General features: G+C 37.9%; 100 protein-coding genes and 1 riboswitch (1 of these 101 only partly in view). Of the genes, 53 read left to right on the top strand and 47 right to left on the bottom strand.

Going from position 1 to position 115,343, the window contains the following annotated elements:
* On the bottom strand, nucleotides 1–406 hold the 5' end (the start) of the coding sequence (locus tag OW492_RS07495) for a LysR family transcriptional regulator (protein ID WP_290039311.1). The gene continues 521 nt to the left of window position 1, outside the view; only the first 406 of its 927 coding nucleotides appear in the window; it begins with the start codon at nucleotides 404–406; the stop codon falls past the left edge of the window.
* Between the two features lie 156 nt (nucleotides 407–562).
* Between OW492_RS07495 and OW492_RS07490 the strand changes: the two genes are divergently transcribed.
* Together OW492_RS07490 and gabT are read left to right on the top strand one after the other, a co-directional pair.
* Complete coding sequence (locus OW492_RS07490) at nucleotides 563–2,020, top strand: NAD-dependent succinate-semialdehyde dehydrogenase (RefSeq protein ID WP_290039310.1); 1,458 nt, start codon at nucleotides 563–565, stop codon at nucleotides 2,018–2,020.
* Between the two features lie 67 nt (nucleotides 2,021–2,087).
* Nucleotides 2,088–3,377 carry a 4-aminobutyrate--2-oxoglutarate transaminase gene (gene gabT, locus OW492_RS07485; RefSeq protein ID WP_290039309.1) on the top strand — a complete coding sequence of 430 codons (1,290 nt, stop codon included), beginning with the start codon at nucleotides 2,088–2,090 and terminating at the stop codon, nucleotides 3,375–3,377.
* A gap of 132 nt (nucleotides 3,378–3,509) precedes the next feature.
* Here the strand turns inward: gabT and OW492_RS07480 are convergent, their stop codons facing one another.
* From OW492_RS07480 to OW492_RS07470, 3 genes are all read right to left on the bottom strand, one after another.
* On the bottom strand, nucleotides 3,510–5,000 hold the full coding sequence (locus tag OW492_RS07480; RefSeq protein WP_290039308.1) for an aldehyde dehydrogenase: 1,491 nt from the start codon (nucleotides 4,998–5,000) through the stop codon (nucleotides 3,510–3,512).
* A 154-nt stretch (nucleotides 5,001–5,154) separates the two neighbouring features.
* Entirely contained in the window at nucleotides 5,155–6,390 is a 1,236-nt protein-coding gene (locus tag OW492_RS07475) for a Zn-dependent hydrolase (RefSeq protein WP_290039307.1), read from the bottom strand.
* Nucleotides 6,391–6,497: 107 nt separating this feature from the next.
* Entirely contained in the window at nucleotides 6,498–7,268 is a 771-nt protein-coding gene (locus tag OW492_RS07470) for a helix-turn-helix transcriptional regulator (RefSeq protein ID WP_290039306.1), read from the bottom strand.
* A gap of 146 nt (nucleotides 7,269–7,414) precedes the next feature.
* Here OW492_RS07470 and OW492_RS07465 point away from each other — a divergent pair, with 146 nt between their 5' ends.
* The 5 genes from OW492_RS07465 to OW492_RS07445 all read left to right on the top strand — a co-directional run bounded on the left by OW492_RS07465 (nucleotide 7,415) and on the right by OW492_RS07445 (nucleotide 13,443).
* Complete coding sequence (locus tag OW492_RS07465) at nucleotides 7,415–8,800, top strand: aminotransferase (protein ID WP_290039305.1); 1,386 nt, start codon at nucleotides 7,415–7,417, stop codon at nucleotides 8,798–8,800.
* Between the two features lie 9 nt (nucleotides 8,801–8,809).
* A complete protein-coding gene (gene aguA / locus OW492_RS07460; protein ID WP_290039304.1) occupies nucleotides 8,810–9,913 on the top strand; it encodes an agmatine deiminase in 1,104 nt (367 codons plus the stop codon).
* A gap of 126 nt (nucleotides 9,914–10,039) precedes the next feature.
* On the top strand, nucleotides 10,040–11,518 hold the full coding sequence (locus tag OW492_RS07455; RefSeq protein WP_290039303.1) for a Na+/H+ antiporter NhaC family protein: 1,479 nt from the start codon (nucleotides 10,040–10,042) through the stop codon (nucleotides 11,516–11,518).
* Between the two features lie 1,158 nt (nucleotides 11,519–12,676).
* Complete coding sequence (locus OW492_RS07450; protein WP_290039302.1) at nucleotides 12,677–13,018, top strand: DUF3316 domain-containing protein; 342 nt, start codon at nucleotides 12,677–12,679, stop codon at nucleotides 13,016–13,018.
* Between the two features lie 80 nt (nucleotides 13,019–13,098).
* Complete coding sequence (locus OW492_RS07445; protein WP_290039301.1) at nucleotides 13,099–13,443, top strand: DUF3316 domain-containing protein; 345 nt, start codon at nucleotides 13,099–13,101, stop codon at nucleotides 13,441–13,443.
* 59 nt (nucleotides 13,444–13,502) lie between these two features.
* On the opposite strand, the gene OW492_RS07440 is transcribed toward OW492_RS07445, so the two are convergent.
* A complete protein-coding gene (locus tag OW492_RS07440) occupies nucleotides 13,503–14,450 on the bottom strand; it encodes a LysR family transcriptional regulator (RefSeq protein WP_290039300.1) in 948 nt (315 codons plus the stop codon).
* 333 nt (nucleotides 14,451–14,783) lie between these two features.
* On the opposite strand from OW492_RS07440, the gene OW492_RS07435 reads away from it, so the two are divergent.
* Together OW492_RS07435 and OW492_RS07430 are read left to right on the top strand one after the other, a co-directional pair.
* Nucleotides 14,784–16,652, top strand: coding sequence for a DUF294 nucleotidyltransferase-like domain-containing protein (locus OW492_RS07435; RefSeq protein WP_290039299.1), 1,869 nt, complete (start codon nucleotides 14,784–14,786; stop codon nucleotides 16,650–16,652).
* An 8-nt stretch (nucleotides 16,653–16,660) separates the two neighbouring features.
* Complete coding sequence (locus OW492_RS07430) at nucleotides 16,661–17,377, top strand: 3'-5' exonuclease (protein WP_290039298.1); 717 nt, start codon at nucleotides 16,661–16,663, stop codon at nucleotides 17,375–17,377.
* A gap of 111 nt (nucleotides 17,378–17,488) precedes the next feature.
* Here OW492_RS07430 and OW492_RS07425 read toward each other — a convergent pair whose 3' ends face one another.
* The gene (locus OW492_RS07425) at nucleotides 17,489–19,069 is read right to left on the bottom strand and encodes a BCCT family transporter (RefSeq protein ID WP_290039297.1); all 1,581 of its coding nucleotides are present in this window, start codon (nucleotides 19,067–19,069) and stop codon (nucleotides 17,489–17,491) included.
* Between the two features lie 394 nt (nucleotides 19,070–19,463).
* On the opposite strand from OW492_RS07425, the gene epd reads away from it, so the two are divergent.
* Entirely contained in the window at nucleotides 19,464–20,483 is a 1,020-nt protein-coding gene (gene epd / locus OW492_RS07420) for an erythrose-4-phosphate dehydrogenase (RefSeq protein ID WP_290039296.1), read from the top strand.
* Nucleotides 20,484–20,551: 68 nt separating this feature from the next.
* Here the strand turns inward: epd and OW492_RS07415 are convergent, their stop codons facing one another.
* A complete protein-coding gene (locus OW492_RS07415) occupies nucleotides 20,552–20,872 on the bottom strand; it encodes a YkgJ family cysteine cluster protein (protein WP_290039295.1) in 321 nt (106 codons plus the stop codon).
* 242 nt (nucleotides 20,873–21,114) lie between these two features.
* Nucleotides 21,115–21,645 carry an SCP2 sterol-binding domain-containing protein gene (locus OW492_RS07410; RefSeq protein WP_290039294.1) on the bottom strand — a complete coding sequence of 177 codons (531 nt, stop codon included), beginning with the start codon at nucleotides 21,643–21,645 and terminating at the stop codon, nucleotides 21,115–21,117.
* Between the two features lie 202 nt (nucleotides 21,646–21,847).
* Here OW492_RS07410 and OW492_RS07405 point away from each other — a divergent pair, with 202 nt between their 5' ends.
* Nucleotides 21,848–22,843 (top strand): peptidase U32 family protein, encoded by a 996-nt coding sequence (locus OW492_RS07405; protein ID WP_290039293.1) that lies wholly within the window; start codon nucleotides 21,848–21,850, stop codon nucleotides 22,841–22,843.
* Nucleotides 22,844–22,863: 20 nt separating this feature from the next.
* Nucleotides 22,864–23,739: a U32 family peptidase gene (locus tag OW492_RS07400; RefSeq protein ID WP_290039292.1), complete on the top strand. Its 876-nt coding sequence runs from the start codon at nucleotides 22,864–22,866 to the stop codon at nucleotides 23,737–23,739.
* Between the two features lie 19 nt (nucleotides 23,740–23,758).
* Here the strand turns inward: OW492_RS07400 and modC are convergent, their stop codons facing one another.
* From modC to moaA, 9 genes are all read right to left on the bottom strand, one after another.
* Nucleotides 23,759–24,832, bottom strand: coding sequence for a molybdenum ABC transporter ATP-binding protein (gene modC, locus OW492_RS07395; protein ID WP_290039291.1), 1,074 nt, complete (start codon nucleotides 24,830–24,832; stop codon nucleotides 23,759–23,761).
* Nucleotides 24,825–25,511 carry a molybdate ABC transporter permease subunit gene (gene modB, locus OW492_RS07390; RefSeq protein ID WP_290039290.1) on the bottom strand — a complete coding sequence of 229 codons (687 nt, stop codon included), beginning with the start codon at nucleotides 25,509–25,511 and terminating at the stop codon, nucleotides 24,825–24,827. The genes modC and modB overlap by 8 nt, the downstream gene beginning before the upstream one ends.
* The gene (modA, locus tag OW492_RS07385; protein ID WP_290039289.1) at nucleotides 25,511–26,233 is read right to left on the bottom strand and encodes a molybdate ABC transporter substrate-binding protein; all 723 of its coding nucleotides are present in this window, start codon (nucleotides 26,231–26,233) and stop codon (nucleotides 25,511–25,513) included. Before modA ends, modB begins: the two co-directional genes overlap by 1 nt.
* Nucleotides 26,234–26,320: 87 nt before the next feature.
* A complete protein-coding gene (gene moaE / locus OW492_RS07380; protein ID WP_290039288.1) occupies nucleotides 26,321–26,770 on the bottom strand; it encodes a molybdopterin synthase catalytic subunit MoaE in 450 nt (149 codons plus the stop codon).
* The gene (gene moaD, locus OW492_RS07375; RefSeq protein WP_290039287.1) at nucleotides 26,771–27,019 is read right to left on the bottom strand and encodes a molybdopterin converting factor subunit 1; all 249 of its coding nucleotides are present in this window, start codon (nucleotides 27,017–27,019) and stop codon (nucleotides 26,771–26,773) included.
* Nucleotides 27,016–27,519: a cyclic pyranopterin monophosphate synthase MoaC gene (gene moaC, locus OW492_RS07370; RefSeq protein WP_290039286.1), complete on the bottom strand. Its 504-nt coding sequence runs from the start codon at nucleotides 27,517–27,519 to the stop codon at nucleotides 27,016–27,018. The genes moaD and moaC overlap by 4 nt, the downstream gene beginning before the upstream one ends.
* Nucleotides 27,519–28,037 (bottom strand): molybdenum cofactor biosynthesis protein B, encoded by a 519-nt coding sequence (moaB, locus tag OW492_RS07365; protein WP_290039285.1) that lies wholly within the window; start codon nucleotides 28,035–28,037, stop codon nucleotides 27,519–27,521. The genes moaC and moaB overlap by 1 nt, the downstream gene beginning before the upstream one ends.
* A gap of 36 nt (nucleotides 28,038–28,073) precedes the next feature.
* Nucleotides 28,074–28,736: a molybdenum cofactor guanylyltransferase gene (locus OW492_RS07360; protein WP_290039284.1), complete on the bottom strand. Its 663-nt coding sequence runs from the start codon at nucleotides 28,734–28,736 to the stop codon at nucleotides 28,074–28,076.
* A 70-nt stretch (nucleotides 28,737–28,806) separates the two neighbouring features.
* Complete coding sequence (gene moaA / locus OW492_RS07355; RefSeq protein WP_290039283.1) at nucleotides 28,807–29,784, bottom strand: GTP 3',8-cyclase MoaA; 978 nt, start codon at nucleotides 29,782–29,784, stop codon at nucleotides 28,807–28,809.
* A riboswitch (molybdenum cofactor riboswitch) is annotated at nucleotides 29,775–29,928 on the bottom strand. Its footprint overlaps the gene before it by 10 nt.
* A 167-nt stretch (nucleotides 29,929–30,095) precedes the next feature.
* Here moaA and OW492_RS07350 point away from each other — a divergent pair.
* The 6 genes from OW492_RS07350 (at nucleotide 30,096) to OW492_RS07325 (ending at nucleotide 36,170) form a co-directional block, all read left to right on the top strand.
* Complete coding sequence (locus OW492_RS07350; RefSeq protein ID WP_290039282.1) at nucleotides 30,096–31,682, top strand: histidine kinase; 1,587 nt, start codon at nucleotides 30,096–30,098, stop codon at nucleotides 31,680–31,682.
* A 105-nt stretch (nucleotides 31,683–31,787) separates the two neighbouring features.
* Nucleotides 31,788–32,423 carry a two-component system response regulator NarL gene (narL, locus tag OW492_RS07345; RefSeq protein WP_290039281.1) on the top strand — a complete coding sequence of 212 codons (636 nt, stop codon included), beginning with the start codon at nucleotides 31,788–31,790 and terminating at the stop codon, nucleotides 32,421–32,423.
* Between the two features lie 183 nt (nucleotides 32,424–32,606).
* Nucleotides 32,607–34,664: an ATP-dependent DNA helicase DinG gene (gene dinG, locus OW492_RS07340; protein ID WP_290039280.1), complete on the top strand. Its 2,058-nt coding sequence runs from the start codon at nucleotides 32,607–32,609 to the stop codon at nucleotides 34,662–34,664.
* On the top strand, nucleotides 34,665–35,453 hold the full coding sequence (locus tag OW492_RS07335) for a TSUP family transporter (RefSeq protein WP_290039279.1): 789 nt from the start codon (nucleotides 34,665–34,667) through the stop codon (nucleotides 35,451–35,453).
* Nucleotides 35,432–35,995 (top strand): primosomal replication protein PriC, encoded by a 564-nt coding sequence (priC, locus tag OW492_RS07330; protein ID WP_290039278.1) that lies wholly within the window; start codon nucleotides 35,432–35,434, stop codon nucleotides 35,993–35,995. The genes OW492_RS07335 and priC overlap by 22 nt, the downstream gene beginning before the upstream one ends.
* Nucleotides 35,988–36,170, top strand: a complete 183-nt coding sequence (locus OW492_RS07325; protein ID WP_290039277.1) for a DUF2496 domain-containing protein — start codon at nucleotides 35,988–35,990, stop codon at nucleotides 36,168–36,170. The genes priC and OW492_RS07325 overlap by 8 nt, the downstream gene beginning before the upstream one ends.
* A gap of 162 nt (nucleotides 36,171–36,332) precedes the next feature.
* On the opposite strand, the gene cysS is transcribed toward OW492_RS07325, so the two are convergent.
* Complete coding sequence (cysS, locus tag OW492_RS07320; RefSeq protein ID WP_290039276.1) at nucleotides 36,333–37,730, bottom strand: cysteine--tRNA ligase; 1,398 nt, start codon at nucleotides 37,728–37,730, stop codon at nucleotides 36,333–36,335.
* 252 nt (nucleotides 37,731–37,982) lie between these two features.
* On the opposite strand from cysS, the gene OW492_RS07315 reads away from it, so the two are divergent.
* Together OW492_RS07315 and OW492_RS07310 are read left to right on the top strand one after the other, a co-directional pair.
* The gene (locus OW492_RS07315; RefSeq protein WP_290039275.1) at nucleotides 37,983–38,477 is read left to right on the top strand and encodes a peptidylprolyl isomerase; all 495 of its coding nucleotides are present in this window, start codon (nucleotides 37,983–37,985) and stop codon (nucleotides 38,475–38,477) included.
* Nucleotides 38,478–38,483: 6 nt separating this feature from the next.
* A complete protein-coding gene (locus OW492_RS07310; protein ID WP_290039274.1) occupies nucleotides 38,484–39,224 on the top strand; it encodes a UDP-2,3-diacylglucosamine diphosphatase in 741 nt (246 codons plus the stop codon).
* A gap of 75 nt (nucleotides 39,225–39,299) precedes the next feature.
* Here the strand turns inward: OW492_RS07310 and OW492_RS07305 are convergent, their stop codons facing one another.
* The 3 genes from OW492_RS07305 to proQ all read right to left on the bottom strand — a co-directional run bounded on the left by OW492_RS07305 (nucleotide 39,300) and on the right by proQ (nucleotide 43,670).
* The gene (locus OW492_RS07305; protein ID WP_290039273.1) at nucleotides 39,300–40,964 is read right to left on the bottom strand and encodes an AMP-binding protein; all 1,665 of its coding nucleotides are present in this window, start codon (nucleotides 40,962–40,964) and stop codon (nucleotides 39,300–39,302) included.
* A 69-nt stretch (nucleotides 40,965–41,033) separates the two neighbouring features.
* A complete protein-coding gene (gene prc, locus OW492_RS07300; RefSeq protein ID WP_290039272.1) occupies nucleotides 41,034–43,028 on the bottom strand; it encodes a carboxy terminal-processing peptidase in 1,995 nt (664 codons plus the stop codon).
* A gap of 12 nt (nucleotides 43,029–43,040) precedes the next feature.
* On the bottom strand, nucleotides 43,041–43,670 hold the full coding sequence (proQ, locus tag OW492_RS07295) for an RNA chaperone ProQ (RefSeq protein ID WP_290039271.1): 630 nt from the start codon (nucleotides 43,668–43,670) through the stop codon (nucleotides 43,041–43,043).
* A gap of 266 nt (nucleotides 43,671–43,936) precedes the next feature.
* Between proQ and yegQ the strand changes: the two genes are divergently transcribed.
* From yegQ to OW492_RS07230, 13 genes are all read left to right on the top strand, one after another.
* On the top strand, nucleotides 43,937–45,280 hold the full coding sequence (gene yegQ, locus OW492_RS07290) for a tRNA 5-hydroxyuridine modification protein YegQ (protein WP_290039270.1): 1,344 nt from the start codon (nucleotides 43,937–43,939) through the stop codon (nucleotides 45,278–45,280).
* A gap of 1 nt (nucleotide 45,281) precedes the next feature.
* On the top strand, nucleotides 45,282–45,530 hold the full coding sequence (locus OW492_RS07285; protein WP_290039269.1) for a YfhL family 4Fe-4S dicluster ferredoxin: 249 nt from the start codon (nucleotides 45,282–45,284) through the stop codon (nucleotides 45,528–45,530).
* Nucleotides 45,530–46,861 (top strand): MATE family efflux transporter, encoded by a 1,332-nt coding sequence (locus tag OW492_RS07280; RefSeq protein WP_290039268.1) that lies wholly within the window; start codon nucleotides 45,530–45,532, stop codon nucleotides 46,859–46,861. Before OW492_RS07285 ends, OW492_RS07280 begins: the two co-directional genes overlap by 1 nt.
* Nucleotides 46,862–46,985: 124 nt before the next feature.
* Entirely contained in the window at nucleotides 46,986–48,590 is a 1,605-nt protein-coding gene (locus tag OW492_RS07275) for an ABC transporter substrate-binding protein (protein ID WP_290039267.1), read from the top strand.
* Between the two features lies 1 nt (nucleotide 48,591).
* The gene (locus OW492_RS07270) at nucleotides 48,592–49,569 is read left to right on the top strand and encodes an ABC transporter permease (RefSeq protein ID WP_290039266.1); all 978 of its coding nucleotides are present in this window, start codon (nucleotides 48,592–48,594) and stop codon (nucleotides 49,567–49,569) included.
* Nucleotides 49,556–50,446 carry an ABC transporter permease subunit gene (locus OW492_RS07265; RefSeq protein ID WP_290039265.1) on the top strand — a complete coding sequence of 297 codons (891 nt, stop codon included), beginning with the start codon at nucleotides 49,556–49,558 and terminating at the stop codon, nucleotides 50,444–50,446. Before OW492_RS07270 ends, OW492_RS07265 begins: the two co-directional genes overlap by 14 nt.
* A complete protein-coding gene (locus OW492_RS07260; protein WP_290039264.1) occupies nucleotides 50,446–51,456 on the top strand; it encodes an oligopeptide/dipeptide ABC transporter ATP-binding protein in 1,011 nt (336 codons plus the stop codon). The genes OW492_RS07265 and OW492_RS07260 overlap by 1 nt, the downstream gene beginning before the upstream one ends.
* A gap of 2 nt (nucleotides 51,457–51,458) precedes the next feature.
* Nucleotides 51,459–52,238 carry an ATP-binding cassette domain-containing protein gene (locus tag OW492_RS07255; protein ID WP_290039263.1) on the top strand — a complete coding sequence of 260 codons (780 nt, stop codon included), beginning with the start codon at nucleotides 51,459–51,461 and terminating at the stop codon, nucleotides 52,236–52,238.
* A gap of 215 nt (nucleotides 52,239–52,453) precedes the next feature.
* Nucleotides 52,454–54,292, top strand: a complete 1,839-nt coding sequence (locus tag OW492_RS07250) for an EAL domain-containing protein (protein ID WP_290039262.1) — start codon at nucleotides 52,454–52,456, stop codon at nucleotides 54,290–54,292.
* A 78-nt stretch (nucleotides 54,293–54,370) separates the two neighbouring features.
* Complete coding sequence (gene ttcA / locus OW492_RS07245; protein ID WP_290039261.1) at nucleotides 54,371–55,300, top strand: tRNA 2-thiocytidine(32) synthetase TtcA; 930 nt, start codon at nucleotides 54,371–54,373, stop codon at nucleotides 55,298–55,300.
* Between the two features lie 172 nt (nucleotides 55,301–55,472).
* Complete coding sequence (gene tpiA, locus OW492_RS07240; RefSeq protein ID WP_290039260.1) at nucleotides 55,473–56,225, top strand: triose-phosphate isomerase; 753 nt, start codon at nucleotides 55,473–55,475, stop codon at nucleotides 56,223–56,225.
* A 293-nt stretch (nucleotides 56,226–56,518) separates the two neighbouring features.
* Entirely contained in the window at nucleotides 56,519–57,175 is a 657-nt protein-coding gene (locus tag OW492_RS07235; RefSeq protein WP_290039259.1) for a Bax inhibitor-1/YccA family protein, read from the top strand.
* 102 nt (nucleotides 57,176–57,277) lie between these two features.
* Nucleotides 57,278–57,880, top strand: a complete 603-nt coding sequence (locus tag OW492_RS07230; protein WP_290039258.1) for an arylesterase — start codon at nucleotides 57,278–57,280, stop codon at nucleotides 57,878–57,880.
* Nucleotides 57,881–57,919: 39 nt separating this feature from the next.
* Here the strand turns inward: OW492_RS07230 and lolE are convergent, their stop codons facing one another.
* Genes lolE through OW492_RS07215 form a run of 3 tightly spaced genes read right to left on the bottom strand, consistent with a single transcriptional unit; the run spans nucleotide 57,920 to nucleotide 61,063 of the window.
* On the bottom strand, nucleotides 57,920–59,161 hold the full coding sequence (gene lolE / locus OW492_RS07225; RefSeq protein WP_290039257.1) for a lipoprotein-releasing ABC transporter permease subunit LolE: 1,242 nt from the start codon (nucleotides 59,159–59,161) through the stop codon (nucleotides 57,920–57,922).
* Nucleotides 59,161–59,844 (bottom strand): lipoprotein-releasing ABC transporter ATP-binding protein LolD, encoded by a 684-nt coding sequence (lolD, locus tag OW492_RS07220; RefSeq protein WP_290039256.1) that lies wholly within the window; start codon nucleotides 59,842–59,844, stop codon nucleotides 59,161–59,163. Before lolD ends, lolE begins: the two co-directional genes overlap by 1 nt.
* Nucleotides 59,837–61,063, bottom strand: a complete 1,227-nt coding sequence (locus OW492_RS07215; protein ID WP_290039255.1) for a lipoprotein-releasing ABC transporter permease subunit — start codon at nucleotides 61,061–61,063, stop codon at nucleotides 59,837–59,839. Before OW492_RS07215 ends, lolD begins: the two co-directional genes overlap by 8 nt.
* A gap of 215 nt (nucleotides 61,064–61,278) precedes the next feature.
* Between OW492_RS07215 and OW492_RS07210 the strand changes: the two genes are divergently transcribed.
* The 3 genes from OW492_RS07210 to OW492_RS07200 all read left to right on the top strand — a co-directional run bounded on the left by OW492_RS07210 (nucleotide 61,279) and on the right by OW492_RS07200 (nucleotide 66,303).
* Nucleotides 61,279–61,836 carry a PilZ domain-containing protein gene (locus tag OW492_RS07210; protein WP_290039254.1) on the top strand — a complete coding sequence of 186 codons (558 nt, stop codon included), beginning with the start codon at nucleotides 61,279–61,281 and terminating at the stop codon, nucleotides 61,834–61,836.
* Between the two features lie 91 nt (nucleotides 61,837–61,927).
* Nucleotides 61,928–65,407, top strand: a complete 3,480-nt coding sequence (gene mfd / locus OW492_RS07205) for a transcription-repair coupling factor (protein ID WP_290039253.1) — start codon at nucleotides 61,928–61,930, stop codon at nucleotides 65,405–65,407.
* A gap of 20 nt (nucleotides 65,408–65,427) precedes the next feature.
* The gene (locus tag OW492_RS07200; protein WP_290039252.1) at nucleotides 65,428–66,303 is read left to right on the top strand and encodes a peptidoglycan binding protein CsiV; all 876 of its coding nucleotides are present in this window, start codon (nucleotides 65,428–65,430) and stop codon (nucleotides 66,301–66,303) included.
* A 111-nt stretch (nucleotides 66,304–66,414) separates the two neighbouring features.
* Here the strand turns inward: OW492_RS07200 and OW492_RS07195 are convergent, their stop codons facing one another.
* From OW492_RS07195 to rluC, 4 genes are read right to left on the bottom strand one after another with little or no spacing between them, the layout of a single operon-like run.
* Nucleotides 66,415–67,422 carry a glycosyl transferase family protein gene (locus tag OW492_RS07195; protein ID WP_290039251.1) on the bottom strand — a complete coding sequence of 336 codons (1,008 nt, stop codon included), beginning with the start codon at nucleotides 67,420–67,422 and terminating at the stop codon, nucleotides 66,415–66,417.
* A gap of 21 nt (nucleotides 67,423–67,443) precedes the next feature.
* The gene (locus tag OW492_RS07190; RefSeq protein ID WP_290039250.1) at nucleotides 67,444–67,734 is read right to left on the bottom strand and encodes an HAD-IA family hydrolase; all 291 of its coding nucleotides are present in this window, start codon (nucleotides 67,732–67,734) and stop codon (nucleotides 67,444–67,446) included.
* Complete coding sequence (locus OW492_RS07185; protein ID WP_290039249.1) at nucleotides 67,731–68,027, bottom strand: HAD hydrolase-like protein; 297 nt, start codon at nucleotides 68,025–68,027, stop codon at nucleotides 67,731–67,733. Before OW492_RS07185 ends, OW492_RS07190 begins: the two co-directional genes overlap by 4 nt.
* Before the next feature lies 1 nt (nucleotide 68,028).
* Nucleotides 68,029–68,967 (bottom strand): 23S rRNA pseudouridine(955/2504/2580) synthase RluC, encoded by a 939-nt coding sequence (gene rluC, locus OW492_RS07180; RefSeq protein WP_290039248.1) that lies wholly within the window; start codon nucleotides 68,965–68,967, stop codon nucleotides 68,029–68,031.
* A 332-nt stretch (nucleotides 68,968–69,299) separates the two neighbouring features.
* Here rluC and rne point away from each other — a divergent pair, with 332 nt between their 5' ends.
* Together rne and trxB are read left to right on the top strand one after the other, a co-directional pair.
* Nucleotides 69,300–72,260, top strand: coding sequence for a ribonuclease E (gene rne / locus OW492_RS07175; RefSeq protein ID WP_290039247.1), 2,961 nt, complete (start codon nucleotides 69,300–69,302; stop codon nucleotides 72,258–72,260).
* Nucleotides 72,261–72,442: 182 nt separating this feature from the next.
* Nucleotides 72,443–73,396: a thioredoxin-disulfide reductase gene (trxB, locus tag OW492_RS07170; protein WP_290039378.1), complete on the top strand. Its 954-nt coding sequence runs from the start codon at nucleotides 72,443–72,445 to the stop codon at nucleotides 73,394–73,396.
* 80 nt (nucleotides 73,397–73,476) lie between these two features.
* On the opposite strand, the gene folD is transcribed toward trxB, so the two are convergent.
* Complete coding sequence (gene folD / locus OW492_RS07165) at nucleotides 73,477–74,331, bottom strand: bifunctional methylenetetrahydrofolate dehydrogenase/methenyltetrahydrofolate cyclohydrolase FolD (RefSeq protein ID WP_290039246.1); 855 nt, start codon at nucleotides 74,329–74,331, stop codon at nucleotides 73,477–73,479.
* 330 nt (nucleotides 74,332–74,661) lie between these two features.
* Between folD and yccS the strand changes: the two genes are divergently transcribed.
* The 3 genes from yccS to yeiP all read left to right on the top strand — a co-directional run bounded on the left by yccS (nucleotide 74,662) and on the right by yeiP (nucleotide 77,867).
* Nucleotides 74,662–76,857, top strand: a complete 2,196-nt coding sequence (gene yccS / locus OW492_RS07160; protein WP_290039245.1) for a YccS family putative transporter — start codon at nucleotides 74,662–74,664, stop codon at nucleotides 76,855–76,857.
* Nucleotides 76,858–76,950: 93 nt separating this feature from the next.
* Entirely contained in the window at nucleotides 76,951–77,277 is a 327-nt protein-coding gene (locus OW492_RS07155; RefSeq protein ID WP_290039244.1) for a TusE/DsrC/DsvC family sulfur relay protein, read from the top strand.
* A 23-nt stretch (nucleotides 77,278–77,300) separates the two neighbouring features.
* Nucleotides 77,301–77,867 carry an elongation factor P-like protein YeiP gene (gene yeiP / locus OW492_RS07150; protein WP_290039243.1) on the top strand — a complete coding sequence of 189 codons (567 nt, stop codon included), beginning with the start codon at nucleotides 77,301–77,303 and terminating at the stop codon, nucleotides 77,865–77,867.
* Between the two features lie 136 nt (nucleotides 77,868–78,003).
* Here yeiP and OW492_RS07145 read toward each other — a convergent pair whose 3' ends face one another.
* Both OW492_RS07145 and OW492_RS07140 read right to left on the bottom strand, forming a co-directional pair.
* Nucleotides 78,004–78,456 carry an NfeD family protein gene (locus OW492_RS07145; protein ID WP_290039242.1) on the bottom strand — a complete coding sequence of 151 codons (453 nt, stop codon included), beginning with the start codon at nucleotides 78,454–78,456 and terminating at the stop codon, nucleotides 78,004–78,006.
* 2 nt (nucleotides 78,457–78,458) lie between these two features.
* Nucleotides 78,459–79,400 carry a slipin family protein gene (locus OW492_RS07140; RefSeq protein WP_290039241.1) on the bottom strand — a complete coding sequence of 314 codons (942 nt, stop codon included), beginning with the start codon at nucleotides 79,398–79,400 and terminating at the stop codon, nucleotides 78,459–78,461.
* Nucleotides 79,401–79,689: 289 nt separating this feature from the next.
* Between OW492_RS07140 and OW492_RS07135 the strand changes: the two genes are divergently transcribed.
* The 6 genes from OW492_RS07135 to OW492_RS07110 all read left to right on the top strand — a co-directional run bounded on the left by OW492_RS07135 (nucleotide 79,690) and on the right by OW492_RS07110 (nucleotide 86,632).
* Nucleotides 79,690–80,037, top strand: coding sequence for a putative quinol monooxygenase (locus OW492_RS07135; RefSeq protein WP_290039240.1), 348 nt, complete (start codon nucleotides 79,690–79,692; stop codon nucleotides 80,035–80,037).
* A 195-nt stretch (nucleotides 80,038–80,232) separates the two neighbouring features.
* Complete coding sequence (gene dbpA / locus OW492_RS07130) at nucleotides 80,233–81,621, top strand: ATP-dependent RNA helicase DbpA (protein ID WP_290039239.1); 1,389 nt, start codon at nucleotides 80,233–80,235, stop codon at nucleotides 81,619–81,621.
* A gap of 350 nt (nucleotides 81,622–81,971) precedes the next feature.
* The gene (gene ptsG / locus OW492_RS07125; protein WP_290039238.1) at nucleotides 81,972–83,378 is read left to right on the top strand and encodes a PTS glucose transporter subunit IIBC; all 1,407 of its coding nucleotides are present in this window, start codon (nucleotides 81,972–81,974) and stop codon (nucleotides 83,376–83,378) included.
* A gap of 222 nt (nucleotides 83,379–83,600) precedes the next feature.
* A complete protein-coding gene (locus tag OW492_RS07120) occupies nucleotides 83,601–84,731 on the top strand; it encodes a GNAT family N-acetyltransferase (protein WP_290039237.1) in 1,131 nt (376 codons plus the stop codon).
* Between the two features lie 2 nt (nucleotides 84,732–84,733).
* Nucleotides 84,734–85,342: a DUF938 domain-containing protein gene (locus OW492_RS07115; RefSeq protein ID WP_290039236.1), complete on the top strand. Its 609-nt coding sequence runs from the start codon at nucleotides 84,734–84,736 to the stop codon at nucleotides 85,340–85,342.
* Nucleotides 85,343–85,507: 165 nt separating this feature from the next.
* Complete coding sequence (locus tag OW492_RS07110; protein WP_290039235.1) at nucleotides 85,508–86,632, top strand: DUF2914 domain-containing protein; 1,125 nt, start codon at nucleotides 85,508–85,510, stop codon at nucleotides 86,630–86,632.
* A gap of 75 nt (nucleotides 86,633–86,707) precedes the next feature.
* Here OW492_RS07110 and OW492_RS07105 read toward each other — a convergent pair whose 3' ends face one another.
* The 5 genes from OW492_RS07105 to OW492_RS07085 all read right to left on the bottom strand — a co-directional run bounded on the left by OW492_RS07105 (nucleotide 86,708) and on the right by OW492_RS07085 (nucleotide 92,547).
* A complete protein-coding gene (locus OW492_RS07105) occupies nucleotides 86,708–87,637 on the bottom strand; it encodes an ABC transporter permease (protein WP_290039234.1) in 930 nt (309 codons plus the stop codon).
* A 13-nt stretch (nucleotides 87,638–87,650) separates the two neighbouring features.
* The gene (locus OW492_RS07100) at nucleotides 87,651–88,781 is read right to left on the bottom strand and encodes an ABC transporter permease (RefSeq protein ID WP_290039233.1); all 1,131 of its coding nucleotides are present in this window, start codon (nucleotides 88,779–88,781) and stop codon (nucleotides 87,651–87,653) included.
* Nucleotides 88,774–90,306 carry an ABC transporter ATP-binding protein gene (locus OW492_RS07095; protein ID WP_290039232.1) on the bottom strand — a complete coding sequence of 511 codons (1,533 nt, stop codon included), beginning with the start codon at nucleotides 90,304–90,306 and terminating at the stop codon, nucleotides 88,774–88,776. Before OW492_RS07095 ends, OW492_RS07100 begins: the two co-directional genes overlap by 8 nt.
* A 125-nt stretch (nucleotides 90,307–90,431) precedes the next feature.
* Nucleotides 90,432–91,388: a 2-oxoglutarate and iron-dependent oxygenase domain-containing protein gene (locus OW492_RS07090; RefSeq protein WP_290039231.1), complete on the bottom strand. Its 957-nt coding sequence runs from the start codon at nucleotides 91,386–91,388 to the stop codon at nucleotides 90,432–90,434.
* Between the two features lie 79 nt (nucleotides 91,389–91,467).
* Entirely contained in the window at nucleotides 91,468–92,547 is a 1,080-nt protein-coding gene (locus tag OW492_RS07085) for a BMP family ABC transporter substrate-binding protein (protein WP_290039230.1), read from the bottom strand.
* 781 nt (nucleotides 92,548–93,328) lie between these two features.
* On the opposite strand from OW492_RS07085, the gene OW492_RS07080 reads away from it, so the two are divergent.
* Both OW492_RS07080 and OW492_RS07075 read left to right on the top strand, forming a co-directional pair.
* Nucleotides 93,329–96,616 (top strand): glycoside hydrolase family 3 N-terminal domain-containing protein, encoded by a 3,288-nt coding sequence (locus tag OW492_RS07080; RefSeq protein WP_290039229.1) that lies wholly within the window; start codon nucleotides 93,329–93,331, stop codon nucleotides 96,614–96,616.
* A 164-nt stretch (nucleotides 96,617–96,780) separates the two neighbouring features.
* The gene (locus tag OW492_RS07075; protein ID WP_290039228.1) at nucleotides 96,781–97,296 is read left to right on the top strand and encodes a hypothetical protein; all 516 of its coding nucleotides are present in this window, start codon (nucleotides 96,781–96,783) and stop codon (nucleotides 97,294–97,296) included.
* A 54-nt stretch (nucleotides 97,297–97,350) separates the two neighbouring features.
* Here the strand turns inward: OW492_RS07075 and OW492_RS07070 are convergent, their stop codons facing one another.
* The 3 genes from OW492_RS07070 to OW492_RS07060 are packed head-to-tail and all read right to left on the bottom strand — an operon-like array spanning nucleotide 97,351 to nucleotide 100,779.
* Nucleotides 97,351–98,610 (bottom strand): ABC transporter substrate-binding protein, encoded by a 1,260-nt coding sequence (locus OW492_RS07070; RefSeq protein WP_290039227.1) that lies wholly within the window; start codon nucleotides 98,608–98,610, stop codon nucleotides 97,351–97,353.
* Nucleotides 98,610–100,037, bottom strand: coding sequence for an ATP-binding protein (locus OW492_RS07065; protein WP_290039226.1), 1,428 nt, complete (start codon nucleotides 100,035–100,037; stop codon nucleotides 98,610–98,612). Before OW492_RS07065 ends, OW492_RS07070 begins: the two co-directional genes overlap by 1 nt.
* 16 nt (nucleotides 100,038–100,053) lie before the next feature.
* A complete protein-coding gene (locus OW492_RS07060) occupies nucleotides 100,054–100,779 on the bottom strand; it encodes a response regulator (RefSeq protein WP_290039225.1) in 726 nt (241 codons plus the stop codon).
* A 584-nt stretch (nucleotides 100,780–101,363) separates the two neighbouring features.
* Between OW492_RS07060 and OW492_RS07055 the strand changes: the two genes are divergently transcribed.
* From OW492_RS07055 to nspC, 4 genes are all read left to right on the top strand, one after another.
* Complete coding sequence (locus OW492_RS07055; RefSeq protein WP_290039224.1) at nucleotides 101,364–102,776, top strand: diaminobutyrate--2-oxoglutarate transaminase family protein; 1,413 nt, start codon at nucleotides 101,364–101,366, stop codon at nucleotides 102,774–102,776.
* Entirely contained in the window at nucleotides 102,776–104,251 is a 1,476-nt protein-coding gene (locus tag OW492_RS07050) for an aspartate aminotransferase family protein (protein ID WP_290039223.1), read from the top strand. The genes OW492_RS07055 and OW492_RS07050 overlap by 1 nt, the downstream gene beginning before the upstream one ends.
* A gap of 115 nt (nucleotides 104,252–104,366) precedes the next feature.
* Nucleotides 104,367–105,587 carry a carboxynorspermidine synthase gene (locus OW492_RS07045; protein WP_290039222.1) on the top strand — a complete coding sequence of 407 codons (1,221 nt, stop codon included), beginning with the start codon at nucleotides 104,367–104,369 and terminating at the stop codon, nucleotides 105,585–105,587.
* Nucleotides 105,588–105,660: 73 nt separating this feature from the next.
* Entirely contained in the window at nucleotides 105,661–106,800 is a 1,140-nt protein-coding gene (nspC, locus tag OW492_RS07040) for a carboxynorspermidine decarboxylase (RefSeq protein WP_290039221.1), read from the top strand.
* A gap of 99 nt (nucleotides 106,801–106,899) precedes the next feature.
* Here nspC and nlpI read toward each other — a convergent pair whose 3' ends face one another.
* The 8 genes from nlpI to pstB all read right to left on the bottom strand — a co-directional run bounded on the left by nlpI (nucleotide 106,900) and on the right by pstB (nucleotide 115,270).
* Complete coding sequence (nlpI, locus tag OW492_RS07035; protein WP_290039220.1) at nucleotides 106,900–107,838, bottom strand: lipoprotein NlpI; 939 nt, start codon at nucleotides 107,836–107,838, stop codon at nucleotides 106,900–106,902.
* Nucleotides 107,839–108,010: 172 nt separating this feature from the next.
* Nucleotides 108,011–108,958 carry a protein translocase subunit SecF gene (secF, locus tag OW492_RS07030; RefSeq protein ID WP_290039219.1) on the bottom strand — a complete coding sequence of 316 codons (948 nt, stop codon included), beginning with the start codon at nucleotides 108,956–108,958 and terminating at the stop codon, nucleotides 108,011–108,013.
* A gap of 12 nt (nucleotides 108,959–108,970) precedes the next feature.
* The gene (gene secD / locus OW492_RS07025) at nucleotides 108,971–110,833 is read right to left on the bottom strand and encodes a protein translocase subunit SecD (RefSeq protein ID WP_290039218.1); all 1,863 of its coding nucleotides are present in this window, start codon (nucleotides 110,831–110,833) and stop codon (nucleotides 108,971–108,973) included.
* 110 nt (nucleotides 110,834–110,943) lie between these two features.
* Nucleotides 110,944–111,282: a preprotein translocase subunit YajC gene (yajC, locus tag OW492_RS07020; RefSeq protein ID WP_113817674.1), complete on the bottom strand. Its 339-nt coding sequence runs from the start codon at nucleotides 111,280–111,282 to the stop codon at nucleotides 110,944–110,946.
* Between the two features lie 61 nt (nucleotides 111,283–111,343).
* Entirely contained in the window at nucleotides 111,344–112,468 is a 1,125-nt protein-coding gene (gene tgt, locus OW492_RS07015) for a tRNA guanosine(34) transglycosylase Tgt (protein WP_290039217.1), read from the bottom strand.
* Nucleotides 112,469–112,561: 93 nt separating this feature from the next.
* Nucleotides 112,562–113,611, bottom strand: a complete 1,050-nt coding sequence (queA, locus tag OW492_RS07010; protein ID WP_290039216.1) for a tRNA preQ1(34) S-adenosylmethionine ribosyltransferase-isomerase QueA — start codon at nucleotides 113,609–113,611, stop codon at nucleotides 112,562–112,564.
* 128 nt (nucleotides 113,612–113,739) lie between these two features.
* Nucleotides 113,740–114,444 (bottom strand): phosphate signaling complex protein PhoU, encoded by a 705-nt coding sequence (gene phoU, locus OW492_RS07005; RefSeq protein WP_290039215.1) that lies wholly within the window; start codon nucleotides 114,442–114,444, stop codon nucleotides 113,740–113,742.
* Nucleotides 114,445–114,457: 13 nt separating this feature from the next.
* Nucleotides 114,458–115,270, bottom strand: a complete 813-nt coding sequence (gene pstB, locus OW492_RS07000) for a phosphate ABC transporter ATP-binding protein PstB (protein ID WP_290039214.1) — start codon at nucleotides 115,268–115,270, stop codon at nucleotides 114,458–114,460.
* Nucleotides 115,271–115,343: the final 73 nt, after the last annotated feature.

Here is a 115,343-nt window from a genome sequence, read left to right as displayed (position 1 = left end):
AGTTTGGTGAATCTTGATGAATTATTTTAATCACTTGAGATAATTTATTTTGCGTTGTTTGATTTAATTGGTCAGCACATAAAATGACTAACTCACCGCTTAATTCATTACTCAATGAGCCAACTAATAATGAAAAATCATTCAAGGAATCAAAGAGATTAATCACTGCGCGATAAACAGTGTGCCCATCCTCAGTTAAAGCAAAACCACCGCGGCCACGCAAACATAACTTCAGTTTCATACGTTCTTCAAGATTAGACATATGAATACTAATAGTAGAACGGGTGATCCCTAAAGCAGATTCGGCGGCAGAAAATCCTCCATTCTCGACCACAGAAACAAAGATCCGTAGTAAACGCAAATCATACTCTGCGATAGGTTTAGGAATTATCGACGATTTCTTCATAGTTTTACTCGCTTCAAACTTATTGTTTAAAGTTTTGTATTTAACCTTATTTTAAATTGTTATTCAATAAGCTCACAGAGCAAGTCTCGCCAATGAGACTAGTGGCAAGTTCAAACTGTTAAGCATTTTTAAACATATATAAGCTTGGAGATAACCATGAACGCATTACAAGATAAGCATTTACTCAAAACATTTTCCTACATCGATGGTAGTTGGCATAGCAGCGATTCATTCTTTAGCGTGACCAACCCAGCAACAGGCGAAGAACTTGCAAAGGTATGCAATGCTGGTGTGGCAGATACCAAACTTGCCGTAAAAGCAGCTAAAAAAGCATTAAAAAAGTGGTCGGCAAAATCAGCTAATGAGCGTTGTACTTTAATGCGAAACTGGTTCAATTTAATGATTCAACATCAAGATGACCTTGCACGTATTCTAACCTTAGAACAAGGTAAACCCTTTGCTGAAGCAAAAGGCGAGATTGGCTATGGTGCAGCATTTATAGAATGGTTTGCAGAAGAAGGCAAACGCGTTTATGGCGATACTATTCCAGGTCCATCAAGTGACAAACGTATTGTTGTTGTTAAACAGCCTGTGGGTGTTGTCGCTTCTATTACACCCTGGAACTTCCCTAATGCGATGATTGCACGAAAAGCAGCAGCTGCATTAGCGGCAGGTTGTACTTTTGTCGTTCGCCCAGCGGCATTAACACCACTTTCTGCACTCGCCATGGCTGAATTAGCAGAGCGCGCAGGTATTCCAGCAGGCGTATTCAATGTTGTTGCAGGTGATGACTCTAGAGGGATGGGTAAAGTGTTGACGCAGCATCCTGATATTGCAAAATTCACTTTCACTGGATCAACAGCAGTGGGTAAAACATTAATTGAACAATGTGCTTCAACGGTAAAAAAAGTATCAATGGAATTAGGTGGTAACGCACCTTTCATCGTCTTTGATGACGCAGATATTGACGCAGCAGTGCAAGGAGCAATGGCTTCTAAATACCGTAATGCAGGTCAAACTTGCGTTTGTACTAATCGAATTTTTGTACAACGTTCGGTATTAGAAGAGTTTACTGAAAAATTTAAAACAGCCGTTGCCAGTCTAAATATCGGTGATGGCTTAACAAAAGACGTAGACATTGGCCCAATGATTTCTTCAAGTGCAGTTGATGGCGTTGAGAAATTAGTAACCGATTCTGTTGCTTTAGGTGCTAAGGTTTTATTAGGCGGTCAACGAGATAGCGCAGGTAATACTTTTTACCAACCCACCATTTTAACTAATGTGACCAACCAAATGCCCATTGCTCGCGAAGAAATTTTTGGCCCTGTTTCTCCTATCATTGCATTCGAAGATGAAGATCAAGTGTTAGCAATGGCCAACGACTGTGAAGTCGGATTAGCCGCTTACTTTTATTCTCGTGATATTGGCAGAGTATGGCGTGTATCAGAAGGTTTAGAATACGGCATGGTTGGTATTAATGAAGCAATGATTTCTAATGCTGCAGCACCGTTTGGTGGTATCAAACAATCAGGTAGTGGTCGCGAAGGATCAAAATATGGTTTAGATGATTACTTAGAAATTAAATATTTATGTATGGGTGGTTTAGATAAATAAGCCAAGCAAACTCTCTGACAATACAAACTATAAATAGCCAAACTCTTTATCTATCAGGAAGATGAACATGACAAACAGCAGTTTACAAAGTAGAAAAACACAAGCCTTCGCACGTGGGCAAGGCAACATTTATCCAATATATGTAGAGCATGCTAAAAATGCTGAGCTGTGGGATGTGGAAGGTCAACGTTATATCGACTTTGGGACTGGAATTGCAGTCTGCAATACCGGCCATAGCCATCCCAAAATTGTTGAGGCCGCAAAACAACAGATCGATAAATTTAGCCATACATGTGTCATGGTTAATCCTTATGAAGTTGCAGTCACGTTAGCGGAAAAACTAACAGCAGCAGCACCAGGTAACTCACCTAAAAAAGCAATTTTTGTGACTACGGGTGCTGAAGCAGTGGAAAACTGTGTGAAAATTGCCCGCGCACATACTGGTCGTCGTGGTGTCATTGCTTTTAATGGGGGGTTCCATGGCCGTACGAATTTAACCATGGCATTAACAGGCAAAGTAACACCTTATAAAAATTTATTTGGTCCGTTCCCTTCTGATATTTTCCATGCGCCTTTTCCTATGGATCGTCATGACGTATCTGTTAAAGATTCACTTAAAGCATTAAACAACTTATTTAAGGTAGATATCTGCCCTACTGATGTAGCTGCTATCATTGTTGAACCCGTTCAAGGTGAAGGTGGTTTTTACGTGGCCCCACCTGAGTTTCTGCAAGCATTACGTGAGCTTTGTGACCAACACGGGATCATGTTAATTGCAGACGAAATTCAAACTGGCTTTGGCCGTACTGGTAAAATGTTTGCATTTGAGTATTCTGGTGTTGAACCTGATTTAATGACCATGGCCAAAGGTATTGCTGGCGGTTTCCCGATTTCAGCAGTTGTAGGTAAAAGCGAGATTATGGATGCACCACTGCCTGGTGGCTTAGGCGGTACTTATGGTGGTTCACCAGTTGCTTGCGCGGCTGCTTTAGCTGTTTTAGAGGTAATCGAAGAAGAAAACCTAGTACAACGCTCTGTTGAGATAGGTGATTTGTTTCATCAACGTTTAAGTCAATTACAACAACAGCATCCTGACGTCATTCTAGATGTCAGAAATCAAGGTGCAATGATAGCCATTGAGTTTGTTAAAAATGGTGATGCTGAACAGCCAAACACCGCATTAACCCAAGCTATTATTGCTAATGCTGCTGAACATGGTTTAGTACTTCTTGCCTGTGGTTTCTACGGTAATGTTATCCGCTTCCTACCAGCATTAACTATTTCAAACGAGATTATTAATGAAGGTTTAGATAAATTTACTCGTTTATTTAATAGCGTGGTAGATAAAAATAGTTAGTTAAATTGCTCCTCTTCCTAAACCTATCCGCGGTATTCCCTGATAGGTTTTTATAAAGGCTGCTAACAAAAAATCCCCCCTAATGAATGCATTAGGGGGGATTTTTATGAGTAACAGTATTATTAACGACTATTAGCTTAAATCAATCCAAGTGGTTTTCATCTCAGTATATTTATCAATAGAATGAAGAGATTTATCCCGTGCATTGCCTGACTGTTTCACACCACCAAAAGGTGTTGTCGAATCACTGCCAGCCCAATTATTTATCCATACCATACCCGCTTGCAATACGCGTGCTGTTTTATGTGCTTTTTTCAGGTTATCAGTCCAGACCCCCGCTGCTAAGCCATACTTACTATCATTTGCTAAGCGAACAGCTTCTTCCCATGTTGTAAAAGTATTCACAGCAACAACAGGTCCAAAGATTTCATTTTCAACAATGTTCATGTTTTGTTGCGTATCGGTAAAAATAGTTGGTTGTACAAAACAGCCTTGACCATCCACTGTGGCTTGTTTACCTCCGTACAATAAATTAGCCCCTTCCCTAACGCCAGACTCAATAAAGCTAAGAATATTATCAAGGTGCTGCTGGTCAACAATAGCGCCCATATTGGTCTCTGGATTAAGGGGATCACCAGGAATAAATTTGTTCGCTTGTTCTACTAATAAGCTGATAAATTTATCTTTAATAGACTCTTCTATTAATAGCCGTGAAGTAGCAATACACACTTCGCCTTGATTTGAAAAGATACCAAATGCAGCAGCAAACGCAGCAGCTTCTAAATCTTCACAATCGGCAAAAATAATACAAGGTGATTTACCACCAGCCTCAAGCCAAGTCCGTTTTAAGTTTGATTGCCCAGCATAGCCCATTAACTGACCCGCTACCTTGGTAGACCCAGTGAAGGTGATCACATCAACTTCATTATGTAAGGCAAGTGCCTTACCGACTGTATGACCAAAGCCAGGTAAAACATTAAAAACACCATCTGGAATACCAGCTTCTTTTGCTAGCGTTGCTAAAAACAGTGCACTCAATGGCGATTTCTCAGAAGGTTTCAAAATGACACTATTACCTGCCGCCAATGCAGGAGCAATTTTCCAACTAGCCATCATTAATGGATAGTTCCAAGGAACAATCGCCGCTACTACCCCAATCGGCTCATGGGTCATTAACGCCATACTGTTAGTATTAGTCGGTGAAATTTCACCATAAACTTTATCAATTGCTTCGGCAGTCCAACGAAATGTTTCTACTGTATTAGGTAGATCAAAGCCAACGCAATCTGAAATAGGTTTCCCCATATCTAGGGTATCAATTAATGACAAGGTATCGGTATGTTGTTCGATTAAATCGGCAAACTTTAATAATATTTTTTTGCGCTCTAAAGCAGGCTTTCTAGACCAAGTACCAGAATCAAATACCTGCTTCGCTGCTGCTACAGCAATGTTGGCATCTTCGCTATCACAACTTGCTACCTCAGCAAGTACATTTCCTGTAGCAGGGTTAATTGATGAAAATGTTTCCCCTGATTGCGCAGGAACAAATGTGCCATTGATAAAAGCATCCGTGTTAAATTTGATTGAGCTGGCCATCTCTTGCCATTGTGAGTAACTTTTCATTCCATACTCCATGTTAAATGATTAATTTATTCAGGTACCAACTCAACACATATGAAGTTTATGTTGGTAAATAGTAGCTAGTTATAAAGTAGTTAATAGACAAGAGGTGATTGGTTATTAAATTTTCTCTTGTTTATTAGTTTATTTAGCGCCTTTATTTATTCGCTTCATTAAGTATCACATCAAACAGAATCTGACAGCCATCTCCCACTTGATCTGGGCTAGAATATTCTGATTCATTGTGACTAATACCGCCAATAGAGGGGATAAAGATCATAGAGGTTGGCACTACACTGGCGATATTAACAGCGTCATGTCCAGCACCACTGACTAAGCGTTGGTAAGTTAATCCAGAGTTTTCTACGGCATGACTAACAGCGGCAATACAATCATCATTAAAGGCAACAGGAGGACTATCCCAAATATTATCAAGCTTAATTTCTACACCAGTGCTTTCTGCCACGTTTTTAATAACTTGTTTCGCTTGTACTTCTAAGTCAGATAAACCCGCTAACTCAGCATGACGTAAATCTAGTGTAAAGGTTACATCTCCGGGAATAACATTGCGTGAACCTTTGATTATAGCTAACTCACCCACTGTACAACGCGCACCTTCACCTTCACCTCTTTCAGCGATTTGATAAAGTTCGTTAAACACTTGTGTTGCAGCATAAAGAGCGTCTTTACGGTAACTCATTGGTGTTGGGCCGGCATGTGCAGAGGTACCCGTTAGGGTAACGTCATACCAGCGCATGCCTAACACACCCGTAACGATCCCAACTTGTTTATTTTCTTGCTCTAGTACTGGGCCCTGCTCGATATGTAACTCGAAGAACTTATGCAGGTCACGTTGCCCGACTTCATCATCTCCCATGTACCCTATTGCACGCAAAGCTTCTGCAATGCTGATACCGTCACTATCTATTTGTTGATGTGCGTATTCTAAATCAAATTTTCCACTGTATACTCCAGAAGAAACCATAGCAGGAGCAAAACGCGAGCCCTCTTCATTAGTCCAAACAGACACTTCAATGGGACGACTGGTTGTGATGTTTTGGTCATTTAAACTACGAATCACCTCTAGACCTGCAAGACAACCATAAATACCATCGAACTTACCACCAGTAGGTTGTGTATCTAAATGACTTCCTGTGCCAATAGCTGCAACTCTTTGTTCACTGCCTTCACGGCGAGCAAATATATTACCCATTTTATCAATATGAATTGAACAACCAGCTTTAATACACCAGTCAATAAATAGATCACGTCCCTGCTTATCAATATCAGTCAGAGCAAGACGACAACAGCCTCCTTTTTCTGTGGCACCAATTTTAGCCATTTCCATCAGGCTATCCCAGAGTCTACTTTGATTAATTCTTGGGTTGTTCATTACACCTCCTTATATCTGTTTGCCTTGATAATAAGGAGCATGCGATAGCAAACCTATACCCCTACAGGTATAAGTTATCTAGAATGGTTGCTTAGAGAGGGGTATATTTATGAGAGGGTGCGTAAATGATTAATAAATTGTGAGAATAATTCTGACTCTCTACAGATATCCAGTTTCATATAAATGCTTTTACGGTGCACCTTGATTGTTCCCACACTGATATTCAACGACTCAGAAATTGATTTAGATGAATGTCCTTGCAATATCAAACCAGTTATTTGTTTTTCACGAGGCGTCAATACGTTACTATCAAAAGTATTAATTGCATATTCTAAGGAGTAACGTGATTGCTCATCATGCACATACTGGGAAAATTGTGTATTCCAAAATTGTTTACTCATTGCTTGTAAAATAGGCTGGACACTCTTTAATCGATTAAGCTCAACACGACTAATTCCACCTAATTTTGATGTTCTACCTAAAGAGATAGTAAACACCACACCATTATCAAAACGGGTGACAAAAATTATCTCATCACTTAAATCAAAATCGCTGTAACAACTTTTATATTGCTCTGTATTATTAAATTGATCTGGGGCGAGATCTCGCAAACGGTATAAACCGTCGTTCAACCCATTTTCTATAGCGTTAAAAAGCGGATCTAATAAATAGGCTTTATTAAGAAAGCGATGAATTTTCTTCTGCGATTCAATCTGATACGAAGTGTGAACAACGATCGGTTTGAATTGTTGTTTATAGGTAGCAACTAACCAAGTATCGAAATGCGCTAAGTCTTGTAGACTTTCAATCATGACACCAGGCCAACTCTGTAGCGACATATGATTGATCATATTTGCTATTGATTTATTCCAATCCATAACTGTCCTTTAGTGTAATAAAAGATGAATAAATTAACTATTTACCCCCCTAGCGGTATATCAAACATCTTAGCACTGATAGTAATTTAAAAAGCATGATATATCTTCAATGATACTTACTTCATAATAAACAATGGGTTATAAATATGCAATATGATGTTAAAGCACTATGGCAACAAGATAAAGACCACTTCGTACATCCATTTACTGATTTCTCAGACTTTCATCAATCTGGCTGCGATATCATCGCTCACAGTGAAGGTGCGTATATCTATGATATCAATGACAATAAGTATTTAGATGGTATTGCAGGATTATGGTGTGTCAATATAGGACATGGACGAGCTGAGTTGGGTCAAGTAATGGCTGAACAAGCAACTAAAATGGCTTATTACTCACCTTTTAATAACTTATCTAACATCCCTGCAATTCAACTTTCAACCAAACTTGCTTCCCTAGCACCATCTAATTTAAATCATGTATTTTACAGCTGTGGTGGTTCAGTCGCGAATGATCAGGCAATACGCATTGTCCATTATTACTTCAACCAGATTGGTAAGCCAAGTAAAAAGAAAATTATGTCTCGCCACAGTGGTTATCATGGCACCACTTACATGGCATCAACTCTTACTGGGACTGTCGGTAATAATGAAGGATTTGATGTAGTCAACGACTTAGTGACGCATATTAGTGAAGCCAATTGTTACCGCATGCCTGAAGGAATGAATGAAGCAGAATACTGTGACTATCTAGTCAAAGACTTTGAAACCAACCTTTCTGAAATGGGAGGCGCAGATCAAGTTGCCGCCTTTATAGCAGAGCCAATTATGGGAGCAGGCGGTGTTTTAGTCGCACCTGAAGGTTACCACAAAAGAATTTTTGATTTATGTAAAGCCAATGACATCCTATTTATTTCAGATGAAGTAGTGACCGCATTTGGACGTTTAGGACACTTCTTTGCTAGTGAGTCAGTATTTGGTATTCAACCTGACATCATCATTTGTGCAAAAGGAATAACTTCAGGTTATATCCCATTAGGTGCAACATTATTAAGTGATGAAATTTACGATGTAATCAAAAAACCACAAGCCAAAGGTGCGGTTTTTAGTACTGGATTTACATACTCTGGTCACCCTGTTGCCTGTGCTGTAGCATTAAAAAATATCGAAATAATGGAACGTGAAAAAATATGTGAAAACGTATTAGCAGTAGGCCCTTATTTAGAGCAACAACTTAAAACATTAAAAGAGTTATCAATTGTAGGTGATGTACGTGGTAGTCATTTTATGATGTGCATTGAGAGTGTTGCTAATAAAGAGACAAAAGAACTTATTCCTTATGAAGCCAATGTTGGAAAGCGTATTGCCCAACATTGCCAAAATTTAGGATTAATCGTTAGACCAATAGCACACTTAAATGTACTTTCACCTCCACTTATTTGGACACGCGATACAGTAGATGAGGTTGTGTCTATTCTTCGTTCTGCAATCGAATCGACTATTGAAGACTTAAAAATAGACAAATTCATATAGGTGGTGGCCATGACAAATAACAATAGTTTGGTAGAAGCAGGTTTTCGAATGCCCGGTGAGTTTGAACCTCACGATGGCTGTTGGATGCTGTGGCCTGAACGTAATGATGTATGGCGTTTAAACGCCGTACCTGCCCAAAAATCTTTTGTGGAAGTTGCCTGTGCAATCGCTAAAAGTGAAGAAGTGACGGTGGCAGTGAGTGATCAGCAATATGATAATGCCCGTAACCTATTACCTGACCATATTAAAGTAGTGGAAATGAGTAGCAATGATGCTTGGATGCGTGATATTGGCCCAAGTTTTTTAGTCAACGACAACGGCGATCTTGCCGCTGTCGATTGGGACTTTAATGCATGGGGTGGTGAACAAGGTGGACTTTATCCTGATTGGTCTAAAGATAGTCGCGTAGCACAAAAAGTATGTGAAATTACCGATGCAACGCGTTTTGATGCCCCACTCGTTTTAGAAGGTGGCTCAATTCATGTTGATGGCCAAGGAACATTAATTACAACAAAAGAGTGCCTACTTAACCCAAACCGTAATCCAAATCTAAGTAAAGAGCAGATTGAACAATTATTAAAAGCCTATTTAAATGTAGAACGTATTATTTGGTTAGACCAAGGCACCATAGAAGATGAAACGGATGGACATATCGACAACCTATGTTGCTTCATTAAACCAGGTGTTGTAGCTCTTCATTACTGTGATGATCCAAATGACCCTCAACACGCAATATCTAAAGATGCTTATCATATTTTAACCAACAGCATTGATGCGCAAGGCAGACAATTAAAAGTGGTCAAATTACCCCACCCTGGCCCACTCTTTATCAGTAAAGAAGAAGCCACCGGTATTGATGATAATGAAGATAGTCAACCACGCGAAGAAGGTCAGCGTTTAGCAGGCTCTTATGCGAATTTTTATATTGCTAACAAACATATTGTCTTTCCAAAATTAGATCCTAAAAAAGACGAAACAGCAGCAGCGATTTTAGCGGAACAATTTCCAGATAGAGAAGTCATTGGTATTCCCGCTCGAGAAATACTGCTTGGTGGGGGCAATATCCACTGTATCACCCAGCAACAACCTAAAGTAATTAATACCGAAAAATAACCCCCCTTTAATTAAAAAACATTAGATTGCCAAACATTGCAATTTAATGTTTTAAAAATAATACCATGAACCATTATCATTGCTGATGCATCATGGTTCTGAAAGAGAATACAAAGGAAGTTAATCATGACAAGACCAAAGATGGGTCCCGAATTAGGCCGTATACAAAAAAATCATATCAATATTAAAGTAACCATTATCGCATTTATAGTCGCCACCATTGCCTTAGCTTGCTACCACGTAATAGGCGCAGAAAAATCTGAATATGGTGCTTGGAGTTTATTACCCGTATTGGTTGTCGTTACTACAGCTATCTACACTAAACGTACGGTTGAGTCTCTATTTATTGGGGTTATAGTAGGCTTATTAATGACTAAATCACCGGCTGAATTTATTCCATCATTAGGTGATATATTTTTAACCGTATTTCAAAATGATGTTGTTGCGTGGATATTTATTGCCTGTGGATTGATGGGCAGTATGATTGCTTTAATAAGTTGTGCTGGTGGTGCAGACAGCTTTGGTAACTGGTTATCCAATAAAGTGACTAGTCGCAAAGGCACATTATTCTCTACTATGGCATTGGGGTTGGTGATTTTTATTGATGATTATTTAAATGCCCTAACCATTGGTTCATCAATGCGTAAAGCAACCGATAAAGTTAAAGTATCTCGTGAATTCCTCTCTTATATTGTTGACTCGACAGCTGCACCAGTGTGCATCATTTTACCTTTCTCAACTTGGGCTGTATTTTTCTCTGGCTTGCTTGAGGAAACTGGCGCTGTAGGAGAAGGTGGAGGCATGGATCTATTTATTAGCGCTATTCCTTATATGATTTATGCTTGGGTTTGTCTTATTGTTGTTGCTTTAGTTATTAACCGTAACATTCCTTTATTCGGTAAAATGAAAGCCGCTGAAGAACGTGCAATGACTACTGGAGCGGTATTGTGTGAAGAAGATGCAGCAGCAGAGCAAGAAATAAAACCAGCAGTGAAAAACAGTAATATGCTTAACTTCTTTATCCCAATCGGTGCGCTTATATTCTTTACTTGGTTATTTGATATCGACGTTATGGCCGGTGCAATGGCTGCCATTTTTTTAACTGTAGGTTTATATGCAGTACAAAATATTATGCCTATCGGAAAAATGTTCGATGCTATTTTAAGTGGCTTTATCGATATGATTGCACCATTAGGCACCTTATTTTGTGGTTTTATGTTAGCACAGGTAAATGATTCATTAGGAACAACATCCTATGTGATTGAATCCGTATCTCAATTCATGACAGTGGCTTACTTACCTGCCCTTGTATTTATCACCATGGCAGCATTGGCTTTTGCAACAGCATCATTCTGGGGCATATTTGTTGTGGGGATGCCGATTGTTATACCACTAGCAATGAACTTAGGTGCAGATTTACCCATAGTCGTAGGTGCATTAATATCCGCATCGGCCTTTGGTTCACATGCTTGTTTCTACGGTGATTCAACGGTGTTATCTGCTAAAGCATGCGGCATTAGCCCAATGAATCATGCTTTAACGCAATTACCTTATACGTTAATCACAGCGGCAATATCTGTTGTGTTTTTTCTTATTCTTGCTTAAAAGTCTATAAAAATAGTTAAGTAAAATGACCAAAGAAATTAGCGAATAATCGCATCATCCCCCCTTAAATAGAAGTGCACAGACATCTAAGCGATTAAGCTTAGATGTCTTTATATTTTAAGGTTAGACTAAATAAGGTTTTCTATGACAGATAAAATAGGCTTTTTATACCATGACATTTGTATATAGCACGATACAGGCAATCGCTCTATTTATGATGACCGTGGCATTTATTTTCAAGCAACGACTTCCTATCAAACCCAGAAACCAAACGTCTATTGATTCATGTTTAGCAACAATATAAGCATTACAACGGTTTCATACAGAACGTTATATAACTTTCTTTCACAAGAAAGTACAAAGGGACCAGGTGAAGGTAGCCCATTTACGCAATGGAATCAGTTTTAAAAGGTGAAGTTAAAAATGCTTACTGTTTAAGCCGACTACCAGGGCATCATGTAAAACGCCATACAGGCAGTGGTAGGCTGATGTTTTAACGTGCCTTTATTTTAAGTAGCGCTTGCAGATATAAATTTTGTGACTATCAAGCTCTAGCTATATAGCGTCAATTCTGGTTAATGAAAGGGGAATTATGTTTAAAATTATAATATTTTTTAGATTATACAATGACATCAGTGTTACGCGGTACGAGGTGATTTATTGAAACTATAACTGAAATCATTTAACCACTTATTACCCAGCAGAACAAATGTCTACTTAAGCCTCAAACTAAGCCTGTACCTACTTAAATTTAGCTCTCTTCATTAATATATTTGGCATTATTCAAAAAAAGCATAAGAAATACCCTAAATAGTAATTTTACAATCATATTAGCAACGTCTGTTTAAGGACGAAAATAATAACGAAAAATCAACATATCTCTATGGGAAAATTAAACAAATAAAATCAATTACTTAAAGTGGCCCTATAAATTTTAATATGATTTTTATTATTTAGTAATTTGCTCGGACAGCATAAGAATAAAATGATTGGTGCAAAAAATGCCACAATGAATGGAAATATAATGTGATGACGATCACAAAAAATAAGCTCATAATGTTTTCCATCGAGTGAGAGGAAAGCCTATAGGGATATGCTACTCACTCTATAAATAGAAGTAATAAACAAACTTTCTGAAATTTTATAGAGGCAACAAACATGAAAAAATTAACTACTTTAGCAGCAACTTTACTTATCAGCACAAGCGTATTTGCAAGTACACAAGTTGTTCACTCTGACAAGAATTTTAACACTGATTCTTTCGATAATAAAGAACAAGCTTATGAAGCAGGTTTTGATTACCTAGATAACTTAAAAGATTTATCTGACGCTCAATTACGTCAAAAATTATTAGTTATCTCTCAAACTCCAGCGACAAACATTGAAATCGACAACTCTAAAGTATTTGTTGAAGAATTCTCTCAAGCTCGTGGCGAAGTAGCTTACCGTGCAGTTGTAGATGTAGATTACCACTTTACTACACTTAAAAACGACAACTAATTATATGAAGTAGCTCCGCGTAACGGAGCCTTTTAATCGCCACACACGGTACAGAAACGAACAGAATTAAGGTATAAAAAATGAAAAAATTAACTACATTAGCAGCCGCTTTATTAATCAGCACTGGCGCACTAGCAAGCACACAAGTTGTACACTCAGAGAAAAACTTCAACACAGATGCATTTGCTGATAAAGCACAAGCATACGAAGCAGGTTTTGCTTATGTCGATAACCTAGAAAATTTATCTGATGCTCAATTACGTCAAAAATTATTGATCATCACTCAATCACCGGCAAACAACATTGAAATTGATAACTCTAAAGTATCAGTTCAAGAATTTGCTCAACAACGTGGTGAAATTGTTTACCGTGCTGTAGTTGATGTTGACTACCACTTCTCTACAATTAAGTCTGAAAATCATTAATCTGATTGCTAAACTTAATTGAATCAATGCCAGCTTTTATGCTGGCATTTTGCTTTCTACTATTTATACATCTCTTTATAGTCATCTATGTACGACTCCCAAATAGGTGGTGTTCCTATCATCTTTTGCACTGTATCGATAAATAACTTTACTAATGGCGTTTGATTTCGGTGTGGATATACTGCATATAATCCCCAATTTGTTTCAGGTAACTTATAATTAGTTAAAAGTGGCACTAAGCCTTTTTCTTTAATATTTTTGTCTAATGCAAATAGGCTACGTTGTGAAAAGCCTAGTCCTGCTTCCACTGCATCCATCAATACACTCAGTTCATTCACCTCAAGTCTCCCAGATAAAACATGTGTCTCCATCTGTTCACTATTCGGTTTATCTGAAATAATTAATTTATTGGCTGTAATTTCACCATTAGAATAGATAATAGCCGGTAACTTAACTAACTCTTCAGGTGTGGTAGGCTCTCCATAAGTGTCGATAAAATGTTGTGAGGCTAAAATAGCGGTATTATTATTCGCCAGTTTACGTGCAATAAGGCTAGAATCTCGTGGAGGCCCTATACGAAATGCAATATCGAAACGCTCACCAATAATATCTGCGCGTCTATCTTCTAAAACAAGTTTTATATGTGTCTCTGGATACTCCGCCATAAACTGGGTAACTGCATCTTGAATATACATTTTCCCAAACAGAGAGGGACTAGTAACTCTTAATAATCCTTTGGGTGTTGAATGATAAGATTCCGCTAAACGTTGTGTATTAGCTAATAACTCACGCACTGATTCGGCTTGTTTTAAAATCTCTTTGCCGGCATCAGTTAAAGATAAAGCGCGTGTTGAACGATTCAGTAATCGCACACCTAAATCATCTTCTAATATTTTTATCTGCTTCGATAACGCAGAACGATCAATGTTTCTTACCCCTGCAGCTTTAGCAAACGATCCATGCTGTACAACATCTAAAAAGAGATCGAGTCTCGTTGACATACCCATTATAATTAATCCTTTAATAAATCATTAGCGCAAACTAATAAGGCAAACAGCTAGCCTATAACAAAACAGTCGAATACACGAAAAGCTAAATAAAGTCAGACTGGATGTATACATTTTCTTACTTAAAATATCTATATTTATCATAAATATAGTCTTCTCAACACTGCTTTCTTCGTTGAACATTTGTAAATGAAGACAAACTAATGTAATTCAATATTTTTACTTATTTATAGCGATCATTGATCCTATTATTTTCTTTATTCACCACTAACATACTCAAATAAACTTGTGTAATATCGGCATTAATCTATCCCCAACATTATCGAGAACACCATGGAAGTTGAGTTATTAGAAATTCAAGACTTTATCAGCCAATATCCCCCTTTTGATGAGCTTCCTGAAGATGCCCTGATAGAGGTTGTTAAAAGCATAGAAATATCTTATCAACGTGCGAATACTAATATTGTTGAGTTCAAAGATGAAATCAATGAATTATATATGCTACGCAGTGGTGTTGTTGAGCTTTATCGACGTAACGGCAACCTTTATAACCGATTAGACCAAGGCGGTTTGTTTGGTCAAATGGGGTTACTAACTAATAATAAAGTTCGCTTTCCAGCAAAAGCAACTAAAGACACCTTGCTCTATTGTATTCCAGGTCATATTTTTTATGATTTATGTGAACGTTTTGAATACTTTGCCGATTATGTAGAATCGGAAGATAGCGCACGCTTAAAACAAGCAGTAACCAGTAAAAATCAAGGATCTGATTTAACCACTTCTAAAGTAACCACACTGTTAACTCGTGAACCATTGATCCTTGCTAGTGATACAACTATTCAACGTGTTGCTCAAATTATGGCAGAAGAAGGTCAATCTGCAGCCTTAATTAACGACCTTAACAATGAGCAAGAAAAACACTTTGTGGGATTAATTACAGAGCACGATCTTTGTGCCAAAGTGATTGCCTCAGGTTTAACGGTAGATAACCCTGTTTCAAGTGTTATGTCTACGGATCTTATCTCACTGGATCACAATGCTTATATTTCCGAAGCTATGTTGTTAATGCTACGTAATAATGTCCATCACTTACCCATTTTAAAGAAAGATCGCCCGATTGGTTTAATCGAAGTATCTGATATCGTAAGGTATGAATCGCAAAACAGTTTATTATTTGTAAGCAGTATTTTCCAGCAACAAAGCACCGAAGATTTAGCGCAATTATCTAACCAATTGAAAGATTGTTTTATCCGTATGGTTAATGAAGATGCTAACTCGCACATGGTGGGAAGAGCGATGTCTGAAATTGGACGGAGCTTTAAACAACGTTTACTTGAACTTGCTGAAGAAAAATTTGGCCCACCACCTATACCATATTGCTTTTTAGCTCTTGGTTCAATGGCACGTGATGAGCAACTCTTGGTAACAGATCAAGACAACGGTTTAATACTGGATAATAACTATGATCCAGAAATACATGGTGAATACTTTGAAAAACTAGCGCATTTTGTGTGTGATGGATTGGATGCTTGTGGTTACACTTATTGTACTGGCGATATTATGGCCACTAATCCAGAGTACCGTAAGACACAAATGCAGTGGGAAGCCTGCTTTGGTGAATGGATTGACGATCCTAATCCGAAAGCGTTATTAAACTGTAATATTTTCTTTGATTTAAATGGAGTGTATGGCCGTACAAAATGGGCTGAACAACTGAACCGCTTTATTCTTAGCCGCACTAAAAACAATAAACGCTTCTTAGCTTGTTTAGCGCGTAACGCATTGAACCGTAAACCACCTTTGGGTTTCTTCAAAGATTTTGTTATGGAAAACGATGGACGTCATAATAACTCTATTAATCTTAAACGCCGTGGTACTGCACCATTAGCAGATTTGATACGTGTTCATGCATTAGCCATTGGTTCACAATCTCAAAACTCATTTCAACGCTTAGATGATATTATTGAAGCAGGAATTTTACCAAAATCTAAAGGGGCTGATTTACATCATGCAATGGAATTGATATCAATTGTCCGCTTACGTCATCAGGCGCTTGATGTCGAATCAGATATTGAACCAGATAATAATATTGAGCCAGAGAATATGTCTGACCTTGAAAGACGTTATTTAAAAGATGCCTTTCTAGTATTAAGTAACGCACAAAACTTTTTAAAATACCGTTATACGGCTAATACTTTTTAGGGTTTTATATGCATAACTTTATTAATAAAGAGATTTTAAATTGGAATGCTTATTTACAATTGCAGGGGCGACATTGTAAAGATAAACGATTAGCTGAATTCTATCAGGCCGGCACTTACAACGATGACACCCCACTGAAAGAGATAGAGTTTGTTGCGTTAGATTTTGAAACTACAGGTTTAGACCCCAAACAAAACAGTATTATTAGCATTGGTTTAGTGCCCTTCAATTTAAATCGAGTTTTATGCCGTAAAGCCAAAAAATGGTATATCACTCCGCAAGATAAGTTAGAGGAAGAATCAATTATTATTCATGGAATCACTCACTCAGATTTAAAAGGTGCACCAGATTTACTACGAGTTTTAGGGCCCTTTTTAGAACAAATAGCTGGTAAAGTGGTCGTGGTCCATTACCGCAACATTGAAAGAGCTTTCTTAGACTTAAACTTAAGAGCGCTCATCGATGAAGGTGTCATTTTTCCAGTCATAGATACCATGCAAATTGAAGCTACTATACAAAGCAAACAATGTGAGGGATTTTTAAACTGGTTAAAACGTAAAAAACCGGGATCGATTCGTTTAGGGAACAGCCGTTTACGTTATAATCTACCCAGTTATCAACCTCATGATGCCTTAACTGATGCCATCGCTACTGCAGAATTACTACAAGCTCAAGTGCGTTATCATTACAGTCCAGAAACACCAATCAAAGACTTATGGTTATAGTGTTAGAACGATAGTTGTACTTGCTTGTTTTGATATCCACTAAATATAAAAAAACCGATTAATCACAGATTAATCGGTTTTTAAGTCACTTTAATGTAGCTTAACGTTTCTCTATTTTGTTAATTTAGGCTCTGTTCTCATTCCCATAATCAAGCTTACACACATGATTAATAGAATAATTGTGAACGGTAATGCCGTTGAGATCGCTCCCGCTTGTAACGCTTGAATTGATGATGTTCCTCCAACCCACAATAATGCAATAGCAATCGCCCCTTCTACTGAAGCCCAAAAAATGCGTTGTGGAACAGGGGCATCAACTTTACCACCAGCAGTAATACTATCGATAACCAATGACCCTGAATCAGAAGAGGTAATGAAAAATACCAAGACTAATACAACAGCAATTAAAGATAAAATATTACCCAATGGTAATTGGTCAAACATTTGAAACATCGCAAGTGATACATCGGTTAGCCCGTTTGTACCTAACTCACCAACATTATTCATAATTTGATCAATTGCAACACCACCAAATACAGACATCCAAAGAATAGTCACTAATGTTGGGATAATTAATACTGCAGTCAAAAACTGACGTACTGTACGACCACGTGAAACACGCGCAATAAACATACCTACGAATGGTGACCATGAAATCCACCAAGCCCAGTAAAACACTGTCCAACCATGCATCCAAGCTTCATCTTCACGACCATGTGGGTTACTTAAAGGAATAATATTTTCAATGTAACCCATGACCGTTGTTGGGATAGTTCCCATAGAAACCGCTAGAGTGACTAATGCAACAAACACCACTAACACAATTGCCAGTAGCATATTGATGTTACTAATTAATTTAACACCACCGTCAATGCCACGTACAACTGATATGATGGCTAAAATAGTTACACCAACAATGATTGAGACTTGTGTAGTTAATCCATCATCAATACCAAAAACGTGATGAAAACCACTTGCTGCTTGTTGTGCACCTAGCCCTAAAGATGTTGCTAAACCAAATAATGTCGCGATGACCGCAAAAATATCAACAATGTGGCCGGGTAAACCCCAAGTACGATCGCCTAAGATTGGATAAAAAATAGAACGCATTGAAAGCGGTAAGCCTTTATTGTAAGCAAAAAAAGCTAATGACAATGCAACAACACCATAAATTGCCCAAGGGTGAAGACCCCAGTGGAACATAGTTGCACCTAGTGCCAGTTTAGCAGCCTCCGGTGTATTAGGTTCAACATTCAACGGCGTTTCATACCAACCAGTGAAATAAGCAACTGGCTCTGCAACCCCCCAAAACATTAAACCTATCCCCATACCGGCAGCAAATAGCATAGATAACCATGATAGTGTTGAATAATCACTTTTTGCTTCTGCACCACCAAGACGAATTTTACCAAAAGGTGATACAATTAATGCAAGACAGAATATGACAAATATATTGGCAGACCACATAAATAGTCCATCAAATGAACCAATTATTTCCCATTTTAACCCATCTAATGTTGCTTTAGATAACTCTGGGTCAACAAACATAATCGTCACTAAAAATAGTGCGATAAAACCTGCACTAAACCCAAATACAGGGTTATGAACATCAAAACCCCACTTTTGTACGTTATCTTGACCTACTGTGTAGTCAGTATTATCAATACTGTACTTATCCTTATTTAAACTCATTTTTCCTCATTTAGAGTATTCACTCTGTTTGTGTATCTTTAAAACCGTGACTATGTTAACAAAACCAATATGACATTTCAGTGATTTAAATAAATTTAGTTTTTTAACCTATTCATAAAAACGATTCGTATCACTCTGCTCCCCCTAGTTTTACTTATATTAGATGAGCACCAATAAGTAATAAGCGCACTTTTAATTAATTGATTACTTTCCATAAATTCAGACAGTTTTTTCTGTGCTTCAGATGTTTTTGTTTTACAATGTGCTTTTTATAGCATTTCTATTCAGCATAGCGTTTTCTAACATAGTTAACCGCCATATAAATACCTGAGCACAACATAAGTTGTCTTTATCAGTGATGATCTGCTATCCACCTTCAACTATGGAACAATAAATGTCTCTTCGAATTGCAATTAATGGTTATGGCCGCATTGGCCGCAGTGTGGTGCGCGCTTTATTTGAAGGTAATCATCAAACTCAAATAGAGATTGTGGCCATTAATGAACTAGCAGCTGCGGATGCTATCTGCCATTTAACACAATATGATTCAACCCATGGACGCTTTCCTTTTAGCGTAAAACAAAGTGAGCAAAATCTCATTATTGCCGATCATGCTATCAAGTTGTTAGCCTTTGAAAAGATCTGTGATTTGCCATGGGAAGCATTAGATATCGATATAGTCATCGACTGTACTGGGATTTATGGCTCAAAGGTAGATGCTCAGGCACATTTAACAGCCGGCGCTAAAAAAGTTATTTTTTCTCACCCAGCTGATCAAGATGTAGATGCAACGGTTGTTTATGGTGTTAACCACTTATCATTAACAGGACAAGAAACCTATATTTCAGGTGCTTCTTGCACTACTAACTGTATTGTACCAGTAATTGCCAGTTTAGATGCTGCCTTTGATATTAAATGTGGCACGATCACCACCATTCACTCTGCTATGAACGATCAACCTGTGATTGACTCTTATCACCATGATTTGCGCAGAACACGCGCGGCGAGCCAATCAATTATTCCCGTTGATACTAAATTAGCGGCAGGTATTGAACGTATTTTACCTAAATTTGCAGATAAATTCGAAGCCATTGCAGTACGTGTTCCCACCATCAATGTCACTGCAATGGACTTAAGTATTACTGTTGATAAAAAAGTATCCATTGATGACATTAACCAATGCTTACAACAGATCTCAACAACATCTTTATCAGGGATTTTAGGGTATACGGAAGCACCTTTAGTATCGGTGGATTTTAATCATGACCCACGATCTTGCATTATTGATGGAACACAAACACGTGTCAGTGATGGCCATTTAGTAAAATTGCTAGTGTGGTGTGACAATGAGTGGGGATTTGCTAATCGCTTAATTGATACCTGTTTGTATTTCAAACAACTAGCGACTCAATAATAAAAAAGGAGGTTGGTTAGTTAATCTACCTCCTTTTTACTGTATTAACTTACTAGCTTCAACTCATGTCAATTTGCTGGAATAAACTCATCGCTACACTCGTAGGACCCCATTTCAAAAATTCTACAAACCCAAGGTCTATTTTCATAAATAGTGCACAACTTGGTTTCACGATCGACACAGATACACCAGCCATCATCTAATTTTTTCATAGTTTCACCACCCCATTGGTCGCGATCAATATACTGTTCAGGTACACCCGTATCAGTAATCAACATCACTTCTAACTGACAGCAGGCAGCATTACATTTAGCACAAGTTAATTCACTTTTATCTATATTGGTCACTGCTATCGATTCAGCAGTTGGAGTTGAGTTATCGTTTGGCATCTGTTCACTGGCGTTAAATATAAAATACTAAGCCTATAGACCTTGGCGCTTAAAAGATACCGTTCCCATACAATTTTACTGGGTAAAATAACTTATTTCTTTATGGTAAGTTTCGTAAAGGGAAGTACCATTTAATAATTATCACCTTTCCTTATTCCTCCGCCGAGAAATTAACCGAGTTAATTTTATGAGGTTCAAGCTGCCCTCTTTAACTATGGCTATTTCCTTGCGTAAAATTTAATCTAGTCGTTTAATATAATTGGCATAAAATGATTAGGTTGATTAACGCCCTGTTGCACAAACAAAGAAAATTGCGTCATTAGTTTTTGTAAAAAAGGGGAAAAATTATCAAAATCAATATTATCTAAAAGGTTCTTCACTTCTAATCCTAGTTCAGTATCTCCCTCAATGTTTAAGCGACGCTGAAAAAACAATGTATCTGGGTCTTCTTTTCGCCCTGCTATTAAAATCAAGTCATTAATATTAGAGGTGAAAGTAACATCCGGTGTACCATCATTTGCTCTAATAACCAGCTCCTTATTAAAACTTACTTGCCAGGATACAGACAGGTCATCGATAGCAATCGTCAGCCACTTACCCTTTAAAAAGTCTAAATCCCCCTCTTTAATCTGTTCATCAAATAATCGATTTAATATTACAGTTAATCCCTTTTGCTGCATATAAAAAGGCATCAACCGAGACGGAATAGCTAATACTTTAGGTGCGTTAATAACAAGTTGATGGTGTATCTCTTTTTTAAACAAGGCCAACATAATCATTACTCTTAGTCTATGACGAATGGAATGTTTACTCTAATCTGTTCCGCTAAAAACAACTTGCTATACATCAATTAATCATGTTTTTTTCGCATATCTCAATTATTTGATGGGATCACTATTAACCCTACAATGTATGCCCTACATCAATAAAACCATCCATTTACCCACTACAATAAGTGGTTAAAAAGGAGTAAGTATGGAATTATTATGCCCTGCTGGCAGTTTACCTGCGTTGAAAGTAGCCATTGATTGCGGTGCGGATGCTGTTTATATCGGTTTAAAGGATGAGACTAATGCACGACACTTTGCAGGACTTAACTTTAATGCATCCAAGCTAGTAAAAGGTGCGCAGTACGTTGCTGATAATAACAAACATTTACATGTGGCAATCAATACCTTTGCTCACCCAGGTCAAGAAAAACGTTGGTATAATGCGGTTGACCAATGTGTTGACCTAGGAGCAAATGCCGCAATTATTGCAGATATTGCCACCTTAGATTACGCCACCCGAAAATACCCAGATTTAGCACTGCATTTATCTGTACAAGCTTCTGCTACTAATACCGCTGCTATTGAGTTTTATCAGCGTAATTTTAATATCAAACGCGTGGTATTACCGCGTGTTTTATCGCTGCATCAAGTTAAACAACTCGCTCGTAACAGCCATATTCCTTTAGAAGTATTTGCCTTTGGTAGCTTATGCATTATGGCAGAGGGACGATGTTACTTATCTTCTTATTTTACGGGTGAATCACCCAATACTGTTGGAGCCTGTTCTCCCGCCAAATTTGTTCGCTGGCAAGAAACGTCACAAGGTTTAACATCGCGTTTAAATAACATCTTAATCGACCGATATCATAATGATGAAAAAGCAGGCTATCCCACTTTATGCAAAGGTCGTTTTAACCTTGATGGGCAGATATATCATACACTCGAAGAGCCTACCAGTTTAAATACCCTATCACTTTTACCCGACTTAATTGAGATGGGTATTAGCTCAGTAAAAATTGAAGGTCGTCAACGCAGCCCAGCTTATGTGGAACAAATAACCAGAGTGTGGCGAGCAGCCATTGATAGCTACATGCAGTCCCCAGCCCAATATCAAGTGAAGCCACAATGGGATCAGCAATTAGAAAATCTCTCCGAAGGTAATCAAACTACGCTTGGTGCCTATCACCGTAGCTGGCAATAAAAAGTCACGACAGGAAATATATGAAAGTATCATTAGGCCCATTGCTATATTATTGGCCAAAACAGCAAACTATAGATTTTTACCAACATGCAATCAGCAGCGATGCTGATATTATCTATCTAGGTGAAACCGTATGCAGTAAACGCAGAGAGCTAAAAACCAGAGATTGGATTGAATTAGCTAGCTCACTGAATAAACATAATAAGGAGATAGTGTTATCTACTATGGCGCTATTAGAGGCACCATCTGAATTAAGTGTCATAAAAAAGCTTTGTGAAAATGGAGAGGTGAGTATTGAAGCCAATGACCTAGCGACAGTGCAGATATTAACCGAAAAGAAATTGCCCTTTATATGTGGGCCCGCTATCAACTGTTACAACGCACAAACATTAAAATTACTGATTAATCAAGGTATGCAACGCTGGGTGATGCCTGTAGAGTTATCACGAGATTGGTTAGCGGACCTAGTTGAAGACTCCCATAAAATGGGATTGCGCGACCAATATGAAGTAGAGGTGTTTTCCTATGGCCACTTACCCCTAGCTTATTCAGCTCGGTGTTTCACTGCTCGTTCAGAAAATAAAGCAAAAGACGATTGTGGTTTAACCTGCATCAACTATCCACAAGGTCGCCTGATTCATACTCAAGAGGAGCAACAAGTTTTTGTACTAAATGGTATACAAACCTTGTCTGGATATTGTTATAACTTAATTAATGACCTTGAAAGCATGCACGATTTAGTGGATATCCTTCGGATCAGTCCAAACTCCCTAAACAGTTTAGAAACGGTAACTGAGTTCAAACGACAACTATTGCAGCAAAACCACTACCGCCCACTAAATAGCTCACAATGTAACGGTTATTGGCATAGCATCCCCGGATTAGGGCAAGGTTAAACCATACCAATAAACATAACTAATTAACAATGCTCATGGTTTTTACATGTGCAAAGACTTGACTGCCTACCGCTAACTGCAGTTTGTTAAATGACCGTAGGGTGATGTAGGCATACAGATATTGTGAGTCGAACTGTAAGGTCAATACCACCGCTTTTTGCGTATCAATGGCGAACTCCACTATCTTTGCAGATAAACAATTTAATAAAGAGCTACCCTCAATAGGCTGTAGTGCCACAATGACATCTCGGCTATTAATTTTGACTTGTACCTGCTCAGAGAATGGTGAAGTTTCAGCTGAAATATACAAATTTTGACCATCTAAACAGCCTTTAATTAATGCTTCATCTGGATCATAACTTTTTACATCTACGCTTAATATTAGCCCTTGATGTGCCAATTTAATTAATGATAAATCACTGTTTAAAAACAACTGTTGCGGTTCGCCACTCGCTTCTATTTGCCCATCATTCACTAGCAACATATTACGACTAAGATAAAACAGTTCTTGTTCAGAATGAGTAATATATAAAATAGGGATTTGCTGACTAATCTCTTTGATGAAGGGTAATAACAATTGCTTGCTACCTTGGTCTAAGGATGAAAGTGGCTCATCCATGACCAATAACTGAGGATCTGTTAATAAAGCACGCGCAATAGCAACACGCTGTTTTTGCCCCCCAGACAACTGAGTGGTTTGATGTGCTAAAAGTTCAGAAAACCCTAGTTTATTAGCAAGTTGTTCAATATTGAAGGTATTTGAAGACGCTTTATTCACAGCTAATTGTAAGTTTTGCTGTACATTTAAGTGGGGAAATAATCTTGGCTCTTGAAATACCACACCAATACGACGCTTTTCCGTTGGCACATATTGCTTTTGATACTTAGATTTCCAAACCTGTTGTTTAAATTGAATATCACCAACGCACTCCTCTAAGCCAATCAAACAACGCAATAATGTTGTTTTTCCTGCACCTGAGTCGCCAAAAATAACACATACCCCAGACAAATCGATATGAGCTTTAAAATGAAGCTCGCTACTCGTCCCAGTATGTTGATTGATAAATGACTTTTGAATATCAAACTTAAGCATTTAATATCCTTTGTTGTCTTTTCTGTAAAAAGCCATAGATCACCACTAACAAAGAAACAGAAAAGGCCAATAACATAAGAGATAGTTGATGCGCTTGGTCATATTGTAATGACTCCACGTGATCAAATAATTGAATTGATAGCACCTGTGTCTCACCAGGAATATTACCCCCTATCATCAACACCACCCCAAATTCACCAATCGTATGGGCGAAACCTAATGCTGCTGCAATAATAAAACTAGGCAACAACATCGGAAAAATTATTTTATATAACCGTTCATACTTTCCATAACCTAAGGTAGCGCTGACCTCAAGATAACGCTTGTCTAAATGCACAAAGGCACTTTGCAGAGGTTGCACCACAAAAGGTAAAGAGTAAACAATGGAGGCAATCACTAATCCAGTAAATGAAAAGGCCAAAGATTGCTCATTAAAACTTAACCACCAACGGCCTAGAAAATGATTAGGGGAAAATGCGATCAATAGATAAAAGCCTAGCACTGTGGGTGGTAAGATCAATGGTAACGCCACTAACGACTCCACTAAAGGTCGAATTTTAGCTTGGCTTCGTGCTAACCACCAAGCTAAAGGTGGCGCAATAATCATTAATAAAAGCGTCGTTAGCCCTGCTAATTTAAGAGTAAGCCAAATCGCTTGTAAATCACCATCACTTAACACTAATTATAACCTTGTGCATGAATCAATTGTTGGGTTGGTTTTGAAAGTAGAAAATCACGAAATAAGTTTGCTTGCTCAACTTGTTGAGTATTTAAAACAATACCAGCTTGTATGATTGGTTGATGCCACTTAGCTGGAATCAACAGATAATGTTGTTGATTTTTTTGTACTAACGTAGCAAAAGCAACCATGCCTGCAGCAACATTATTTGACTCAACAAACTGATAAGTTTGACTAATATTACTGCCCTGTATGTATTGTTGTTTACCCCATTTACCTGCAGAAGTTAAAGCTTGTTGTGCCGCCACTCCATAGGGTGCAAACTTAGGATTAGCAATGGCCAAACGACCAGCGTAAGCCATAAAATCTTCAATAGTAGGATCGCTTTCAGCTGAAGGCATCCAAAAACCTAACCGTCCTTGAGCGTAAACAAAACTTTGGTTATTACCGACTTTATTCGCCTCTTGCAGTAACTGTACATGTTGTTGATCGGCTGATAAAAAGAGATCAAAAGGTGCACCATGTAAAATTTGTTGATACAGAGTTCCAGTTGATGCACTAGAAATATTTACCTTGATATTATATTTTTCAGTAAATTGCTCAGCTATCTCCATCGCAGATATCTTAAAGTTACTGGCAACAGCAACATTAATTGCCGCTTGACTTGATATACTAAACAAACTGAAGACTACGAAATAAAAACACGCAACATAACCATACATTTTTGAGCACCTTCATTACTATCCATAACACGGATTTGTGTAGGATATGACTAGAGAAATAAATGGCAGCAATGACCTACAAGTTCATTACAAAGCCCACTTAGAGAGTGTCTTTTGATCGCTTTCCCTAGCATCAACCCATTTTGTTTCGCCACCTTCCATGGTTTCTTTTTTCCAAAATGGCGCTTCAGTTTTTAAGTAATCCATTATAAATTCGCAAGCCGCAAAAGCATCACCACGATGCTGACTGGCTATACCAACAAATACAATTTGATCATTAATAGTTAAATGCCCAACTCGATGAATCACGGTAGAAGCAATAATATTCCAGCGAACTTTAGCTTTTTCAACTATATCAACCAAGCACTTTTCAGTCATACCAGGATAATGCTCTAGAGATAAATCACTGACTGTATGCCCGTCATTGATATCTCTCACTAAACCTGTAAAAGTAACGATAGCACCAATTGATGACTGACACCGTAAACGTTCATACTCAACCTGTTGGTTGAAATCTTGCTCTTGCACACTGATCATTTAACCGCCTGTAACAGGTGGAAAGAAAGCAACTTCATCACCTTCCTTTAACGCAATATTATTATTAACCATAGCTTGATTAACCGCTTTCAGACAAGGTTGAGAAGTTAACGTAACCGCCCACTCTGCTTTGTATTCAGTTAAATATTGAAATAGTTGATCAGTATCTTGTGCTTGTCGCCATTCAACTTGCAAACTTCTAACGCCTAATTGCTCGCTCAATTTAGCAAAAAATAAAACCGTAATCATGCCTTATCCTGTTGTGCATTCTGTTGTGATGAATAATGCCCAGATTTCCCGCCGGTTTTTTCAAGTAATTTAACCGCTGAGATCACCATATCCTTTTGAATGGCTTTGCACATATCATAAATGGTTAAAGCGGCAACAGAAGCAGCTGTCAGCGCCTCCATTTCAACACCCGTTTTACCAGAAAGTTTGCATAAGCTTTCAATTCTAACCCGATTAGATTCAGGCTCAGCATTAATATGCACCTCTACTTTGGTCAATGCTAATGGATGGCATAATGGGATCAAATCAGCAGTCTTTTTAGCCGCCATTATTCCAGCAATCCGTGCAGTGGCAAAGACATCACCTTTATGGTGGTGACCGTTAATAATTAGGTCTAATGTTTCTGTAGACATGTCAACATAGGCCTCTGCAATAGCTTGACGAACTGTGCTGTCTTTGCCTGTTACATCAACCATATTCGCTTTACCATCTTGGTTAATATGTGTAAAACCGCTAGACATTATTTAGCTCCTACATGTGGCATAAAATTACAGGGTTTATGTTGAGAGTTTATTTGCTCCTCAATGATATTTGTCCAAGCAGTTTTACAAGCACCTGTTGAGCCCGGCATACAGAAAATAACTGTATTATTAGCAAACCCAGCGAGCGCACGGCTTTGAATTGTTGATGACCCAATTTCTTGATATGAGACAGCACGAAATACCTCTCCGAAGCCTTCCACCTGTTTATCGAATAAAACAGATACTGCTTCAGGCGTTGTGTCTCTTGCTGTAAAACCAGTTCCGCCAGTCGTTAAAATAACTTCTATGGCAGGGTCTGCAATCCATTGAGATACCACGGCACGTATTTTATAGGGATCATCGATAACGATCTGTTTATCTGCAAGGTGGTGCCCAGCTTTTTTTAAAGATTCGACTAAATAACCACCCGAGGTATCTGTCGATTCATCACGGGTATCTGAGACAGTTAATACGGCAATAGTAGCCGGTGTAAATGCTTTGGTTGATAGATGGCTCATGTTAATCCTTGTCACTATATAAAGTTATAAAAATGTTTATTTGAACTGACTTGGCTTCGAAAAATTGCTTAAACAGCGCAGCCATTGTTCAGGTGTATTGGTATTTTCAAATCGCTGTATATTATTCGCATTAGTTGGAATACCTTGTACTGAAAGGGTTTCAAATAAGCGATATAAAGAACGATGTTTTTTATGAGGTGTTTGAATGATATCTGACAAATAATCACGTAATGGCTTATTTAGGGTCAAAATTAATGGGAAAATAGCCTCTTGATAATAAACGCCAGCTATTTGAGGTAATGATTGTGGCGAGCTTGCTTGTTGCGACAACCTTTGTGAATAAGCCTCAATTAATGTAATACAATCTTGTGCTGCCAAAAAAGGCATATCCACTGGCATGATAAATAGTGCATTATAATCATCAAAAAAATGTTCAGTACAAGCTGCAATACCAGCAAGTGGGCCTAACCCGCTATGCTTATCTGTAATACAAGGAAAATCAGGATAATCCCCGCTTACAAAGCAATCGCTTAAGCCGACCTGCTTTAGTAAGTTAAATGCACGTACCAATAAGGTATGTTGATCAATGGTGAGCATGGCTTTATCTTGTCCCATTCTCAAAGATTGTCCGCCCGCTAGGACAATACCCGCTATTTTTACATTCATGACTTTCTCAATACCCACTCTCATACTCAACATTAAGAGTCCGAAAGATAAGCACTACAATTAAATTATGTTCAAAATAATTTTTCAATAAATAAACACTATCTTAACCACCAATTGACGCTAAATGAGGCGTGCCACCGGTGAGTCCTAAATCGAGGAAATGCGATGATTTCTTCTCTTTTAGAGCGGCTAATATAGTACTTTTGAGTTCTGCTTTATCTTTGCTATCTTGTAATAAATGCCTTAAGTCGACACCTTCTTCACCAAACAAACAAAGGTGTAAACGCCCTACTGCAGACACACGTAGACGATTACAATTATCACAAAAATCTTTACTGTAAGGCATGATTAAACCAATTTCACCTTGATAGTCTGGGTGTGAAAAAACCTCTGCAGGACCGTCGTTAGCAATACGCGGTTTCTGTTGCCACTGTTGCGCTAACAAAGCTTGCTTAATGGTTTCACCAGAAAGATGATAACGACTAAAAAATTCATTATTATCATCGGTTTGCATTAATTCGATAAAGCGTAATTGAATAGGCTGCGTTTTTATCCAGGACAAGAAAGTATTAAGGTCGTTATCATTTAACCCTTTCATTAATACACTGTTGACTTTCACCTGCTCAAACCCTGCTTGAACGCAAGCCTCGACACCTTCCATCACTTTATGGAAGATATTTTTACCGGTAATAATATTAAACGTATTAGCATCTAAGCTATCAACACTAACATTAATAGTATTCAGCCCTGCTTGATACCAATCAATAGCATGTTTACTAAGATTAAAGCCATTCGTTGTGGTGGCGACTTTTTTTATTCCTGGCACACCAGAAATTTGTTCTATGATTCCAGAAAAGTCTTTACGTAAACTGGGCTCACCACCTGTGATCCTAACTTTACTGGTTCCTAATTCTGCAAAGGCAGTAATTAAGTTTTGTATTTCATTTTGTGACAAAAATTGTTTTTGATGAGTACGTTGGTATCCATCGGGTAAACAATAATTACATTTAAAATTACACTCATCGGTGATCGATAGGCGCAAATATTCAAACTTTCGATAAAATTTATCGACTAATTGCATGGTCAGTTCCTTTCCAAACACGGGAGGCAAACTCATTTCTAAGCATACCCTTCTTAACCAAAAGTTCAGTTAAGCGGCTAGCATCACATATTTAAAACAAAACGTGCTAAACTTAGTGATAAAAGCTCGGAGCTAATTAATATATGAATGAAATCAATTCCCTACTTGGGCCTCTCAATCAACTTGTAACCTTTTATTTTTAACTATCTATGAAGATTAATCTACTATTACATTCACTTTCTATAACAAAAGTGATTTCGACGATTGCTTTACTGATCTTAATTTTATCAGGGACGCACGTTTTCATTTTTATGACAACGTCACAGAGCCAAAGCAGTAATGATGATGCTATCAAAAGTTTAACGACTCTTCGATATGAGACGGAAAGTTTTATCTCTCCTAATCGATTAGATCGTCAAAAAATTCAACTAATAATCAACGAGTATTCCCCTTTAGTCGCAAATCAGCTTTTACAAAACAAATTCTTTGATGTTAATCAAATACACGAAGCTAATATAGAGTTAAGGTTTGAACTCATCGCCATTCAACAACAGCTTGATCAGTTGTCCGATGAAGAGCTAACCCTAAAGTTAACACATTTAAAAGAAAGTATTGAATTTACTATCACGCAATATCAAGCTTTGGTCGAAAAAGAGTCATCGGTTATTTTTGTATCGCAGATGATAATGTTCAGTTTTATGGTACTCAGCGCGATATTTCTGCTGTTTTACTGTCGCCGTTGTATTGTCACACCACTTAACAAACTGGAAGAAAACGTATACTCCATTTCTAATCACCACTTTAATGTTGATTTCATAGAAACCAGTAATGAAATTGGATTTCTATCGACTGGCTTAAAAAGTATGTCCGAAGAGCTTGAGTCATTAATTACAGCAATGCAAAAGAAGGTATTTGATAAGAAGACGGAATTAGAAACGGCCAATGAAAGTATTCAGTTTTTATTTACCATCTCTCAAACCCTGAGTACGGTTAAATTGACCCATCCAATCATTATTGAAGCTTTAAACGCTTTGGCCAAACAAACTAATTTAAGTAAGTTATGTTTAGAACTAGTAAACGGGGTTGAAATAGATAGTGATTACGGCTGTGCCACAAAAAATAACCAGAATAACAAACGTATTCCAATCATGATTAATGGAGAACCTTTTGGGTATTTAAATTATATTCAAGCAACTCCAATGGCTGAGAACACCTCAATAATCGTAAGCTTTAGTAGTTTATTAGCCCGAGCCTTATACCAAGAAGAATACAGCTTACAAGAACAAAAATTACTATTAATGGACGAACGTGGCGTTATTGCCCGTGAATTACATGACTCCATCGCACAAGCTTTATCTTTCCTTAAAATACAATGCACTGTGTTAAATAGACAAATAGACGCTGACAGTGAAAAGACAGCGGTCAAAAATTCTGTCAGTAATATTGAAGAAGCGGTTAGTGATGCTTATGTTCAACTACGCTCATTACTCTCTACCTTTAGGTTAAATATCAGCGAGTCTGATTTTAAAGAAGCTGTACTAGTGATGATTTCTCAATTGCAGAAACAAACTACCGCTAAAATTCAATTAGGTGAATTTGAGTCTAATTTCCAAACACATGCAAACCAACACATACATTTATTGCAAATTATTCGCGAAGCCATGATCAACGCAATGAAACATGCAAATTGTAGCAATATTATTGTAAACTGTGTCATTATAGATCAAAAAGTTATCATCACTATTACAGATGATGGTATCGGTATTAAAGAGAAGCCAGGTAAAGACAATCACTACGGTATAGAAATTATGAATCAGCGCGCTGCTGAACTTAATGCTAAATTTGAGATAACAAACTTACCACTTGGCACTGAAATCAAACTTATATTTGAAATTTAAGATTCACAAAAATCACTTATATTTCATTTTTCTTACTATTTTTAATTTACATTATATTGTTTTCGATTATTGTATTTTAACTATGACTCGATAAAGGAATTACAAATGAACAACGTATCTACCGTTATTGTTGTTGATGATCACCCACTTATGCGTAAAGGTGTGACACAACTACTCAGTATTGACCCAAATTTTGTGGTAATAGATGAAGCAACCAACGGCATTGAAGCTGTGAGCATGGTTAAAAAGCAACACCCTGATATGGTACTGCTAGATTTAAACATGAAAGCAGTTTCAGGCTTAGAAACTTTAAAGGCATTACGTAACGATGGCATCAGCAGTAAAATTGTTATTTTAACTGTTTCGGATGCAAAACAAGATGTTATTTCATTAATTAACCAAGGTGCTGATGGCTATCTTTTAAAAGACACAGATCCTGAGATTTTGCTGGAAAATTTACACCGTATTCAACAAGGTAAATTAGTCGTTAGTGAAGAACTAACTGAATACCTCGATTGCTTAGATCAAGAAAATAACATCAGAGAAAAGATTGCGACATTAACCCGTCGTGAGAGCCAAATTATGGGAGAAATTTCAAAAGGATTAAGTAACAAAGAAATCTCAGATAACCTTAATATCTCTGAAGGTACTGTGAAAGTACATGTAAAAAGTCTATTGAAAAAGCTTGAAATTAAGTCTCGAGTTGAAGCTGCTGTATTGTTTTTAGAGCAACCAAAATAAGTTGTTTATAAACGGTTTTTAACGCTTACAACCTCTTCAATAGCAAACAATATCGACATATCATATAGCGATATTATCGCAGATAATGAACCTTTATTTTGGTACACTACCAGATAAAGGTTTTTTGCGTTTAATTCCACCCTAATTTCTGCACAATGACATTGAGAAACAGTAATAGTAGCTATGCTTTCAGACTCACTAAAAAAAGAAATTCGTACCAATTACGAACTCATCACACAGGCATTACCGCAATTTAAAGCGCGTAAAGCACAAAACTATTTAGTGGCTGAAATCGCAAAAGTTTTAGCAGGGAACTATGATAAAGCACGTCGTATTTTAGTGGCCGAAGCAGGAACCGGTATTGGTAAATCCCTAGCTTATATTTTAGCAGGATTACCTGTTGCATTGCGCGCTAATAAGAAACTGATCATCTCAACCGCGACGGTGACACTTCAAGAGCAGTTGATAACTAAAGATCTGCCTTTCTTTCTCCGTCACAGTGATTACAAATTTACATTTACCCTAGCTAAAGGCAGACAACGATACTGTTGTGAACACAAGTTACTCAACCAACAAGTAGACAATACAGAACAAACTCAGCTATTTACTGAAAAGCCACAAGCGGGTGACCGTGAGTTGTTAGATCGACTTAGAAATGCTTACTTAGACGGTAAATGGAATGGTGATCAGGATAGTTGGCCAAAGCCGATCCCGCGTCGTGTATGGCAACAAATTATCTCCGATAAGCACAGCTGTAAAAAAGCCTTAACTAACCATCGTCAGTGTCCTTTTCATCGTGCCCGAGACAAGATCAATAAAGCAGATGTCATTGTAGTCAATCATGCCCTGCTATTAGCAGACTTAGAATTAGGTGGCGGTGTTATTTTACCTGAACCAGACGCGTCTTTTTATGTGTTAGATGAAGCGCATCACCTACCAAAAATTGCTCGAGACTTTTCTAGTGCCAGTGTTAATATTAAAACCAGCCAAGACTGGTTAAAAAAGATTAAACAAGTCAGCACCCATGTCAATCGCGTGGTACATAGACAAACCACTATTACACCCGGCTTAAATATGCTGGAAAGTGCGAACGAAATGGTTAAAGATTTAAATAATATTGAGCTTTACTTTAGAAACAACCCTCTTAATTATAACAAGTCTAATCAATATCGTTTTAGCATGGGTGAAGTTCCGCAAGGTATTGTTAACTCATTGATTAGCTTAAAAGAAGAGACTAAAAAGTGCCTAAGTGCGGTAAACAAACTTTCTAATATTACCTCTGAAGAATTAAAAGACGACAATATTAAACTAAGCGATGCAGAACCAATATTGATTGAAACGGGTTTCTATATTCAACGCTTAGAAGCGCTTTCTGACCTGTGGAAAATGCTTTTAAAAGATCGCAGATCAAATCAAGCGCCAATCGCAGCCTGGATAAATAATGAAAATGACGCTTATACGATATGCGCAAGTCCTTTAGAAGTCGGAGGCTTGTTAGAATATATGCTGTGGTCGCAAGCCGCAGGAGTTGTATTGTGCTCAGCGACCTTAACATCACTAAACAGTTTTGATTATTTCATGCGCCAAGCTGGCCTAGCACAAAATGACGGCACACAGTATTTACGTTTAAAATCACCTTTTGATTATCCCAATATCAACCTTCATGTAGCAGCAATGAAAAACGACCCAACAGAGTCAGGTTTTGATAACGAATTAATCGACAACATTGCTCAACGTATTGAATTGAAAGAAGGTAATTTAGTTTTATTTGCCTCTTATTGGCAGATGAATTTAGTGGCCGAGAAATTAAGACGTAAATTTCCTAAATCATTATTAGTACAAGGTGAAACATCACGCACTAAAATGATTTCTCTGCATAAAAACAATTGCGACCAAGGTTTGACCAGTATCTTATTTGGTACTGGTAGTTTAGCCGAGGGTTTAGATCTGCCTGGGCATTACCTGACTAATTTAATTATTACTAAATTACCCTTTGCTGTACCAGATTCCCCAGTGGAAGAAGCCCATGCTGAATGGATCACCTCAAAAGGTGGTAACCCATTTATGCAAATTACTATTCCAGAGGCCAGTAAAAAACTGATCCAATCTTGTGGACGTTTAATTCGTAAAGAGACTGATACTGGTAAAATCACCTTGCTAGACAAACGCGTGATCACTAAACGTTATGGAAAAAGCCTTATTGATGCTCTTCCCCCCTTTGCTTTAAAGATAGAGAAATAAATGACTGAATTTGTATTAGATCCACATAGTTGGATGGCATTAGCGTTTGTTGGTTTATTAGCAGGATTTATCGACGCCGTTGTTGGAGGTGGTGGTATGCTAACTGTCCCTACACTATTAAGTGTGGGCTTACCGCCCCATTTAACATTGGGCACGAATAAACTTTCCGCTAGTTTTGCCTCTGGTACAGCCGCTTTTACTTACTTTCGTAAAAAATTATTTGATCCCGCTTTCTGGAAACATTGCTTTTATAGCACTTTGATCGGCGCCTTATGTGGCACCATTTTCGTCAACTACATATCAGCTTCACTACTTAATAAATTTTTACCTGTTGTTATTATGATAGCCGCTGTTTATACATTAATCAGTCGAGTTAAAGAAATTGACAATGCGATATTACCTAAAAAGTCACCAATGCAAAGATTCACCCAACGAGTTCAAGGGTTTATCTTAGGCTTTTATGATGGTGCCTCTGGCCCTGGTGCTGGTGCTTTTTGGGTGATATCAAATATGCATTTATACCGTTTAAATATACTACTTTCTAGTGGTGTAGCGAAAGCTATGAACTTCACTAGTAACTTTGTTTCTCTATTAACTTTTATTTATTTTGGGCAGGTTAATTGGTTTATCGGTTTAACCATGGGAGCATGCCTAATGCTTGGTGCGTTTATTGGTGCGCACTCAGCGATCTATTTTGGTGCTAAATTTATTCGCCCGTTATTTATTATTATTGTCTTAATCATGGCACTTAATTTAGGATACAATGCATGGTTCAGCCCGTCGATTTAAAACACTTAGCAGCGTTAGATGAACAAGTAAAAGCCTTACATTTACGTTGCCAAGAATGGGATAGTAAAATAACGCTTACGGAAAATAAATCGTTCCGATTTGAAGTACATCTTTTCAAACAAAGTAGCTTAACTTTAAGCGGTTACAGTGAACAATTATCAAATACCCTTTCACATTTACGTTATGTGATCAGTCATAATATGGGTGAAATCATTATTAATTATGAGTGTGAGCAATTCGTTAATCAATTTTCTGCCCTGCTTAATATCGTTAATCAATTGGATGCTGGTAAAGCCGAAGGATTATATAAACGATACTCAACGCAACAGGAAAAAGTATATCAACAGCTACAGCGTCAATATCAATATGAAAAAAGGCTCTTGACCATGATTGATGAAGAAAATATCTTATACGAGGCTGCGCCACTGGCACATAAAGAGATTCATAGAAGTCGTGTCAATGTATTAAAAGAGCGCTACCAAAAATGTAATGAGTTTACTCAATCCTTAGAATTTAAAATGGACGCCTTAGATAATGACTAAAGAAGTTACTGAAGCTAGGACAACTCTAGCCAATGCCCCTATTGAACTTAAGTTAGCTGTGGACCTTATTCAATTGTTGGAAGAAACTGATGTTGAGTTAGAAACGACCATCTCAGCTTTAGAAATTGCATTAAAGGACTTCAAAAACAAACGCGCACACCCTATCTCCGAGTAAAATAACCTCTTGGAAATTTGCAAATGATGAACCCATAAACAAGCCCCAAAAAATAAGCAATTGTAAAAAAAGGAGAACCTGAGTTCTCCTTTTTTTATCTATGCAACAACAAAGTACCTACTTAACCTCGATATTGTAAAATTTAACATAAATTATAGTGGCTTATACTTTACGCCAAGTAGTGCCGTTAGCACCGTCTTCTAAGACAACATTTAAAGCGGCTAATTTATCACGAGCATCATCGGCACTTGCCCAATCTTTATTTGCGCGTGCTGTATTACGTTGTAAAATTAATGATTCAATTTCAGCCACTTCATCCGATGTTCCCGCATCACCTTGTAAAAACTGCTCTGGTGATTGAGATAATAAACCTAAGACGTTAGCGAAATTTACCAACATGCTAGCCAATAATGACGCTTGTTGTTCATCATCGGTTTTGGTGCGATTTATTTCTTTAGCTAGATCAAACAATACCGCTAGCGCTTCAGGTGTATTAAAATCATCATCCATGGCTTTCACAAAACCTTGGTAGAATTTACTATCTTTAACTTGTTGATCAACATTAGCAAGATCAACCAATTCAACATCACGAATCGCTGTATATAAACGCTCTAAACTAGCTCTCGCCTGTTTAAGGTTATCTTCAGAATAGTTTAGCTGGCTACGGTAATGACCTGAAATAAGGAAATAACGTACTGTCTCACTGTCATAAACTTCTAATACATCTTTAATAGTAAAAAAGTTATTTAAAGACTTAGACATTTTTACTTTATCAACTTGCACCATACCGGAATGCATCCAAGTATTTACGTATTGACCGTGATGAGCACAACATGACTGTGCAATTTCATTTTCATGATGAGGGAAACTTAAGTCTGAACCACCACCATGAATATCAAACACTTCACCTAAATGTTTTTTATTCATTGCAGAACATTCGATATGCCAACCTGGACGACCTTCGCCCCATGGAGAAGACCAAGATGGCTCGCCCTCCTTAGCCATTTTCCACAATACAAAGTCTAAAGGATCATGCTTGCTATCTTCTACTTCAACGCGAGAACCTGCTTGAAGCATTTCTAAGTTCTGACCACTTAATTGTCCATACTCTGGAAATGAAGAAACAGAAAACAACACGTCGCCAGAATCAGCAACATAGGCATGGCCTTTTTCAACCAACTTTTCAACCATTTCAATAACATCTGGCATATGATCCGTTACACGTGGCTCGATATCCGGGCGAATCATATTTAATGCATCAAAGTCGGCATGCATCGCATCGGTAAAACGTTCGGTTAACTGATCACAAGTTTCACCATTCTCTGTTGCTCGTTTGATAATTTTATCATCGACATCGGTAATGTTACGGATAAAGCTTAAGTCATAACCACTGAAGCGGAAATAACGAGCAACAGTATCAAAAGCTACAAAGGTTCGGCCATGGCCAATATGACAATAATCATAAATAGTAACACCACATACATACATTCCCACTTTGCCGGCAACAAGGGGTTTAAATTCTTCTTTGGTTCGAGTTAGGGTGTTATAGATCTTTAACATTTTCCATCCAATACGATTACTGTAAAAATCTTATTCTAACCTGCAAAAAGGACAAATTCACCCTTTCTATCACTTCATTGAAGTAATTAATCAATTTCTGTTGTCAATAATTTATCTGAAATACTAAGCCATTAAAATAACGTTAAAAAAGGTCTTATTTTACCAGTATTTTATGTTTCCAAAGTTACCTGTCTTTTTAATTTAAAGGCGTTTAAGGTATGATGAAACTCTTTTTATAGATAGGATTTAACAATGATTACTTTACATACAAACTTCGGTGATATCACTTTAGAAATGAACGAAGAAAAAGCGCCAAAAACAGTAGCCAACTTCATTAATTACGCAACAAGTGGTCATTATGACAATACAATTTTCCACCGTGTTATTGACGGATTTATGATCCAAGGTGGTGGCTTTGCACCTAACATGGAAGAAAAAGATAGCCAAAAGCCAATTAAAAATGAAGCAAATAATGGTCTATCAAATGTAAAGTATTCAGTAGCAATGGCTCGTACTATGGAACCACATTCAGCATCAGCTCAATTCTTCATTAACGTAGGTGATAACAAGTTCTTAGACTTTAAATCAGAAACCACTGATGGTTGGGGTTACTGTGTATTTGCTAAAGTAGTTGCTGGTGAAGAAGTAGTAGATAAAATCAAAGGTGTTGCAACAGGTAACTCTCATTTTGTACATCAAGATGTACCACTTGAAGATGTAGTGATTAATAAAGTTACTGTAGCGTAACATATTATGCGCACTTTATTCATTGCCGACTTACACTTAAGTGAGCATCATCGTCATATTACCGACGCCCTATTTGGTTTTCTTGATAAAGAAGCAACCAATGCAGAGACCCTGTATATTTTGGGGGATATGTTTGAAGTTTGGATCGGAGATGATGAACATACCCCGTTAATGGATGAAGTTGCGCAAAAATTAACGACCTATGCCAAAAAGAATAATACTAAAATCTATTATATTCATGGTAATCGTGATTTTATGCTAGGCAAACGATATGCGAAACAAGCTTCGATGATACTTCTTCCAGAGCACACTGAAATTGATTTGTATGGTACCAAAACCTTAATCATGCACGGCGATACTTTATGTCTTTTTGATAAGAATTATCAGCGTATGCGTAAGGTGATCCATAACCCAGTTTTACAGTTTATTTTTAATTGCTTGCCATTGAGCTTACGTAAACGAATTGGTTGGAAAATTCGTACTGCAAGCCAATCAAAAAAACAATATAAAAATAATAATATGATGGGAGTGACAGAACAGGAAGTGATCCGCCTAATGGAATACCACGGTGTCCAGCAATTAATTCATGGACATACACACCAAGCCTTTAACCATCAATTTGAAGTCAATGGTCAAACAGGCAATCGCTTTGATGTTGGTGATTGGTATAAAAACTTAAGCTTTGTAGATGCAAACCCTGAAGGTACTGAATTGGTTGTATTACCAATTGATTATTACCAACAATAAATCTCATCGATTAAAAATAAACCTGTTACAGCAATTATATTAAATAAGTTATGTTAATAGATAAGTTAATTGCTGTTATGGTTTTTCTTTTAATAAACGCCTTAGTACTTTACCCACATTATTCTTAGGTAACTCATTAACTATTTTGATTTTTTTAGGTTGTTTATAACCTGTTAAATAATCGCGACAATGGGCCTTTATCTTATCAATGGACACTTGCAGATCATTGATAACAACAAATAATATAACCGCTTCATTACCGTCTTTATCTTTTTCGCCAATTACTGCAGCTTCATAAACACCAGCTAATTTCAGTACTGTATCTTCAATCTCATTAGGATACACATTAAAGCCAGATACTAAAATCATATCTTTTTTACGATCAACTATACGTAATAAACCATCATTATCAAATAATCCAATATCACCTGTCTTAAACCAACCCTGATCAAAAGCAGCCTCAGTTTCAGTAGGGTTATTCCAGTATTCAGTCATAACTTGTGGTCCTTTGACTTGAATTTCACCGACGCAGTTCAAATCTTCAACTACAAAGTTGTTTTGATCAATTAAACGTACGTCAGTGTTTGGCATCGGTAGGCCTACTGCCCCCGTATGCTTAGCTAAATTATAAGCATTAACACTAACGATTGCTGTTGTTTCGGTTAATCCATAGCCTTCAATAATGGTATTACCAGTTATATTTTTCCAATCTTCAGCAACTTTATGTTGTGTAGGCATTCCTCCTGCAATTGTAAATTTTAGGAGAGAAAAGTCCACCTTTCCGATCTTAGAGTGGTTAAGTAATGCATTAAATAAAGTGTTAACGCCTGTAATTGAAGTAAATTGGTACTGAGATAAGATATCAATAAAAGAATCTATGTCTCTAGGGTTCTCAATTAAGAGGTTAGAATCTCCTCTTTTTAGGAAAAAGAAACAATTAATATTTAATGCAAATGCGTGATACATAGGTAATGCGGTTACTAGTAACTCTTTTCCTTGAGTTAAACAAGAGCCAAATGTTTCTTCAACTTGAGCAAGACTACTTGCCATATTACGATGTGTCATAGCGACACCTTTAGGTACTCCTGTCGTCCCACCTGTATATTGAATAAATGCGATATCATTAATACTGATCATAGGACGAGTATATTGCCCTTTAGCGCCTATTTTTAATGCCCTATGATAATCACAGGTATTCGCCAATTTAAATCTAGGTACCATACGTTTAACATGAGCAACGGTAAAATTGACCAAGCGACGTTTGATGAATGGCAAGCCATCTCCTATTTTGGTTAATACGAGATGTTTAATATTAGTTTCTTGAATAATACTTTGCAGTGTATGTGCAAAATTTTCAGCAATAAAAATCGCTTTTGCACCGGAATCATTTAACTGGTGTTTTAGTTCAAAAGGAGTGTATAAAGGATTGACATTAACAACGATTAACCCTGCTCTTAATATACCGAGCAAGATAATCGGATATTGTAATAAGTTAGGTATCATAACAGCAACCCGATCACCTTTATTTAAGGTTGTTGCATGCTGTAAATAGCTCGCTATATGACGAGATTTCACTTCTAACTCAGCAAAAGTCAATTTATGCCCCATATTAATGTAGGCAGTATGCTCAGGATGGCGTTCAAAGGTATCTTCCACCATATCAACAAGATTGATTAATGTGCTTTCATTAATTTCAGCACTGACACCGGGCGGGTAATTATCTAGCCATGGTTTATACATGAGTCATTCCTACTGACATAAAAAAGCCGACTAGCAAAGTCGGCTTTTAAAATTAATTTTTAACCGAAATTATAAATTAGCATAATCCAAAGTGATATGTGCAGCTTCTATTAAAAAAGCATCAAGCGGTTCAAAATCATCTGGCACATCGTCTAATGACTTAACTGTTTTAAGCCCTGCACGTTTAAGACGTTCGTTAGTACGAATTAGATTTTTAGCTTTATTTTTTTCACGCTCGGCTACACGTTCTTTTTCTACTAAAGAGATACTCTTATCATCTTTTTCTAGACGATACTCTTCGATATCTTCAGCTAAGTAAGTAAACTCAACTTCTTTTTTAATACGTTGTTGATGCTCTGCTTCAAGGATCTTAACATCCTTGCTCAAATCATCGACTTTGTTGTATTTAGCTGATTTAATATTATCCCATGGTAGTGCATTTTTCGCTAAACTTTCACCTGTGTCTTTTGAATCAATTGCTGTCGGGAAAGCAATATCAGGTACTACACCTTTGTTTTGTGTACTGCCTCCATTAATGCGATAGAACTTAGCGATAGTATATTGTACAGAGCCTACAGCATCTTGATTTGTATCATAGTAGCGAGCAATACGACGATGTTGTTGAACGGTACCTTTACCGTAACTTTGCTCACCAATAATAATTGCACGGCCGTAATCTTGTAAGGCTGCAGCAAAGATTTCAGAGGCAGAAGCGCTATTACGATTAATTAACACAGTCAATGGGCCATCATAAGAGATATCTTCATTATCATCGAATTGTACTGAGATTTCTTGGCGGCTATCTCTAACTTGCACAACAGGTCCAGTTTTGATAAATAAACCTGTTAGTAATGTAGCTTCACTTAACGCACCACCACCATTGTTACGCAGATCAATCACTATACCTTTAACATCTTTCTTCGCTAATGAAGCCAATTCACGTTCAACATCTTTACTTAAATTAATATAGAAACTTGGAATCGAGATAACACCAATATTTTTGCCATCAATCACTTCAACAGACGACTTCGCTTCTCTGTCTTCAAGGTGAATCTCTTCACGCACAATTTTAATGACTTTGTTCACATCACCGGTTTTGCCAGATAATATTTGTAATTGAACCGTAGTGCCTTTTGGCCCTTTAATAAGCTCAACTATGTCATCTAAACGCCAGCCAACCACATCAACGATCTTCTCGCCTTCTTGTCCGACACCGATAATTTTATCGTCTTTTGCTAATAGTTTGGATTTTTCAGCAGGTCCACCTGGCACTAAACTACGTACTACAGTGTAATCATCTTCTAGCTGAAGCACTGCACCAATCCCTTCTAATGACAGATTCATTTCCATTTTAAAACGTTCTGCATTGCGAGGTGATAAGTAACTGGTATGCGGTTCAATAGTATAAGCATACGCATTCATAAAAGTTTGGAATACATCTTCACTTTCAGTTTGTGTTAGGTATTTCAACGAATAATTATAACGTTTAGTTAATAACGTTTTAATTTCAGGCCATTCTTTACCAGATAGTTTTAAAGTGAGTGCATCAGACTTAACACGAGCTTGCCATAACGCATCTAATTCTTGCTTATCTTTCGGCCAATCCGCATCGGTACGATCATATTGATAAGATTGCTCTGTATCAAACGTGATCTCTTTATCCAATAACGACAATGCATAGCTGAAACGCTCAAATCGACGGGTTAAGTTTAACTGGTAAATAGCGTAGATAGAATCTAACTGACCAAACTTCAAGTTATCATCGAAGCTGTATTGATAAGCTTTCATTTCATCGATATCACTTTGCATAAAGATTTGTTTATTAAAATCTAACTGCTCAATATAACGATCAAATACTTTTTTTGATAATTCATCATTTAGAGGAATATATTTATAATGAGAGCGACTAAATAAGTCACTCACTCTTTTCGCCACTTTTGCATGTTGAGACTCTTGATGCAGCTGTGGAATCTCGTTTAGTGTTGTACTATCAGAGGCGGCAAAGGTGACCCCAACAAAACAGAGCTGGGATAAAATTAATACATGACGAAAGAGTTTTTTCATTAAAAAGACCTTTTATACGATTAAATGCTTAGCTTTCACTTTCACAACCATTCCTGAATCTAGTTGCACTTGAACTTCTTCTTTTAAGATTTCTACTACTGTAGCAGAGACGGGAGACTTACCTAGCAAGACTTTGACTGGCTGAGAAACTTTAAGTTCATTATGGTTAGCTTCTTTATATTGGCTTAAGTCAATTTCAGGTTTCTTAGCAGCTTTCTTGGGTGCGTCTTTTTTACGCGTTGGAATAGCCACTTTTTTAGCTGCACGATTTGGCGTTTTAGCCGTCTCGTTTTTCTTTTTATTAGCAAAGGCTTTTTCTTTGCTTTCTTTTAATGATAACTGTGCGTGATCAGCATGTTCTTGTGATACTTCATCACCTTCAACACCGTCTAAATCAACACGTTTTGCCCCGGCTTTTACACAGTGCAGGTAACGCCAGCTCATTGTGTATTGACGTAATGCACCACGTAATTGTGTTTTACTAACACGAGGTTCATTTTCTAGACGAGCAGCTAATTCTTGAAATACACCAATTTTTAATGGTTTTGCAGACTCAGAACCAGCGATAAAGCAAGCTGGGAACTGTTCTGTTAAGAAGGCAATGATTTGTTTGTTATTTGTAAACTTTTCTGTGTTTTCCATGTAAAACCTAATATTTAAAAACGATGTTGAAAGATAGCCAAAGTAAATCTCTGATTATCATTAAGAAAATTATTCAGTAGTATAATGTTGCGTTTATTAAATGTGAAACGAATTATCGCTCTAGCCGCTTATTCCAGCTAATTTAATGATATTTATTATGAATAGTTAATGTTTATCTACTTGTTCTACCCCTTTTTTATAAAAACAAGTAGAATCTTCACATTATTTACAAGTTATTTTGTTTGATTTTTAACCTAGAGGGACCGATGAAACCTGAACTATTATCGCCAGCAGGCTCTTTAAAAAACATGCGTTACGCTTTTGCATATGGTGCAGATGCAGTTTATGCCGGTCAACCTCGATACTCTTTACGTGTACGTAACAATGAGTTTAACCTTGAAAAACTACAAATAGGTATAAATGAAGCCCATGCTCAAGGCAAAAAACTGTATGTCGTGTGTAATATCCAACCACATAACTCTAAATTAAAAACATTTATCCGAGATATGAAACCCGTGGTTGATTTAAAACCAGATGCATTAATTATGTCTGACCCTGGTTTAATTATGATGGTACGTGATGTCTTCCCTGATATGCCAATTCATTTAAGTGTACAAGCTAATGCCGTCAACTGGGCTACCGTTAAGTTTTGGTATCAACAAGGTATCGAACGAGTCATTCTTTCTCGTGAACTTTCCTTGGATGAAATAGAAGACATTCGTTTCCATTGTCCTGAAATCGAAATTGAAGTCTTTGTACATGGGGCATTGTGCATGGCCTATTCAGGACGTTGCCTATTATCGGGATATATTAATAAACGCGATCCAAACCAAGGTACATGTACTAACTCGTGCCGTTGGAAATACGATGCCCATCAAGCAACACAGAATGAAACTGGTGACATAGTTGCCATCCAACCAGTAGAGCCAACATTAGGTGAAGGACAACCAACGGATCAAATGTTCCTTTTACAGGATCAAGGGCGTCCAGGTGAGTACATGCCAGCTTATGAAGATGAGCATGGTACTTATATCATGAACTCTAAAGACTTACGTGCAATCCAGCATGTCGAGCGATTATTAAAAATGGGCGTACACTCCCTAAAAATTGAAGGTCGCACTAAAAGCTTTTATTACTGCGCACGAACTGCTCAAATTTACCGTAAAGCCATGGATGATGCGATCGCCGGTAACCCCTTTGATCCATCATTAATGTCATCATTAGAGAACCTTGCTCATCGTGGTTATACGGAAGGCTTTCTGAGTCGTCATACGCATGATCAATATCAAAATTACGACTTTGGTTATTCGGTGAGTGAAACGCAACAGTTTGTCGGTGAAATCATCGGGCGTGATAGCAATGGCTTAGCTGAGGTAAATGTAAAGAACAAATTCCTAGTCGGTGATAAATTGGAGTTAATGACCCCACAAGGTAATATCAACTTTAAACTTGAGGGACTACAAAACCGTAAAGGTGAGCAAATAGAGGTTGCACCAGGATCAGGCCATACCTTATATATGCCAATAGCAAAAGAGATTGATTTAAACCATGGATTATTAATGCGTCACTTAACTCAGGGTAACGATACCCGTCAGCCGCACAAAAACTAATATGGCACTATTAATAGAAGACAGCTGTATAAACTGTGATATGTGTGATCCTGAATGTCCTAATGAAGCGATCACCTTTGGTGCTGAAATATACGAGATCAATCCGGATTTATGTACTGAATGCGTCGGTTTTTATGAAAAGGCAACTTGTGTCGCAGTTTGCCCTATCAACTGTATCATTATCGATCCAAAACATATTGAAACCCAAGAGCAACTGCTTGATAAATTTGCTAATTTGCACGCTAGTTAATGACATCGATCACAGCTAAATTTACACAGGGTGATATTGCACAGCATATTACGAAAATGGCACTAACCAACGTGATTGGTTTAAGTGTCTTTTTTATGGTTGATTTAATCGATATCTATTTCATTAGTTTACTAAAACAACCCCATTTACTATCGGCCATTGCTTATGCGGCCGCCATACTCTTTTTCACCACCTCTTTTACCATTGCAATGATGATTGCTAATTCAGCAGTAGTAGCTCGGCAAATAGGTCAAAAGCAATATCAAACAGCACAACAGTCAGCGATGACTAGTTACCTAATAACCTTTGTTATTAGTATATTGTTGAGTGGATTAGTATTCTGTAACGCAAAAAGCTTACTTCAAATGATAGGTGCCGAAGGTATCGCATTGCAAGCAGCTTACGATTATCTCACTATCACTATCCTCACCTTTCCAGTCGTGGCACTTGGTATGCAAGCTATCGCGACCTTACGAGCGCTGGGTAAAGCCAAAATTGGCATGTACTGCACTATGTCAGCAGGTATCGTTAATTTACTGTTAGATCCTTTATTTATTTTCTATTTTGATTTAGATATTAAAGGTGCGGCAATCGCTTCATTAATTGCCCGAAGTACTATGGTTTGTTTAGCCGTTTACTATCTATTAATAAAAGCTAACTTCATTACTAAAATCCCGCTTAATAGCTTAATAAAAACGATACCAGAGATTACCAGAATTGCTTATCCTGCATGTTTTACACAACTAGCAACACCAATTACCCATTTATATGTCACCTATGAAATAGCGAAATTAGGTGCTGATACAGTGGCAGGATGGGCAGTAATCAGTCGATTAATTCCGGTCATTTTTATGATCTTATTTGCGATGCCCGGTGCTATTGGTCCAATCATCAGCCAAAATATGGGAGCAAAACAATTCAAACGAGTAAAATTGACCTTGAATCATTCCTTAAATTTTATTATCCGTTATGTATTTGTAGTCGCTTTACTTTTATCATTTTCCCAAGAATTAATTGTAACGCTCTTTAATGCAACGGGTGAAACTGCGAGCTTACTACGCTTCTTTTGCCAATATATCTGCATAAGCTTTATTTTTGTGGCAATGAACTTAGTGGCAATGTCATTTCTCAATAATGTTGGTCACCCCAAATTAGCTAGTCTGCTTAATATTGGAAAAATGTCTTTAGGGACAATTCCTTTTGTCAGTATTGGTGCTTATTACTATGGCGCACATGGTATACTTATTGGTCAAGCACTCGGTAGTATTAGCTTTGCATTCATCGCCATTATATTGTGCTATCAAATCCTAGGTAAGTTAGATTATAATTAACTAATATCAGTGTGATTGATTTTACTAAATAATTGAATTAACTTATTAAATATTAAGTTAACCTGATACCGTTTATCTTCTAAAGGTGAACCGTATTATTATCATAATGGAATAAAGTAATGCTATGCGTTTAATATGCTTATTGTCTTTGATTGTTAGCCTCAGCGGTTGTTATCAAAACAAAACGTTAACACAAAATACGCTTATCTATTGTACTGATAGTCAACCGACGTCATTCAATCCACAAATAAGCGATGACATAGCTAGTTTAGATGCCACAACACATCAACTGTTTAATCGTTTAGTAAAAGTTGATCCCAATACAAATGAGTTTGTACCTGATTTAGCTGAAAGTTGGGAACAAAGTGACGACAAGCTACGCTATCGTTTTACCCTCCGAGAGCATGTTAGTTTTCATCAAACCGACTATTTTACACCAACCAGATATTTTAATGCAGATGATGTGTTATTCAGTTTTAATCGTATGTTTGATCACCAACACCCTTACCATATGATCAATAATAAAACCGTGAATTACTTTTATAACCATCCTTTCACTGATCTGCTTTCCTCTATAAATAAAATAGATGAGCATACAGTTGAGTTTGTTTTGTCGAAACCAGACGTGACATTGCTCGCTAATTTAGCTGCACATTATGCAGTGATCCATTCCGCTGAATATGCACAACAATTATTAGCAGAAGGTCATCCGGAAAGAATTGATTTTAAACCTATAGGTACAGGCCCATTTGTATTCAAAAGCTTTGATAACAACGGTACGATTCGTTATCAAAAAAACAAGCAATACTGGCATTCGATCAGTAATATTGAAAATCTCATTTTCTTCACTAATCCAAGTGCAACAAAACGCTATACTAAATTATTATCCGGTGAATGTGATGCAATCTCTTACCCTGCGGCCAGTCAATTAGAAACGATTAGTGAAAATAAACAAATCAGTTTAAACAGTAAATCAACAGCAAATATATCCTTATTGGCATTCAACACTAAAGCAGAAAAATTAGGTGATCCTCGGGTTCGTCAAGCATTAGCTAAAGCAATAGATACAGAAACCATTCTTAGGGCTGTTTATTTTCAAAGTGCAATGCAAACCGACACATTGTTAAGTAAACAATCTTGGGCATTAAAACCACGGTTTAATGAACAACTATTTAACCCAGAGCAAGCTAAAAAAGAGTTAAATGCAGCGCAATTTAATTTCAACCAATCTTTACAAATTTTGTTGCCTGATGGTGCTAATGTCTTTAACCCTAATTTTCATAAAACAGCGGAATTAATTCAGGCTAATTTACTCGCAATAGGGGTAAAAAGTACGATTATCAGCCTTAACGACAACGCATTACAAAGCCATTTAAATAGCGGGGATTATGATGCTTACCTGACTGGCATCAATGTACATATTAACGATCCTGATAGCATATTCAGACCATTACTCAGTTGTCATTCAACGCCAGAAACGGGTAATACTAGTTATTGGTGTGATACGATGACTCAAGATTTATTGGATGACTCATTAACTGAGGGTAATTTTGCGCAGCGTATTAAAAACTACTATCAAATTCAGGATATAGTTTATCAACAACGACCTTATCTGCCTATTGCACATGTTTTAAGATTAGATGCGATTTCTAAATCTATTTTAAACGTAGAAGTCAATCCATTAACTGGCATTAACTTTCAAAATGCCATCAAACAAGATTTGAACTAATATGCTGTCATTCTTAATAAGACGTTTAAATTTATTGTTAATTACGGCGTTTATTCTAACTATTATTGCCTTTGCAATCGATCGAACTATTCTTGTTCACCATCAAACACAGCCTCTTGTGCAACAAGACTATGTGCTACAGTATTTTTCATATTTATGGCACATATTTAGTGCTGACCTCGGACACTCAGCTTTAGATCAACAACCACTGCTACAACGTGGGTTAACCTTTTTTGCTTCAACCTTAGAACTGTGTTTTGTTGCACTTCTATTTTCTTGTATTATCGCTATCCCATTAGGTTTATTAGCGGGTTTATTTCGAAATACTAAATTAGATTACGCAATCATGACGGTGGCAATTATTGGCTTAGCTTTACCTGTTTTTTGGGTTGGTGTGATGGCTGTATTATTACCCAGTGTGTGGGGTGATATATTACCCGTAGATGGAAATATGAGCCTAGTTTACGACATTCCAGTGGTGACCGGTTTTCTATTAATAGATACCCTATTTGTTACTCCCGAATACGGTTTATTTGCCTTTTTTGATCGGGTTGCTCACCTTATTTTACCAGCGGCGGTATTGTCATTCTTTTTAATTGCTGAAATTGTGCGTTTAACACGTCATTCAATGACCATGGTAATGCGTAGTAACTATATCCAAACTGCTTATGCAAAAGGTTTTTCTCGTACTAAAATTGTCTTTAAGCATGCACTGAACAATGCATTACCTCCGATTATCCCGCAATTGAGATTACAACTAAGTACCATCTTGTCTTTTGCGATGACTATTGAGATTGTATTTAATCTTAACGGTATAGGTACTTGGCTGTTTAATTCATTGAAAACCGGTGATTATCACGCGTTACCCGCTGGTATGTTAATTATCACTGGCTTTATTTTAATGTTCAGTATCGCGATAGAAATTATTATGGTGATTATAAGCCCAATTAGAAGAGGTTCGTTATATGCTGATAAATAACGGCTTTAATGAAGATAAAATACAATCACCACTACGTTATATCTGGTCGATTTTTAAAAGTAAAAGTATTGCTGTTGTCGCAATGTGGGTTATTGTGTGTTTAATTTTGATATCACTCTTTGCCTCATGGTTAGTGCCTCACTCACCTTTACTTCAAGATCCCGATAAAATGTTACTCCCGCCTTATTGGGTAGATGGAGGCTCTATTGACCATGTATTAGGTACCGATGACCTTGGGAGAGATACCTTGTCACGCCTATTTCATGGCATTCAATATACCCTAGGTGGCGCGCTATTAATTACGTTTTTTGTATCTATTATAGGCATGTCAATTGGTGCAGGTGCGGCTCTCACTAAAGGAGTGAAAGCTAGTATTTTACACCATTTGTTAGATGCCCTTCTCGCGATCCCTTCTTTACTGTCAGCGCTAATCTTAATTACTTTCTTTGGTCCCAGTTATGTTAACTGCTTATTAGCAATCGCCTTATCTTTATTACCTCAATTCATCAGAGCAAGTTATCTGGCCATTGAACAAGAGTTGAATAAACAATATATCATTGCCTTACAGTTGGACGGTGCAGCCAAAACACGCTTATTCAGATATGGTATATTGCCCAATATTCTTGAGCCAACGACCACTATCTTAAACCGGTTATTTACCATGGCGATTATAGAAATTGCGACCTTAGGATTCTTGGGGTTTGGTGCACAACTACCACAAACAGAATTAGGCTCCTTGATTGCCAATAATATGGAGTTAATCTATTTATCTCCTTGGTTAGTCGCTTTTCCTGGGTTAGCGATCTTTATCATCATTATTATTGTGAATGTATTTGCAGAAGGTTTACGTCACGCGGTGATTGAGGGAGAAGAATAATGGCTTTATTAGATATCAGGAACCTCAGCATAGATATAGAAACTGCCCAAGGCACAATTCGGGTTATCGATAAAGCGACACTTAATATTGTTGATGGATCAATCCATGGTCTAATTGGTGAGTCTGGTTCAGGTAAAACCTTAATTGCCAAAGCTATTTTAGGCTTACATAGCAGTAACTGGACAGTAACCGCAGATCGTATGTTCCTCGATAAAACCGATCTAACGAAACTATCTCAAAAAGAGAGAAGAAACATACTAGGTACTGAAATTTCAGTTATTTTCCAAGAGCCTAGCTCTTACCTAGACCCTAGCCAAAGAATACGTACGCAAATTGAATCCGTACTACCTAAAAAAACCTGGCAGCAGCGCTTTAGACCTATTTTAAGTAAAATAAAGCGTGTGACAGTGCCTTCTAGACGCTTACAAATTAAAGAACTATTACATAAAGTCGGCATACAAAACGATGTAGCAGTATTAAAAAGTTTCCCGCATCAATTATCTGAAGGTGTTTGCCAAAAGGTAATGATTGCTATGGCGATTGCTAATAATCCACGTCTCATCATTGCCGATGAGCCAACAACAGCAATGGAATCAGTGACACAATCGCAGATCTATCGTCTTCTTTATAAACTTAATCAACTCAATAACACGACTTTATTAATACTAAGTAATAACTTTGCTAATACCAGTAGTATCTCAGATTACATGACACTGGTTTATTGTGGACAAACCGTTGAGTCAGGCTCTTATAAACAAATCATGGGTTCCGCAATGCATCCTTACACACAAGCGATGCTTAAAACCATGATCAATAATGAAGAGATCAACGAACATAAAGCACAACTATATACTTTGCCAGGTAATATCCCTTCATCAAACCAACTACCTATCGGGTGCCGATTAGGTCCTAGGTGTCCAAAAGCTCAAAAAATATGTGTTAAAAATCCAGCCTTAACCATTAAAAAAGGACACAGTTTTCGTTGCCACTACCCAAGTAAGCTGAGTTAGTTATGTCGTCATTATTAAAAGTAAGCGATCTGTGTAAAAGCTTTAAGCAACCCTTTGGTTTCTTTGGAAGTAAAGAAAAAATAGCCTTTGGACCAGTAAGTTTTACCTTAGAAAAAGGTGAAACGTTGGCGGTTGTAGGCGAAAGTGGCTCAGGTAAAAGTGCCTTAGTAAGAACCATTGCAGGTGTATTAACTGCAAATGCAGGTGATATTTATATCAAAGGCCACTCCATTCGTACTTTAAGTTCACAAAAACGTTGTGTATCAGTCCGTATGATATTCCAGGATCCAAGTAGTTCACTTAACCCTAAAATGACCATAGGGAAAATCTTAAATGCACCAATTGAGTTAAATACGAGTTTAGACGCAAAGCAGCGTTATCAACGAATTATTGAAACTTTAAAGTTAGTAGGTCTATTACCTGATTATTTAGCATTTTACCCTAACATGCTCTCAAGTATGCAAAAACACCAAGTTGCTATTGCCAGAGCTATGATCTTAAATCCAGACATTATTTTAGTCGATGAGATCTTAACCACACTAGATATTTCACTTAGATTTAAGATTGTTAATTTACTATTAAAGATTCAACAAACTAAAGGGACTAGTTATATTTTTGTTGCACACAATATGCACCTTGTTAAACATATGAGTGATCAAATCATGGTCTTGCATCAAGGAAAGATTGTCGAAAAAGGCTCTTCAGAAGAGATTTGTGATAACCCACAACATGAGCAAACAAAATATTTACTATTAACGCACCAACCGGATTATCGCAAGTAGCAAATATTAAACAAAAAAACTAAATTATGATTTTAAATTGCTATATAATAAAAAAATTAATTATTAATCATAGCACTATTGAAACGTGACACTCTTCATTCATTAAAATAGTAAATGAAACTATTTTCTGCAATTAAAGAGTTTCTAACTATACTTTACCCTAGGTGGTAATAAAGCGAGTTTCAATAAGTCATTAAGATCAAAGGAGGTTACAAATGAACAACCTTGGACGAAATTTTTGGATCTCTAATTTTCTTATTGCTGTAATTATCATCGCCTTGGTTTTTGTTATAAAAGCATTATTCAACCCTATTTTATCAAAACAACAGCACTTATATGGTCTTGATAAAAGATTAGCGGTATTAAATGACATCACCTCTGAAGCTGACTTAAAAAACAAAATAAATACTAAAGATTTTAGTTACATTAAGATCACGAATGATCAGCTAGCAGCTCCCCTGATCTTATCAGAACAACCTGATAATGAGCTTTTTAGTAAAGTTTTGCCGATCTCCACCTCAAAGCAATATTCAATTTCAACAAATCAAGTAATCGAATATACGGCTAAGAATGTCGAATACTCCAAGTTATACCATCAAATTATTTTGTTAATTATTGCCGCTTTAGTCATTGCGACACTATTTTGCAATCTTATATATCTGACCTTATTCAGAAAAAATGAACGCCTATTAATTAAAGAAACACTCGATGACGAAAGTGTAAAGTCCATATTTACCATAGCCGCGAACACGATTAAGAAAAAAATAAAACAATTAACCCATGACTTAGCGGAAAAAAATGAACAAATATTTAAGTTAACTACCCAAGCCAATAAAGACAGTTTAACGGGCTTGAATAACCGCCATGCATTTCGTAGGGAGTTAACTGACCTGCTATCAGCCGAAAATAATCAGGATCATGCTATTTTATCGATTATAAGGATTTTTGAATTATCTACGGTAAACGCTAGCCTAGGCTTTCATCAAGGCGATGACTATTTATTAAGTGTTTCGAAAATGATTAAACAAGTGTCAGCAAACTTTGCGAATACTGAAGTATTCCGTATTAGTGGGTCAGATTTCGCAGTGATAGCCCATAATATGACCACCCCTCATGCACATAAATATAGTGAGGAGTTAAAGTTTAAATTTGACCAATATCAAGCAACGCATAATCTAGAAAGTGTCGCTTTTAATGGTATGACACGTATTTCTGCCAAACAGTTACCTGAACATGTTCTTGCTAGAGCAGATATCGCATTAGCTAAAGCACAAATTGCAGGCCCTAACTCATGGGTGCTTGAAGAAAATACTGAGTTCCAATTAGGTGAACAACACTGGCGGACGGCGATCAATGCATTGATGACTAATCGTTCATTTGAATTTTTACAACAGCCGGTCCATGCCATACACCGTAACATGAAAGGATACCAAGAAATATTCACCCGATTTTTAGGGGAAACGGGTAATGTTATTCCTGCAAGCACTGTTTTTTCAATGGCTCAACGTACCGATACTATAGTCAAACTAGAACAATTGATTATTGAACGTACGATAGCGAGTTACCGATTGAAAGCAGACTTAAATACACACTGGGGAATTAATATAAGTTATGCTTCTTTACAAAATAGTGCATTTCTTATTTGGTTAGAGCGCCTATTATTGCGTGAAGCTGATATCGCGGGATCACTAGTATTTGAAGTGCATGAAAAACCATTAGACAACCACCTTACAGCCAGTAAGCGATTTTTTGATATGTTAAAACGTGCAGGTAGCCGCTCTGCGATTTGCCGTTTTGGCAAAGGAATCGGTTCATTCCGTTTATTCAAAGAGTTAAAGCCAGATTATATTAAAATTGATTCAAGCTTAATTGTAGATATTGAGCATGACAGTACCAATCAACAGTTTATTCGCATGATTATTGATGTTGCTCACCGAATGGAATGTCAAGTGGTAGCTGAAGGTATCGAACGCCTTGAGCAAAAGCATATCTTAGAACATATGTATATTGATGGCATACAAGGCTTTCTAATCGCTCGCCCCTCACCAATATAAAGGGCTCAGCTCTTTACATACACTCATCTCTTTTTATACAATGCGCGTGCTTATAACTCTCCATAAACAAGGTTTACAATGACGCAGCAACTTTCAGAAAAAGAATTATTTAACCTCAAAAAATTAAACAAAGTGTTGCGTAGACAAACAGGTCAAGCTATCGCAGATTACAATATGATTGAAGATGGCGATAAAGTCATGGTATGTGTCTCTGGTGGTAAAGACAGTTACACATTATTAGAGATGTTGAGTCAACTTAAAGCTGTTGCACCGATTAACTTTGATATCATTGCTGTTAACTTGGATCAAAAGCAACCGGGTTTCCCTGAGCACATTCTGCCTGAATACCTGGCTAAGTTAGGTGTTGATTATAAAATTGTAGAGCAAGACACTTACAGCATAGTCACAGAAAAACTAGAACCAGGTAAAACCACCTGTAGCCTATGTTCTCGATTACGTCGTGGCATTCTTTACAATACTGCAAAAGAGCTAGGAGCAACAAAGATTGCACTGGGCCATCACCGTGATGATATGCTTGCGACTATGATGCTTAACCTCTTTTTTGCAGGAAAAATGAAATCAATGCCAGCAAAACTAGTCTCTGACAATGGTGAACATGTTGTGATCCGCCCTTTGGCTTACTGTAAAGAAAAAGACATTGAAGCCTTTGCTAAATTACAAAAGTTCCCAATTATTCCTTGTAACCTGTGTGGTTCTCAGCCTAACTTACAGCGTAAATTAACTGAAGAGATGCTCAGCGAATGGGACCAAAAATTTCCTGGTCGTTTAGAAACTATGTTCACCGCGATGCAGAATGTAGTCCCATCTCATTTAGCAGATACTGATTTATTTGATTTTAAATCGATAGATAGTAATTCAGGCGTAATTGATGGGGGAGATATCGCTTTTGACAAAGAAGCTTTCACTAATCCAACAAAAGTTGAAGAACAAAATGACAACGAGTTCTATCAACAGCAACCTGCAGTGCAATTTACGCAAGTAAACTAAGGCTTTATTGATTGAACACAATAAAAATGGGACTTTCATTGAAGCCTTACTTGTATTTATAGTAGATAACAGATAATTTACTGGGATAGATCACAATATGGTAAGTAAAGTGATTTTTAATTACCAAAATGTCTGAAAAGCATACAATTTAAATAAACTAACGGAGTTAAACATGAGAACACCTCTTGTAATGGGTAACTGGAAACTGAACGGTACAAAAGAATCAGTTGCAACTTTAATCAAAGGCATTGAAGGCGCAGCTGATGCAGCAAGCAATGTTGAAGTTGCAGTATGCCCACCGGCTATCTTCATTGAGCAAGTTGCTAACTTAACAGCAAGCAACAGCATTGAATTTGGTGCTCAAGATGTAAGCACAAATGTTTCTGGTGCATTCACAGGTGAAACTTCACCAGTAATGGTTAAAGAGTTTGGTGCTAAATATAGCCTAGTAGGTCACTCTGAGCGTCGCCAATACCACAATGAAACTGATGCAGTTGTTGCAGCTAAATTTGTGGCTATTCAAGAAAATGGCCTGGTTCCTGTTCTTTGTATCGGTGAGACGCTAGAAGAGCGTGAAACTGATAAAACATTCGCAGTAGTTGAAGCACAACTTAAAGCTGTTATCGACGTTGCAGGTATTGCAGCAGTTGAAAACTCAGTAATCGCATATGAGCCAGTATGGGCAATTGGTACAGGTAAAGTTGCAACTTCTGAGCAAGCTCAAGAAGTTCACGCACACATCCGCTCATGGTTAAAAGCACAAAGTGAAGTAGTTGCAGAGAAAGTGCAAATTCTTTACGGTGGTAGTGTTAAAGCAAACAGTGCAAAAGAGCTATTTGCTCAAGCTGACATCGACGGCGGTTTAGTAGGTGGTGCAGCACTAATTATTGAAGAGTTTGTTGGTATCATCGAAGGCGCTAAATAAGCCCTTTTAAAAGACCTAATACTATGAAGGCACTTCGGTGCCTTTTTTATTTTTATCATTGCTCAGCTACCAATGTCTATATCACTGATATTCATTTCCTATAAATCCTCATAACTAATTGTTATTACTTAAAAAGTGTAAATAGTCCTTTTACTTGCCCTAAACACTATCTTTTTAAAATTACTATTACATATATCACACTCTGTTAACTAATCTCATACGAAAACACTACACAAGCTAAATCCAAGTGTTATGATGTTTATTAATTATTATTTAATCAACTGGAGTACATTATGAATTCTTCAATTAACACTCAAACACGTGGTGCTGGTGTATCGATCAATAAAGTATTAAAAAATACTTACATGCTGTTAGGGATGACACTTGCATTCAGTGCCGTTACTGCAACCATAGCAACCATGGTCGGCATTGGGCCTATAATGTCATTAGTATTAATGCTAGTTGGCTTCGGTTTATTATTTGTTGTTTCTAAAACAGCTGATTCAAGCAAAGGTCTTTTCTGGGTATTTATGTTTACTGGCGTGATGGGTGCATCACTGGGTAACATGTTAAATCACTACCTAACAATGGCAAACGGCCCTGCACTAATTATGCAAGCACTTGGTACAACGGCTATCATCTTCTTTGCTTTATCTGCTTATGTACTAACTTCTCGTAAAGACTTCTCATTCATGAGTGGCTTCTTAATGGCTGGTATGATTGCAGTAATCGTTGCGATGATTGCTAACATATTCTTACAAATTCCATTAATGCAACTGGTTATCAGCAGTGTTGTAGTTATGATTATGTCTGGATTAATACTAGTCGATACAAGCCGTATTATTAACGGTGGTGAAACAAACTACATCCGTGCAACCGTTTCATTATACTTAAACATCTTTAATATCTTTGTTCACCTATTGAGCATCCTAGGTATTTTAGACGATTAATTAATATAAAAATGCCCATAGCGCACTGTATAGTGCGCTTTTTTTTGCCTATATTTTATAGCACTCAGCTGTTTTTATTATTGTTACTATCGAGCCTAGTCCATGAAAATACCCCTTTGTTTAATGTTTACCTTACTATTAATGGCCTGTAGTGACTCTCCATCTTTAACTCCTCTAAATGAGCAGCAACCTATCTTAGCTTTTGGTGATAGCTTAACCTCTGGTCGCGGAGCTAATAAACAAGAAAGTTATCCGGTCCAACTAGGCTTGCTGTTAAACAGACAGGTAATCAATGCAGGTATTAGCGGCGAAACTAGCCTACAAGGACTTAAACGCTTACCTAAACTATTAGATAAATATCAGCCACAGTTATTGATTCTTTGTCATGGTGGTAACGACGTTTTACAAAATAGAAATTTAGATAAAATGCAGGACAATCTTGCACAGATGATTGAAATGGCTCAAGACAGAGATATTCAAGTTATTTTATTGTCCGTGCCTGAAGCCACGATCTTTTTGTCTGATATTGAGCAATACCAAACGTTAGCAACACAGTACAAGATTCCACTGGGCAATGGCATTATGAGAGATGTCTTAAAGAAACCAGCGTTACACAGCGATACAGTTCATCCAAATGCACAAGGATATCGATTAATTGCGGAGGGAGTATATGACTTACTGGCAGAGTATGGTGCGTTGAATTAACAACACACCATATTTTAATCTTGTATTTAATAGCTAAGTTTAGTGGCTATAGCCTAACTCTTTAGCTGGTTCAATATTACTTGCTGTCCATGCAGGGTAAATAGTCGCTACAACACTCATAACAAAAGCAACAATAGTTATAACAACTACTTGTTGATAATCGATTTGTGATGGTAAGTAATCAATGAAATAGATATCACCAGATAGAAATTTACGTCCTAATAAACTTTCAATTGCAGCAAAAATAGAACTTAAATTTAAAGAAAGATAAGTACCTAATAAAGCGCCAAAAAAGCTACCCATCAACCCATTAAATGCCCCTTGTACCATAAAAATAGCACGTAAAGACCATTTATTAGCCCCCATTGTTTTTAAAATAGCGATGTCACCTCGTTTCTCGTTAACTGCCATCACTAGTGTCGAAACGATATTAAAACAAGCCACCGCAACAACTAACAAAAGGATTACATACATCAATGATTTAACCATTTGAATATCTTGGTATAAATATCCTTGGCTAGTGATCCAACTCTTCACATACATGTACACAGGGATGCTATAGGCCACTTCGCGAGCTAATGTCTGTGCCTGCAAAACATCATCGACTTTAAAAGCAATGCCTGTTGCATGCCGTACATCTAATATTTGTTTGGCTTTATTAATATGGATGAAGCCTAAGGTCGTATCAACTTGCCCCCCCATTTTAAAAGTCCCGGTCAGCGTAAATGCAAATTTACGTGGCGCTCTTAATTTAACCGTACTCGGTTGAGGTAATAATAGTGTTACCGTATCACCAACAGCTAGCTTAAGCTGTTGAGCAACAGGCTCTCCTAATATGATGCTGTTTTCTTCACTGGATAATAATTCCCAGCCCCCCTGTTTAATATACTGCTCAACCGCAGTCACTTGAGTTTCAGTTTCAGGATTAATCGCACGCATTTGTAATGCTTTCATATTAATATTATTTTGTAACAGCGCATTCATCACGATATACGGGCTAGCACCCGCTACGCCTGGGTGTTCTCTAACTTTAGATAACACTGTTTTTTCGTTTTCAAAGTCACCCTCTACTACTTCAAGCTCGGCATGGGGAATAACCGATAACAGCTGGTCTCTTAATGCTTTTTCAAAACCATTCATGGTAGAAAGGCCCACGATCAATACCGCCACACCTAAAATAATCCCAAAAATCGAGGCCATGGAGATAAATGACACAAACTTATTTTTATGCTTTGCTTTGCTGTAACGTAAACCAACAAATAATGATAAAGGTCTAAACATTACTGCGTATCCTGTAAAATGCCGTTACTCATATATAACTGTCGATCTAATTTATTAGCCAATTGCTGGTCATGAGTAACAACAATAAAAGCAGTTCCCAGTTCCGCATTGAGCTCTTTTAATAACTGATAGACAGACTCTGCACTTTTTGCATCTAGATTACCTGTGGGCTCATCTGCTAATACTAAAGAAGGCTTGTTAATAAGTGCTCTTGCGATTGCAACACGTTGTCTTTCACCACCAGAAAGCTCCGATGGACGATGTGCAACTCGTTCACTTAAGCCAACACGGGTTAATAAATCTAAGGCTTTTTGCTGTGCTACTTTAATCGGCTCACCAGCAATTAAAAGCGGCATTGCGACATTTTCTAAAGCCGTAAACTCAGATAACAAATGATGAAATTGATAAACAAACCCTAGCTCTTGATTACGCCACTTTGCTTGTTGTTTTGCAGATAACTTATGAATATTTTTACCATTAAAAATAACATCTCCCGTTGAAGGAGCATCTAAAGCACCTAATAAATGCAGTAAAGTACTTTTACCTGAGCCTGATGTGCCTACAATTGCTAATAACTCACCTGGTTCAACGGCTAAGTTAACACCTTGCAACACCGATGTTGCTAAACGCCCTTCTTGATAAACTTTACTTAAATCCTGACAAACTACTATTGAATTACTCATATCTTAATGCCTCAACTGGGCTAACTTTACCCGCTCTGTAAGCCGGATATAAAGTTGCTAATAAACTTAAAAACATTGCACCTAACATAATGGATACTATTTGCACAGGCTCATGTACAACGGGAAGAAGTCGGGTGCCGCCTGATGCATTAGCCAATAAATGTAGGCCTAAAAACGACATAATTTCATTGATGTAGGTGCTCAATAATAGCCCTAAACCTGTACCAATTAATGCTCCAACGATGCCACTAAATGCCCCCTGAATAATAAATATCAAATTAATCGTATTGGCGTTAATGCCAAGAGTCTTTAATATCGCTACTTCGGCACTTTTATCAGTAACCACCATCACCGAGGAAGATAAAATATTAAATGCAGCCACTGCTATAATTAAACACAGTAGTAACCAAATCATATTTTTTTCCATTTTCACCGCCGCAAATAACTCTCCATGTGTGCTACGCCAATCAATAATCATCTCATCTTTTTGTAATGCCGGAGGTGTCCATGACTCCACCGCAAAAGGTTCAGTAAAATAGAAACGTAAGTCAGTCACTTGGTCTGTCTGAATACGAATTAAACGTGCGGCATCTTGGGCATGCATCAGCACCAGATATTTATCAACATCTGAGCCAACATCAAACAAGCCCGCAACAGTAAAGTTGCGTTGGCTAGGCACTTGCCCTAAAGGCGTATAACGTACTCCTCTGGTAGATGTTATTCTTACCTTATCGCCAATCGTCACGCCTAACATGCGTGCTAACTGGTCACCAATGATGATCTTATATTCGCTTGCAACTAACTTATCTAAACTACCTACCACTATATTGCTTTTGACGGTTTCACTGGCATATTTATCAGGATAAACACCTTCAATTTTTACTCCTTGTAAACCAACCTTACTTTGCAAAATCGCTTCAGCATTAATCATTGGCTCAACATCAACAATTAAAGGATCGTCAGGAAGTTGATCTATACGCTGTTGCCAGTCCGTAATAGTATTAGTTTGGTTAGTTAACTTAGCTTGGGGAATTGCTCCTAAAATTCGCTGCTTTAATTCAGCTTCAAAACCATTCATCACCGACAATACAGTGATCAATGCTAAAACGCCGAGAATAATGCCACCAGTAGAAAATAAGGAAACAAACGAGACAAATTGGTTATTACGCTTTGACTTTGTATAACGTAAACCGATGAAAACACTTAAAGGATAAAACATAGTTACCTTTTATAATAATTATCTTTAATTCAGACTAACGTGATTAATATGAAGAAATGTGCCACACAATCCATCATTAACCTCACTAAATTAGACTTAACTTATTGATTACATTTTAATGCAAGCCATTCTAATGTATCTTTATTCGCTAAGACAGACAAAACTCCTAGAATAAGGTGTTTTGCCACCACTTAATTACTGCTTGGTTTGTAAATATGAATAATAATGAATATTTTTTGGTAGAACATACACTTTCAATCAACTTAAAATCAATTGGTAAAGAGGAAATCCCTCTCAATCAACAGGCTTTTGAGCAAGAGATTCCAGGCCCATTTAGAATGGCCAGTGACTTAGCACAAGCCGATGCAAACATCTTGACACCATTAAAATTAAACAATGAAACCAGTAAAGCGCTATGGCAATATCTGCAAGCCCAAAACCAAAAAATTAATACCCTATTAAGCTATGTACTAACCCAACAAGATGAAGAAAAATCACGTCATCAAAGCATTAAGTTTAGTGCGGGTAGCTTAATCATAAAAAACAATAACACACTGAAAAAAGAAGATATTGTCAGGTTAAAAATATTTTTACCTGAAGAATCCTCTGCTATTTATTGTTATGCTAACGTCACAGAAATAAGCGCCGAGCAGTGTACATTAACTTACACTCTTATTCGAGACCAAGATCGTGAGCTATTAATTCGTGCCAGTTTACATATACAATCTCAACAGCTAAAAGACAGAGCGAAATTACGGGAAACTAACAGTTAAAGAGTGCTATAACTATGCATTACAATTACCTATACGCACTGTTTTCACACGCACTTTTCTTAGCAATTAAATAAATAAAATAAGTCAAAACATGAACAATTTACTCGACATACAAACATTAAAATCAGCAACCGACACACAACAACTAGCCAATTTAGTCGGTAGTAGTCAAAGTTTAGTGATCAGCCAATGTGCCCAGGCTAATCCACAAAAGTCGCCGTTAATCGTCATCGTTAATGACACACCCAGTGCCATTAAGTTGCATCAAGAGTTATTATTTTTTGCCGAGAACAAATTTGAAGTTAATCTATTTCCAGACTGGGAAACATTACCTTACGATCATTTTTCACCGCATCAAGATATTATCTCAACACGTATCGAAACCTTGTATCAACTGCCTTCTATGAAAGAAGGTATTTTGATTATCCCAGTAACGACTCTACTGTTGAGATTAGCGCCGCCTAGTTATTTAAAACAAAATACATTAGTGGTTAAAACCGGACAACAATTAGAGTTACAACTGTTACGAGAGCAATTACAAGAAGCTGGATATTACGCAGTGGACCAAGTACAAGAACACGGTGAGTTTTGTGCAAGGGGCTCATTACTTGATATTTACCCAATGGCTAGCGACACTCCTTACCGTATCGATTTTTTCGATAATGAAGTTGATTCCATTCGCCCTTTTGATACTGAAACGCAACGCTCTTTACCAACTATCAAACAGATAAAGATGTTACCCGCTCATGAGTTTGCAACAGATAAACAGGCTATCGAAAACTTTAAACAAGCTTACCAAGATAAATTCCCAGCAAAAATATGTACCAGTAACGATTCGATTTATCAGCAGATTTCACAAACAAACTTACCTGCTGGTATCGAATATTATCTGCCGCTATTTTTTAATGAGACAGCCACTTTATTTGATTATTTTCCTAAACAAAGTCGTTTATGTATCCTTGGTGATATTGGTACTGCTATCGACGAATTCTGGAAAACCATCACACATCGTTTCGAAGAGCGAGGCGTTGATTTACTTCGTCCGCTATTGCAGCCCATTGAACTTTACCTTCGCCAAGAACAATGTTTCAGACGACTCAATGAGTTTCCAAAGTATCAGTTACAAAACGCCTCTTTTGCATTACCTAAAGCTGGTAAAACTAATTTACCGCTGACCACATTGCCAGATATTAAGATCCACCATAAAGATAAAAATCCATTAGCTAATATCAGTGCTTTTATTGAAGGTTTTGATGGCACCATTTTACTCAGTGCTGAATCGGCAGGTCGTAAAGAAGCATTATTAGAGTTACTCAGCCCACTTAAACTCAACATAAAATCAGTCAACCACCTAAGTGAATGTAAGCCAGATAAACACAAAGTGTATATCACCGTTAGTCGTGTTGAACATAGCTTTTTGATCATTGATTCCGCTTTTGCCTTTATCACTGAAACAGAATTATTGGGTAACAAAATAACCCAAAGACGACGCCAAAATAAAGATAATAATGGTGAAGAAAACTCAGAACATATCGTTCGTAACCTAGCCGAATTAAAAGTAGGCCAGCCTGTTGTGCATATTGACCACGGTGTTGCTCGATATTTAGGACTACAAACTATCGAAGTCTCTGGCAGTGTTAATGAGTTTGTAACATTGGAGTACTTGCGTGGTGATAAACTGTATGTACCTGTTACCTCATTGCACCTGATCGGTCGTTACAGTGGCAGTGACGTAGAAACCGCGCCTATTAGTAAATTAGGCAATGATACCTGGGCAAAAGCCAAAAAACGTGCCGCCGAAAAAGTTCGTGACGTCGCCGCTGAACTACTTGAGATTTATGCACAACGCGCAGCTAAAAAAGGCTTTAGGTATCAATTAAATAAAGAAAACTATGCATTATTTAGTAATGACTTTCCCTATGAAGAGACACATGATCAAGCGCTGTCCATCAACTCAGTTATTTCCGATATGTGTTCATCACAACCTATGGATAGACTGGTCTGTGGTGATGTAGGCTTTGGGAAAACTGAAGTTGCAATGCGTGCAGCCTTTATGGCAACCGACAATGCGCGCCAGGTGGCTTTATTAGTACCGACCACTTTGCTCGCTCAACAACATTTTGAAAATTTTCGAGATAGATTTGCTAATTGGCCAGTGAGAATTGAGGTATTATCGCGCTTTAAGACAGCTAAAGAACAGAAGCTGATTTTACAAGATGCCGCTGACGGTAAAGTGGATATTCTAATCGGTACACACAAATTACTAAGTGATGGTATTAATTTCGCGGATTTAGGCTTACTAATAATCGATGAGGAACATCGTTTTGGAGTACGCCAAAAAGAAAAAATTAAACGTTTACGAGCGCAAATCGATATTTTAACGCTTACAGCAACACCTATTCCTCGTACTTTAAATATGTCGATGAATGGAATGCGTGATCTCTCTATCATCGCCTCCCCGCCAGCCAAACGTTTAGCTGTGAAGACCTTTGTAGAACAACGCAGTGATCAAACCATCAGTGATGCGATTACACGTGAGATTATGCGTGGTGGTCAAGTGTATTTCTTACACAATAATGTCGATACTATCGAAAAAGCGGCAGCTGATTTACAAACTTTATTACCGCAAGCAAGAATTGCCATTGCCCATGGTCAAATGAATGAACAACAGCTAGAACGCGTTATGTCTGATTTTTATCATCAGCGCCAAAATGTATTAGTTTGTACGACTATCATAGAAACTGGTATCGATATACCTACTGCGAATACCATTATCATTAACCGTGCCGATCATCTTGGTTTAGCACAGTTACATCAATTACGTGGTCGTGTTGGTCGTTCGCACCATCAAGCTTATGCTTATTTATTAACACCAACACCTAAGTTAATGACTAAAGATGCTAAAAAGCGTCTTCAAGCAATCGGTTCACTGGATACTTTAGGTGCAGGTTTTACACTTGCAACACACGATCTAGAAATTCGTGGTGCCGGTGAATTACTAGGTGATGAACAATCAGGGCAAATTACCAGTATTGGCTTCAATCTATATATGGATATGCTTAATCAAGCGGTGGAGGCTTTACGTAATGGTCAAGAACCAAGTTTAGAACACCTATTATCAACTCAAGCAGAAGTTGAGTTAAGAATTCCTGCACTTATTCCAGACGATTATATTCCGGATGTGAATATGCGTTTATCTTTGTATAAACGTATTGCAAATAGTAAAAATAATAATGAACTTAATGAGATACAAGTAGAACTAATTGATCGATTTGGATTATTACCAGATTCAACAAAAAATTTAGTGGCAGTAACAGCAATCAAACAAAGATGTTCGAAGTTAGGCATTGCACGTATTGAAGCACATGCTTTAGGTGGCGCCGTAACTTTTACGGAGCATTCAAAAGTTGATCCAATGTTCCTTGTTTCATTACTGCAAACACAATCAAATACCTTTAAACTTGATGGACCGAGTAAATTAAAATTCAGTATTGCATTAGAGAATAGTGCAGAACGCTTAAACTGGTTGAAACAGTTACTTGATAGTTTTAAATTAAACCTTATTAAATAAATCAAAAAAAGGATAACCTTTTGAATTTACGTTATATTTTATCATTGTTTTTTGCCGCAACTTGTTCTTTAAATGTGCAGGCAGCTGGTGACCGTTGGTTTGACGTTGAAGTACTCGTATTTAAACGTAATGTTGATGTAAAAGATAACAGTGAACAACTCGACCAAAATAATGTTTATTTAAAACAACGTGATCGCTTAGAAGTTATTAAAGCCAATCCAGCGACAAGCTGTTTAGCTGGGGAGCCTTGTTTACATCAACAAAACCCGGTACGTCTCACTGATGCTCAAATGGTACAGGGAGGTCATCGATTAAAGCGATTAAATGGTACAAGACTTAACGAGCAACTTAATAGACTGAATAATCATCAATTGTTCACCCCTTTATTGCATACAGCTTGGCGTATGCCAATACAAAGTAAACAGAATGCATTACCTATTCATCTTTTTGCAGGAAAAAACTATGCTTTAGCCATGGAGCAAACTGGTTTATCTAGCGCACCTTCAAGTACAGACAAAGCACAATCAGATGAATCGTTGGATGTCTTAGCTGCCTTACAAAAGAAAGAGATACTACAAGACCTTTATGAAATCGATGGTAATTTACTGATTTATGTAGAGCGCTACCTGCACATCGATAGCCAATTAATAGTAAGAACTGAAACAGAAAAGGCAGTTTCATCACCTTTATCTGTTCGAGCTCCAGAAACAAAAGCAATTGAACAAGATGGTGTAGTACAAATTGTTAATCAAGAACCAGTACAACGAAATGTACGTACTGAAAAAGTAATTACTGAAACATTATTTGATCAATCAACCCGTTTGCGTAGTGGCGAGATACACTATTTTGATCACCCTCTATTTGGCATGATCATTCAAATCAGAAAAATCAGATAAAATTAACAGACATCTACTCTTAGCGTTTTAGCTATTTAAGAGTTAGTCAGTAGAAAGTAAAAAAGGAAGCTATTCGCTTCCTTTTTAATAGAGCATTTAACAACTGGCTGACTAAATAGTTCTAGTTTCCCATAACTGTTTTGCTTTTTGTAACGCTTCATCCTGTGAGCATGCCGGCTGCATCTGCTTTAATACCATCGCCATAGTAGTAATAACGGCAGCATCACCATATACGTCTTCAATTTCTTTGTTCCATACTTTTAATAAATACTCTGCAGAGACTTCGGTGTGTGCTCCGGAAAAGTCTGCTAGGTAAGTTGGCCAATCTTGTTCAATATAACGAGTTTGACCATCTACCTGTGTCACACCACAAGCTAAGGTTGAAACGCGTGGGTTGACTTCACTTTCCCCCCCTTCACCTTTAAAAGCGATGATACTATGCTCATTGTTTAATAGTGCAGCTTCAGCATGTATTTTTTCATAACTTTTATGAAAAACGCCGTGAATACTATAGGGTGCTTTAGTAGGGTTAACACTTCGAGCGACTGTATTTAATGGTGTGCGTAGGCCAACTTGTTCACGCAAGGCTAATAACTCAATTAATTCAGGACAATATGCAGATAAAGGAACATAAACTAATGCCTCTTTTTCTAAAGCGAGTTTAGCTTTTTCCGGTGTATCTGCAATTTCAATCCCTAATAGCGGACAAGCTGATTCCACTTGGTATTTGATTAAATCGACTGTCATGTGACCGTGCAAAAAAATCTTAATACCATTTGCTGCTAATACTTTTGCAGCCAATAATAGCCAAGGTGGTTGTCTTTTTTTACCTGCGAAACATGGCCAATCTAAATCGACAGGTAAAGTTTGCCATTGCTCAGAGACTTGTGCACGTAGCGCTTCAATGTAGCCAGCCGCTTCCTCTGGCGTTTCACATCGCACTCGTTGTAACATTAACAACACAGCCAGTTGCAAAATACTGGCATCACCCTGTAAATAATCAGTTAATGCTTGCTTTGCTTCAGCCATGGTTAAAGGACGACGACCTTTTTCACCACGTCCAGTTAATTTTATATATTCGCTAAACAATACTTTATCTTTCAAAGCTGATTCTTTCACAATAAACCCTTCATAAATAACTTAAATATAACTATCTAGCTCAGTCGCAAGACAATTCAAAATGGCTTTAGGTCTAGCTTGCATCAACAGCTCTGCACTGTGCACACCATAACTTACACCTAAACTATCAACCCCTGCGTTTGCGGCCATCTCTAAGTCATAAATAGAGTCACCTATCATGATAGCTTGGTCCGCAGAAATGCTTAACTTATCTAATAACTGTCTAATCATTAACGGATCAGGTTTAGAATTAGCTTCATCTGCGCAGACAGTGGCATTAAACAAAGTAGACGTGTTAGTTTTGGCAATCATACGATCCAAGCCAACTCTGATATACCGTTATAGAATGGCGTATCAATGTGTTGATTAGCATGATATTGGTCTCGGTAGGCATCCACTAAAGCTTGTTGCTTACCATAAGGTAATGCAGGGAACAATTGCTCTGCTGCTTTTTCCAAACTCAAACCGATAATATGTTTTACTGCTTCTTCGCTTGGCACTGGAATCGCAACTTTTTGTGCCGCCCGTTGCATACACAGCACAATTTTATCAAGCGAATCCATTAACGTGCCGTCCCAATCAAAAATAATTAATTGATATTTCATCTTAGCTTCGTTGTAATTTGCTCAAAAGTGCCTCTAAGCGAGGACAAAGTGGTGCACTAACGGTCATTCTTTTCTCTAACACAGGGTGAAAGAAAGTAATATGCGCTGCATGCAGGAAAAGACGGTTTAATCCTAGTGCCGTCATTTTACTATCAAAGGCACTGTCACCATAACGTTCATCACAAGCAATATTATGACCTTTACATGCGCTGTGCACACGAATTTGGTGAGTACGTCCGGTGACAGGGCTTGCTTCGACTAATGTTGCGCCTTCATAGCGCTGTATAATTTTAAAATGAGTTTCAGATGCTTTACCTAGTGGACTGACTTTGACCACTGAATCTTGGGCATTTTTTAATAAAGGTTCACGTACCAAACGGTCTTTTTTATCCCATTGGCCTTTTACTAACGCGAAATACTGTTTTTTCATGGTTTTCTGACGTAATTGCTCATGTAATGCACGTAACATACTGCGCTTTTTGGCAATCAATAAACAGCCAGAAGTGGCTTTATCTAAACGGTGAGCTAACTCTAAGAAGCGTGAATCAGGGCGTAATGCTCGTAAGCCTTCAATTGCGCCAAAATCAAGTCCGCTACCACCATGTACAGCCAGCCCAGAAGGCTTGTTTAAAATAATTAGGGCATCATCTTCATAGACAATAGCGGATTCTAAATTTTTAATGCTGTTGAGTTTGGGTGAAGGTAATGCATTTTCCGGATCTACTTTAACAGGCGGAATACGTACACTGTCGCCTACCTGCAATTTATAATCGGGTTTAATGCGTTTTTTATTAACTCGAACCTCTCCTTTACGCACAATTCGATAGATCATGCTTTTAGGCACGCCCTTCAAATGTAAGCGAAGAAAGTTGTCGATACGTTGTTGTGCATTTTCTTGAGCGATGTCAATAATGCGTACTGAGTGATTTATCTGTTCCATTCGTTAAGTTTATCATGCCTGATCGCATAATATGCAAAAACTTTGTTGCTTGTAAGTAGATATAAATGCGACAATAACAAAGTTAATGCCTCGCAATTACTTCACTATAAGATTGCTGGTAGGCATGGCTATTATGAAAGCAAATCAAATGATTAGAATGTAACGCTGATGTGTTGAATTAATTTTGATTTAACCTTTTTTGTATCCGCTTTTTAACGCACCTCTGAATACTTCCAGTCGAGAGATTGTATAACCAGACATGAGGTCAAGCATGCAGAAAAACAGTTAGTACATATAGAAAATAACGAAAAAAATACTACAAGAGTTCACAAATGAAAAGAATGTTAATCAACGCAACTCAAGCAGAAGAGTTACGTGTAGCCCTCGTCGATGGGCAAAAGCTGTATGATCTTGATATTGAAAGTCCTGGTCACGAACAAAAGAAAGCAAATATTTATAAGGGTAAAATCACACGTGTAGAAGCAAGTTTAGAAGCTGCATTTGTAGACTACGGCGCAGAACGTCACGGTTTTTTACCACTTAAAGAGATTGCACGTAACTACTTCCCAGAAGGATATTCATTCAAAGGCCGCCCAAACATTAAGGATGTGATTAAAGAAGGCCAGGAAGTAATTATTCAAATAGAAAAAGAGGAACGTGGTAATAAAGGCGCTGCCTTAACTACTTTCATTAGTTTAGCTGGTAGTTACTTAGTATTAATGCCAAATAATCCTCGTGCTGGCGGTATTTCACGTCGTATCGAAGGAGATGACCGTACCGAGTTAAAAGCAGCTTTATCTGATCTTAAATTACCTAAAGGTATGGGATTAATCGTTCGTACCGCAGGTGTTGGCAAATCAGCTGAAGAACTTGAATGGGATTTAAATGTACTGGTTAATCATTGGCAAGCCATTGATCAAGCATCAAAAACCAAAGCAGCACCCTTCTTAATTCACCGTGAAAGTAATGTCATTGTACGCTCTATTCGTGACTATCTTCGTCGTGATATTGGCGAAATCGTTATTGACCACGCTAAAACCTTCGAGCTGGCTAAAAGCCACATTGAAATGGTACGTCCAGACTACGTTAACCGTTTAAAACTATACCAAGGTGAAATTCCATTATTTACTCACTATCAAGTTGAAAGCCAAATTGAATCGGCATTTCAACGTGAAGTGCGTCTACCATCAGGTGGTTCAATTGTTATTGACCCAACTGAAGCATTAACTTCAATAGATATCAACTCTGCACGTGCTACACGTGGTGGAGACATCGAAGAAACTGCCTTTAACACTAACTTAGAAGCAGCAGAAGAAATTGCACGCCAATTACGTTTACGTGATTTAGGTGGTTTAGTGGTGATCGATTTCATCGATATGACCCCTGCCCGCCACCAACGTGAAGTTGAGAATAGAATGCGAGAATCTGTTCGTCAAGATAGAGCTCGTATCCAATTAGGTCGTATCTCTCGCTTTGGTTTAATGGAGATGTCACGCCAGCGTATTCGCCCTTCTTTAGGTGAATCAGCGTCTCGTGTATGTCCCCGTTGTCATGGTCAAGGTACTATTCGCGATAATGACTCATTATCATTAGCGATTCTTCGTTTAATCGAAGAAGAAGGCCTAAAAGAAAACACAGCACAGATTCAAGCGCGTGTACCGGTAGCTGTTGCAGCTTATCTGCTTAATGAAAAACGTAAAGCAGTCGCTAAAATTGAAAACCGTCACGGCTGTGAAGTGTATATCGTGCCTGATGCCAACCTATTAACGCCGCACTTCGAAGTTAAGCGCACGCGTAAAGATGGTAAAGAAGATATCAACTATGATGCACTTGAGAAGCAACATACGGTATACATTCCAAACAGTGCCCAGAAAGAACATGAAGAGCTTGAAGAGCCACTATTAAATGGCTTCAGTGCGCCGAAGAAAGATGCAACACCACAAGCAGAAGTTAAACCGAATGCACCAGTGAAAGCTGCTGAGCAATCGCCTTCTTTTGTTGCTAAATTGATTCAGTCTATCGTTAAGTTCTTTAGTGCCGAGCCAAAAGTTGAAGTAGAGAAAACACCTCAACCAGAGCCACAAACTAAAAAAGAGCCGACACGTAATCCACGCAATAATAAAGGTAATCAAAACCGTAATCGTCAGCGTAATAACCGCAATGACAAATCGGCTGAGCACTCAAATGAGCGTCGAAATAATCGTAAACCATCAGATCGTAAACCAACGCAACAAGCTAAAAAATACGAAAGCGAAGGAAAACCAGCTCAAGATAATAACGAGAAAGGTAATAACCAAGAAGTGATCGTAGCACGTCGTAAACGTCGCAATATGCGTAAAAAAGTACGTGTGCAACAGCCTGAAAATGCTGTTGAAACGAACGTAAATGACGCAGCTAACGTCAGCAATGAAGTTCCTGTTAAAGCCGCTGAGCCTAAAAAGCCAAAAGCTAAAAACAAAGCTAAAAAAGCACCTGAAGCCGCTAAAGAAACGAAAAAGCAACCAGTGCCTAACGTTGAAGATAAAGCAACGGAAGTAGTCGCAGAAGAAGTAACAGCGAATACAGAAGAAGCGTATACACCGGTTGAAATTCCACAACGTCGCTCTCGTTACCTACGTAACAATGGCCAACGTAATAAGCGCGATCAACAGAATGATTCAGCTAAAGAAGCAGTAACATCACGCTATCCTGAGACTGAAACAGAGCAAGTTGAAGCACCAAAAGTGCAATCAGCAGCGCCAGTGGCAGAAACAGTAGATAGCATTGCTCCAACTGAAGCCCCTCAACAAGAAGCTGAAAAGCTGCAAAAAAGTGTTGAAAATTCTGTAGTCACTCCTGCTCAAAAAATCTTACCGTTAGCAGAAAAAGCGGCAGCACCAGCAGAAACTGTACCTGAGCAAGCTAAGCCAGTTGAAACTGTAGTCGTTGAAGAAACACCAGAGCCAATTATTGTAACACCTGAATCGGCACCTGAAGTTGAAACGGTAGAAGAAGCGCCTACGGAAGTATCTCCAGTATCAACTGAACAAGAGACGCCAGTAGCCGTTGAAGCAGCACCGGTTAAATCAACACCAGTTGACACTGTAATAGGTAAAACGGGTACGGTCAGTATCGCTAAAGGCTTATCAACTTCAGCTATGGTTAAAACGATTTCAGAGCCTTTAGATCTTTCTAAAGAGATAAAGATCGTTGCAGCGACTGAACGTCAAGCGATTGTGAAAGCATCACAACAAGCTGGTAGCTCTTTTGCTAGTAACCGTTCAAGTAGTGAAACAGTTAAAACATCATTATAATTAGTAGATAATAACTATTGATAAAAACGGATATTCCTATGGAATATCCGTTTTTTTTACTGAAGTTTGTCACCCAACAGTTTAGAATCAATAGCATTTATCAACAATCAATTAATCAACCTCACTTCATTACTGGTGATGGTTTAAAGGTTCGATTGAGTAGCATTATTCAAGGTAATAATATGAGCGAAGCAATACATAACAAATTGTTAATTTTAGGTTCAGGCCCAGCTGGTTACACTGCGGCAGTCTATGCAGCACGTGCTAACCTAAAACCAGTTTTAATCACTGGTATGCAGCAAGGTGGACAATTAACCACAACAACTGAAGTTGAAAACTGGCCTGGTGGCGCAGCTGATATGACGGGCCCAGGTTTAATGGAAAGCATGAAAGAACATGCTTTACGTTTTGATACAGAGATCATATTTGATCATATCAACGAAGTAGAATTGACTAAACCTCCATTTACTTTAAAAGGTGATACTGGCACTTATACTTGTGATGCATTAATTATTGCTACAGGTGCATCAGCACGTTACTTAGGTTTAGATTCTGAAGAGGCATTTAAAGGACGTGGTGTTTCAGCTTGTGCAACCTGTGATGGTTTCTTCTACCGTAATCAAAAAGTTGCGGTTGTTGGTGGTGGTAACACGGCTGTTGAAGAAGCACTTTATTTATCAAATATCGCATCTGAAGTTCACCTTGTACATCGCCGTACTGAATTCCGTTCAGAAAAAATTCTATTAGATCGTTTAAATGAAAAAGTCAAAAACGGCAATATCATTTTACATACTGACCGCACTTTAGAAGAAGTCTTAGGCGACGATATGGGTGTAACAGGTTTACGCCTGAAAGATACGTTATCTGAAAAAACCGAAGAAATTGATGTAATGGGTGTGTTTATTGCAATTGGACATAAACCAAATACCGATATGTTTATCGACCAATTAGAAATGAACCATGGCTACCTTAAAGTACAAACAGGTAGCGAAGGTAATGCAACTCAAACTACTATTCCTGGTGTATTCGCTGCTGGTGATGTGTCTGATCACATCTATCGCCAAGCAATTACTTCTGCTGGGACAGGTTGTATGGCAGCTCTAGACGCTGAAAGATATTTAGATAACCTAAAGTAGTTAATCCGCTATTTTGGCTCTGATACAAAAAAGACTGCCTAGGCAGTCTTTTTTATTACTAACTTAAATAAACTCACTAATTATGAATGAAATTCGTTACAAGCAAATAACGTATTTTCAATCAGAGTAGCCACTGTCATTGGGCCAACACCACCTGGTACAGGCGAAATGTACGCAGCTCTTTCTTTAGCTACTTCAAAATCAACATCACCAGTAATTTTACCATTCTCTAGACGGTTAATACCTACATCAAGTACGATCGCACCTTTCTTAACCCATTCACCAGGAATAAAGTTAGCTTTACCGCGAGCAACGACCAAAATATCCGCTTGGCGCACATGATGCTCTAAGTCAGTCGTAAAACGATGACAAGTCGTTGTTGTACAGCCCGCTAACAATAACTCTAAAGTCATTGGACGACCAACGATATTAGAAGCCCCGACTACTACTGCATGTTTGCCATGTAGGTCAACATCGATAGTTTCTAGCATAGTGATCATACCACGTGGCGTACAAGAGCGTAATTTAGGAATACGTTGCGCTAAACGCCCTACGTTATAAGGATGGAAGCCATCTACGTCTTTGCTTGGTTGAATACGTTCAACCACTAGCGTTTCATCTAATGATTTTGGTAATGGGAATTGCACTAAAATACCATCAATGCTGTCATCATCATTAAGCTGATCGATCAAAGCCAATAACTCATCTTGTGTGGTAGTGTCAGGTAGGTCATAGGCTTTAGATGTAAAACCAACTTTTTCACAAGTACGACGTTTACTTTGAACATAAATTTGTGAAGCAGGATCACCACCTACTAACACAACAGCGAGACCGGGAGCGCGAAGGCCCTTTGCTATACGTGCTTTCACACCTTCAGTTACTTTATCAGTAACCTTAGCCGCAATCGCTTTCCCATCAATGATTTGTGCAGACATCAAGCAATACTCTTTGTAGTTAAGAAATTCTCGCTATTGTCGCAAAACTCACTTAAGAAGTCACACCAAACATACAAAATTTAATAACTAAAAATAAACCTTAAAAGTTCAAATTATCCCTTTGATTGTGAGGATTTTTACTATTTCATTCTGATCCTGATAATGTCTATAATGCGCAGCTTGAAAATGATCATTAAGAGACTCGCTATAGGCTCATTTTTTGTCATCAAAATATGCTTAAATGAATAAGAAATTAGATCTATTAATTTATCTGATTAGTATAAAATAACCTTTCTATTTGACCCATTTCACTCTCATGAGAAGTCTTGCATGCAACACTCTTTTACTTTAATGCTCAGACGCCTAGTTACAGATTCTAATACCCATTCCGGCTTTAGAATTGTAATCGCAATGGCTTGTGTATTTGTCCCTGCTATTTTTGATCTACAATTTGGTTTCTTTAAACAATCAAGTTTAGCAATTTCGCTATCATTATGTTTAGGTGTGTTAGCGTCAGCTATTGTAGAGGTTGATGAGAACACTAAAGATAGACAAAAGTTTATAGCAACTGTCATTGCCTGCTTCTTTGTAGCTTCATCGAGCGTTGAATTGCTTTTACCCTACCCTTTTTTATTTGCAGCGGGTTTAGGGGTATCTACTTTTGCCTTTATGATGTTAGCAAGTTTAGGTATGCACTATAGCCGTATTGGATTTGGTGCAATCCTTATTGCTATTTATACCCTGATTGGCCATCAACCAGAGGCTGCATGGTTTGAATCCCCACTACTATTAGCCTTAGGTGCTTTATGGTACGGACTGTTTGCTATTGCTTGGTCACATTTGAGCCCTAACCGAACACTGCGCGAACAATTAGCACAGTTATTTTATGCATTAAGCCGCTATCAATTACAAAAATCGGAATTGTTCGATACTCAAAAAGGAAACTCTCGACAGGCGATTACCGATACTAGACAAAAATTAGCAGTATTAAATATTAGTATTGTGGCTCGCTTAGCTTCTTCTAAAGATATGGTAAAAGGCCAATACCAAGCCAATAGGCGCCAACAGGAGTTAGCACGCCTTAATCAATATTACCTCGTTGCAGAGCAAATCCATGAACGCATTTGTGCCAGTCAATATCTATACAGTCAACTAGAGCATACCTTTGGGCGTAGTCAGATTTTAGAAGGTTTCCACCAGCTATTATTACAACTTAGTAGCGATTGTCATCAAGTTGGTAGCTGTATTAAAGATAAAAAACCGTATCTACATAGCAAGCGATTAAAGTGGACAGTTCAAGCCTTGTCAGATCAACTGTTATTATTAAAACAAAAATTACAATTGTTCGATAATAACCAGGAAGCAATGCAAGCATTACAGGCAATCTATGACAATTTAAATGGGATAGATGCATTATTAATGTCTTTAACCGATGTTAAATCGCAACAACATCCAATTATTGTAGATAACGAACAACAATTACCACGTTCATTTTGGAAGGTGCTATACAAAGCTTACCAACAAAAAACACCTGTTTATAAACATGCCGTTCGTATAAGTGTGTCATTAGTAATCGCCTTTGCGATTCAAGCTAAGTTCAACCTCAATAATGGCTACTGGATATTACCAACCGTTTTATTTGTTTGCCAACCTAGCTTTAGTGAAACACGAAAGCGATTAATGTTAAGAAGCTTTGGCACCTTATTAGGTATTTTGCTCAGCTTCCCCATCTTCTATTTTCTGCACGGAACTGTTTCACAAAGTGTACTAATGGTTTTAGCTGCATTTTTATTTATCACCTATGTCAAAACCAATTATGGACTCGCGGTTATTTTTATTACTATCATGGTAATGATCTTAACAAATCTATTGGCTCCTTCTGGTGTCGCGTTTTTATACGCTCGTATTTATGAAACCTTAATTGGTTGTGCCTTGAGCTTTGCGGCCATTAGTATTATCTATCCCGACTGGCAATTTAAACGTTTTCCTGGCTTGGTAAATAACCACCTTTTAAAAACGAGCCGTTATTTTAAGCAAGTTGCTCAGCAGTATCAGTTTGGTCGAAGCGAAAGTATTATCTTCCGTCAAACCCGTTTTGCCGCTTTTAAATCTGATTCTGCGTTAACCAATGCTTGGCAAAGCATGTTGTTTGAACCCAACTCTAAACAACACCTTAAAAAAGAAGTCTATGGGTTGGTTAATCGATGTGATGCTTTATGTTGTTATATTGCCGCACTCTCATCGCATCGCCATAAAATAGAATCTGTAACTGAATTAGCCGTGTTATCAGAGTTATTTGAGGCAACATCGCAACAAATTTTATATACCTACCGTCCTGAATTAAAACAATCATCGGACACTAAAATCGACATTGATAGCTTTGAGAAATACAAACAAAATATGTCTGATGAAGCTAAGTTAATTGTTGAGCAACTAAGGTTGATTGCATTTTCAGCAATGGATATACAGTTATTATTAGCCAAGATTGAAAGTGCTAATGAGAAAAATAGACTCAATGCACAGTAGACAAGCTTAAGCGTGCTTTTAAGATAGGAAATTTGCGACTTTTATTATAGAATTTTGCAGCAATCAAGCGCCCAAAGATTAGAGGAAGACAACTTGCTTTTTAATGGTCAAGAAATTGCAACAGATGCCCAAGGTTACTTGCTCGATTCCACTCAATGGGATCTTGCCTTAGCGGAATCAATTGCAAATATAGAAACAATTACAATGACAGATGAACACTGGCAAGTGGTTTACTTTGTACGCGAATTTTATGAAGAGTTTAATACTTCTCCAGCGATTAGAGCCCTAGTAAAAGCAATGCAAAATAAATATGGTAAAGATAAAATCAGTAGTCGTTACCTGTATAAATTATTCCCCGATGGTCCTGCAAAGCAAGCCACGAAAATAGCCGGTTTACCAAAACCTGCTAGATGTATTTAAGTACTTAATAAAGGAAAGATAAGATGCCTAAGGCAAGTGATATCAAGAAAAACACCGCGATTGAATTTAATAACAGCGTTTACATTATCAAAGACATCGAACGTTCTGTCCCACAAGGGCGTGCTGGAGGTAGTTTATACCGTATGCGTATGTACGATGTTGTAACTGGCGCAAAAACCGATGAAACGTTCAAAGACAGCGACATGTTAACTTTGGCTGACTTAATTCGTCGTAATGTTATGTTTTCTTACATTGACGGTGAAGAGTATGTCTTCATGGATAACGAAGACTACACTCCTTATAACTTAAACAAAGAAAGCATCGCTGAAGAAGTATTATTCATTGATGAAAATACACAAGGTTTACAAGTAGTTATCGTTGATGGTGCACCAGTAGGTGTTGAGTTACCTGCAAGTGTTGATTTAACTATCACAGAAACTGACCCATCAATCAAAGGCGGCTCTGCGACGGCACGTACTAAACCAGCAATCTTAACAACAGGATTGACAGTACAAGTACCAGAGCACATTTCAACGGGTGATAAAATCCGTGTGAACACTACAGAAAAGAAATTCATGGGTCGTGCTTAATCCTAGCGATTAGTTACCCCATAACAGCTAAAACAATAAAGCCGATATAATTATCGGCTTTATTTTTGGCTGAATGAGTGTCGTTAAATTACATCTACTGTTCACTTAACTTTATTGTTAATCAAAACCATCTGAACTAAACCGATTCCACCGTTAATACACCCACTTGCATATTGACTATCTTAACTTCAGTGCCTGCCGATAAAGCTTGTTTAGATTTCACTTGCCAATCAATTCCTGAATATCGATGATTCACTGTTTTGCCTACCAGTAGATCTTCCTCTAAGGTGAATGTTTCTCCTACCATACCGTTATCGACTTGATGAGATTCTACTTTGTTCTGCATACGCTTCATGGGCTGCCAACTCACTAAAGCCACCAACGACGATAAAACCGCCGTCGCGAGTAATGCGTTTACTAATGTTTCAGGTAAAAAACCTAGTGCCATTAATAAACCAGTAACAATGGTACCTATACCAACAAATAATAAAACAAAAGTTGAGAAGCCCAACACTAAGACCTCAATCACTAAAAAGATCAAGCCTAGTACGACGAGTGTTTGCGGGAGGTGTGCCAGTAGATATTCCATAATTAGCCTTTATTATTATTCAAGCTAGTAATTATTGTCATTGCTTGCGCTACCATTGAAGCTGCATCATTGCCGCTATCAGGCAGCAGTACTACTGAAGATTCCTTGGCAATGGCCGCTTTAGCTTGAATCGCTTTGGTTGCGAGGTCTAACTGAATCGCTTTTTGACCTGATTCTGTATTCGCAGCTTCACCTACTTTATTTAATGCTTCAGCTTGTGCTTCTGCAACAGCAATGATCGCTTCTGCTTCACCTTGTGCACGTAATACTTGCTCTTCTTTTTCAGCCTGTGCTTGTAATACTACTGATTGTTTTTGCCCTTCCGCAACGTTAATAGCCGCTTGGCGATCACCTTCTGACTCCAAAATTTGAGCACGTTTAACACGCTCTGCTTTCATTTGAGTTTCCATGGCTTCCATGACGGTTGTTGGTGGTACGATATCTTTAATTTCGTAACGTAAGACCTGAATGCCCCAAGGGCCAGCAGCTTCGTTAATTGATGCAACAATATTAGTATTTAATACATCACGCTCTTCAAAGGTTTTATCTAACTCCATTTTACCCAACTCTGAACGCATCGTAGTTTGTGATAATTGCGTCACAGCAAACACATAATCATCAACCCCATAAGTAGCTTTATACGGGTCTAATACTCGGAAGAATAATACGCCATCCACACTCAATGAGATGTTATCTCGTGTAATAGCACTTTGGCTTGGTACATCAACCGCTTGTTCTTTCAAAGAACGGTTTGCACCAATATGATCAATAAATGGCACTAAAAAATTTAAACCTGCTTCACGTGTTGACTGATACTTACCAAAACGCTCAATTAAATAGGCTCGATTTTGTGGTACAAAAATAATTGATTTCTTTAAAATGATCACCACTAATATCAAGATAAACACTTGTATATTCAGTACGTATTCCAATAAGATATCCATGTTAACTTCCTTAAATAAAAAATAGATTTAAATGCTTGGTATAAATGATAGTAACTGGTTGTTTAACAAATAAGACAAAGACTCTGTAATGCGTATTAAATACCTAGAATTAAGCTCAATATCATCAGTGTATTTTAATATCATACAGTAAAGGTTAAGTGAAATACGCTAGACCTATAACAATATTCAGAATGACGTTGATATTATTGATACGCGTCATACCACTATTTAGCTCACAATGTATTAAACATACATCCTATGATGTATCTGTCCCGATAGAGGAAAAATAATGTCACAAAAAATTTATTGCATCGCTATGTTTCGCCCTAAACCAGACAAAGAAGAGCAGTTATTCAAGGTACTTCAATCACTAGAGCCTAACTCTCAACGCGAAGATGGTTGTATTCAATACTTGGTTACAAGACAAATAGATAATCCTTTCGCGACAGGTGAAAGCTTTCCCTTTGTATTTAATGAAATTTGGGCAAATAAAGCAGCTTTTGAAGCACATTGTCAACGAAAAGAGATAGTGGCATTTTTTGAACAACAATGTGTTGCCGAAGACGGCTTAGTGGAAGCTCACAATGTATGTGTTTATAGCGATCAACCCGCTAACTTCGACGCACCACAACTATAACTTAAATTTCAATTTGCCGGCCAAAGTCACGAATTTGTGCTTTGGTCACTTAATCAACTAATTTTTGATTGCCCCTCAAAGTAGCTTTTTCCATCACCTTGTAAGTAATACTGTATTTTGACCTAATAATTTTGTTCACCACCCCACAAACTGTTATTGTAGCGGTCATTATTAGCCGATCAGGAAATTATTATCGTGAGTGACACCTCTTTTGCAAGTTTGCCTTTATCAAAGAGCCTTTTAAGCAACCTAGAATCATTAAATTATCAGCAGATGACTGAGATACAGGCGCAATCTTTACCACTTATTTTAAAAGGTGAAGATGTTATTGCACAAGGTAAAACCGGATCAGGTAAAACTGCGGCATTTACCCTAGGTATTTTACATCACTTACGTGTTAAGCAATTTAATATTCAGTCGTTAGTGATTTGCCCAACTCGAGAACTAGCCGACCAAGTAGCCGCTGAAATTCGAAAATTAGCACGCGCTATTCATAATATTAAAGTACTGACATTATGTGGTGGTACACCATTAGGTCCACAGGCGGGGTCGCTAGAGCATGGTGCACATATTATTGTTGGCACACCAGGACGTATTCAAGACCATTTAAAACGTGGCTCACTAAACTTACAAAACTTATCTGTTTTGGTGCTTGATGAAGCAGATCGTATGCTAGAGATGGGCTTTCAAGATGCGATTGATACTGTTATTGAACATTGTCCGAAACAACGACAAACGCTTTTATTCAGTGCCACTTACCCAGAAGGCATTCAACAAATTGCCAAGCGTATATTAACCGAGCCAAAGCAGGTAACTGTGGCTGCAACCCATGATAATGCGAGTATTGAGCAAACCTTCTATTCGGTGCAAAATAATCAAGAGCGTATGTTAGCGTTACGTTTATTACTTAACCGCTATCAACCTGACTCAAGTGTGGTCTTTTGTAACACTAAACGTGAAGTGCAAGAGGTAGCTGAAGAACTGGCTAACCGCGGTTACAGCGCGTTAGCGTTACACGGTGACTTAGAACAAAAAGATCGCGATCAAGCTTTAATTCGTTTTGCTAATAAAAGCGCACGTGTCTTAGTTGCAACCGACGTAGCAGCACGAGGTTTAGACATTGATAATTTAAGCGCAGTGTTTAATTTTCATGTCGCACACGATCAAGAAGTTCACGTTCACCGTGTGGGACGTACCGGACGAGCAGGCAGTAAAGGTCTTGCATTTACCTTCTACAGCAACAAAGATGATTACCGTATCAAGTTATTAGAAGATATTTTAGATCGTAATATTAGCGCCAGTGAATTACCTGATGCGAGCTTTTTAGACGTTGTGCCTGCACCATCAGAAATGGTTACCATCCGTATTGAGGGTGGCAAAAAACAAAAAATTCGTCCTGGTGACATTGTGGGCGCATTAACTGGAAACGATGGCATTACAGGACAACAAGTCGGTAAGATTTCTGTTTCTGATTTCTGGTCTTATGTGGCCGTTAGTCGTGAGCATTTAAAAATTGCCTTCAAAAAACTGAGCGAAGGTAAATTAAAAGGCAGAAAATTCCGTGTGATGGTTGTACGTGGTTAACCTTTTTTGCTACTAATCAAGTTAGCTGTTGAGTGAGGTCATTACTCAACAGCTAATTATCGATAATCTTTAGCACTTTTTCATCCAGATAACACATAAATACAGCCAAAAACATCAACCCTAACCCAACTATCAACCTTTCCCTACCCATTCAAAATCAAGCAATTATTTCTTTTGTAACAGAATGTATCATCGTAAAATAATAAAGTAATTAAATGTAACTTAATCGATTTTAGTGTTTGGCTTCAATAACGCCTTTGCTTTATCTCTATATACTCCATCTCAACTTAGAAGCATCGCTTTTAATAATTTAATCAACGACGATTATGAGCAACAATGGAGAATCACTCATGAACTTATTCGGCAATTTACAAAAAGTAGGGAAGTCATTAATGCTTCCTGTATCCGTATTACCTATTGCAGGTATTTTATTAGGTGTGGGTGCAGCTAAATTTAGCATACTACCTGATGTTGTATCACAGCTAATGGAACAAGCTGGCGGCGCAGTATTTGGTAACATGGCATTATTGTTTGCTATCGGTGTAGCACTTGGTTTTACTAAAAATGATGGTGTGTCTGCTTTAGCAGCCGCAGTAGGTTACTACATCATGATGCAAACTATTGAAACACTAGCGCCAGGCGCGAACACAGGTGTGCTAGGTGGTATTATTGCCGGTGGTATTGCAGCAGCCATGTTTAATCGTTTTTATAATATTTCACTGCCTGATTACCTTGGTTTCTTCGCAGGTAAACGTGCAGTGCCGATTATGACTGGTTTTGCAGCGATTATTATGGGTGCAATATTAGCGGTAGTTTGGCCACCAATTGGCGCTGGCATCGCTTCATTCTCACATTGGGCTGCAAACCAAAATCCAACAGTTGCATTCGGTCTATACGGTGTGATTGAACGTTCACTAATTCCATTTGGGTTACACCATATCTGGAATGTACCTTTCTTCTTTGAAGCAGGTTCATGTATTAATGCTAACGGTGAGCAACTGAACGGTATTTTAACTTGTTACTTATCTGCTGATGATGCAAGTCGTGCTGCAGGTAACGGTTTCGGCCAACTAGCAGGCGGTTACATGTTCAAGATGTTCGGTCTACCAGCTGCAGCAATTGCCATTGCACACTCAGCTAAGCCTGAAAACCGTGCAAAAGTAATGGGTATCATGCTATCAGCTGCACTAACGTCATTCTTAACAGGTATTACTGAACCAATCGAATTCTCGTTCATGTTCGTTGCACCCGTTTTATACGCAATCCATGCGCTATTAGCAGGTTCTGCATTTGTTGTAACAAACATGTTAGGTATGGTTCACGGTACTTCTTTCTCACACGGTTTAATTGACTTCTTAGTACTGTCAGCAAACGCTCAAAAAATCGTTTACTTTGTGATTATTGGCCTAGTATACGCAGCGGTTTACTACACATTATTTAGAATTGTAATCAAAGCGCTAAACCTTAAAACACCTGGTCGTGAAGACGAAGAGCAAGAAGTATCTGCGGTATTAAACAACGAAGAGATGTCATCTGCTTTAGTTACAGCATTCGGTGGTAAAGAGAATATTTCAAACCTAGATGCATGTATTACACGCTTACGTATCAGCGTTGAAGATATCAAGCTCGTTGACCAAGCAGGCCTTAAAAAACTAGGTGCAGCGGGTGTTGTTGTGTCAGGTAATGGGGTACAAGCTATCTTTGGTACTCGCTCTGATAACTTGAAAACGGATATGGAAGCTTACTTAGGTAAATAATCCAATCCACTAAACTCACTTGCTATGTTCAATATCATAGCAAGTCACCTACCTAAGCGATCATTGATTCAGATAACCCTGAATAGATGATCGCTTTTTCATTTAGCATCATGTCATTTCTATTTTTAACCTCCCCTAACACCTTAAACTATCAAACTACAACATTGTGTGTTAAAAAGTCATATTGTTTATTGTTCTACGCTCACCATAAAGGATGCGCTATTGACTTCACCAATAACTATTCAATTCAATGATGCTCTCAGTAAAATCAATGTGCAAGACTGGCGACATTTAAACTCTTCGAATAACCCTTTTGCCGAATATCACTTTTTTAATGCACTTGAAACGAGTCAATCCGTTAGTATCAACAAAGGCTGGCAAGCACATCACCTAGTTGCAAGATCACAAGCACAATGTATTGCGATTATGCCGATGTATTTGAAAAATCACTCTTGGGGCGAATATGTATTTGATTGGGATTGGGCTGATGCGTTTGAACGATACAATTTAAATTATTACCCTAAATTAGTGGCAGCGATCCCTTTCACACCAGTAGAAAGTAACAAAATATTATCCTCTAGTTTACAGGTAAGCGATTTATTCTCGACCTTGATTGAGCATTGTGAACAACACAATATTAACAGCTGGCACATCTTATTTAATGAACAAATACAAACGTCCTTGCCTGAAGATGTTTACCAACGAAACACCGTTCAATTTCATTGGTTTAATCGTGATTACAACAGTATTGATGACTTTATGAATACCTTCACCTCACGTAAACGCAGAGCAACAAGGAAAGAAAGGTTATCCATTGCTAAACAAGGATTAAGTGTTCGCCGTTTAAATGGCCATGAAATTACTGAACAAGAGATTGAGTTTTTCTATTTAACCTACCAAATAACCTATTTAAAGCGTGGTCATCAACCACATTTAAACAAGCAATTTTTTACTCAAATTATCTCATCTATGCCAGATAACATATTATTAATCATCGCAAGTGATCAAGAAAAAGATGTAGCTTGTGCCCTCTTCTTTCATGATGATTCGCAGTTATACGGGCGATATTGGGGAGCAACTCAATACTACAATAACTTACACTTTGAGCTTTGCTATTACCAAGGGATTGAGTTTTGTATTGAACATAACCTCAGTCGATTTAATCCAGGTACACAAGGGGAACATAAGATCCAAAGAGGCTTTGAGCCCGTACTAACCTATTCATATCATTGGATTATGCATCCTAGTTTTAAACAGGCAATCAAAGATTTTTGTCAACAAGAGAGAACTCATATGCTAACGTACCAAGCGCAATGTCGTGAATTATTACCCTTCAAACAATTAGATGAATGACTATGACAAACAAACCATACTCTCAAGCCTCTGAAAATAACAAAATACCAATTTTAGCGATATTAGAAAATGTCTTTTCTGATAATAAGCACATCTTAGAAATTGGATCTGGAACAGGTCAACATGCCGTATTCTTCGCGCAACACTTACCGCATCTGTTATGGCAAACCAGTGATTTACTGAGTAATCATCAGGGCATCAACATGTGGTTAGATGAAAGTACCCTAACCAACGTACAACCACCGATTTTACTCGACTTAAATGAAACTTGGCCAACACCAACAAATCATTTACCGATCGACGGGGTTTATACTGCCAACACACTACACATTATTAGTTGGGCATTAGTAGTGAAGTTATTTGAAGGATTATCACAGAACTTATCATTAGGTGGGAAAGCTTGCTTTTATGGCCCATTTAAATATGAAGATGCATTTACCAGTGACAGTAATGCGGAGTTTGATTTATGGTTAAAAGACAGGGATAGCAATAGCGGCATTCGTGATATCGAAGATATCCTATTGCTCGCCGATTCAGTTGGCCTTGAATTGATAGAAGATCACAAAATGCCTGCCAACAATCAATTATTACACTTTGAAAAAGTACAATAATAGCATCTGCCTTACACTACTTATGTGTAAATGAATTAAATGCCAGTGATGTGTCAAATCGGCATAATAAATGAAATAATTATCACAATAATATGTAATACTCAGCAATAATAAACGCATTTATTAATTTAAATATAACTGATCAAGATAGCAGTGAGAGATAAGATGAAAGAGCCGGAAGACTTCACCGTCCGAGTTAACTTTAGACCGCACCAAAATGTTGTTGCGCCAGTTGAACACAGTTTACATTGGGGGAGGATCATCACTTGCTTATTAATAGTTGCGCTTATTATTGCTGTAATAATGATGCTTGCTCAACAATATTTTACTGAACAAAGCACAACACCATTAGTTAACACTGATCAATTAACCAATAATACAACTACAACAAGCCAAGCTAACCCTGTTATCGATACCTCAACTATCGAACAAAACCAAGCTACAAATGAGATTGTAGCCTTGACCGTGGAGCCTCAAGTCAACCAGCAGAGTGATAATAATAACTTAGTTGTTGATATAAATGAGGTAAATTCCCTTAATACAGAAACAACAACCTTCACTGATAGTAATGCTTATCTTGTCACTGATTTAAAAGCAGAAGAATCGACAAATACAGACTTAAAAGACTATTTAGGAAATGATGGAGAAGCGGATCTAGAAACTAACTCAGTCAATGAGGTCAATAATCTAGCCCTTACAAACCAAGCATTGGACTCATCTACACAAGAAACGATAGATGACACTAACTTTACAGATGTAGGCACTCATGTTTCAGACCTTAGTGTATCAGGAAGCACGAATTCAGATTTTGGCACTGTAGAAGAAACACAAGTGTCAGAGATCGAACGTAATCAACCTATTGCAACCAATAATGAAACAAGTATCAACGAGCAACATCTATTTGCCGAACATATCACCCTGCCACCTTCTACCCTATTAATACAAGGTTCTGTGCAACGCTTATCTGACAATATTAATCGTTTCCAAATCACCCCAATGGTAGAAGATCATGAGCCCCTTGGCACGATAAATGATATCGAAGTTGAAAATGGTACATTGACTGTTTATGCTTTTTCAGAAGTCTACAACCTAAAAGATACTGTGCTCTATTATGTTTGGAACTTAAATGGGAAGGACGTTGCCACTGTGCCTATTACCATTGGTGCAGATCGATGGAGAAGTCATTCAACTAAGTTTATTGGGCCAAGTATGAAAGGACAGTGGGCAGTGAAGTTACAAAATGCACAAGGTGATACCTTAGCAGTTAACGAATTTACCTATGAGCCATAATAATAAATAAAAATAACCAATAAAAAGCCACTGCTAAACTAAACAGTGGCTTGATTGTTTATATCAAAATAACATTTAATGTAGCTTAGGATCAAAGGGCTTTGATAAGCTCATTGGTGTTGATAGTTTCTGTTTCAGAGAATCAGAACTGATTAATACCATCACAATCAAGGTAGCTAAATAAGGCATCATAGCTAACAGGTTAGGTGAAATATCAAATCCAAAACCTTGCATCACTAAATGTAAGATAGACGCAATGCCAAATAAATAGGCACCTAGCATCAAATACCCTACTCGCCATGAAGCAAACACAACTAATGCAAGTGCAATCCAGCCTCGCCCTGCACTCATATTTTCCATCCACATAGGCGTGTAAGACAAAGATAAATAAGCACCAGCCAAACCAGCCATTGCACCACCAAATAAAGTTGCTAGATATCTGATTTTAATTACCTTAATGCCCAATGCATTAGCTGAATGTGGATTTTCTCCTACGGCTCTTACTGTTAATCCTACACGCGTTTTGTGTAATACCCACCAAGTAGCACCGGCAATAGCAAAACTGAAGTAGATTAAAATATCCTGATTAAATAGTAAGTTGCCAATGAAAGGAATATCACTTAAAAATGGGATAGCAATCGACTTAAAGCCCGGGATAGTAGAGCCTACTAAACTACCGCCTAAAAATGAACTTAATCCAATACTAAAAATAGTTAATGCTAAACCGGTCGCCACTTGACTAGTATTAAGGCTTAACGCTAGCGCACCAAACAATAACGCCATGGTAATGCCAGCAACCATTGCTAAAGACATACCTAAAAACAAATTACCTGTATAATACGCGCCAGCAAAACCTGCCATTGCGCCCATCAGTACCATCCCTTCTTGTCCTAGATTAAGGACACCTGATTTTTCGGTTACCAGTTCACCTAATGCGATAAGTAATAAAGGCGTTCCTGTTTTCAGTGCAGCAATTAATATTTGTTGAATGAGTTCCATATCCATGTTCCGTTCCTTCCTATTTATTGCTTTCGCTGCTAGAGACTAATTCACTGTCAGCGGATGATGCTAGTACTGGTTTTTCAGGTATTTTTTTAGACGAAAATGATATTTTATAATTAATTAAAAAATCACATGCGAGCATAAAGAACAATAAAATACCTTGAAATAAACCAGTGATAGCCGTCGGTAGACCTAACTCTATCTGTGCTAAGTCGCTGCCCATATACAAACAGCCCATAAATAACGCAGAAATAATAATACCGAAAGGATTTAATCGACCAAGATAAGCCACAATAATTGCTGCATAACCGTAACCAGGTGACACCGATGGGATTAACTGGCCAATGGGCCCTGTAACCTCTGCCGCACCAGCAAAACCTGCTAATGCTCCAGCAAATAACATCACGCCCCATACGACTTTATTACTACTAAAACCAGCGTAACGCGCTGCTGCTTTATCTTCTCCATAAACGCGCACAATAAAGCCTGGCAATGTTTTAAACAAAGCAAGGCCAGTAATAAGTGCAACAATAATAGCAATGACAATACTAATGGAAGCTCGCCCATCTTCTTGAATTAATGGCAACAGGATCGCATCAGCAAACATAGCCGATTCAGGAAAACCAAAACCTTGTGGATCTGCTAAGGGTCCATGCACTGCCCATAACAAAGTATATAAGCCAATGTAATTAAGCATAATGGTGGAAAGAATAATATTGGTTTTGAAAAAACGGTCTAATGCTGTAGGGATAGCAGCCCAAAAAGCACCGGCAATCACCCCTGAAGTCAAGATCAAGATCATCATTCCAACGCCTGCATTTTCACCTGCTTGTATTGCAAAATAACTGCTGACCACTGCGCCAATTAATAATTGACCTTCCGCCCCAATATTCCAAACATTAGCGCGAAAACAGATAGCTAATCCGGTCGCACACAACATCAAGGGTGCAGCTTTTACCATTAATTCACCGATATTATAACTATCGCTAAGCGGCATGATCACAAACACTTCAAAGGCTCTTAGTGGACTCACATCTAATAAGATAAACATCAAACTAGACGCTAACATGGTTAAGCAGATCGCAATAAAAGGCGATAACCAAGCCATTAATTTCGCACTTTCTATACGAGGTTGAACATTAAGCATGGTTCGGCTCCTTGTGTTCAATGAAGCCACCAGCGATCCATTTACCTATCTCTTCGATATTCGTATGTTGCGTTTCAACAATCGGTGACAAGCGGCCTTCATACAAAGCGGTTAATCTATCGCAGACCACAAACAATTCATCAATATCTTCCGAGATAATTAAAATAGCCGCTCCTTGATCGCGTAATGCAATTAATTGACGGTGTATAGCACTGGCAGCACCAATATCAACCCCCCAGGTAGGATGAGCACAAATCAATACTGTTGGAGATTGTTGGACTTCTCGCCCAATAATAAATTTTTGTAAATTACCGCCAGATAAACTTTTGGCTTGTGAGTTTTGGTTGTGACATTTGACGTTATTATCAATAATAATCTTCTTGGCCAAGGCTTTTAACTTATTACCCATAATAAAACCTCGCTCAATGATCGAAGCTGTATTTGTTAATAATGTATTATCGGTTAAACTCATTTCAGGTACAGCACCTTGACCGAGACGATCCGCTGGGACATACGCCATACCTAATGCCCTTCTTGCTCCAGCATTTAAGTTACCAATCTGTTGCCCTGCAAAAGTGATACTGGCTTTATCTGCACGTGTATCTTCACCACTTAATGCTTCTAATAAGTCCTCTTGTCCATTACCAGCAACACCTGCAACACCTAATATTTCACCTTTTCTAAGTGTTAAAGAGACATCAGTTAAACCACATCCAAAGGGGTTAGTTGGTGCTAATGTTAATTGCTGTGCAGTAAATATAGAGTCTTCTGTGAGTGTTTTTGGATAGTTTTCAGAAAGTATTGCCTCACTCCCTACCATTATTCTTGCAATCGATTCAGGTGTTTCTTGTGCTGGAATACATTCACCTGTCACTACACCGCCGCGCAAAATAACGGCTCGATCGCATAATTCAGTGACCTCTTTTAATTTATGACTAATAAATAAAACACTGCCACCTTCACTGGCGAGTTTTTTTAATACTCTAAATAAACCAGAGACTTCATGAGGTGTTAATACTGAAGTAGGTTCATCTAAAATAAGTAGCTTTACGTTTTGAATCAAACAACGCAAAATCTCAACGCGTTGACGCTCCCCAATACTCAGACTGTGCACATAGCGGTCAGGGTCAACATGTAGGTCATACTTTTTACTAATATCAATAATCTCTTGGCGCAGATCATCTAGTTGTTGCACAAACTCTTTATCTAAACCCAACTCTATATTTTCTTGAACAGTTAAAGTTTCAAACACAGAAAAATGCTGAAATACCATGCCAATTCCCATGGCACGAGCTTGGTTTGGAGAGTGAATATCGACTTCTCGATTATTCCAAAAAATAGCACCAGTGTCGGGTTGATTGACCCCATAAATCATTTTCACTAACGTGGACTTACCTGCGCCATTTTCACCTAATAATGCTAATATTTCGCCCTTATTGAGGCTCATATTGACATTGTCATTTGCAATGACACCTGGAAAAATTTTACTCACATTCCATAGTTTGAGTAGGGGAAAATTTGCCATATTATCGTTTGTTCCTTATTGATCTCTCATGCACTATTTTGATCCATTAATGCATGTATTTACCCTTGTCTCCTTGGGCAAATTTTTGCTTAATTACTAACTTTGTTAGCCAAAGTAGATTGCCGCTACTCTATCTCTTCATTACGGTATTCATAAGTATCCGCGAAGCGTGACAAAATCCAATCACCAGCAGTCACATCTTGGTAAACAGGTGCTTCACCAGGTTGTAAGCATGATTCTATTGTTGCCACCGGCGTATCAAAGTTTGGTTCAACAAAGAATGGCATTGAAAAACGCGTTGTTTGAGAAGTTGGACTTGTTACCCTATGTTTGGTTGATTTATAGCAGTCATTGGTCCAACGCTGCATTAAATCACCAATGTTCACCACAAAGCTGTTTTCAACCGGTGTAGCATCTAGCCAATTACCATGGCGATCTTGGACCTGTAATCCACCAATATGATCTTGGTATAACAAGGTAATACAACCATAATCCGTATGTGCTCCAGCACCATTTTGTTGGCCTTGTTGAGGTGGGTAATGAATTAAACGTAAGACACTCACAGGATAACTAAAGTGTTGACTAAAAAAGTCAATTGGTAACGATAACGCTAAAGCCATTGCTTTTAAAATTCTTAAGGCAACCTCCATACTCAATTGATATTGTTGTTGCATTAATTGAATAAAGCCATCGACGTTAGGATATTGATTTGGTCCATATAATTGCCCACAACGAGCTACTTGAGGATGATATGGGCTAAGGTCTAAGGCCATATCAAAGGTTTCTTTATGATCACTAGGTCCATTAGGATCTAGTTGTTCAGCACTCACTTGCCCCCACCCACGGTGATTGCTTGAATGCTGAATATTAATTTTTTGTTTAGCAAACTCAGGTAAAGAGAAGAAAGTGTTTGCCATCGACTGTACGTTATCAAACTGCTGTTTAGGAATGCCATGACCTGTCACGTAAAAAAATCCAGTATCACGACATGCTTTATCAATGGCAGTGATCACATCACTCCACTGGCTAATATCATCACTTTGCAGTGCCGTTATATCAATGATGGGTAAGTTTAAGGTCATAGTGTATATCCTAAAATTGGGTATTTAATTGAGCGAGGAAAATTAGTGCTAGCGAACTAGCACTAAGTAAGGAGGCTATTTATTGTGGAATTTTTGCATCGATGCCTTCTACATACCACATCACACCAGCTAACTCTTCATCAGTTAGTGTTTTGCCAGCAGGGATAACTTCATTACCTTGGTTATCCTTCATTGGCCCTGTGAATGGATGGAATTCACCCGATTTAATTTTTGCTTCAGTTTCACTGATGGCTGTTTTAATCTCATCACTCAGATTTGGATTAACAGAGACGATTTGTAAAATCTCTTCTTTGAAACCGCCCCAGTAATCTTCAGGTTTCCAAGTGTTATCCATGATCTTTTGTACGGTATCAATGTAGTAAGGTCCCCAATGATCACGTACCGAGAACATATGCGCAGTAGGTGCAAAGTGGCTCATATCAGAGGCTTGGCCAATCCCCATTTTACCGCGTTTTTCAGCAGCAATAAGCGGTGCTGGACTATCTGTATGCTGTAAAATCACATCAGCACCTTGATCCATTAAGGCATTTGCTGCATCAGCTTCTTTACCTGGATCGTACCAAGTGCTTACCCAAACAATTTTCATTTTTACATCAGGGTTAACACTTTTAGCGCCTAAATAAACGGCATTGATATCACGAATAACTTCTGGAATTGGGAAAGAGGCAATATAACCCAATACGTTAGACTCTGTTTCCATACCTGCTGCAACACCAGAAACATAACGGCCTTGATAAGTACTTAATAAGTACGTACCCACATTTTTACTGCGTTTGTAACCCGTTGCGTTTTCAAAATGCACTTTAGGGAAACGTTTTGCCACTTTAATGGTTGGATTCATAAATCCAAAAGAGGTCGTGAAGATAACATCATGGCCAGACTTAGCTAACTGAGTGATAACTCGTTCAGCATCAGCACCTTCGGGTACATTCTCAACATAAGTTGTTTCTACTTTACCATCAAAGTGTTTTTCTAACTCTAATCGGCCTTGATCATGTTCATAACTCCAACCGTGGTCGCCCACAGGTCCCACATACACAAACCCCACTTTTAATGGATCATCCGCAGCTTGTGTTGTCGGTAACAAGAACGCGTTAACAGCCAAAGCAGCAACCGTCACTAATTTGTTGAACTTCATAAATAACTCCCTTTTATTTAACATCAAATAACACTTAACTACAGTTAGTTAGCAAAAAGCAGACCAATAAAAACTTAAACGTTAACAATGCCTACCATAGCTAGCTAAACAGTGTTTTAAATAATTTATTTGGATCAGAAATCATTAAAAAAAATTAAAGTTTGTACTCTTTTGGTGCAGTTTCCTGACCATTTGCACAAATTATAAGATCTAGTTGGAAAATGCTAAACCATTTTAAACATAAGTAATAAATCGTGATTAAAGATCAAATAGAAATGGAATATTCTTGATATTACGTCTTAATTTTTGCAAGACCACTTTTTACTTTGTAACCGAATGATGATTTTTGTTACAAAGTAAAAAGGACATCAATATAGCGATAACATGATCATCTTTTAGCCTCCAAGATTACCTTGTAAATGAAGTACTAAGCCTTGCTTTAAAAATTTGATTAACTCTAATGAGTTATCTATTTATTCCCTACTTCCTGCAACTGAAAACCCTATAATTGGATTAAAGGCGTTACAAATTAGTTACCTTTTGTTACATAAAATCAATTACATAAGAGATATTGATCGCTTTTTCACTAGCAGTTTTTCCTATAATGCTCAGCGAATTAAAAATACACAGCAGATAAATTAAAGATAAAACAGAGTCATAAAGCTCATAGGATTTATCTATAAAAGTTGACTTTTTTCACCTTAGGTAACTCAGTTAATCATTCATTTTTTATTGAAGAACTGAGAAAAGGTGTTTTATCAGGAAACTACAAGGAAGATGTATGCATTATAAAAGATCGATTATTTCATGTGTTGTCTCTATGGCATTACTGTCTGGCTGCAATAATGATGCGGAAGAAGTTACAAACGACAACGCTATAACAACTGTTGATTCGAAAGTCCCTTATTTTCAAGACTGGCCGAAAATCAATAGTGCCGTCGCCGTTGACCCAAGTATTGAAGCAGCCATAGCCACTATCCTGGAACAAATGACGTTAGCAGAAAAAGTAGGTCAAATGATTCAACCCGATCTCCGCGAAGTGACTGTTGAAGAAGCTAAACAATATAAATTAGGTTCGTTATTAAACGGCGGCGGTGCTTGGCCTAATGATGATAAATATGCAACCGCAGCAGATTGGGCAGAAAAAGCAGACGAATATTATGATGCATTAGCAGAAGCCTACGAAGATAGACCTTTTAAGATTCCTTTTATGTGGGCAACCGATGCGGTTCACGGCCATAACAATGTTTACCGTGCAACAGTATTCCCGCATAACATTGGCTTAGGCGCGGCCAATAATCCTGAATTAATCTATGAAATTGGTATCGCCACCGCACAAGAAATTGTAGCAACTGGCCTAGATTGGACCTTCGCGCCTACTGTAGCGGCACCTCGTGATTATCGCTGGGGGCGAGTGTATGAAGGCTACTCAGAAGATCCTGAGATTATTTACCAATTTGCAGGACAAATGGTAGCTGGTCTTCAAGGTGGATCGGAAGGATTAAAAGGTCAAACCAATGTTATCTCTAATGTAAAACATTGGGTCGGAGATGGTGGAACCTTCGATGGTGAAGACCGTGGTGAGAATCATTATAGCGAAGAGTACCTTCGTAATATCCACGCGACAGGCTATTTCGCTGGGTTAGATGCTGGCGCTCAAGTCGTCATGAGCTCTTTTAATTCGTGGCACAACCAAGCCAATTATGACCAAACAGAAAGCGGTGAGTACAATTATAAACTGCACGGTAGTAAATATTTATTGAATGATATCTTAAAAGATAAAATGGGCTTTGATGGGATTATTGTTACTGACTGGAATGGTCAACAAGAGATCACTGGTTGCACTGCATCTAATTGTCCTGAAGCGGTGAATGCAGGTAACGATGTATTCATGGTTACTTCAAGAAGTGATTGGCAAGCTTTCTACAGCAATGTGATTGACCAAGTCAATGATGGCACCATAGCCATTGAACGTATTAATGATGCAGTTACTCGTATTTTACGTGTCAAAATGCGTGCAGACCTTTGGAATAAACCTAAACCATCACAACGAGAACTCGCTGGAGATGCTGATATCTTAGGCTCTGATGCACACAGAGCTTTAGCACGACAAGCAGTGAGTGAATCACTAGTATTACTTAAAAACAAAGATAATATTTTACCATTAAGCAAGGAAGCAAGTTACATAGTAACCGGTAGCGCAGCCAATGATATTCAAAAGCAAACCGGTGGTTGGAGCTTAACTTGGCAAGGTACTGAAAACACCATTGAAGATGACTTTCCTGGTGCAACAACGTTATTAATGGCTTTTCAAGATGTAGTCGGGACGGAACAAGTCTTTACAAATGCTTCAGAAGCGCCAGAGGATGCAATTGCTATCGTCGTCATTGGTGAAGATCCTTATGCAGAAATGTTTGGTGATATTAAATCTACACAAACCTTAGCGTTTTCTTCATTAGATGCAACCTATGCAGCTGACCTTGCAACAGTGCAAGAGATGAAAGAAGCGGGTCATAAAGTGGTAACTGTATTCTATTCTGGTCGCCCTTTGTACGTAAATGAAGAGATCAATGCGTCGGATGCATTTATTGCTGCTTGGTTACCTGGCACAGAGGCAGGCGGCATCACCGATGTGTTATTTGCTAATAACGGCATGGATTTTACAGGTCGCCTCTCCTACTCATGGCCAATGACCGTGTGTTCAACCACTATTAATCGTCATGCACCGAATATTGCCGATTACAGCACACCAGTAGATGGCACAACAGGCATATTGATTGAGCAAGATATTGAAGGAGAGCATAAACCACTGTTTCCTTACGGCTATGGCTTAGCTTATGCGTCAATTGAAACACAATCAGTTACTACTGATTTAGACAATATCGAACTTGATGAACGAGATTATGGTTGTGGTCAATCGGAGCCAGACACGGATACAGCAACCGTCAATTTAGAGATATACGGCCGAGAATCTTCTGGTGAATTCACCGCTCGTATTAGTGGTGAAGCAAATGGATGGGCTGGAGTAGAAGTATCAAATGGCTCTGAAACAACCATTGGCTCGATCACTACCACCCCAATTAACTACTTACATCAACAAGATGCAATCCATGTTAGCTTTAGTGGGGAATCACCTGCTCAAGTGTATTTACAGACCAGCGATACCAATGGTATTGATAAATACAGTTACGTTAATGCCGATGCAACTCTGCAATTTGATATCGATATGAAAACAGCTGCTCCAGAAAGTCTTATCCTGTCCACACATTGTGAGTGGCCATGTTTAGGTGAAGTGGCGATCAATAAAGCTTTACCCGAAGCAAGCACTGCAAATGAAAGTAACTGGACAACCATCAAAGTGCCATTATCTTGCTTAGTGGACGAAGGTATGGACTTCTCAATAGTAAATACACCTTTCCTATTATATTCAACAGAAGCCGTTGAGTTTAACTTAGGTGAGATTCGTTACGTCCCAAGTAGCATAGATACTGCCGCAGACGCAATCAGCTGTGACGCATTACAAGAAGATGCGTTACCTCCATTGGACAGTAATGAAGTTACTGTCCAAGATACTTGGCTTAACCTAAGTACATACCAAACCACTACAGATGATTGGTCTACTATCGAAGGACACGTCACCTATAGTGAAGAAACCGTCAATGATGAAACCATATTATCCATTGTTTACAATGCCACTAGCCCTGAAAGCTATAAAGGTATTGTTAATATTGAGGGGGATGCGCAAAACCTATCAAACTATGTAGAAGGGACATTAACATTTGATTTATTTATTGAAAGTTACGGCGAACCAGCAAATGATGGAGAAACCGCCACGGAGGGATTAGTGATCAAAATGGAATCTGAAAATGGGGTAGGCAATGATTACCTACTACCAAAAGCCAACTATGCTGCAGGTGAATGGCATACTGTTATCACTAATATTAATGATTTAAATACCGGCAGTTTGGATATAACCACTGTCAATAAACCATTGGCATTACTCGCTTCTTGGGGTTCTTCTCAAGCTGGATTTAGCTTTAAAGTAAAAAACATTCAACTAGCGAAATAATTCAAAGTTAGTTGTACTCACCTTTAAAGTACTAGCAAATCTGTCGGTACTTTAAAGGTTTCTCTAGTTATCCTTCTCTCCCTTTGCTGCAGGCTTTACTTAAACTGATCTTAGTCACCTTCATAAACGTAATATTTAGTAACCATTTTTAAAGGATTAAAATTATGTTTAAACATTTATTATCTGCACTAATATTATGCATCACCTCTGTCGGTGCATTCGCTAATATTCAAATCCAATTTCGCGATGGCGCGCCAAAAGATAAATTTTCAATCAGTAATAATAGCAAATGTAACATACAAGAGATGGCTTTAAATATTGACTTAACTAATAGCGTAGGACGTTTAATTTTTGATACCACTGCATCAGGTCAAGGTGTAGAAGTTTTTCAACCCTTTGAAGTGACATCGGGTAATATCTCTCTGCATTCTGGCAATAAAGTGAACGATGGTGATAAACAACTGCCTTTGTGGGTATCGATGAATGCCAATGAAGTTCTTATTTTTACCATTGATGTTGATGACACATTAAGCAACAGTGAACTAGGTAACATTCGTGTGACTAGTTCAGAAATTGCAAAAGGTAATGTCAGTGCAACAATTAAGGGAAATGAAACAATTCGGGCGACGTTTGATAACAATGGTAAAGCAGTACTAACCCTAGCCGGCTGCCCTGCTTAAGTATCATTTTATTACTGACTTCCACTCTGCCACAACCGAAGCTTATCAACCTATTTATTTAGAAGTTAAGGCTTTCACCATTACATCTAATTGTTGCACAGCTTCTTCTGCACTCAGTGATTCACTATTGAAGTAATCACTGATCAACTGAATGATTTGTCCCTGTTGATGACTACTGGTTGCCATATTTTGAGTGAATGATGGTACTTTTGTCTTATGGTCAAAATCATAGGCTGATTGTTTTGAGCAGCTATCAAAACGGCTTAAATCAACATTTTGACGTGCAGGAATAGATCCCTTTGCCACACTAAAATCTATTTGAAACTCCGGTGATATTAGTGTGTCAACAAAGATTTTTTGGTTAGCCTGCTCGATATCCGTATTAACCTTTTTGAACAAAACAAAACTATCAATATTATAACTAAAGACCCCATCCGTACCCGGTGCTGGCACACAGCGATAATCTTTTAGCGCTTCTTTGCCCGCGGCTGTCCAACTGCCTTTAACCCAATCCCCCATAAAGAACATAGCCGCTTGATCATTGATAAAGGATTGAGAAGCCCAAAACCAATCTTGCCCCTGTTGAGCAATGGACGTATAACGATGTAATCGTTTGAATAGCTTGAATGCATCAACCATAGCAACTGAGTTAATCACGTTATTATCAAAGTGAACAAAGGCTTTGATGTAGTTTTCTGGGCCTAATACAGAAATTGCCACAGACTCAAATAATAAAGCATCCTGCCAAGGTGTACCTCCCATCGATAAGGGTTTTACCCCTTTAGCTTGGATAAAATCAGCCACGGCAAAAAATTGTTTCCAAGTAGTGGGTGCTGCTAACCCAAAACGCTTAAAAATCTTTGTATTTAACCATAACCAATTCACACGATGAATGTTAATGGGCACGCCCATATATTCATGGTCTACCGAGACATGATCAATAACGACTTCAGGCAAAAAGTTAGTCCAAGCTCGTGTGTCCACCAGTTTATCAATGGACACTAACATGCTTAATTTATTCCACTCTGTAATATCTGGGCCTTTAATTTGTGCGGCTTCAGGTGGCGTGCCTGATAAAGCGCGCATTTGTAACACATGAATCGCACCATCACCTCCACCGCCAACAATCGCAAAATCTTCAAACTCAATATCGTTCACTTTAAGATGATCAACTAACACCTGTTTTGATTGCAACTCTCCAGGCTCAGTCCACCAGTGTAAGACTTCAAAAGGTGCAGCACTTACTGTAGTACTTAAAACAAAAGTACTAATACAAGCAAATGAAGAAACAGAAATTAAGTTTTTTTTGTTCATTAGCATGCTCTCGGTAAAATAACACATACAGCTAAGCCACCCTGTGGATGATTAAACAAATGAATTTCCCCTCCGTGTGCTTGGATAATATTACGAGCAATACCTAAGCCTAAACCATGCCCTTGTTTATCATTGTGTAAACGAACATAAGGGGTAAAGATTGAACTTAAATCTGATTCAGCAATACCAGGGCCCTGATCTCTCACTGTAATGACTAATGAATGAGCAGAGTCTTTAACAAACACATCCACTTTTCCGCCATATTTCACGCCATTATCGATGACATTAGATAACGCTCTTTTTAGTGCATGAGGTTTTCCTCGAAACGTATCCTTGGTATTAATATGCAATCGAATCAAATCTTTTTGTGTACCGACGATCTGTTTTAATAGCTTATCAATATTAATATTGTCGATGTTTTCATGAATATTGGTATCTTTCACTGTTTGTAATGCCGCTTTAACCAGCATTTCTAGGTCTTCTAAGTCAACATTAAAAGCATCCGTTTGTTTTTCATCTTCTAATAATTCTGCGCGTAAACGTAAACGGGTGATTGGTGTTTTTAAATCATGGGAGATTGAACGAAATACCTCTTCCCTATCTTTGATATAACTTTGTAGCTTTTGCTGCATATGATTAAAGGCACGTGTAGCCGCAACAATTTCCGTCGCCCCTTGTTCTACTAAAGGTGGCTTAGTGAAATCAATACTAAACTCCCCAACCGCCGACGCTAAATTCTTTAATGGCTGTGTTTGCCAATAAAAGATCAGATAGATAAAAGTTAATAGAATAAAAGTAGTAACCGTAATTGACACAAACTGCTGTGTTGAGATTGGAGAAGGATCATCTAATAGATACGGAGGCGGTAATACAGCTGCTAGATATAACCATTCGTTTTCACCTAACTCCATTTGCAACACCAAAATTGGCGGGCTTACCGACGGAATCATTAAACTATAGGCTCCCCAAGATGGCGGTAAATCTTTGAGTAGAATATTATTATTAATAACATGTAGGTCATCTGGGCTAGAAAACTCTAAATACAAGGTTCTATGTTCTCCCAACTTCTTCTGCACAATGCTCTTCATATCCCTTAGCACTTGCTGTTTTAAATCACTGTCGTTAATAGGATTAATATCGATCATCTTTTTATTTAAAGACACAAAGAAACGAGAACCACCTAGGTCGCGAAGTTGCTCTAAAACCAAGTGGCGATAACTATTGGGTAATTTTTGAAAAAAGGAAATAGTACTCACTGCGCTATTGGCTAAGTTTTGGGCATTAGCTATCACCGCATTTTTCTCAGTATCAGCAATTTGCGTTACCCAAAATAGACTGGTCAAGCTTTGTGCCAAAACCACTGAAACAATGGTCAGTAACAGCATTCGCGAGATCAAGGATCCAAATAGTTTTCTAATATAGGCCATGTTTTACCAAGTATGATTATTCTATGAGTGGTTGTATTTCTGCAATGAAAACATAACCAGCGCCGCGTACTGTCTTAATAATTTGCGGGTGCTTAGCATCGTCACCTAAATTTTGGCGCAAACGACTTAAATGGACATCAATAGCGCGTTCATTAGAGAAAGCATCTCGACCATGTAAGGTTTGGCAAATTTTATCTCTGGAAATAGCTTGATTTGGGTTTTCTAAAAATAACATTAACAATTGAAAATCCGCGCCAGTTAGCGGCAAACTCTCGCCATTCTCATGTAATAAGGTTTGTTGTAATGCATCCAGTTTCCATTGTGCAAACTTTATAAAGCGAGGCTTCACTGAATCAATCGCCGCTTTATGGAATGCACTTCTACGTAATAAAGCTTTGATACGTGCCAGTAATTCACGTGGGCTAAATGGTTTAGCCATATAATCATCTGCACCAATTTCTAACCCTAACACTCGGTCCACTTCATCGGAGTTAGCAGTCAACATAATAATAGGTACATTGGAGGTTTGACGAACACGTTGACATAAAACAAAGCCATCATCACCGGGCATCATAATATCTAATACAATCAAGTCAGGTTGATGTACAGCTAACTGTTTTTCCATCTCAATACCGTCTTCAGCCGAGATAACTGAAAACCCAACTTTACTTAAATACTCCGATAATAACTCCCGGATTGTTTTATCGTCATCGACCACTAAAATTTGTTTACTGTTTGACACATGAACTCGCTTATTACAGAAAAATTTGATAATAAAAATATGACCAAAAGGAGAACCATTTTAAACTAAACAAGCAATTGCAAACAATAAACCGCAGAGTTTTGTTGTAGAGTATTGATTCACCCCTCAAAAACACAACAAAATCACTAAAAAAGCACACAAATAAAAAGTCTATTATTCAAGCAATATATAAGTTAACCTATTTAATATCAACAACATAAAAACATGGATAATTTTAATTTAAATAAACCTGTTTTTTAAGCTTGCACTGGCTAAAAACGATGATAAAATGCGCGCGTTTTCAAATTCAACTCAAATTATTTTAACGATTAACTATTAAATGGAGGCCTATACAATGCAAACACTTAACATTGACTCATCTAGATCTCTGAATCGTTATTTTAACCCCCAAAAACAATACTCATTACAACATCGAGAACGTACAGTCGAACCTTGAGCAATTAGCCTTAAGCACTGTAAATCCGTACCGAATATTTGTAATTAATTTATTGCTATACCCTATTTACTCAATTTATTTTCATAAATTGATGTATTTTAATTTTTCCAATTTAGTGGAGCGTAAAATGCCAAACGTCCTAAATTTAGCACCAGAATGTCACTCTTTAAACGATTCAGAAGTACCTGTTGTCACTTCACCATATGACTTAACACCCGATGAAGTGTTATTAAGTCAAGAACACTATGAATCTGAAGTGCGTTCATACCCACGTCGTTTACCAATTGCGATAAAAAGTAGTCGTGGTGCGATCGTAGAGGATACTAAAGGTCAAGTGTATTTAGACTGTTTAGCATGTGCAGGTGCATTACCATTAGGTTACAACCACAGCGAAATTAACCAAGTATTGATTAATCAAATCAACATGGGTGTACCTTACCAAACATTAGATTTAACCACGCCAAGTAAAGATGCATTCATTAAAGCTGTTATGCAGTTTTTACCGGCTAATTTCGCTAAAACAGCACGTATTCAATTTTGTGGCCCATCTGGTGCCGATGCTGTTGAAGCTTCAATTAAATTAGCGAAGTTATACACTAAGCGTAATACGATGATGTCGTTCCAAGGTGCCTACCACGGAATGACTAACGGCTCATTAGCGTTAACCGGTAACTTAGGTTCTAAGAGTCGCCGTACAGGCTTAATGTCTGACGTACACTTTATGCCATTCCCTTACAATTTCCGTTGTAAATTTGGCTTAGGCGGTGAAGAAGGTGCAAAACAAAGCATTCGTTACATTGAATCAGTCTTATGCGATGACGAGTCAGGTATCACTAAACCTGCAGCAATTATTGTTGAACCAATCCAAGGTGAAGGCGGCGTAATACCTGCTCCTAAAAAATGGTTACAAGAACTGCGTCGTATTACTACAGAACATGGCATTTTACTGATTTTTGATGAAGTTCAATGTGGTATTGGCCGTAGTGGTGATCATTTCGCTTTTGAAGAGTCTGGTATTGAACCTGATATTCTTATTCTATCTAAAGCAATTGGTGGTGGTATGCCAATGTCGATTATTCTTTATCATGAGAAATTCGATTGCTGGAATGCTGGTGAGCACACAGGTACATTCCGTGGTAACCAATTAGCAATGGCAAGTGGCGCTAAAACATTAGAAATTATCCAACGCGATAATTTAGCAGATAATGCCGCGAAACGAGGTGAACAACTTCGTGAAGGTTTACGCCGTGTTCAAGTAAACTTCCCACACATTGGTGAAGTACGTGGTCGTGGTTTAATGAATGGTATTGAAATTATTAAACCAGGCGAAATGAATGCTCTAGGACAAGCAGAAGCGGATCCTAAATTAGCAATTGCTATCCAACGTGCAGCCTTAGAGTTAGGTTTGATTATCGAGAAAGGTGGACGTCAAGGCGCCGTATTACGTTTCCTACCACCATTAGTGATAAGTGAAATACAGATTAACTTTGTAATTGAAACGATTGAAAAAGCAATCAAAATTGCAGTGGAAGCACAATAATGACAGCAACCAGTAACTGGTCAGAATATTTTGCTCAGCTTGGTGAAAACCAAGCTTTTGAGCAAGCAACTGCACAGACTAAAGCAGCTATTGATGGCTTATTTCAACATGCAACTAAGCCGTACTCTGGTCTTGAGCCTAGATTATTAAAACAGCAACTTGATGCCGTAGATTTTTCAAAACCATCGCCGTTAGCTGAGGTGATCAACACCACTAACGAGTTGATCGCTAAAAATTCATTATTGGTACAACACCCGCATACCATTGCGCACTTACATACGCCGCCTTTAATCGCGTCGATTGTAGCTGAGCACTTTATTGCCGCGTTAAATCAATCAATGGACTCATGGGATCAAGCTCCTGCGGCCACTTTTGTTGAACAACAAATGGTAGATTGGTTATGTGAAACTTACCAACTTGGTCAGCGTGCCGATGGAGTTTTCACTAGCGGTGGCACACAAAGTAACTTAATGGGCTTATTATTAGCGCGAGATTGGTTTTCGTACCAACAGTCACAGCATGATGTTCAACAAGATGGTTTGCCTGATTACGCACAAAAAATGCGAATTATATGCTCTGATAAAAGTCATTTCACAGTGCAAAAATCAGCCTCGTTAATGGGCTTAGGTGAACGCAGTGTAGTATTAGTTAAAACTAATGTGCAAGGGCAAATTGATGTTGATGAATTACAATTAACCATTGATGCATTAAAAGCTCAAGATTTACTACCATTTGCTGTAGTAGCTATGGCGGGAACCACTGATCATGGTGCAATCGATGACTTAGAGGCTGTGGTTGATATCGCACGTAATGCAGGTTGTTGGTCACATGTAGATGGTGCTTATGGAGCGGCGTTACAATTAAGCGAAAAACATAAAGATCGCCTTAAAGGTATTGAACTTGCAGATTCTGTGAGTGTTGATTTCCATAAACTGTTTTATCAAACAATCAGTTGTGGTGCTTTATTGATTAAAGATAAAGCTAACTTCAATACCCTTTTACATCACGCTGATTACTTAAATCGCGAAGGTGACGAATTGCCTAACTTGGTGGATAAAAGTATTGCAACCACTAAACGTTTTGATGCATTAAAAATGTTTATGACATTAAAAGCAGTCGGCGTGAAACAGTTTGGTGAATTTTACGATCACCTACTCTCTTTAACACAAGATGTGGCAAATAAGATCAATCAAAATCCGCATTTTGAATTATGCTGTACGCCATTACTGTCAACGGTATTGTTTCGCTTATCAGGTAAAATCCAAGGAGAGCTTAATGATGTCGAGTTTAATAAATTACATCAAACTTTACGTTTACAACTATTAACTAGCGGTGAAGCGGTTATTGCTGAAACCAAAGTTGATGGTCAATTAGTGCTTAAATTTACGTTATTAAACCCATGTTTAACCAGCGCAGATTTTGATTCATTAATCACTAAGATTGAAACCACTGCTTTGCGGTTAATCAATCAGTAAAAAATTAAAAGTCGTTTTAATACAACAACAGACTATAACTGAGATTACTAACACTACCTTTTAATGGTAGTGGTTAGCTAAGCAATACACGAAAGAATTAAATATAGGGATCAACATGTCTGTACTACAAATAGGCGCCGGTGGCGTAGGATGGGTGATAGCGCATAAATGTGCACAAAATAACGATGTTTTTGGCGATATAACTATCGCCTCTCGTACTTTATCTAAGTGTGAGAAAATCATTACTTCTATTCAAGGTCGTAATAATCTAAAAGACAGCAGTAAATCAATCAATGCCATTAAAGTCGATGCTGATGATATTTCGGCACTGGTCGCATTAATCAATCAAGTACAACCTGATTTAGTGATTAATGCTGGACCACCATGGGTTAACGTAGCGATCATGGAAGCCTGCGTACAGACTAAAACGGCTTACCTAGACACTTCAGTAGCGACTGATTTATGTAGCCCGGGCCAACAAGTTCCTGAAGCTTACGATCCCCAATGGGCTTTTGCTGAGCGATTTAAAGAAGCAGGCATCACAGGTATTTTAGGTGCAGGTTTTGATCCTGGTGTTGTTAGTGTATTTGCTACCTATGCACACAAACATCTCTTTGATGAAATTGACAGTATAGATGTGATGGATGTCAACGCAGGCGACCATGGACAAAAGTTCGCAACAAACTTTGATCCAGAAACAAACATGCTAGAAATTCAAGGCGACTCTTTTTATTACGAAGACAAGCAATGGCATCAAGTACCTTGCCATAGCCGTATGATGGAGTTTGATTTTCCAGTCGTAGGCAAGCAAAAAGTCTATTCAATGGCACATGATGAAGTACGTTCAATGGCTGAATATATCCCAGCTAAACGTATTGAATTTTGGATGGGGTTCTCAGATAGCTACCTAAACTACTTCAATGTTATGCGTACTATCGGCCTATTAAGTACAGAGCCAGTAACCACATGTGATGGCATTACTGTTGAGCCACTAAAAGTATTAAAAGCGATCTTGCCAGATCCAACATCATTAGCACCGGGTTACACAGGTAAAACCTGTATTGGTACTTGGTTACGTGGTAAAAAAGATGGCGTCGCAAAAAGCGTATTTATCTACAACATTTGTGACCATAAAGCATCATACAATGAAGTCGAGCACCAAGCGATTTCTTATACAACAGGTGTACCAGCGATCACTGCAGCATTACTTTACTTCCAAGGAAAATGGAGTGACAAAGGTTTGTTTAATGTTGAACAGTTAAACCCTGATCATTTCTTAGACTTAATGCCAAAAATTGGCTTAACTTGGGAAGTGATGGAGCTAGTAGCTGAATAATCAGTAACTCCTTTCTATTTACTATGGCGAAGAGATCACTTCGCCATCATTTTATCTGAGTAAATACAATACTATGACAGTACTTGATAAATCATCAAAAGACAGTTTAAACACACCTTATTTCATGATTAACGAGCAAGCGTTAATCAATAACCTTGAAAAAGCCAAACAGTTAAAAAATATCTCAGGTGCTAAATTAGTCCTAGCTTTAAAGTGCTTTTCAACTTGGGGCACCTTTGACACTATCAAACCTTATTTAGACGGCACAACCAGCTCAGGCCCTTATGAAGTAAGATTAGGGCATGAAAAGTTTGGAGGGGAAACACACGCCTATAGTGTGGGTTATTCCGATGCCGATATCGAAGCAGTTAAACCACTGTCAGATAAAATTATCTTTAACTCATTATCACAGTTAACTCACCATTACCCAAAATGTAAAGATGATGCCTCGCTAGGCCTACGTATCAATCCAGAAATGAGTGTGGCAGGCCAAGATTTAGCGAACCCAGCACGCCCATACTCTCGTTTAGGTGTTAAACAATCATTATTAGACTTATCTGTTACCGATAAAGTAGATGGCTTTATGTTTCACATGAACTGTGAAAATAAAGATGTTGATGCTTTTATTGCTGTATTGGATCATATCTCCTCTACTTTTGCGGCTTACTTAGATAAATTATCTTGGTTGAGTTTAGGTGGAGGTATCTTTTTTACCTATCCAGGCTACCCTATTGAAAAGCTTGGCTTAGCGTTAAAAGCATTTGCTGAAAAACATAGCCTACAAGTCTACCTTGAACCGGGAGAAGCAATCATTACACGTACTGCAGATCTGGTCGTCAGCGTCATCGATATAGTTGAGAATGAGAAGAAAACCGCGATCGTAGATAGCGCAACAGAAGCACATCGTTTAGATACATTAATTTATAATGAACCCGCTTCGGTAAAAGAAGCGTCAAAAGATGGCCAGTTCCCCTATGTGATCGGATCTTGCTCTTGTTTAGCAGGCGATCAATTTTGTGAAACTCAATTTCCACAACCCTTACAGATAGGTCAAAAATTACACCTATTAGACAGCGCCGGTTATACCATGGTTAAACTTAATTGGTTTAATGGCTTGAAGATGCCGAGCATTTACTTTGAAAAGGTAAATGGGCAGATTGAAGTATTGAATGAATTTGGTTATGAAGACTTTAAAGGGACTTTAGGTCGGTAGAAACCCGACTGATATTTAATTGAATATCAGCCATAAAACTAAAAATACCCGTAAATTGAATGACTTTACGGGTATTTTTTTGCTCTTTATATTTATGCTTTATTCAGCAGCTTGCTGTGCTTTCTGCACTTGAGCTTGTAATTTTTTCTGAATATTGCCTAAATCAATCAGTGAATATTTATATTCAATAAAGTCTTTTACATTGGTTGCCGCACTTAGTTTTAAATAATAAATGCCTTTATCTAAAGCATTGTTATTCATATGCCAGTGCGCTAAATAATAATAAGCTTCACATAAACGTTGTGCCAATTCTTCATTGGTTTGGATGCCATTAGCAATATTATCGAAGAAATCTTCCTCTGATAAATCACCATTAATCACTTCCACAATCGCCCAAGCAAAACGTTTATCTTCCGGCTCTCTTTGTACTGTATTTAGTTGCTGTTCTGCAGACGGCAAATCAACTTGAGAATTAATAATATAACGCCAAAGAACACGATATGGGTCCGTTTTATCAAGATCATAGAAATGTTCTATATCTTGCTGTGCTCCATCTAAACGCCCAACTAATGACAAACCAATTGCCCGGTGAAGGTAACTGTATTGCATGGTATCTGACAGTTCAATGGCAGAGTCAAAAGCATCAAAGGCTTCATCGTAAGCTTCGCCCATTAATAGATAGACACCTAATGAGTTATAAGACTCAGCAAGAGTAGGATCTAAATTAATGGATTGAGTAAAGTCGTAGCGACTATGAGCACTGAGTCCCATACGGTCATAGATTAAACCACGTTCGTACAGAAGCACCGCACGCTGTTTATCATCAATATTTTCTTTATCTGAAATAAGTTGAGTAAGTCGCAACAATTTCACTTCATCTTGATAAGTGACTTGTACTGGAGTTGCAATTGGAAAGACGGAATTTCCTTGTCCCGTGGCGGCTAGTGTGTAACTGTCATTTTCATTATTAAAGCTTGAACAAGCAGTGAGTGTAACAACTGAGAAAACTAGAAATAATGCTTTTAAAGATATTTGCATGATTTAACCCTTCTAAACAAGAGTTTCAAGAGTGTACTATATCTAAGATAATGTAAAGTTTTAGCCCTGCAATTGAACAATTAATCAATCAATTACGTTTGAAAATAGTGTTGCTATGACAAAAAAGCACTGCGATGCAGTGCTTTTTTAATATTAAAGATAATCTTAACAATTACATAATTGCGTCTTGATCAGCACCTTCTTTTTCCACCACTTCTGGAATCATATGCTCACGAGAAATCCCTAATTTGATTGCTAATGCACTTGCTACATAGATTGATGAATAAGTACCAACAAAAATACCAATCAATAAAGCAGTTGCGAACCCATGGATAAGTTCACCACCGACCACAAACAATGAAACTAACGTTAAGATAGTCGTGCCAGACGTAATAATAGTACGGCTCAATGTTTGCGTTAAAGATTTATCAACAATATCAGAAGGCGTATCTGTTGCTAATAAACGGAAGTTCTCTCGAATACGGTCAAATACAACAATCGTATCATTTAACGAATAACCAACTACCGCCAGTAATGCTGCTAATACCGTCAAATCAAATTCAATTTGGAATAACGAGAAAACACCTAATGTAATAATGATATCGTGTGCAAGTGCTAATACAGAGCCCATTGCTAAGCGCCACTCAAAACGCATACTTACGTATAACATGATACATACCAGTGCGATAATGATAGCAATACCACCATTCTCAGCTAGCTCATCACCTACATTTGGACCAACAAACTCGATACGACGCATATCTACGTTACCAAAATCTGCATTAGTTAATGCATCTAATATTTGGTTACCGATCACTTGCCCTTTTACACCTTCGCGAGGAGCTAAACGCACCATCACTTCGTGGCTACTACCAAAGTGTTGCACAACTGCATCAGGGAAATCAGCATCCGCTAAAGTTGTACGTACATTTTCAAGGTTTGCAGGCTGTTCAAAACCTACCTCAATTAATGTACCACCGGTAAAGTCCAATCCCCAATTTAACCAATTAATACTTAAGGTTACGATAGAGGCTAATACCAAAAATAAAGATAGCCAGGTTGCAGGATTTGCAAATTTCATGAAGCCAATTGTTTGCTTCGTTTTAATTATTTCAAACATAGTGCCCCCTGCTTAGATAGAAAGTTTTTTAATGTCATTACGTCCACCCCACACGGCATTAACTATTGCACGTGTACCGAAGATAGATGTAAACATTGAAGTTAAGATACCAATTGCTAGTGTTACCGCAAAACCTTTCACTGGTCCTGTACCTACTGCGAATAAGATAACCGCTGTAATAAAGGTAGTGATGTTTGCATCTGCAATAGTTGATAATGCATTTGAGTAACCTTCGTTTATTGAGCGCTGAACAGATTTACCTGCTTTTAGCTCTTCACGAATACGCTCAAAAATAAGCACGTTAGCATCAACCGCCATACCAATCGTTAGTACAATACCTGCGATACCTGGTAGTGTTAATGTTGCCCCTGGAATAAGCGACATGAAGCCAACAATCATGACGAGGTTTAAGATCAAAGCTGCATTTGCGACTACGCCAAATTTACGGTAGTAAATAAGCATGAACAGCACAACGGCTAATAAACCATAAATCATCGCTTTAACACCATTATCGATGTTTTGCTGACCTAGGCTTGGACCGATAGTACGCTCCTCAACGATTTGAATTGGTGCTGTTAAAGCCCCTGCTCGAAGTAACAATGCTAAGTTATGTGCTTCAGCAGTGTTATCTAAACCAGTAATACGGAAACTACGGCCTAATTGAGCTTGAATAGTTGCTACATTTGCAACTTCAATACGTTTTTCAGTTTCAGCTTTACCGTTTGCTTTCTTCTTACCTGTTGGTAAATACTCAATAAATAACGTTGCCATTGGCTTGCCAATATTATCTTTAGTAAAGCGAGACATTTTACTGCCGCCTTGAGAATCTAAAGAAATATTAACCTGTGCACGGCCATATTCATCTGCACCAGACTGTGCATCAACAATGTGATTACCCGTTAAGATAATTTTCTTCTTAACAACAACAGGTAAACCATCACGCTCTTTATATAGCGCAGAAGATGCAGGAATTCGTCCAGCTAATGCATCAGACACATCAGTATCAGAATCAACCGCATGGAATTCTAACGTTGCTGTCGCACCTAAAATCTCTTTAGCACGAGCAGTATCTTGAATACCAGGTAGTTCAACTACAATACGATCTTCACCTTGGCGTTGTACTAATGGTTCAGCTACACCTAATTCATTAACACGGTTACGTAAAATACTTAAGTTTTGCTCCAATGCATCATTTTTTGCAGACTTGAGTTTTTCATCTGTCATGCTAACGGTGAGGTAGAAAGTCCCGCCCGTCTCTTTTTCTGCAAAGCTGTAACCTGGGTTCAGTGGCTTCAAGTAATCAACCGCATCATCTAAGATATCTTGAGAAGTAAAACGAACAATCACGCCCGTTTGTGTTGATGCTTTTTCAATGCCACGATAACGGATTTTTTGTTCACGCAATTCAGAGCGTAAATCTTGAACTAGCTGATCTTGCTCTTTACTAATCGCTTCGTCCATATCCACTTCCATTAAGAAGTGAACACCACCACGTAAATCTAAGCCTAACTTTAATGGCCCGCCACCAATGGCTTCTAACCATGCAGGAGTTGCTGCGGCTAAGTTAAGCGCTGTCACAAAGCCATCACCAATATTCGCACTGATTGCTTCGCTAGCTAATAATTGATCTTCACTTGAAGTCAATCTAACAAGAATTTGTCCATCTTCTAAAACGGTAGATTTTGGTGAGATATTATTTTGTTTAAGGATATCTTGTACTTTGTCTAAAGTAGATAGTTCAACTTTAGCACCACGAGTGGCCGAAACTTGTACAGCAGGATCTTCACCATAAAGATTTGGAGCAGCATAAACTAGGGTAAATAAAACGATAAACCCGAGTAGTAAATACTTCCAAAGAGGGTATTTGTTTAACACGATAATGTCCTTTAATTGACGCTAAAGGTAAAAGACTAACATCACAGCATAGAGAAATAATTTATTACGATGTTAGTCGTCAAAAAGGCAGGATAACCTGCCTTTTTAATTTAGATTGATTTCAGCGTACCTTTTGGTAATACAGCTGTAATAAAATCTCTTTTGATTACGATAGTGTTATTTTCATTTAACTCTATTTGAACGTATTCACTTTCAGCACTGATTTTAGCAACACGGCCGATTAAACCACCCGTTGTTAATATTTCATCATTTTTGCTGATGCTTTCCATCAGGTTTTTATGCTCTTTAGTACGACGCGCTTGTGGGCGGTAGATCATAAAGTAGAAAATAGCTGCAAAAACAACCAACATAAAAATCATTTGCATGCCGCCGCCATCTGCTGGTGCGCCTTCAGCTGCTGCATGTGCTTGAGAGATAAATAAACTCATGTTATATCCTTTATTGTATAAAAATTAAACTATCTAATGGTTTGGTAATAATGTTGTGTTATCAATTATTTAGAACTGGTTTTTCTTTTCCAATTCGCTTGTAAAATATATCAACAAACTCGTCTAATGTACCTTCTGAAATGGCATCACGCAAACCTTTCATCAAACGTTGGTAATAACGTAAGTTATGGATCGTGTTTAAGCGAGCACCGAGGATCTCCCCGCACTTGTCAAGATGGTATAAATAAGCACGAGAATAGTTTTTACAAGTGTAACAATCACACTCTGCATCTAATGGACTTTTATCTTCACGATGCTTAGCATTACGAATTTTAACCACACCGTCAGTAGTAAATAGATGGCCATTTCGTGCATTACGTGTTGGCATTACACAGTCAAACATATCAACACCACGACGCACACCTTCAACAAGATCTTCAGGTTTACCTACGCCCATTAGGTAACGAGGTTTATCTTCAGGGATCTTAGGTGCAATATATTCTAAAATGCGGTGCATATCTTCTTTTGGCTCACCTACAGCTAACCCACCAATGGCATAACCGTCAAAACCAATTTTCGTTAGGCCATCCAAAGACACATCACGTAAATGCTCGTAACAACCGCCTTGAATAATACCGAACAGTGCATTCGGGTTTTTTTGTTCATCAAAACGTTTACGGCTTCGTTCTGCCCAACGTAATGATAATTTCATTGATACATCAGCTTCTTGCTCAGTGGCAGGGTAAGCAGTACATTCATCAAAAATCATCACAATATCAGAACCAAGGTCATATTGAATATCCATTGACACTTCTGGAGATAGGAAGACTTGGTCACCATTTACAGGGCTTCTAAAGTAAACCCCCTCTTCTTTGATTTTGCGCATTTTACCTAAGCTGAATACTTGGAAACCACCTGAATCCGTCAAGATCGGGCCTTTCCAGTTCATAAAGTCATGGAGATCGCCGTGTTGACGGATCACTTCTTGCCCTGGACGTAACCAAAGATGGAAAGTGTTGCCTAATAAAATTTCAGCACCTGTTGCATCCACTTCTTCAGGTGTCATCCCTTTTACCGTACCGTAAGTTCCAACAGGCATAAATGCTGGCGTTTCAACAGTGCCACGGTCAAAGGTTAAACGACCACGACGTGCGCGGCCATCAGTTGTAATTAATTCGTATTTCATGGTTTTCCTTATCAGAGAAACAGTCTGATTTTTATTGAACAAGCGCTAATTTATGGCTCATCGATACAATGAGTCAGCATTTAGCGTTTTATTTTATGATGCCGTTTTTTTAGTTAAGAACATGGCGTCGCCATAACTAAAGAAACGATATTTTTCTTGTATTGCTGTTTGGTATGCATGGTCAATATTCTCTTTACCAGAAAAAGCACTAACCAACATCAGCAAAGTTGATTCCGATAAATGGAAATTAGTCACCATTGCATCAACCAGTTGAAACTCATACCCTGGATAGATAAAAATACTAGTTTCAGAAAAGAACGGCGCTAATGGTAGCCCTTTTGCTAAGGTAACACTTGCCGCACTTTCAATGGATCTGACAGAGGTAGTGCCTACAGCAATAACTCGTCCACCAGCGGCTTTTGTTGCAATAATTTTATCCACTACTTGCTGCGATACTTCGGCATACTCACTGTGCATTTGATGATCGAGTATATTATCTACTTTTACTGGCTGAAATGTGCCCGCACCAACATGCAACGTAACAAAAGCAGAGTCAGCACCTTTAGCAGCTATTTTATCGAGAATAGCTTGGTCAAAATGTAAACCCGCCGTTGGGGCAGCTACCGCACCTGGATTTTTGTTATAGACAGTCTGATAACGCTCTTTATCTGCATCTTCATCGGGTCTATCAATATAAGGAGGTAACGGCATATGCCCGATACGCTCTAGTATTTGTAACACAGTTTCATCACTGTCTACTTTGATTTCGAACAAAGGACCTTGACGTTGCACCATCTCTGCTTTGACATCGTTTTCAAGTAATAATTTACAACCTGGTTTTGGGGATTTTGAACTGCGTACATGTGCTAGAAAAGTTGTTTCATCGAGCACGCGCTCTACGAGTACTTCTATTTTTCCACCTGTTTCTTTAGTACCAAATAAACGCGCTGGAATAACACGTGTGTCATTGAAGATCAGCAGGTCTTTTTCGTCCACTAAGTCGATAATATCAGTGAAATTTAAATGTTGTAATTGGCCGCTATTAGCCTCTAATGAAAGTAGACGGCTATTAGTACGTTCAGGCATTGGATAACGCGCAATCAATTCTTCAGGGAGGTGAAAAGAAAAATCAGCAACTTTCATGTAACGGTTCCAGTAAATAAAAGGCGCAGTATACCTGATGCTACATAGGCTGCAAAGGTTTGTCGTTAAAATGAAAAAAGCGTAGATAATCAAATTATCTACGCTTTTGAAGTGTTCAAACCAGCGCTTTATTCAATCAGTGAATTGATCTCTTCTTCTGTTGCATGGCGTACATCGATACCTTTGACTAAGTAAACAACTTGTTCACAGATATTTTGACATCTGTCACCGATACGCTCAATAGCACGCGCTGACGCTAATACGTTAAGTACAAACGGCACAGAACGTGGATCTTCCATCATAAAAGTCATTAATTCACGTAAGATACTTTCATACTGACGATTTACTTTTTTATCTTCATTATGCACTGCAATCGCGGTATTAAGATCTAAACGCGTAAATGAGTCCAGTGAATTATGCAGCATTTTTATAACAATCTGCCCCATGTTTTCTAGACCAATCAGTGACGGTACTTTTTTACCATGGTTTTCAATCGCCATTTTTGCGATAGCGGCAACACTGTCTCCAACACGCTCTAACTCTGTGACGGTTTTCATGATCGTTAAGATTAAACGTAAATCAGATGCAGCAGGTTGACGTTTAGCAATGATACGAGAACATTCTTGGTCAACACGTGTTTCAAATTGATTAACTTCGTTATCTTTTACAATTACTTCACGTGCTAGCTCTAAATCGTTATCAGCCATTGCTGTTAATGCATCAATTAATTGCTGCTCAATTAGACCACCCATTTGCATAACTTGGTTACGCACACTTTCAAGCTCAGTATTAAACTGACCTGAAATGTGACGGTTTAAATTTAAGTTTTCCATTTTAGCTCCTTATTTAACCGTAACGTCCGGTAATGTAATCTTCTGTTTGTTTTTGTTTTGGTGAAGTAAATAGTGTATTTGTATCAGAATATTCAATTAGCTTACCCATATACATGAATGCTGTTTGGTCTGACACACGTGCTGCCTGCTGCATGTTATGCGTTACAATCACAACCGTGAATTTTTTCTTTAGTTCAGTAATCAGCTCTTCAACAGTTAACGTTGAGATTGGATCTAGTGCTGATGTTGGTTCATCAAGTAATAAGACTTCTGGTCCGATAGCAATCGCACGTGCAATAACAAGACGTTGTTGCTGACCGCCTGATAAACCAAATGCATTATCATGCAAACGATCTTTAACTTCATTCCATAATGCTGCACCACGTAAAGACGTTTCACATGCTTCGTCTAATGTACGACGGTCATTAATCCCCTGAAGGCGTAAACCGTATACGACATTCTCATAAATAGACTTTGGAAATGGGTTCGGACGCTGGAATACCATACCGATACGGCGGCGTAGTGATGCTACATCAACTGACTTATCGTAAATATTAATGCCTTGTAGTTCGATATTGCCATCCACACGACAGATTTCCACTAGGTCATTCATACGGTTAATACAACGTAGTAACGTGGATTTACCACAACCTGATGGGCCGATAAACGCAGTTACTTTACCTTTCGGTATTTTCATTGATACGTTGTGAAGAGCTTGTTTATCACCGTAAAACAGGTCTAAGTTTTTAATTTCTAACGCTGTATTCTCAGGCGTTAGCGTATTTAAATCATTTGTTTTCGCGTTTAAGTTTGATAAATCAATCATTGTCATTCCTACTCTTTATTCACGCACACTAATGTGCGTGATTTTGTAATGTCTAATACGTTAATAGTTAGTG

The organism is Psychromonas sp. 14N.309.X.WAT.B.A12 (assembly GCF_030397575.1).
GTDB lineage: Bacteria > Pseudomonadota > Gammaproteobacteria > Enterobacterales > Psychromonadaceae > Psychromonas.
This window is presented reverse-complemented; position numbering and strand designations above follow the sequence as displayed.

Excerpts from the sequence above, each read along its gene's own strand:
- aguA (WP_290039304.1), top strand. The coding sequence starts at position 8,810 with ATGACAAATAACAATAGTTTGGTAGAAGCAGGTTTTCGAATGCCCGGT.
- OW492_RS07285 (WP_290039269.1), top strand. The coding sequence starts at position 45,282 with ATGGCACTATTAATAGAAGACAGCTGTATAAACTGTGATATGTGTGAT.
- OW492_RS07145 (WP_290039242.1), bottom strand. The coding sequence starts at position 78,456 with ATGGAATATCTACTGGCACACCTCCCGCAAACACTCGTCGTACTAGGC.
- OW492_RS07445 (WP_290039301.1), top strand. The coding sequence starts at position 13,099 with ATGAAAAAATTAACTACATTAGCAGCCGCTTTATTAATCAGCACTGGC.
- OW492_RS07190 (WP_290039250.1), bottom strand. The coding sequence starts at position 67,734 with ATGATTGCCAAAACTAACACGTCTACTTTGTTTAATGCCACTGTCTGC.
- OW492_RS07470 (WP_290039306.1), bottom strand. The coding sequence starts at position 7,268 with ATGGATTGGAATAAATCAATAGCAAATATGATCAATCATATGTCGCTA.
- ttcA (WP_290039261.1), top strand. The coding sequence starts at position 54,371 with ATGACGCAGCAACTTTCAGAAAAAGAATTATTTAACCTCAAAAAATTA.
- OW492_RS07490 (WP_290039310.1), top strand. The coding sequence starts at position 563 with ATGAACGCATTACAAGATAAGCATTTACTCAAAACATTTTCCTACATC.
- OW492_RS07425 (WP_290039297.1), bottom strand. The coding sequence starts at position 19,069 with ATGAGTTTAAATAAGGATAAGTACAGTATTGATAATACTGACTACACA.
- modC (WP_290039291.1), bottom strand. The coding sequence starts at position 24,832 with ATGCTTAAGTTTGATATTCAAAAGTCATTTATCAATCAACATACTGGG.
- OW492_RS07080 (WP_290039229.1), top strand. The coding sequence starts at position 93,329 with ATGCATTATAAAAGATCGATTATTTCATGTGTTGTCTCTATGGCATTA.
- OW492_RS07135 (WP_290039240.1), top strand. The coding sequence starts at position 79,690 with ATGTCACAAAAAATTTATTGCATCGCTATGTTTCGCCCTAAACCAGAC.
- OW492_RS07415 (WP_290039295.1), bottom strand. The coding sequence starts at position 20,872 with ATGCCAAACGATAACTCAACTCCAACTGCTGAATCGATAGCAGTGACC.
- prc (WP_290039272.1), bottom strand. The coding sequence starts at position 43,028 with ATGAAAAAACTCTTTCGTCATGTATTAATTTTATCCCAGCTCTGTTTT.
- yeiP (WP_290039243.1), top strand. The coding sequence starts at position 77,301 with ATGCCTAAGGCAAGTGATATCAAGAAAAACACCGCGATTGAATTTAAT.
- OW492_RS07405 (WP_290039293.1), top strand. The coding sequence starts at position 21,848 with ATGGAATTATTATGCCCTGCTGGCAGTTTACCTGCGTTGAAAGTAGCC.
- OW492_RS07100 (WP_290039233.1), bottom strand. The coding sequence starts at position 88,781 with ATGCTTAATGTTCAACCTCGTATAGAAAGTGCGAAATTAATGGCTTGG.
- OW492_RS07065 (WP_290039226.1), bottom strand. The coding sequence starts at position 100,037 with ATGGCCTATATTAGAAAACTATTTGGATCCTTGATCTCGCGAATGCTG.
- yegQ (WP_290039270.1), top strand. The coding sequence starts at position 43,937 with ATGAAACCTGAACTATTATCGCCAGCAGGCTCTTTAAAAAACATGCGT.
- OW492_RS07315 (WP_290039275.1), top strand. The coding sequence starts at position 37,983 with ATGATTACTTTACATACAAACTTCGGTGATATCACTTTAGAAATGAAC.
- moaC (WP_290039286.1), bottom strand. The coding sequence starts at position 27,519 with ATGTCTAGCGGTTTTACACATATTAACCAAGATGGTAAAGCGAATATG.
- secF (WP_290039219.1), bottom strand. The coding sequence starts at position 108,958 with ATGTTTGAAATAATTAAAACGAAGCAAACAATTGGCTTCATGAAATTT.
- OW492_RS07105 (WP_290039234.1), bottom strand. The coding sequence starts at position 87,637 with ATGGATATGGAACTCATTCAACAAATATTAATTGCTGCACTGAAAACA.
- OW492_RS07210 (WP_290039254.1), top strand. The coding sequence starts at position 61,279 with ATGAATAATAATGAATATTTTTTGGTAGAACATACACTTTCAATCAAC.
- moaE (WP_290039288.1), bottom strand. The coding sequence starts at position 26,770 with ATGATCAGTGTGCAAGAGCAAGATTTCAACCAACAGGTTGAGTATGAA.
- OW492_RS07305 (WP_290039273.1), bottom strand. The coding sequence starts at position 40,964 with ATGTATAAACCATGGCTAGATAATTACCCGCCCGGTGTCAGTGCTGAA.
- nlpI (WP_290039220.1), bottom strand. The coding sequence starts at position 107,838 with ATGCAAATATCTTTAAAAGCATTATTTCTAGTTTTCTCAGTTGTTACA.
- OW492_RS07350 (WP_290039282.1), top strand. The coding sequence starts at position 30,096 with ATGACAACGTCACAGAGCCAAAGCAGTAATGATGATGCTATCAAAAGT.
- OW492_RS07280 (WP_290039268.1), top strand. The coding sequence starts at position 45,530 with ATGACATCGATCACAGCTAAATTTACACAGGGTGATATTGCACAGCAT.
- narL (WP_290039281.1), top strand. The coding sequence starts at position 31,788 with ATGAACAACGTATCTACCGTTATTGTTGTTGATGATCACCCACTTATG.
- tpiA (WP_290039260.1), top strand. The coding sequence starts at position 55,473 with ATGAGAACACCTCTTGTAATGGGTAACTGGAAACTGAACGGTACAAAA.
- OW492_RS07275 (WP_290039267.1), top strand. The coding sequence starts at position 46,986 with ATGCGTTTAATATGCTTATTGTCTTTGATTGTTAGCCTCAGCGGTTGT.
- OW492_RS07050 (WP_290039223.1), top strand. The coding sequence starts at position 102,776 with ATGACAGCAACCAGTAACTGGTCAGAATATTTTGCTCAGCTTGGTGAA.
- OW492_RS07110 (WP_290039235.1), top strand. The coding sequence starts at position 85,508 with ATGAAAGAGCCGGAAGACTTCACCGTCCGAGTTAACTTTAGACCGCAC.
- OW492_RS07070 (WP_290039227.1), bottom strand. The coding sequence starts at position 98,610 with ATGAACAAAAAAAACTTAATTTCTGTTTCTTCATTTGCTTGTATTAGT.
- folD (WP_290039246.1), bottom strand. The coding sequence starts at position 74,331 with ATGTCTGCACAAATCATTGATGGGAAAGCGATTGCGGCTAAGGTTACT.
- OW492_RS07400 (WP_290039292.1), top strand. The coding sequence starts at position 22,864 with ATGAAAGTATCATTAGGCCCATTGCTATATTATTGGCCAAAACAGCAA.
- tgt (WP_290039217.1), bottom strand. The coding sequence starts at position 112,468 with ATGAAATACGAATTAATTACAACTGATGGCCGCGCACGTCGTGGTCGT.
- OW492_RS07235 (WP_290039259.1), top strand. The coding sequence starts at position 56,519 with ATGAATTCTTCAATTAACACTCAAACACGTGGTGCTGGTGTATCGATC.
- OW492_RS07475 (WP_290039307.1), bottom strand. The coding sequence starts at position 6,390 with ATGAACAACCCAAGAATTAATCAAAGTAGACTCTGGGATAGCCTGATG.
- OW492_RS07185 (WP_290039249.1), bottom strand. The coding sequence starts at position 68,027 with ATGAAATATCAATTAATTATTTTTGATTGGGACGGCACGTTAATGGAT.
- dinG (WP_290039280.1), top strand. The coding sequence starts at position 32,607 with ATGCTTTCAGACTCACTAAAAAAAGAAATTCGTACCAATTACGAACTC.
- mfd (WP_290039253.1), top strand. The coding sequence starts at position 61,928 with ATGAACAATTTACTCGACATACAAACATTAAAATCAGCAACCGACACA.
- ptsG (WP_290039238.1), top strand. The coding sequence starts at position 81,972 with ATGAACTTATTCGGCAATTTACAAAAAGTAGGGAAGTCATTAATGCTT.
- OW492_RS07265 (WP_290039265.1), top strand. The coding sequence starts at position 49,556 with ATGCTGATAAATAACGGCTTTAATGAAGATAAAATACAATCACCACTA.
- OW492_RS07090 (WP_290039231.1), bottom strand. The coding sequence starts at position 91,388 with ATGACCTTAAACTTACCCATCATTGATATAACGGCACTGCAAAGTGAT.
- OW492_RS07450 (WP_290039302.1), top strand. The coding sequence starts at position 12,677 with ATGAAAAAATTAACTACTTTAGCAGCAACTTTACTTATCAGCACAAGC.
- OW492_RS07440 (WP_290039300.1), bottom strand. The coding sequence starts at position 14,450 with ATGGGTATGTCAACGAGACTCGATCTCTTTTTAGATGTTGTACAGCAT.
- modA (WP_290039289.1), bottom strand. The coding sequence starts at position 26,233 with ATGTATGGTTATGTTGCGTGTTTTTATTTCGTAGTCTTCAGTTTGTTT.
- OW492_RS07360 (WP_290039284.1), bottom strand. The coding sequence starts at position 28,736 with ATGTTGAGTATGAGAGTGGGTATTGAGAAAGTCATGAATGTAAAAATA.
- OW492_RS07255 (WP_290039263.1), top strand. The coding sequence starts at position 51,459 with ATGTCGTCATTATTAAAAGTAAGCGATCTGTGTAAAAGCTTTAAGCAA.
- OW492_RS07045 (WP_290039222.1), top strand. The coding sequence starts at position 104,367 with ATGTCTGTACTACAAATAGGCGCCGGTGGCGTAGGATGGGTGATAGCG.
- OW492_RS07250 (WP_290039262.1), top strand. The coding sequence starts at position 52,454 with ATGAACAACCTTGGACGAAATTTTTGGATCTCTAATTTTCTTATTGCT.
- priC (WP_290039278.1), top strand. The coding sequence starts at position 35,432 with ATGGTTCAGCCCGTCGATTTAAAACACTTAGCAGCGTTAGATGAACAA.
- OW492_RS07270 (WP_290039266.1), top strand. The coding sequence starts at position 48,592 with ATGCTGTCATTCTTAATAAGACGTTTAAATTTATTGTTAATTACGGCG.
- OW492_RS07215 (WP_290039255.1), bottom strand. The coding sequence starts at position 61,063 with ATGTTTTATCCTTTAAGTGTTTTCATCGGTTTACGTTATACAAAGTCA.
- OW492_RS07310 (WP_290039274.1), top strand. The coding sequence starts at position 38,484 with ATGCGCACTTTATTCATTGCCGACTTACACTTAAGTGAGCATCATCGT.
- yajC (WP_113817674.1), bottom strand. The coding sequence starts at position 111,282 with ATGAGTTTATTTATCTCTCAAGCACATGCAGCAGCTGAAGGCGCACCA.
- OW492_RS07430 (WP_290039298.1), top strand. The coding sequence starts at position 16,661 with ATGCATAACTTTATTAATAAAGAGATTTTAAATTGGAATGCTTATTTA.
- OW492_RS07230 (WP_290039258.1), top strand. The coding sequence starts at position 57,278 with ATGAAAATACCCCTTTGTTTAATGTTTACCTTACTATTAATGGCCTGT.
- epd (WP_290039296.1), top strand. The coding sequence starts at position 19,464 with ATGTCTCTTCGAATTGCAATTAATGGTTATGGCCGCATTGGCCGCAGT.
- OW492_RS07140 (WP_290039241.1), bottom strand. The coding sequence starts at position 79,400 with ATGGATATCTTATTGGAATACGTACTGAATATACAAGTGTTTATCTTG.
- OW492_RS07085 (WP_290039230.1), bottom strand. The coding sequence starts at position 92,547 with ATGAAGTTCAACAAATTAGTGACGGTTGCTGCTTTGGCTGTTAACGCG.
- gabT (WP_290039309.1), top strand. The coding sequence starts at position 2,088 with ATGACAAACAGCAGTTTACAAAGTAGAAAAACACAAGCCTTCGCACGT.
- cysS (WP_290039276.1), bottom strand. The coding sequence starts at position 37,730 with ATGTTAAAGATCTATAACACCCTAACTCGAACCAAAGAAGAATTTAAA.
- moaB (WP_290039285.1), bottom strand. The coding sequence starts at position 28,037 with ATGAGCCATCTATCAACCAAAGCATTTACACCGGCTACTATTGCCGTA.
- OW492_RS07435 (WP_290039299.1), top strand. The coding sequence starts at position 14,784 with ATGGAAGTTGAGTTATTAGAAATTCAAGACTTTATCAGCCAATATCCC.
- OW492_RS07335 (WP_290039279.1), top strand. The coding sequence starts at position 34,665 with ATGACTGAATTTGTATTAGATCCACATAGTTGGATGGCATTAGCGTTT.
- moaA (WP_290039283.1), bottom strand. The coding sequence starts at position 29,784 with ATGCAATTAGTCGATAAATTTTATCGAAAGTTTGAATATTTGCGCCTA.
- trxB (WP_290039378.1), top strand. The coding sequence starts at position 72,443 with ATGAGCGAAGCAATACATAACAAATTGTTAATTTTAGGTTCAGGCCCA.
- OW492_RS07055 (WP_290039224.1), top strand. The coding sequence starts at position 101,364 with ATGCCAAACGTCCTAAATTTAGCACCAGAATGTCACTCTTTAAACGAT.
- OW492_RS07260 (WP_290039264.1), top strand. The coding sequence starts at position 50,446 with ATGGCTTTATTAGATATCAGGAACCTCAGCATAGATATAGAAACTGCC.
- yccS (WP_290039245.1), top strand. The coding sequence starts at position 74,662 with ATGCAACACTCTTTTACTTTAATGCTCAGACGCCTAGTTACAGATTCT.
- OW492_RS07325 (WP_290039277.1), top strand. The coding sequence starts at position 35,988 with ATGACTAAAGAAGTTACTGAAGCTAGGACAACTCTAGCCAATGCCCCT.
- lolD (WP_290039256.1), bottom strand. The coding sequence starts at position 59,844 with ATGAGTAATTCAATAGTAGTTTGTCAGGATTTAAGTAAAGTTTATCAA.
- OW492_RS07115 (WP_290039236.1), top strand. The coding sequence starts at position 84,734 with ATGACAAACAAACCATACTCTCAAGCCTCTGAAAATAACAAAATACCA.
- OW492_RS07095 (WP_290039232.1), bottom strand. The coding sequence starts at position 90,306 with ATGGCAAATTTTCCCCTACTCAAACTATGGAATGTGAGTAAAATTTTT.
- pstB (WP_290039214.1), bottom strand. The coding sequence starts at position 115,270 with ATGATTGATTTATCAAACTTAAACGCGAAAACAAATGATTTAAATACG.
- OW492_RS07465 (WP_290039305.1), top strand. The coding sequence starts at position 7,415 with ATGCAATATGATGTTAAAGCACTATGGCAACAAGATAAAGACCACTTC.
- OW492_RS07455 (WP_290039303.1), top strand. The coding sequence starts at position 10,040 with ATGACAAGACCAAAGATGGGTCCCGAATTAGGCCGTATACAAAAAAAT.
- nspC (WP_290039221.1), top strand. The coding sequence starts at position 105,661 with ATGACAGTACTTGATAAATCATCAAAAGACAGTTTAAACACACCTTAT.
- queA (WP_290039216.1), bottom strand. The coding sequence starts at position 113,611 with ATGAAAGTTGCTGATTTTTCTTTTCACCTCCCTGAAGAATTGATTGCG.
- moaD (WP_290039287.1), bottom strand. The coding sequence starts at position 27,019 with ATGATTACGGTTTTATTTTTTGCTAAATTGAGCGAGCAATTAGGCGTT.
- rne (WP_290039247.1), top strand. The coding sequence starts at position 69,300 with ATGAAAAGAATGTTAATCAACGCAACTCAAGCAGAAGAGTTACGTGTA.
- OW492_RS07480 (WP_290039308.1), bottom strand. The coding sequence starts at position 5,000 with ATGAAAAGTTACTCACAATGGCAAGAGATGGCCAGCTCAATCAAATTT.
- phoU (WP_290039215.1), bottom strand. The coding sequence starts at position 114,444 with ATGGAAAACTTAAATTTAAACCGTCACATTTCAGGTCAGTTTAATACT.
- OW492_RS07410 (WP_290039294.1), bottom strand. The coding sequence starts at position 21,645 with ATGTTGGCCTTGTTTAAAAAAGAGATACACCATCAACTTGTTATTAAC.
- lolE (WP_290039257.1), bottom strand. The coding sequence starts at position 59,161 with ATGTTTAGACCTTTATCATTATTTGTTGGTTTACGTTACAGCAAAGCA.
- rluC (WP_290039248.1), bottom strand. The coding sequence starts at position 68,967 with ATGGAACAGATAAATCACTCAGTACGCATTATTGACATCGCTCAAGAA.
- proQ (WP_290039271.1), bottom strand. The coding sequence starts at position 43,670 with ATGGAAAACACAGAAAAGTTTACAAATAACAAACAAATCATTGCCTTC.
- OW492_RS07075 (WP_290039228.1), top strand. The coding sequence starts at position 96,781 with ATGTTTAAACATTTATTATCTGCACTAATATTATGCATCACCTCTGTC.